The following is a 114,212-nucleotide window of genomic DNA, read 5'->3' as shown; positions in this document are numbered from 1 at the left end:
CTGCTCGGCAAGGAACATCACCGGGACCGTGGTGATGAGCAGAAGCTCGATGATCCGCGGCTTGGTCAGCGCCACGAACGCCTTCACACGGGCCCCGAACGGCCGGTGGGTCGGGCTCGTCCCGGTTACTCCCGCAGGACGGGATTCAACGGCCGTCACGCACACCCCTGACAGAGACATCCCAGCAAGCCTCCCCGTGTGAAGTCCCGGTAAAGGCTCGCGCGTACCACGCCACTGTAGACGTTGCCCATACCGCGGCCTTCGCGGGGGTGGGTCGTGTTGGGCGGCGTGCTCAGGGGTGCATGTCGGGGGCCGATTGAGCAGTCGGATGAGCGGCTCCGTATTCATTTGCCGAATGTGGAATGGCCCGGTCGGGGGGCGGATCCCCGTGACTCCCGGAAGTCTGGAATGACGCGAGAAAACGCACGTTCTTACGGGGGTAGGCTCGACAACGGCCGGTGGGCGCGACGTACACCGGCAGCCGGTGTACGTCCAGGTCACCGGCCTTCGACATGTGGAGAGGAGCCCTGACCCAGGGTGAGCACCAAGCCGACCACCACAGACCTCGAGTGGACCGAGCTGGACCAGCGGGCCGTCGACACCGCCCGTGTCCTGGCCGCCGATGCCGTACAGAAGGTCGGCAACGGCCATCCGGGTACGGCGATGAGCCTCGCACCGGCCGCTTACACCCTCTTCCAGAAGGTGATGCGGCACGACCCGGCGGACGCCGACTGGGTTGCGCGGGACCGTTTCGTGCTGTCCGCCGGTCACTCGTCCCTGACCCTCTACACCCAGCTGTACCTGGCCGGCTTCGGTCTGGAGCTGAACGATCTGAAGGCCTTCAGGACGTGGGGGTCGAAGACCCCGGGCCACCCCGAGTACGGCCACACCGTGGGCGTCGAGACCACCACCGGCCCGCTCGGCCAGGGTGTCGCCAACGCGGTGGGCATGGCGATGGCCGCCCGCTACGAGCGCGGTCTGTTCGACCCGGACACCCCGCAGGGGGCATCCCCGTTCGACCACTTCATCTACTGCATCGCCGGTGACGGCTGCCTCCAGGAGGGCATCTCCGCCGAGGCCTCCTCCCTCGCGGGCCACCAGAAGCTCGGCAACCTGATCCTGCTGTGGGACGACAACCACATCTCGATCGAGGGTGACACGGAGACCGCGGTCTCCGAGGACACCGTCAAGCGGTACGAGGCCTACGGCTGGCACGTCCAGCGCGTCGCGCCGAAGCCGGACGGCGACCTCGACCCGCACGCGATCTACAACGCGATCGAGGAGGCCAAGAAGGTCACGGACCGGCCGTCCTTCATCGCGATGCGCTCGATCATCGCCTGGCCCGCCCCGAACGCGCAGAACACCGAAGCCGCCCACGGCTCGGCGCTCGGCGACGAGGAGGTCGCGGCCACCAAGCGCGTCCTCGGCTTCGACCCGGAGCAGTCCTTCGAGGTGTCCGACGAGGTCCTCGGCCACACCCGCAAGGCCGTCGACCGCGGGCGTCAGGCCAAGGCCGAGTGGGAGAAGTCCTTCCAGGAGTGGCGCAACAACAATCCCGAGCGCGCCGCCGAGTTCGACCGCATCAGCAAGGGCGAGCTGCCCACCGGCTGGGAGGAGAAGCTCCCGGTCTTCGAGCCGGGCAAGGGCGTCGCCACGCGTGCCGCGTCCGGCAAGGTGCTGCAGGCGCTCGGTCCGGTCATCCCCGAGCTGTGGGGCGGCTCCGCCGACCTGGCCGGCTCGAACAACACGACGATCGACAAGACGTCGTCGTTCCTCCCGGCGGACAACCCGCTGCCGGAGGCCGACCCGTACGGCCGTACCGTCCACTTCGGCATCCGCGAGCACTCGATGGCCGCCGAGATGAACGGCATCGCGCTGCACGGCCACACCCGTATCTACGGCGGCACGTTCCTCGTGTTCTCCGACTACATGCGCAACGCCGTGCGCCTGTCCGCGCTGATGCACCTGCCGGTGACGTACGTGTGGACGCACGACTCCATCGGGCTCGGCGAGGACGGTCCGACCCACCAGCCGGTCGAGCACCTCGCCTCGCTGCGTGCGATCCCGGGTCTGAACGTGGTCCGCCCGGCGGACGCCAACGAGACGGCGATCGCCTGGCGCGAGATCCTCAGGCGCTACACCAAGGAGTTCGGCAAGGGCGCCCCGCACGGCCTCGCGCTCACCCGCCAGGGCGTGCCGACGTACGAGCCGAACGACGATGCGGCGAAGGGCGGTTACGTCCTGTTCGAGGCGGAGGGCGGCAAGCCCGAGGTCGTCCTGATCGCGACCGGTTCCGAGGTGCACGTCGCCGTCGAGGCGCGCGAGCAGCTCCAGGCCGACGGCGTGCCCACGCGGGTGGTGTCCATGCCGTCCGTGGAGTGGTTCGAGGAGCAGGACCAGGGGTACCGGGACAGCGTCCTGCCGCCGTCCGTGAAGGCCCGTGTCGCGGTCGAGGCCGGTATCGGTCTCACCTGGCACAAGTACGTCGGGGACGCCGGTCGCATCGTTTCCCTGGAGCACTTCGGTGCGTCGGCCGACGGCAAGGTCCTTTTCCGCGAGTTCGGCTTCACCGCCGAGAACGTGGCCGCCGCCGCCCGGGAATCGATCGCCGCCACCCAGCGCTGACGCTCATATACGACACGTAGGAGATGCAATTTCCATGACAGACGCACTGAAGCGCCTCTCCGATGAAGGCGTCGCGATCTGGCTGGACGACCTGTCGCGCAAGCGGATCACGTCCGGCAACCTCGCCGAGCTGATCGACCAGCAGCACGTCGTGGGCGTCACCACCAACCCGACCATCTTCCAGAAGGCGATCAGCAGCGGCGACGGCTACGAGCAGCAGCTCGCGGACCTCGCCGCCCGCAAGGTCACCGTCGACGAAGCCGTCCGCATGATCACCACGGCGGACGTCCGGGACGCCGCCGACATCCTGCACCCGGTGTTCGAGGCGACCGGCGGCAAGGACGGCCGGGTGTCGATCGAGGTCGACCCGCGTCTCGCCCACAACACCAAGGCGACGATCGCCGAGGCCAGGCAGCTGGCCTGGCTGGTGGACCGGCCGAACACCCTGATCAAGATCCCGGCCACCAAGGCGGGCCTGCCGGCGATCACCGAGACGATCGGCAACGGCATCAGCGTCAACGTCACGCTGATCTTCTCGCTGGAGCGCTACCGCGAGGTCATGGACGCCTACCTCGCCGGCCTGGAGAAGGCCAAGGAGAAGGGCCTGGATCTCTCCCTGATCCACTCGGTGGCGTCCTTCTTCGTGTCCCGCGTGGACACCGAGATCGACAAGCGGATCGACGCGCTCGGCACGCCCGAGGCCAAGGCGCTGCGCGGCAAGGCCGCCGTCGCCAACGCGCGGCTCGCCTACCAGGCGTACGAGGAGGTCTTCGGCTCGGACCGCTGGAGCGCGCTGGAGCGCGCGGGCGCGAACAAGCAGCGTCCGCTGTGGGCGTCGACCGGTGTGAAGGACAAGGCGTACAAGGACACCATGTACGTCGACGACCTGGTCGCGCCGAACACCGTGAACACCATGCCGGAGGCCACCCTGCTGGCCACCGAGGACCACGGTGAGATCACCGGCAACACCGTCGTCGGTACCTACGAGCAGGCCCGTGCCGATCTGGACGCGGTCGAGCGGCTCGGAATCAAGTACGACGACGTCGTCCAGCTGCTGGAGGACGAGGGCGTCGAGAAGTTCGAGGCGTCCTGGAACGACCTGCTGGCGTCGACCGAGGCCGAACTCAAGCGCCTCGCCCCTTCGGAGGGCTGAAACCTTGTCGAGCAGCAACCCGCTGCGTGACCCCGCAGACCGACGGCTCCCGCGTATCGCGGGGCCGTCGGGCCTGGTCATTTTCGGTGTCACGGGCGATTTGTCACGAAAGAAGCTGATGCCCGCGGTGTACGACCTCGCCAACCGGGGTCTGCTGCCGCCGGGCTTCTCGCTGGTCGGGTTCGCCCGCCGCGAGTGGCAGAACGAGGACTTCGCGCAGGAGGTCCACGACGCCGTCAAGGAGCACGCCCGGACGCCGTTCCGCGAGGAGGTCTGGCAGCAGCTCATCCAGGGCATGCGCTTCGTCCAGGGCACCTTCGACGACGACGACGCCTTCGACCGGCTGCGCGGCACGATCGAGGAGCTGGACAAGGCGCAGGGCACGGGCGGCAACTTCGCCTTCTATCTGTCGGTGCCGCCGCGGTCCTTCCCGGTGGTCATCCAGCAGCTGAAGAAGCACGGTCTCGCCGACCAGCGGGGCGGCTCCTGGCGGCGCGCGGTCATCGAGAAGCCCTTCGGCCACGACCTGAAGTCGGCCGAGGAGCTCAACAAGGTCGTGCACGAGGTCTTCGCCCCGGACCAGGTCTTCCGCATCGACCACTACCTGGGCAAGGAGACCGTCCAGAACATCCTGGCGCTGCGCTTCGCCAACACGATGTTCGAGCCGATCTGGAACCGTTCCTTCGTCGACCATGTGCAGATCACGATGGCCGAGGACATCGGCATCGGCGGCCGGGCCGGCTACTACGACGGCATCGGCGCCGCCCGTGACGTCATCCAGAACCACCTGCTGCAGCTGATGGCGCTGACCGCGATGGAGGAGCCCGCCTCCTTCGACGCGGACGCGCTGGCAGCGGAGAAGACCAAGGTGCTCGGCGCCGTACGGCTGCCGAAGGACCTGGGCCGCGACACCGTCCGCGGTCAGTACGCGGCCGGCTGGCAGGGCGGCGAGAAGGTCATCGGCTATCTCGACGAGGACGGCATCGACGCCCAGTCGAAGACCGACACCTATGCCGCGATCAAGCTGGAGATCGACAACCGCCGCTGGGCGGGCGTCCCCTTCTATCTGCGCACCGGCAAGCGCCTCGGCCGCCGCGTGACGGAGATCGCGGTCGTCTTCCAGCGCGCCCCGCACTCCCCCTTCGACACGACGGCCACCGAGGAGCTGGGCCAGAACGCGATCGTCATCCGCGTCCAGCCCGACGAGGGCGTCACCGTCCGCTTCGGCTCCAAGGTGCCCGGCACCTCCATGGAGATCCGGGACGTCTCCATGGACTTCGCGTACGGCGAGTCCTTCACGGAGTCCAGCCCGGAGGCGTACGAGCGGCTCATCCTGGACGTCCTGCTCGGCGACTCGAACCTCTTCCCGCGCACCGAGGAGGTCGAACTGTCCTGGAAGATCCTCGACCCGATCGAGGAGTACTGGGACGGCAACGGCAAGCCCGCGCAGTACCCTGCGGGAACGTGGGGTCCCGTCGAGGCGGACGACATGCTCGAACGAGACGGACGGAGCTGGCGCCGGCCATGAAGATAGACCTCACCGACACCACCGCCAGCAAGATCAACAAGGCGCTCGTGCAGGGCCGCCGCGCCATCGGCACACCCGCCGTCGGCATGGTCCTCACCCTGGTCATCGTCACCGACGAGGAGAACGCCTACGACGCCCTGAAGGCCGCGAACGACGCCTCGCACGAGCACCCCTCGCGCACCCTCGTCGTCATCAGGCGCGTCTCGCGCTCGCCGCGCGACCGCACGAAGTCCCGCCTGGACGCCGAGGTCCGGGTGGGCGCCGACGCGGGCACCGGCGAGACGGTCGTGCTGCGGCTGTACGGCGACGTGGCCGACCACGCCCAGTCGGTCGTCCTGCCGCTGCTGCTGCCCGACGCCCCCGTGGTCGTCTGGTGGCCGGTGAACGCGCCCCTCGACCCGGCGCAGGACCCCCTCGGTGCGCTGGCCCAGCGCCGGGTCACCGACTCGTACGCGGCCGAGCAGCCGGTACGGGACCTGGCCGCCCGGGCCAAGACCTACACCCCCGGTGACACGGACCTGTCGTGGACCCGCATCACGCCCTGGCGCTCGATGCTGGCCGCCGCCTTGGACCAGGTGGACTGCGAGGTCAAGGGCGTCGAGGTGGAGGGCGAGGAGTTCAACCCGAGCTGTGAGCTGCTGGCGATGTGGCTCGCGGACCGGCTGGACGTCCCCGTCAAGCGCTCGCTGTCCTCCGGCCCCGGTCTCACGGCGGTCCGCATGGACACCGACTGCGGTGCGATCATGCTCGACCGCGCGGACGGCTCCCTGGCGACCCTGTCCATCCAGGGGCAGCCGGACCGTGCGGTGGCACTCAAGCGCCGGGAGACGGCCGAGCTGATCGCGGAGGAGCTGCGGCGGCTGGACCCGGACGACACCTACGCGTCGGCGCTGCGGTACGGCGTGGACCGGCTGAACCCGTCGAACGGCAAGGCCGCGGAGGCGGGGCCGCCGGCCAAAGGAGAAGCAGTCGCGGTCCCGGCTCCCGTCGAGACGGCTGCGAAAGCTCCCGCGAAGGACGCGGCGGCGCCGGCACCGGTGAGGAAGGCGGCGGCGAAGTGAACACTCCCCAACTCGTGGTCCACCACGACAAGGAGCTGATGGCGCAGGCCGCAGCGGCCCGGCTGATCACGAAGATCGTGGACGCCCAGGCCTCGCGCGGCAGTGCGTCCGTCGTGCTGACCGGCGGCCGCAACGGCAACGGCCTGCTGGCCGCGCTGGCCGCCGCGCCCGCCCGGGACGCTATCGACTGGGGCCGCCTGGACCTCTGGTGGGGCGACGAGCGCTTCCTTCCCGAGGGCGACCCCGACCGCAATGTCACCCAGGCCCGCGAGGCACTCCTCGACTCCGTCCCGCTGGACCCGAAGCGCGTGCACGCCATGCCCGCGTCGGACGGCCCGTACGGCTCGGACGTGGACGCCGCCGCAGCCGCCTACGCCGAGGAACTGGCCCGCGCGGCAGGCCCCGAGAACCACGGCGCCGTCCCCACCTTCGACGTCCTGATGCTGGGCGTCGGCCCGGACACCCACGTGGCCTCGCTGTTCCCCGAACTCCCCGCCGTACGGGAGACGGACCGCACGGTCGTCGGCGTCCACGGCGCCCCCAAGCCGCCGCCGACCCGGGTCACCCTCACGCTGCCCGCCATCCGCGCGGCCCGCGAGGTCTGGCTCCTGGCCGCCGGCGAGGACAAGGCGGGCGCCGCGGCGATCGCCCTCTCGGGCGCCGGCGAGATCCAGGCCCCGGCCGCCGGCGCGTACGGCCGTGCCCGCACCCTCTGGCTGCTGGACTCGGCGGCGGCATCCCAGCTGCCGAGGTCGCTGTATCCGCCGGCGTCACCGTGAAGGTCGGGGCGGCACGGGGCTGTGGCCCCTGCCGCCCCTACTTCTACTTCACCGATCCCGCCATCACCCCCTGCACAAAGTGCCGCTGGAAGGCGAAGAACACCGCCACCGGCACGATCAGTGACACGAAGGCGCCCGGCGCCAGTACGTCGATGTTGCTGCCGAACTGCCGGATCTGTGACTGGAGTTCAACGGTCAGCGGCTGCGAGGAGCTGTCCGCGAACAGCAGGGCCACCAGCATGTCGTTCCAGACCCACAGGAACTGGAAGATGGCCAGGCTGGCGATGGCGGGCCGGCCCACCGGCAGGATGAGGCGGGTGAAGATGCGCCACTCGCTGCCGCCGTCCATGCGTGCCGCCTCCAGCATCTCCTTCGGTATCTCGGCGAAGTAGTTGCGCAGCAGGAACACCGCGAACGGCAGACCGTAGGCCACGTGGAAGAGCACCACACCCGGGATCGTGCCGAACAGTCCCAGCTGGCCGAAGAGTTTGGCCACCGGCAGCAGGCCGATCTGCACCGGCACCACCAGCAGCGCGACCACCAGCAGGAAGAGCGGCTCGCGGCCGGGGAAGTCCAGCCAGGCGAAGGCGTATCCCGCGAGTGCCGCGATGACGACGACCAGCGCCGTGGCCGGGACCGAGATCAGTACCGTGTTCCAGAACGCCTGTGTGATCCCGGCACTCTCCAGCAGCGCGGAGTAGTTGTCGAAGGACAGCTGGCCGGGGCTGGTGAACACCGTCCACCAGCCGCCCTTCGCCGTGTCCTCGGCGGACCGCAGCGACGACAGGAACAGCCCGGCCAGCGGGGTGAGCCAGATCAGGCCCACCACCACGAGGAAGGCCTGGACCAGGCTGTTGCCCAGGCCCCGTCGGACGGCGTTCATCGCTGACTCCTTCGGAAACGGTGGATGTTGAAGACCATCGCGGGGATCACCAGGAGCAGGAGCAGCACACCGAGCGCACTGCCGAGCCCCTGATCGTTGCCCCCGCCGAAGGACACCAGCCACATCTGCGTCGCCAGGACGGTCGCGTCCTCCTGCACCGGGCCGGGCGCGATGATGTAGACGAGGTCGAAGACCTTCATCACGTTGATCACGAGGGTCACGAACACCACGGTCAGCACCGGCGCGAGCAGCGGCACAGTGATCTTCCGGAAGATCTGCCACTCGTTGGCGCCGTCCATCCGCGCCGCCTCCAGCGCGTCCCGGGGCAGCGTCGACAGCCCCGCACCGATCAGCACCATCGCGAAGCCGGTCCAGATCCACAGATACGCGCCGATGATCGCGGGCGTCACCAGCGCCGGCCCGAGCCAGGAGACGCCCTCGTACGGCGGGGCGAAGTTCGAGGCGGGCAGCCGCACCGTGTACGAGCCCGCCTCCAGCCCCTCGAAGCGGAAGGAGCCGTCGGACGCGGTGGTCGTCGTGCCGACCGTCGTGCCGTCGCGCACCGCTTCGACCGTCATCTCCGGCAGCCCGCTCTCCCGCCGGTCGACCCTGCCCTGCTCCCCTCCGCCGCCGGGCGTGAAGTCCAGGTACACGACTCCGCGCAGCTCACCGGGGGCGGCCTTGCGTTCGGCCGCCGCGTACGCGGGCCCGGCACCGCCGGGCAGGTCGTCGGGCAGCACACCGACCAGGCCGAGCGCCACCGTGTCCCCCGGCGACACGCCCGCGGTCGTCCGGTACGCCCCGCCCGCCTCCTTGGTCATGCCCTGGCCGTCACGCGCCCGGGCCGTCGGATAGGACGACGTGCCCTGGAAGGCGTCGTGGACGCCGACCACAGCGGCGTTCAGGACACCCTTGTCCGGATCCTCGTCGTAGGCGAGCCGGAAGATGATGCCCGCGGCGAGGAAGGACACCGCCATCGGCATGAACAGCAGCAGCTTGAACGCCGTCGCCCAGCGGACCTTCTCCACCAGGACGGCCAGGATCAGCCCCAGCCCGGTCAGCAGCGTCGGCGCCACCACGACCCAGATCGCCGTGTTGCGTACGGCCTTGAGCGTCGCCGGGTCGCGGAACATCTCGGTGTAGTTGTCACCGCCGACGAACTGTGTCCCGGAGGCGTCGAAGAAGCTGCGGCCGATGGAGAACAGCACGGGGTACACGACCAGGGCGCCCAGCAGGAGCAGCGCGGGGAAGACGAACAGCAGGGCGACGATCCGCCCCCGACGCCGCGGGCGCCGGCCGCTTCCGGCACCGGCGGCGGCCGGGGGGCTCGCCTCTTTCACGAGCGTTGCGGTCATGGCGTCAGTTCCCGTACGCCTTGGCCGCCGCGTCCTCCAGCTCGGCGGCGGTGCTCTTCGGGTCCGAGGGGTCGCGCAGGAAGTCCTGCAGGATCTTCCACTCGCCCGCGCCCTTGGTGCCGCCGAAGGCCGCCGGCGCCTGGTCGGACATGTCGAAGCGGACCGAGTCGCCCGCACCGACCAGGGACTCGGCGGTGGCCCGGGTGACGTCGTCGCCGTAGGAGGCGAGGTCGAGCTTCTTGTTCGGGGAGAGGAAGCCGCCCGCCTCGGCCCACACGGCCGCGGCCTCGGGGGTCGCGAGGTACTCCAGGAGCTTCATGCCGGCCTCGGCGTTCTTGCCGTCCTTCAGGACGACGGCCGCGTCGCCGCCGCTGACGACCGGCGCGGCGTTGCCGTCGACCGCGGGGAACGGGAAGAAGTTCGCGTCCTCGCCGATGCTCTTGCCGAACTGGTCCTTGGCGACCCCGGCGACGAAGTCGCCCTCGTAGACCAGGCCCGCCTCGGGCTTCGGCCCGAACACCTTCTCCACCGAGCCCGGGAAGTCTGTGTTGAGGGCTCCCTTCTGCCCGCCCGCCACCAGCTGCTTGTCCTTGAACAGCTTGCCGAGCGTGGTGAGCGCCTCGACCACGGTCGGGTCGGTCCACTTCAGCTCGTGCGCGGCAAGGGCGTCGTACTTCTCGGGTCCCGCCTGGGAGAGGTAGATGTTCTCGAACCAGTCGGTGAGCGTCCAGCCGTCCTGCCCGGCGACCGAGAAGGCGGCGAGCCCGGAGTCGGAGACGGTCTGCCCGGCCTCCAGCATCTCCTCGTACGTCTTCGGCGGCTCGACCCCGGCCTGGGCGAGGGCGTCGGGGCTGTACCAGACGGTCGACTTGTGGGCGGCCTTGAAGTACAGGCCGTACAGCGTGCCGTCGACGCTGCCGTACGTCTTCCAGACACCGGCGTAGTTGGCGTCCACGGACTGCTGGGCTGTCTTGGACAGCGGCTTGAGCCAGTCCTCCTTCGCGAACTGCTGGAGCACGCCGACCTGCGGGACCATCACGACGTCGGGGGCGTTGCCGCCCTCGATCTTGCTGCCGACGACGGTGGAGACGTTGTCCCCGGTGGACACGAACTGGGTCTTGGCCCCGGTCTTCTCGCTGAAGGCGTCGAGCACCTTCTGGAAGTTCTCCTGTTCGCTGCCGGACCAGACGCCGGCCACGGTGACCGTCTGGCCGCTGAGCGCCTTGTCGCCGCCGCCGGCCGTGACCGGGCCGCCGCCGCAGGCGGTCGCGCCGAGCGCCAGGACGAGGGCGGTGCAGCTGGTGAGCAGGGTGGTACGTCGTCGCATCATCGTTGATGTCCCTTTCGGATCTTCGGGAGTTGACGGGGAGGTTGACGGGGGCTCAGCTGTCGCTGATCCACCAGGCCGCCGTCGAGCCGGGCAGCACCCCGGCCGGGCAGGGGCCGCTGGACAGCAGCGGGGTGCCGGAGACCGGCGCGGGCGTGGGGGCGGTGCCGAAGTTGACGGCGCAGACCAGGTCGTCGCCGCGGACGAAGGCCAGGACACCGGGCGGGGTGTCCAGCCAGCGCAGCGAGCCCTCGCCCAACTGGGGCAGTGAGGCGCGCAGTTGGAGGCCATCGCGGTACAGGTGCCAGAAGGAGCGGGTGTCGGCGAGGGCGCGGTCGGTGGCGTGCTCGGCGAACCACTCCGGCTGCGGCAGCCACGGCTTGGCGCCCTCGACCCCGGAGGTGAAGCCGAACGGCGAGGCCTGTCCCGACCACGGCAGCGGCACCCGGCAGCCGTCGCGGATCCGGGCCCGGCTGCCGGTGCGGCGGAAGATCGGGTCGGTGAGCACGTCGTCGGGCAGATCGACGACCTCGGGCAGGCCCAGCTCCTCGCCCTGGTAGATGTACGCGGCTCCGGGCAGCGCCAGCATGAGCAGCGCGGCGGCGCGGGCGCGGGCGGCGCCGAGTCCGCTGCCCTCGGTTGCGGGTTCGCCGTAGCGGGTGACGGTGCGGACCTGGTCGTGGTTGTTGAGGACCCAGGTGACCGTCGAGCCCGTGCCGGCTATGTCCTGCATGGCCTCGGAGACGACCTTGCGGAAGGCGTCGGCGTCCCAGGGGGCGCTGAGCAGGTCGAAGAAGAAGGCCTGGTGGAGCTCGTCGGCGCGGACGTACTGGGCGTGCTCGCGGGCGGTGGGCACGGACACCTCGCCGACCAGCAGGCGCTCGCGGCCGTCGCGGGCGGTGTAGTCCTCGCATATCGCGCGCCAGTGCCGCCACACCTCGTGCACCTCGGGCTGGTTCCAGGCCAGCGGGTTGACCGAGTCGCGAGTGCGGGCGTCGGCCTCGGGGTCCGGGGAGTCGGGCAGCTCCGGGTGCTTGAAGAGCCCGGCGGCGACGTCGATACGGAAGCCGTCGACGCCCCGGTCCAGCCAGAAGCGCAGGATCCTCTCGAACTCGGCGGGGACCTCGGGGTCGCGCCAGTTCCAGTCCGGCTGCTCGGGCGTGAACATGTGCAGGTACCACTGGCCGGGCCGCCCGTCCGCCTCCGTCACCCGGCTCCAGGCCGGTCCGCCGAACATGGCGTGCCAGTTGTTGGGCGGCTCCGAGCCGTCGGGACCACGGCCGTCGGCGAAGTGGAAGCGGGCGCGGGCCGCGCTGCCCGGCCCGGCGGCGAGCGCCTCGCGGAACCAGGGGTGCTCGCTGGAGCAGTGGTTGGGCACGATGTCCAGCAGCACCTTGATGCCGAGCCGCCGGGCGGCCGTCACCAGCAGGTCGAACTCGGCGAGGTCGCCGAAGGTCGGGTCGACGTCGCAATAGTCGGCCACGTCGTAGCCGTGGTCGTGCTGTGGCGAGGGATAGAAGGGGCTGAGCCAGATCCCGTCGACGCCGAGCTTCTTCAGGTACGGCAGCCCGGCCCGGACGCCGGCGAGATCGCCGATGCCGTCGCCGGTGCTGTCCAGGAAGCTGCGGACGTACACCTGGTAGATCACTGCGTCGCGCCACCAGTGGCGGGCTTCTGTGCGGTGGAGACTCACCCCGTTGACCTGTCTGTGCGAGCTGACGGTTATGCATGCATGTTAAGTAGACGTGTCGCGAGGGTGTCAACGAACGGGCGGGAAGCTACTGGGAGGTTGGGCGATGAAATCCCGACTTATCCGGGCATTGAGAGCACAGATGAGACGTTGGCGTTACCTAACATGTAACTAGCGGGGGACTCGCGAAGGACTAGCGGCGAGAGATGGCGGCCAGCTCCCGCGCCAGCCGCCGCACCGCCGCCTCGGGCGTCTGCCGCCCGGTCATCGCGTCGTGCACGACCGCCTGCACCGCCAGGCTGACCTGGTCGTAGTGCGGGCTCTTGGGGCGCGGCTCGGCCGTGAGCACGCTCTCGCGCAGGGTCGGCAGGTACGGGAACTCCCTGACGAGCTCGGGATCCTCGTAGAGGTCGGCCCGTACGGGCGGCAGTGCGCCGCGCGTGAGGACCTGACGCTGGACGCGCTCGCTGGTGAGATACACGATCAGGCGCGCGGCCGTGTCGGGGTGCCGGGCGTGTGCGGTGACGGCCAGATTGGAGCCGCCGAGGACACTCGTCCCCGGCCCGTCCGGCCCCGGCAGCGGTACGGCGCCGATCTTCCCGGCGACCTTCGAGCCCTTGGCGGAGGCACCGACGTACGCGTACGCGTACGGCCAGTTGCGCAGGAAGAGCAGCCGGCCGTCCTGGAAGGCCTGCTTGGACTCCTCCTCCTTGTACGTCAGCGCCGCTTTCGGTATCCAGCCCTCGCGCACCCCACGCGCGAGGAATCCGATGCCCTCGCGGGCCGCCGCCGAGTCCACGGTGACGCGCGCGCCCTCGTCGAGGATCGTGCCGCCCGCCGAGTAGACGGCCTCGGCCGCGTTGACGGTGAGGCCCTCGTACGGCAGGAACTGGCCGGCGTAGCCGTCGAGTCCGTACTTCGGGGCGATGGTCCTCGCGACCCGCTCCAACTCGGCCCAGGTGCGCGGCGGAGGGACGCCCTCCTTCGCGAGGACGTCCTTGCGGTACAGCAGCAGCCCGGCGTTGGTGACGTACGGGACCGCGTAGAGCTGTCCGTCGTAGGTCGCCGTGTCGACGACCGGCGGCAGGAAGGTCCCGAGCCCGAAGCGGTCGCGCGGAAGGGGCCGTATCCAGCCCGCCCCGGCGAACTCCGACGTCCAGTTGACGTCGATGTTGAGGACGTCGAACCGGCTGCGGTCGCCGCCGCGCAGATCCGTGACCATTTGCGCGTGCGTCTCGTCGGCCGAGTCGGGCAACTCGACGAGAGTTACCTTCTCGTCAGGGTGGGTGCGGTTCCAGCCCTGGAGGAGGGGGCCGAGATAGTTGGTGAGATCTCCGGCGGTGGCGAGTGTGAGCGGGCCGCGGCCGCCTCCGGTGTCTTCCTGCGCCCGGGCGCCGGAGGCGACGTAACCGGTCAGGACCACGAGCAGAACGAGAAGGCCCCTACCGGCGGCGCGCATCCACCGCATAGGTTCCTCCCTGTACACCGGCCACGGGCACCTTCGCCCGGGGTCAGAGGCCATGTATACCTGTTAGGTATGGGCGATACTAGGGTCTGGAGCACATTGACGAGACAGGAGGACTGCACGCGTGCGCCTGCCCCTCCTGGCCCTCCTCGCCCGTGGCCCGGCCCACGGCTACGAGCTCAAGCAAGACCTTGAGCAACTGCTGGGCTCCGCGTACCCTCAGCCGAACGTCGGCCAGATCTACGTCACCCTCGGCCGCCTCGAGAAGCAGGGACTGATCGAGGGCGAGGACGTCGAGCAGTCCAGCCGGCCCAACAAGAAGGTCTACCACCTCACCGACGCCGGGCGTGAGGCGCTGCGCGCCTGGTTCGAGGAGCCCGAGGACGAGCCGCGGGTGCGGGACGAGTTCTTCATGAAACTGGCGCTCGCTCCGCAGACCGGTCTCGCCGACCAGATCGCCCTCATCAACAAGCAGCGGCGCCAGTATCTGAACACCATGCGTCAACTGTCGAAGCTGGCCGCCGCCGAGGACCGGGACAACCGCATCGCCCATCTGTTGATCGAGGGCGCGATGCTGCATCTGCAGGCCGACCTCGACTGGCTGGAGCGGTGCCAGGAAGAGCTGGAGGAGCTTCAGTGAGCGACGGTTCCGCTCCCGTGCTGCGCGCCGAGGGCCTGGTCAGGACGCACTACGGCCAGGGCGCGCCCGCGCCTGCCGTGCGCGGGGTCGACCTGAGCGTGCGGCGGGGCGAGTTCGTGGCGATCACCGGCCCGTCCGGTGCCGGCAAGTCGACGCTGCTGCATCTGCTCGGCGGGCTCCAGCGGCCGGACGCGGGAAGCATCTGGCTGGACGGTGAGTGCACCGACGCGTACAGCGAGGCGCGCTGGGCGGTGGAGCGCCGGAAGCGGATCGGGATCGTCTTCCAGTTCTTCAATCTGGTGTCGAACCTGTCCGTCGCCGACAACGTCGAGCTGCCCGCTCTCCTCGCCGGGGTGCCGCCGAAGCGGGCGCGCGCCGAGCGGGAGCAGCTGCTGGCCGAGCTGGGGCTCGCGGGCAAGGAGCGCAGCATGCCGGGCGAGCTGTCCGGCGGCGAGCAGCAGCGGGTCGCGCTCGCCCGGGCCCTGGTCAACCATCCGCCCCTGCTGCTCGCCGACGAACCCGCGGGCAGCCTGGACAGCAAGGGCACCCGTGAGGTGATGCGGCTGCTGTCCCGCTTCCACCAGCGCGGCCAGACGATCCTGCTCGTCACGCATGACGCGCGGCTGGCGAGCGCGGCGGACCGGGTGATCAGCTTCTTCGACGGGCGGATCGCCGACGACGCGGAACTGGACGGCGGCCCGCCCCCGCGCCGCTCCGGGATATCGGGTGTGCTGGAGCTCAGGGACTGACATGCGGGCCTACAACCATTGCGCTGACTTTGGGCCGAGGGGCTGACGCCCGTGCGAGCCACCCTGCGCTGGGCACACTCCGATCTGCGCACGCATCGCGGCGAGGCGCTGTTCCTCGTCCTCGCCACGGCGGGCATCGTCGTGGCGCTGCTGCTGGCCACCGCCCTCTTCGGCTACGCCACCAACCCCTGGCAGCGGGTCTTCACCCAGGCCCGCGGCGCCCACGTCTGGCTGCACACCGACGCCTCCGCCGACACCCGGAAGCTGACCGCGCTGGACGGCGTCGAGTCCGTCGCCGGTCCCCATCCGACCGCCTCCGCCACCGTCGCCTCCCGGGGGACCCGCGCCTCCGTGGAACTGCGCGGCACCGCGGAGCTGCCCTCCGTCGGCCGCCCACTGCTCACCTCCGGCCACTGGCTGGACCCCGCCACCCCCGACGGCGTGGTCCTGGAGAGCGGTCTCGCCCGCGCCCTGCTGGCCCAGCCCGGCGACCCGCTCACCCTGCCCGGCACCGCGCAGAAGCTGACCGTCGTGGGCATCGCCGACAGCGCCGAGCCCCGTTACCGGCCGGGTGAACAGCCCGGCCTGGTCTGGGCGCTGCCGTCCGCGGTGCCCGACCCGGGCGGACAGGTCATCGGCGTGCGCCTGACGGACCCGGACGACACGGACTACGCCGTCCAGCGCGCCGTGACCCTGCTGGGCGCCGGGGCGATCGGCGAGGTCTCCACCTGGCAGCAGGCGCGCGCCGAGGCGCAGGGCGACAACCGGCTGCTCGGCCAGGTGCTGGGCCTGTTCGGTCTTGGCGCGCTGATCGCCGCCGGACTCGCCGTGCACGGGGCGATCGGCACCCGCATCCGCGGCCATCTGCGGGACATCTCCGTACTGAAGGCGATCGGCTTCACGCCCGGCCAGGTCGTCCGGGTCTTTCTGCTCCAGCATCTGGCGTACGCCCTGCTGGGCGCCATGACCGCCGCCGCGCTCACCGAGGCGCTGGGCAGGCGGATCCCGGGGCGGTTCGGAGACGCGGTCGGCGTGTGGCAGGGGCTGCCCGGGCACACGGCCGCCCTCATCGTGGTGCCGGTGGGCGCGGTGCTGTTCATCGGCGCGACCACCGGACTCGCCGCATGGCGGGCGGGACGGGTGCCGCCGGTGCCCGTGCCCCGGCCCGCGGCGCCCCTCGGCGGCCGGCTGTCGGGCGTGGCCCGGCGCGCACTGGGCGTACGGGTGCCGCCCGCGCTGGTCCTCGGCTGGCACAAGGCGTTCACCCGTTGGCCCCGGTCCCTGGGCACGGTCGCCCGGCTCGCGCTGCCGCTGCTGCTGATCGTGGTGGCGATGAGCGCATGGACCACCATCGACCGCTTCCACAGCAGCCCCGAGCGGATCGGCCTCCCCGCCGCGCTGACCGTCCGAGCCGACGCGGGCCTGAACGACCGGGACGCCCGCGCCCTGCTGGAACGCGACCCGCAGGTCGCCGCCGCCTACCCGGGCGTCGAAGTGGCCGCCCTGGTACCGGGCCAGACGGCGACCATCGCCCTGCGCGGCCTCGGCACCCGAGCGGACCCCTATCCGTACACGCTGGCCGAGGGCCGTCCCGCGCGCGGGCCCGACGAGGCCGTGGCCGGGCAGGGGCTGCTCGACCTGCTGGACGTACGGGTCGGGGACTGGGTGCGGATGACCGTCGGTGACCAGCCGCAGGTCCTGCACATCGTGGGCCGCAGCATCGAGCCGGAGAACGCCGGCCGGGTCGTCTCCACCTCCCTGGACACCCTCCGCGAGAACGACCCCGGCCTCAGCCCGACCCTCCACCAGCTCCGCCTGACCGCCGGCGCCGACCCGCACGAGGTCGCCGACCGACTCGCCACGGCCGGACGCGGCCACCTCGACGTGCACACCGTGACGAACCCGGCCGACGGGCTGTCCCCGCTGCGCGGAGTCGTCCTCGGGCTGATCGCCGTGCTCGCCCTGATCGGGCTCATCGAGCTGCTGACCGCGATCGGCGGCACGGTCCGCGAGGGCGAGCGGGACCTGCTGGCCCTGAAGGCGATCGGCCTGTCCCCACGCCAGATCACCGCGATCACGGTCACGGCCACCGGCTGTACGGCACTGGCGGCCCTGCTCACCGCCCTGGCCCTCGGGCTGCCGCTGGCGCACTGGCTGATCGACGCCCAGGGCAGATCCAGCGGCCTCGGCGCCGGCATCGCCCAGGGCCCCTCCCCCGCCCTCCTGCTGCTCCTCGGGGCGTCCGCCGTACTCGGCGCGACCGCCCTCGCCGCCCTCCCGGCCGCCCGAGCGGCCCGGCGCCGCCTCGCGGACACGCTCAGCGCGGTGGCCTGAGCGCGACTCCCGGTGTGGTCACCCGGAGACCGCGGTGACGCGCCGGTAGCTGCTGCCGTCGCGCTCGCGCACGAGCAGACCGTTCTCCACGCAGTAGCGGCGCAGCGCGGACGTGTCGTCGTGGACGGTGCGGAACGCCTCGTTGACCTCGCGCTCGGTATAGCTGCGCTCGGCCGCGAAGAGTGTTTCCGTCAGATGCTCGAGCAGTTCACGGCGTACGACCGGACGGACCGGGATCGACGTCAGCCGCCCGTGGGCGAAGAACCCGGTCAGACGCCGGGGCACGCCGGCCGCCGCCGGTTCGGCGGGGCGTGCGCGGCGGAAGACCGACGCGTCGGCCGTCAGGGAGCCGTCGGGACGGCGTTCCACGAGCCCGGCCGAGATCAGGCGCCCCAGGTGTTTGCGCACGGTGGGAGCGTCCTCCTCGCGTGGCGGCAGGGCCTGCAGCACGATGCGGGCGTACAGCTTCAGCCGTTCCGGGTCGGCGAGCGCGGCCAGGAGCTGGTCCATGGGGTTCCTTCCGGCAGGTGACGGAGCCGGAGCAGTGTCACCCGCCGGCCGGTGGCCGCGCATCCGAATAACGTCCGCGCGGCCACCCGGCGCCGACTCAACGCCCGCGCAGCTCCCGGTACTTGGCGACCAGCGTCGTGGTGGACGCGTCCAGGCCGGCCACCTCGGCGCCCTCGGTGAGGGCGGGCTCGACGCGCTTGGCGAGGACCTTGCCGAGCTCGACGCCCCACTGGTCGAAGGAGTCGATGTCCCAGACCGCGCCCTGGACGAACACCTTGTGCTCGTACAGAGCGACCAACTGGCCGAGCACCGACGGCGTGAGCTCACGCGCGAGGATCGTGGTCGTCGGGTGGTCACCCTTGAACGTCTTGTGCGCCACCAGCTCCTCCGGCACACCCTCGGCACGCACTTCGTCCGGCGTCTTGCCGAAGGCCAGTGCCTGCGTCTGGGCGAAGAAGTTGGCCATCAGCAGGTCGTGCTGGGCCTTCAGCTCGTCGCTGAGCTCGGCGACCGGCTCGGCGAACCCGATGAAGTCCGCCGGGATCAGCTTCGTGCCCTGGTGGATGAGCTGGTAGTAGGCGTGCTGCCCGTTGGTGCCGGGCGTGCCCCAGACGACGGGTCCGGTCTGCCAGTCCACCTCGCGTCCGTCCCGGCCGACGTACTTGCCGTTGGACTCCATGTCGAGCTGCTGGAGGTAGGCGGTGAACCTGGACAGGTAGTGGCTGTAGGGCAGCACGGCGTGCGACTGGGCGCCCAGGAAGTTGCCGTACCAGATGCCCAGCAGGCCCAGCAGCAGCGGCACGTTGGACTCGGCGGGAGCGGTGCGGAAGTGCTCGTCGACCAGGTGGAAGCCGTCGAGCATCTCCCGGAAGCGGTCCGGCCCGATGGCGATCATCAGCGACAGGCCGATCGCGGAGTCGTACGAGTAGCGGCCTCCGACCCAGTCCCAGAACTCGAACATGTTGGCCGTGTCGATGCCGAACTCCGCGACCTTCTCGGCATTCGTCGACAGAGCGACGAAGTGCTTGGCTACGGCGGCCGTTCCCCCACTCTCGGCTTCGCTCGAGCGGGAGGTGCCCCCATCGAGCGCGTCCAGCAGCCACTTCCGCGCGGACGTGGCGTTGGTGACCGTCTCGATGGTGGTGAAGGTCTTGGAGGCGATGATGAACAGCGTCTCGGCCGGGTCCAGGTCGCGCGTCGCCTCGTGCAGGTCGGCGCCGTCGACGTTGGAGACGAAGCGGACCGTCAGATCGCGGTCGGTGAAGGCGCGCAGCACCTCGTACGCCATCGCCGGGCCCAGGTCGGAGCCGCCGATGCCGACGTTGACGACGTTGCGGATCCGCCGGCCGGTGTGCCCGGTCCACTCCCCCGAACGGACCCGCTCGGCGAAGTCGGCCATCTTGTCGAGAACGGCGTGCACGGCCGGCACGACGTTCTCCCCGTCGACCTCGATGACCGCCTCGCGCGGCGCCCGCAGCGCGGTGTGCAGGACGGCGCGGTTCTCGGTCGTGTTGATCTTCTCGCCGCGGAACATGGCGTCCCGCAGGCCGAAGACGTCCCTCGCGGCGGCCAGCTCGCGCAGCAGCCGCAGGGTCTCGTCGGTGACGAGGTGCTTGGAGTAGTCGACGTACAGGTCCCCGACCTGCAGCGTGTAGCCGGAGCCGCGTCCGGGGTCCGCCGCGAACAGATCCCGCAGATGGGTGTCCGCGAACTCCTCACGGTGCTTGGCCAGAGCGGTCCACTCGGGCGTCTGATTGAGCCTGGTACGGCCGTCTGCGTTCATGGTCCCAACCTAATTGATCAGTGGGAGACGTGAGCTGTCGTCGCGTCGTCGTGCCGTGCAACAACAGATACGTTCACCTTGACCACAGGTGTCAGCACCACAGGTGTCAGCCGTCGGGCCGGGCACGGCTCGGTGCCCGGCCGGAGCTCAATTCCTAGATTTCGCCCCGCAGTTTGGCGAGCGCCTCGGCGAGGATCGCCTCGCCGTCCGCGTCGCTGCGCCGCTCCCGTACATACGCCAGGTGCGTCTTGTACGGCTCGGTGCGCGGCGGGGCCGGTGGGTTGTCCCGGTCCTGTCCGGCCGGGAACCCGCAGCGCGGGCAGTCCCAGGTGTCGGGAACCTGTGCGTCGCTGGCGAAGCTCGGCTGTGTTTCGTGCCCGTTGGAGCACCAGAAGGAGACGCGCAGACGGGGCGCGGACTCGCCGCGCTCGGCCTCGCCCATCGGCCCCGCCCCGACCCGGCTTCCTCGGATCGCGTTGCCACTTGCCACGGTCGTAACTCCCTGCGTGATGGTGCCGCAAAGCGAGTCGGCGTTTCGCTTCGCTGCGAGCGCCTCAGTCTACGTAAGGCCCAACGCGCGTCCAGTGATTGGAGTTACCGACCCCATATCAAGACGCAAGCCCCATGATAGGCCGCGCTCAGGGGCGCGTACCCAACATGGGGCGTTACGTGCGGAATGTGTGTGCCGGTCAGTTGTTGACCTTCATCAGGATGCCCAGCACGACGATGCACGCGAACCACAGCAGACCGACCACCACGGTGATGCGGTCCAGGTTGCGCTCGGCGACCGAGGAGCCGCCGACGGACGACTGCATGCCGCCACCGAACATGTCGGAGAGGCCGCCGCCCTTCCCCTTGTGCATCAGCACCAGCAGCATCAGCAGCAGGCTGAAGACGATCAGGGCGATCGAGAACCCCATAACCACGGCTGGACCAACTTCCTCGGATCTGGATCGACGACGGGGTCCAGCATGCACTGCTGGACCCCGCAAGGGTACGACGTATCGCCGCTACCGCATACTCACTGGTCGACTCACTGGTCGACTCACTGGTCGACTCGCTGGTCGCGGAAGCGGACGATCTTGACGAACTCGTCCGCGTCCAGCGAGGCGCCGCCGACCAGCGCGCCGTCGATGTCGGCCTTGGCCATGATCTCGGCGACGTTGCCGGACTTCACGGAGCCGCCGTACTGGATGCGGACCTTGTCGGCGACGTCCTGGGAGTACAGCTCGGCGAGCTTGCCGCGGATCGCCGCGCAGACCTCCTGGGCGTCGTCGGCGCCGCAGACCTTGCCGGTGCCGATGGCCCAGACGGGCTCGTAGGCGATCACGATGGACTCGGCCTGCTCGGCCGCCACGCCCTTCAGACCGCCCTCGACCTGGGCGAGCGTGTGCGTGACGTGGTTGCCCGCGTCACGGACCTCCAGCTCCTCGCCGACGCACATGATCGGGGTCAGGCCGTGCTTGAAGGCGGCCTTGACCTTGGCGTTGACGATCTCGTCGGTCTCGGCGTGGTACTGGCGGCGCTCGGAGTGGCCGACCGCCACGTAGGTGCACTTCAGCTTGGCCAGCATCGCGCCGGAGATCTCGCCGGTGTACGCGCCGGAGTCGTGCGCCGAGAGGTCCTGGGCACCGTACTTGATCTTCAGCTTGTCGCCGTCGACCAGGGTCTGCACGGAGCGCAGGTCGGTGAAGGGCGGCAGGACGGCGACCTCGACGGCCTCGTAGTCCTTGTCGGCCAGGGCGAAGGCGAGCTTCTGGACGTGGGCGATGGCCTCGAGGTGGTTGAGGTTCATCTTCCAGTTGCCCGCCATCAGGGGCGTACGGGTGGTCATTGAGGGTCAGTCCTCCAGTGCGGCGAGGCCGGGGAGCGTCTTGCCCTCGAGGTATTCGAGGGAGGCGCCGCCACCGGTCGAGATGTGGCCGAATGCGTTCTCCTCGAAGCCCAGGATGCGCACAGCCGCGGCGGAGTCGCCGCCGCCGACCACGGTGAAGCCCGGGGAGCCGATGAGGGCCTGGGCGACCGCCTTGGTGCCCTCGGCGTAGTCGGGGTGCTCGAAGACGCCCATGGGGCCGTTCCAGAAGACGGTGGCGGCGTCGGCGAGCTTCGAGGCGTACAGCTTGCGGGTCTGCGGACCGATGTCCAGACCCTCCTGGTCCGCCGGGATGGCGTCCGCGGCGACGGTGGTGGGGTTCGCGGGGGCCTTGGTCTTCAGGTCCGGGAACTCGGGAGCGACCAGGACGTCGACCGGCAGGACCAGCTCGACGCCGGTCTTCTCGGCGCGCTCGATGTACTCGGTGACGGCCGGGATCTGGTCCTCCTGGAGGAGGGAGATGCCGACCTCGTAGCCCTTGGCCTTGAGGAAGGTGTAGGCCATGCCGCCGCCGATGAGGAGGCGGTCGGCCTTGCTGAGCAGCTGGTCGATGACGGCGAGCTTGTCGGAGACCTTGGCGCCGCCGAGGGCGACGACGTACGGCCGCTGGACGTCCTCGGTGAGTTTCTTCAGGACGCCGACCTCGGTGGCGATGAGGTGGCCGGCGTAGTGCGGCAGCCGGGCCGGGAGGTCGTACACGGAGGCGTGCTTGCGGTGCACGGCGCCGAAACCGTCACCGACGTACACGTCGGCGAGGGCGGCGAGCCGGTCGGCGAAGGCGGCGCGCTCGGCGTCGTCCTTGGCCGTCTCGCCGGCGTTGAAGCGCAGGTTCTCGATCACCGCGACCTGGCCGTTCGCCAGTCCGGCGACGGTGGCCTGCGCGGCCTCGCCGACCGTGTCGGTGGCGAACTGCACCTCGGCACCGAGGAGTTCACCGAGGCGCCGGGCGGCGGGCAGCAGCGAGAAGGCGGGGTCCGGGGCACCCTTGGGGCGGCCGAGGTGCGAGGCGACGACCACCTTGGCACCGGCGTCCGCGAGGGCCTTGACGGTGGGCAGTACGGCGCGGATGCGGCCGTCGTCGGTGATGACACCGTCGGCCAGCGGCACGTTCAGGTCGGCACGGACGAAGACCCGCTTGCCGTCCACACCTTCCGAGAGAAGTTCGTCGATCGTCTTCATGAGGGGACTCCTGAGAGGGCTGGTCGATCAGTACGTGCGGCAGGGCTCGGACAACGCGGTGTGCGCTGACCGAGCCCTGCTCTCACATCGAGGTGCCTGCTCCGGTGATCAGAGCTGGTTGCCGACGAAGACCGTGAGGTCGACGAGGCGGTTGGAGTAGCCCCACTCGTTGTCGTACCAGCCGATGACCTTCACGTTCTTGCCCTCCTGGACCATGGTCAGGGAGGAGTCGAAGGTGCAGGACGCCGGGGCGTTGACGATGTCCGAGGAGACGATCGGGTCCTCGGTGTACTCGAGGAGGCCCTTGAGCTCGCCCTCGGCGGCCTTCTGGAAGGCGGCGTTGACCTCTTCCTTGGTGACCTCGCGGCCGAGCTCGACGACCAGGTCGGTGACGGAGCCGGTCGGGACCGGGACGCGCATGGCCATGCCGTCCAGCTTGCCCTTGAGCTGCGGCAGGACCAGGGCGGTGGCCTTGGCGGCACCGGTGGTGGTCGGGATGATGTTCTCGGCGGCGGCACGGGCGCGGCGCAGGTCCTTGTGCGGGAAGTCCAGGATGCGCTGGTCGTTCGTGTACGCGTGGACGGTCGTCATCAGACCCTTGACGATGCCGAAGTTCTCGTCGAGGACCTTGGCCATCGGCGCCACACAGTTGGTGGTGCAGGAGGCGTTGGAGATGACGTGGTGGTTTGCCGGGTCGTACTTGTCGTGGTTGACGCCCATCACGATGGTGATGTCCTCGTCCTTGGCCGGGGCCGAGATGAGGACCTTCTTCGCACCGCCCGCGATGTGCTTCGCGGCGTCTTCCTTCTTGGTGAAGATGCCGGTCGACTCGATGACGATGTCGACGCCCAGCTCGCCCCACGGGATGTCGGCGGGGTTGCGCTCGGACAGCACCTTGATGGTGTAGCCGCCGACGGTGATCGTGTCGGCGGTGTGCGTGACCTCCTGCTTGAGGCGGCCCAGGATGGTGTCGTACTTCAGCAGGTGAGCGGTGGTCGCGGTGTCACCCAGGTCGTTGACAGCCACGATCTCGATGTCTGCACCCTGCTCCAGCAGCGCGCGGAAGTAGTTACGACCGATGCGGCCAAAGCCGTTGATGCCTACGCGGATCGTCACGAACCGATCTCCTCGTTGGTACGCCGGTGTCTTGACGCCGGCGAGCTGTATGGGATGTCCCCGACCGGATCCGACCCTACCTCCCCGAGGCCTCCGGGGTGACATCGAGATGGCCCATACACGGCACTGCGGTCCGTACCCGCCAGTAGGGGTACGGACCGCCCGGGCCGCGAGAGCCGATCACCCTGAATGACTACGCGGAGTCGGCGGTCGTTGACCGTCGTCGACCTTCGGAAACTCAGTCGTCGAGTGCTGCGAGTGCCTCCCCGATCAGGGCTCTGCGGTCGGCCGCCGCGGTGACGTGCTCCAGGCCGAAGCCCAGCAGCACGGTGTCGTCCGTGGTGACCGCTCCGTATGTCTTGAACAGTTCGCCGGACAGCCCCCAGTCCTTGACCACCGCGGGGCTGCCCGAGGGCGGTCCCGGGGTGCTCCAGGCGCCGAGCGACGTCTCGAAGCCTTCCGTCTGGCCCGCCGTACCGCCGATGACCACGGAGGCGTTGTCGGCGAGGACGCCGTGGCCGCCGGAGCCGGGGTCGGTGATGTAGGAGAGCGAGACCTCGACCGTCTTCCCGGCGTAGGCGGAGAGGTCGAACTCGACCTGCTGCCAGCCGTCCGAGGCGCCGGTGAAGCTGTTCCAGGAACCGCTCGTCCCGGTGGGCGTGCAGCCGCCCTCGCCCGGGGTCAGATACCGCTTCAGGGCTGGGTGTGCCTGAATGAAGTAACCGGCCTCGCACTCGGTGGGCACGGTGGTGCCGGTGGCGCCGCCCTTCTCCGGGAGGGTGGTCCAGTCGTCCGCCCCGGCGGTGTGCGCCTCCAGGACGGCGTGGTCGTAGCCCTGCTCGGTGTCCCACAGGAGCCGGGTGCGCAGGGTCGGGGCGTCGGCCGCGCTGACGGAGGTGAGGTCGATGGTCCGGGTCAGACGGTTCCAGGCGTAGTCGGAGTGCGTGACGGCCGCCATGGAGGCGCCTTCGTACGGGCCGTAGGGGTTGACCGTCCCCGGGTACTGGCCCGCGCCCGCGCTCTCGAACTGCGGGAACGTCTCCATGGGCAGGGTGTCCGAGGTGACGCCGAAGGATCCGGCCGCGTTCAGCGGGTTGCCGGGCGCGTCGCCGAGGGTTCCCGTGACGCCCGCCAGCCTGCCGGTGCCGGTGAACGCCGTGGCGTCCGGCAGGGACGTACGGCTGTAGGCGCCCAGGTAGTACTGGCTGAAGTCGTTCGACAAGGTGCCTCCGCCGAGGTCGACCGAGCCGCCGGCCGTCTCGCCCGCCTCGATCAGCCTGCCGCCCTCGTTGAGGTGGGCACGCAGTTCGAGCTGGGTGGCGACGCCGGGCCGGACCGCGCCGGTGTGGTGGACGACGGTGTCGAAGTGCTTCAGGACGCCCAGCGCGTCCGGGGCGCCCTGGGTGGCGACGTCCCAGACGAGCGCCTTCCTGCCGTTGGCCTTCAGGGCGTCCACGTACATCTGTGCCTGGGTCGTGGGCGCCCCCTCCTCGGCGACGACGAGCGTGTCCGCGCGCGGCCGTTCGGCCACCGTGTACGTGAAGTGCTCGCTCTCGGTGCGCTTGCCGCTCTTCGTCCTGCCGGTGAACCAGACCTCGACCCTGTCCCCGGGATCGCCGTCATCAACCCCGGCCCGGTACTCGTCGAAGTGGAGGTTGTCCTCACCGCCGAACGTCTCACCGCCCTTCCACGGCCGGAGCGCCACGTCCTGCGTACGGCCGCCGTTGACGCGGTACCTGAGCTCCTTGGCCCGCACGGACCTGCGTGCGACGACGGAGACCTCCTGGTCGGCGCCGCGCGCGTACGACGTCGTGAAGGCCGCCGGTGTGAAGTCGGGGGCGTCGATGCCGACCGACGACTTCGGCCGGTCCGGCCGGGCCGCAGACTCGGCGACCGAGAGCGCGAACGGGATGTTCTTCTCGAACTCCTGCTGGATCAGCTTCTCGTCGTCCGGGAAGGTGAAGATCGACGCGCAGTCCGCGGGCTTCCAGGCGTCGTCCGGGTCGACGTTCGAGGCCGTCTGACAGGTCGACATCTCCGGTGTGAACATCGCGGTGCCGTTGATGTTGGCCGCGTGACCGTCCGCCTCGCCGTTGGTGGTGTAGAGCTCGGAGGAGAGCTGCGGGTGGTAGCCCTGGATCGCGGAGTTCTCCGGCGTACCGGCGAGGGCCTTGTAGAGCACGTCGTCCGGGGTCGGCGTGGCCACCTGCCAGCCGACCCCGTAGAGGAGGAGTTCGGCGGCGGAGTGGTAGTTGATGCCGTACTCGAAGCCGATACGCCGCTCGAAGGCGTCGAGCGCCTTGGTCTCGGGTTCGGAGTTCGGGCCGGGGCCTCGGTAGGTCTGGCTGGTGGGGTACGGGGACGAACCCTCGTCGTCATAGCCCCACTTGTAGGCGAAGTTGCGGTTGAGGTCGACGCCGTCGCCGATCGTGTACGCGCCGTCGCTGTTGTTGTCGCGCATGTTCTTGCGCCACTGGCGGTCGCCTTCGGGGGCGTGGGTCCAGTCGTAGCCGTCGGGGTTGGCGACGAGGACGAACCACAGCTCGGTCGTGTCGACGATCTTCTTGATCCGCTTGTCCGTGGCGTAGTTGTCCAGGTAGTGGTGCATCAGCCGCCGGGTCATCTCCGGGGTGATCCACTCGCGCGCGTGCTGGGTGGACATGTACAGGGTGGAGGGCTTGGCTCCGTCCTTGGTCCGCTTCGCGTTCCTGGTGAGCTTGAGGGCAAGGATGTCCTGGCCCTGGACCGTCTTGCCGATGGAGACGACCTTGGTGAGGGACGGGTGCTCCTGGCCGGTGCGGAGGATCTCCTCCTTGAGGCCGCCCGCTCCGCTGTACGGCCGGTAGACGCCGTCCCCGGCGGCGGCCACACGCGCGCGTGCCTGCGCCGAGAGCGTGTGCTCCTTGAGGTCGACGCCCTGCTTTTCGAGTTTCCTGGCCTGCTTGTCGGTGAGGTAGACCTCGACGGTGGCGGTGCCCTTGTCGGGAGCCTGTTCGCCGAGTTCGTGAGCGTCCTGACCGGTTGCGAGCAGCAGGGGGATCTGCTGCTTGGTGACTTCGGCCCGGTAGACCTTGACCTCCTCCGTGTCGGGACTCGATGAACTTGTGGAACTGGTGCCCTGTGCCTGGGCGAAGGGTGCGATGCTCGCTCCACCGATCAGGAGCGCGCCGACAGCGAGGATCGATCTCGCTCTGTGTCTCATTTACCCCCCTGGTACTGGATCGCCCCAGTGGCGAATAGCTGCCAGGCTCATGACACTTCATGATCGAGTCAAGGGCGCCTCCGACACGCACACACGCCGGTGCCGACCACCCAAGTGGGCGTCGGCACCGGCGTGCTGATCGCTCGTCAGGTCATCCCGCGAGGTTGTCCGCCAGCTCCTCGGTGAGGTTGGCCTCCGTGCTCGGGATACCGAGGTCGGCGGCCCGCTTGTCGGCCATGGCCAGCAGGCGGCGGATACGGCCCGCGACGGCGTCCTTGGTCAGTGGCGGGTCGGCGAGGGCGCCCAGCTCCTCCAGGGAGGCCTGCTTGTGCTCCATGCGGAGCCGGCCGGCGGCGGCGAGGTGCTCGGGGACGTCGTCGCCGAGGATCTCCAGGGCGCGCTGGACGCGGGCGCCGGCGGCGACGGCCGCGCGGGCGGAGCGGCGCAGGTTGGCGTCGTCGAAGTTGGCGAGGCGGTTCGCCGTGGCGCGGACCTCGCGGCGCATCCGGCGCTCCTCCCAGGCGAGCACCGACTCGTGGGCGCCGAGGCGGGTGAGGAGGGCGCCGATGGCGTCGCCGTCCCGGACGACGACCCGGTCCACGCCGCGCACCTCGCGGGCCTTCGCGGCGATGGACAGCCGGCGGGCGGCGCCGACAAGCGCGAGCGCGGCCTCGGGGCCGGGGCAGGTCACCTCCAGGGAGGAGGAGCGGCCGGGCTCGGTGAGCGAACCGTGCGCCAGGAAGGCGCCCCGCCAGGCCGCCTCGGCGTCACAGGTGGCCCCCGAGACCACCTGCGGTGGCAGACCGCGGATCGGGCGGCCCCGGCCGTCCACGAGGCCGGTCTGCCGGGCCAGCTGGTCGCCGCCCGCGACGACGCGCACGACGTAGCGCGAACCGCGCCGCAGCCCGCCCGGCGCCATCACGATCAGCTCCGAGCTGTGCCCGAAGATCTCCAGGACGTCCCGCTTGAGGCGGCGGGCCGCCATCGCGGTGTCCAGCTCCGCCTCGATCACGATGCGCCCGCTGACCAGGTGGAGGCCGCCGGCGAACCGCAGAATGGCGGAGACCTCCGCCTTCCTGCAGCAGGTCCGGGTGACGGGGAGCCGGGAGATCTCGTCCTTCACCGCTGCCGTCATCGCCATGGGCCGATCCTTCCATGCATCCGAAAAATACGGTCGTACGCGGCGGCCAGCAGCTCCGGATCGTGCCGCGGAGTTCCGTCCCTCCGGGCCACCGGCGCCAGCTCGACCGCGGCCCCGAAACGCCGGGCGGCGTCGGTCAGCGAGTCGCGGTCGGGCACGGCGGCCTCGTCGGCCAGCACCACGTCCAGGGCGAGTTTAGGGGCGTGTCGCCCCAAAACCTCCAAATGACGCTGCGGGGAGAAGCCCTCGGTTTCTCCGGGCTGCGGGGCGAGGTTCAGCGAGAGTACCCGGCGTGCCTTCGTCTCCAGGAGTGCGTCCAGCAGTTCGGGCACGAGCAGGTGCGGGATGACCGAGGAGAACCAGGAGCCGGGGCCGAGCACCACCCAGTCCGCGTCCAGGACCGCCTCGACGGCCTCGGGTACGGCGGGCGGGTCGTTCGGCACGAGGTGCACGGACTGCACCTCGCCGGGGGTGAGCGCCACGGTCGCCTGGCCGCGGACCGTCTCGATCTCCTCCGGCCGGTCCGGGTCGTGCCCCTTGACCAGGGCCTGGAGCTCCAGGGGCACGGCGGACATGGGCAGCACCCGCCCCTGCGCGCCCAGCAGCTTGCCGACCAGGTCGAGCGCCTGGACGTGGTCGCCGAGCTGCTCCCACAGGGCGACGATCAGCAGGTTGCCCACCGCGTGTTCGTGCAGTTCGCCCTGGGACTGGAAGCGGTGCTGGATGACCCGGGCCCAGGTCTGGCCCCACTCGTCGTCCCCGCACAGCGCGGCCAGCGCCTTGCGCAGGTCGCCGGGCGGCAGCACGCCCAGCTCGTCGCGCAGTCGGCCGCTGGAGCCGCCGTCGTCGGCCACGGTGACGACGGCGGTGAGGTCGCCGGTGATCCGGCGCAGCGCGGCGAGCGAGGCGGACAGGCCCATGCCGCCGCCGAGGGCGACCACCTTGGGCTGGGCGCCCCGGCGGCGCGCCCGGCCACCCCGGGGCTCGGCGAGCCGGCCGCCGCGCCCTTCCGGGGTGACCCCGCGCAGCCTGCTGAGCCGCGACGTACGTCCGGTCATTCGCGTCCCATGTCCCGGTGCACGACCACCGTCTCCACGCCCTCGGCCGCGAGGCGCGCGGCGAGCTTCTCCGACATGGCGACCGAGCGGTGCTTGCCGCCCGTGCAGCCGACCGCGATGGTCACATACCGCTTGCCCTCGCGCCGGTAGCCGGTCGCAATGAGCTGGAGCAGCTCGGCGTAGCGGTCGAGGAACTCCTTCGCGCCGGGCTGGTTGAAGACGTACGAGGCGACCTCGTCGTTCAGGCCGGTGAACGGGCGCAGCTCGGGCACCCAGTGCGGGTTGGGCAGGAACCGGCAGTCGACGACGAGGTCGGCGTCGACGGGGAGGCCGTACTTGTAGCCGAACGACATCACGGTGGCCCGCAGCTCGGGCTCCTCCTCGCCGGCGAACTGGGCGTCCATCTTGGCGCGCAGCTCGTGCACGTTCAGGCTGGAGGTGTCGATCACCAGGTCGGCGTCGCCGCGCAGCTCGCGCAGCAGCTGACGCTCGGCGGCGATGCCGTCGACGATGCGGCCGTCGCCCTGGAGGGGGTGCGGGCGGCGCACGGACTCGAAGCGGCGCACCAGGGCCTCGTCGGAGGACTCCAGGAAGACGATCCGCCGGGTGACGCCTCTGCTGTCGAGGTCGGCGAGGGACTCGCGGAGGTTGTCGAAGAAGCGGCGGCCGCGGACGTCGACGACGACCGCGATCCGCGCCACGTTGCCCTGGGAGCGGGCGCCGAGCTCCACCATGGTGGGGATCAGGGCGGGCGGGAGGTTGTCGACGACGAACCAGCCGAGGTCCTCCAGACACTTCGCGGCCGTCGAGCGCCCGGCTCCGGACATGCCGGAGATGATCACCAGCTCGGGGATGGCCGTCTCGGGGACCCCGTTGCCTTCGACGCCCGTACCCACCTGTGCTCCGCTTTCCCGAGACGCATCCTGCCGGGTGCGGTCCTCGCCGGTTTCCTTGTGCGTTTCCCTGAGTGCCTGATCTCGCTCCGCTGTGGGCTGCTTCTCGTGCTCGGTCATCTCTCCTGCCCCCGTCGCTCGTCCGGGGCGCCCGTGGGCACGGGCTCCCCTGGGGGACCCGCTGTCATCTCGGGTGCCCCGTCTTCCACGTCATCCATGATCTCTCCGGTCGCCGTGTTCACGGCGGGCGCGGCCGGAGCCGCCTGGGCAAGAGCCACGGCGATGGCCTCGGCCGTTTTGCGACCTATGCCCGGAACCTCGCAGATCTGGTCGATTGTCGCGGATCGCAGCTTCTTCACCGACCCGAAGTGCTTGATCAGCGCCTGTTTGCGTGTCTCGCCGAGCCCGGGGACGTCGTCCAGGGGACTCGAACGGAAGCGCTTGGCGCGCTTGGTCCGCTGGTAGGTGATCGCGAACCGGTGGGCCTCGTCGCGGACCCGTTGCAGCAGGTAGAGGCCTTCGCTGGTGCGGGGCAGGACGACCGGGTCATCGTCGTCCGGCAGCCAGACCTCCTCCAGGCGCTTGGCGAGGCCGCACACGGCGATGTCGTCGATGCCGAGCTCGTCCAGGGCCCGCTTGGCCGCCATGACCTGCGGCTTTCCGCCGTCGACGACGACCAGCTGCGGGGGGTAGGCGAAGCGCTTGGGGCGGCCGTCGTCCTCGGTGAAGGCGGTGGGTGCGCCGTTTCCGGCGGCGTCCGCGGTGCCGTTCGTGAGGTCGGGCTCACCCTCGGCCCACTCGCCGGTCTTCTCCTTCTCGGCGAGGTAGCGCCGGAAGCGGCGGGTGATCACCTCGTGCATGGAGCGGACGTCGTCCTGTCCCCTGAAGCCCTTGATCTGGAAGCGCCGGTACTCGCTCTTGCGCTGCAGCCCGTCCTCGAAGACGACCATGGACGCCACCACGTCGTCGCCCTGGAGGTGCGAGATGTCGTAGCACTCGATCCTGAGCGGTGCGCTGTCCAGCTCGAGGGCGTCGGCGATCTCCTCAAGGGCACGCGAGCGCGTGGTCAGGTCGGAGGCGCGTTTGGTCTTGTGCAGGACGAGCGCCTGCTGGGCGTTGCGCTGCACGGTCTCCATCAGCGCCTTCTTGTCGCCGCGCTGGGGGATGCGCAGCGAGACGATCGATCCCCGGCGCCCGGTCAGCCACTCCTGCACCGGCTCCACCGGGTCGGGCAGGGCGGGGACGAGGACCTCCTTGGGGACGGCGTCGCCGCTCTCCTCCCCGTACAGCTGCTGGAGGGCGTGCTCGACGAGGGCGCCGGTGGCGATCTCCTCGACCTTGTCGGTCACCCAGCCACGCTGACCGCGGACGCGACCGCCGCGGACGTGGAAGATCTGCACGGCCGCTTCCAGCTCGTCCTCGGCGACCGCGATCAGGTCGGCATCGGTCGCGTCCGCGAGCACGACCGCGTTCTTCTCCATGGCCTTCTTCAGGGCCTCGATGTCATCGCGCAGCCGGGCCGCCCGCTCGTACTCCAGCTCCTCGGCCGCCTCGGTCATCTGCTTCTCGAGGCGGCGCAGGTAGGTGCCCGTACGGCCGGTCATGAAGTCGCAGAACTCCTCTGCCAGGTCCCGGTGCTCCTCGGCGTCGACCCGGCCGACGCAGGGGGCGGAGCACTTGCCGATGTAGCCGAGCAGGCAGGGGCGGCCGGTGCGGGCGGCGTTCTTGAAGACTCCGGTCGAGCAGGTACGCACCGGGAAGACGCGCAGGAGCAGGTCGACGGTGTCCCGGATGGCCCACGCGTGCGCGTACGGCCCGAAATAGCGCACGCCCTTCTTCTTGTGCCCTCGCATCACCTGCACTCGCGGGAACTCCTCGTTCATCGTCACCGCGAGGTAGGGGTAGCTCTTGTCGTCGCGGTACTTGACGTTGAACCGGGGGTCGAACTCCTTGATCCAGGAGTACTCCAGCTGCAGCGCCTCGACCTCGGTGGACACCACCGTCCACTCCACCGACGAGGCCGTGGTGACCATGGTCCGGGTGCGCGGGTGCAGTCCCGCCAGGTCCTGGAAGTAGTTGGCCAGGCGCTGGCGCAGGCTCTTCGCCTTTCCGACGTAGATCACCCGGCGGTGCTCGTCACGGAACCTGTACACCCCGGGAGAGTCCGGGATCTGTCCCGGCTTGGGGCGGTAGCTGGAGGGGTCGGCCATGTCTCACACCCTACTGGCGAGCAGTGACACTCCGGCGAGCCTGTGGACAACGCCCGCAGGTCCTACGGGGTGGCCGGCGGACGCCCGCCCGAGGGCACCGGTCGAAGCTCGGCCAAGAGGACGCCACGGTTGGGCATCAGGTGTTGTCGAGGCATGGTCAACACGCTTCAATGCGGGGGAACTCGGGACGGCGGCGTACGGATGTGAAGAAGCCCCGACGCCGACAGGGGGACCCGACACCCGCGCGAATGGTCTGACCAGCCGTTGTGATCCAGCACAGAAAGGCCCCTGCATGCCGCACGCCACACAGCACGCGGACACCGCCGCCGACGCCGCCGAAGACGTCGCCGCCGCCGCGGAACTGGACACGGCCCTGCAAGGCGGCCCCTTCCACGTCGCGCTGCGCGCCGCGATAGCCGCCCGCGGACTGCCCCTGCAGCGCGTGCAGCACCATCTGTCGCGGTACGGCGTGAAGGTCGGCGTCACGAGCCTGAGTTACTGGCAGCAGGGCGCCCGCCGCCCCCAGCGCCCCGAGTCGCTGCGTGCCGTACGGGCCCTGGAGGAGATCCTCCAGCTACCCGAGGAGTCGCTGATCCGGCTGCTCTCCGACACCGACGAGCGGGTCTCCGCGCGGCGCCGAGGGGCCCGCTCCTACCGCGCCCTCGTCGAGGCCTCGGGCGTCCTGGAACGGCTGCTCGCCGAGCTGGACGCGCCCCTCGACGGCGGGCTGCACATGCTCGGGCACCACGAGCACGTACGGATCGGGGCGGGTCGCGAGCTCATGGGGCGCGAGTCGCACCACATCGTGCGCGCCCACCGGGAGGGCGTCGACCGCTTCGTGGCCGTCCACCACGGCGACCCCGGATGCGTACCGGAGCGGGTGAGGGTGCACGCGCTGGAGAACTGCCGCACGGGACGCATCCGTTGGCATCACGAGACCGGGGTGCTCGTCGCCGAGCTGCTCTTCGACACCCGGCTGCGGGCCGGCGACACCTACCTCTTCCGCTACGGCGTCGAGGACGGCACCGCCGGCGCCTCGCGCGAGTACGTCCGCGGCTTCGGCCCCGCCGGCGGCCAGTACGCCCTTCAGGTGCGGTTCGACGAGAACGCCCTGCCGGTGCGCTGCCACCGGTTCACCCAGCAGTCGGCGGCGGCCCCGCGCAGCGGCCGCCAGGAGCTGCCGCTCACGGGCCGCCACCATTCGGTGCACCTCGTCGAGCCCCGGGTGCGGTCGGGGATCGTCGGCATCGGCTGGGACTGGGAGTAATAGTGCTTCGTCAGGTTCTGCCGGGGATCCTCCGGCGGATCAGGCTCCCGGCCCGGCCACGATCCTGCCGTTCTCGGTCCTGACCGGGAGCTCGCTCAGCGGCACGGTGGCCGGGGCGTGCAGCACCTCGCCGGTCGTGGCGTCGAACTCGCTGCCGTGGCAGGGGCAGACGAGTTTCGTCCCCTCCAGCTTGTTGATGGGGCACGCCGCGTGCGTGCAGATCGTGCTGTACGCCTTCAACGAGCCGTCCTCGGCCCGGCTGACCACCACGTTGTGATCGCGGTACAGCCTGGCGCTCCCCTTCGTGACCTCGGTCTCCGCGCCGAGCTCGACCGGCGCGGTGGGCGCACCGGCCGGCGCCCCGCCGCCCGGGGAACAGGCCGCGAGCCCGAGCCCGGCGACCGGCGCGAGGGCCGCCCCTCGCAGGACGGTACGGCGGCTCGGGGAAGGTCGGGCGGGCATGGGGTCTCCACTGGTCAGGGGCTCGGGCGCGGTTCAGGAGTGGCGCCTGCCGACGATAGCGGTCGGTGATTGAAGGGGATGGAGGTGGGGGTGGGGGTGGCCTCGACGGCGGACGTAAACGCTTGCGCAAGCGTTTACGTCCGCCGTCGAATGGGATACGGTCCAGGCCATAAGGCCCGCGTCGGACCGGTGCACAGGACCGGTGACGGCGCGGCTCGACGGCGTGGCTCGGGAGGGAACTCATGCCAACCATGGCCGACGTGGCACGCAGCGCCGGTGTCTCCGTCGCGACCGTCTCCCATGTGCTGAACGGCACCCGGCCCGTGCTCCCGGGGACCCGCCAGGCCGTCCTGGACGCCATCGACGAGCTCGGCTACACCCCGAACACCCTCGCCCGCTCCCTGGTGACCTCCCGCACCCGTTCCATCGGCCTCGCGGTGTCGGCCATCAGCAATCCCTACTTCACCGAGATCCTCCAGGGCGTCGAGGCGACCGCCCTGGAACACGGCTACAGCCTGCTCATCGCCGATCCGCACGACGACCCGCAGCACGAGCGCAAGGTCGTCCAGCTCCTGCACGAACGACGCGTGGACGGCCTGATCGTCGCGCCCTCGGCCAACCCGGGCGAACTCGTCACCTACCTGCATCGCCACAAAGTCCCGACCGTGCTCCTGGACCGCCTGGTCGACCAGCCGGGGAACAGCGCGCCGCGCTTCGACCAGGTCTGCGCCGAGAGCGCTGAACCGGTGGCCCGGCTGGTGACCCATCTCGCCGGGCTCGGCCACCGCCGGATCGGCCTGGTCGCGGGCCGTCGCGGGCTCAGCACCACCAGCGAGCGCATCACCGGCTACCGCCATGGTCTCGCGGCCGCCGGGCTCCCCTACGACGAACGCCTCCTCGTACACGGCGACTCCGAGTCAGCCGGCGGCGAGCAGGCCACGGCGACTCTGCTGTCCCTCGCCGTGCCGCCCACGGCGCTCGTCACCGCCAACAACGCGATGACCATCGGCGCGCTGCGCGCCCTGCGCGAGCACGGCCTGTCCGTGCCCGGCGACATCGCGCTGTGCTGCTTCGACGACTTCGCCTGGGCAGACCTCTTCTCCCCCCGGCTCACCGCGATCGCCCAGCCCAGCAAGGACCTCGGCGCCCGGGCCGTGCGGGTGCTCCTGGAACGCCTCACCGCGCCGGACCGGCCCGCCCGGACCGTGCGGCTTCCCTGCACCTTCGTCCACCGCACGTCCTGCGGCTGCCCCGAGCAGTCCGAGAAGTTCGACAAGTCCGAGCACCGAACCGCCCAGAAAGGACCCGTCTCGTGATCGTCGTCGCCGGTGAGGCCCTGATCGACCTGGTACCGCAGGGCACGGGTGCCCTCGCCGGCCTGCAGCCGGCCCTCGGCGGCGGCCCGTACAACACGGCCGTGGCCCTCGGCCGCCTCGGCTCCCCGACGGCCTTCTGCTCCCGTACCTCCCACGACGCCTTCGGCGAGGCCCTGCTCGACGCGCTGCGCAAGGCCGGGGTGGATGTCTCGGCGGTGCAGCGCGGCACGGAGCCGACCACCCTGGCGGTCGCCACGATCGACGGGAACGGCTCGGCCGCCTACTCCTTTTACGTCGACGGCACCGCCGACCGCCTGTTCACAACCCCCGACCGCCTCCCAGCCGGAGCACGCGCGGTGTCGTTCGGCACCTGCTCCCTGGTCCTGGAGCCGGGGGCGAGCGCCTACGAGAAGCTGATGCGCAGCGCGGCCGCGCAGGGGGTGTTCACCGCGCTCGACCCCAACATCCGGGCCGGGCTGATCCCCGACGCGGACGCCTACCGGGCCCGGTTCGCCGGCTGGCTGCCGTCGGTGACACTGCTCAAGCTCTCCGAGGAGGACGCCCGGTGGCTGGGCGGCACCCCGCGCGAGTGGCTGGCCGCGGGTCCCTCGGCGGTTGTGATGACCCAGGGTGGCGACGGGCTGACCGTCTTCACCGGGGACGGCGCGGAACACTCCGTGCCGGGCGAGCAGGTCGCCGTGGTGGACACGATCGGCGCCGGCGACACCGTGAACGCGGCCCTGCTGCACGGCCTGTCCACCTGGGACGCCCTGTCCTCCGACGCACTCAGGGCCCTCGGCGACGACGGCTGGACACGACTGCTGCGGTTCGCGGCACGCGCGGCGGCGATCACCTGTTCCCGTGCGGGCGCGGAGCCGCCGTACGCGTCGGAACTGGGTGAGCTGTAGGGCGGCTGACTGTGCAACGGGCGGCGCCCCGCGGGGAGTTCCCGCGGGGCGCCGCCTTTCGCATGGTTCTTGCGAGGCGTTGCTCAGGCCTTGCGGGCCCGCGTCGTCTTCTTCGCAGGCGTCGTCTTCTTGGTGACCCCGGCCGCCTTCTCGGTCGACGTGTTGTTGGCCGTCCTGGCCGTCGCCGTCTTCTTCGCCGGCGCCTTGGCGGCCACCGTCTTCTTCACCGCGGACTGGCGCGGGGCCTGCACCGCAGCGGCGTCGCTGATCCGCTCGGCGCCGAGGATCTCCCGCAGGAACTTGCCGGTGTGGCTGGTCGACACCGCAGCGACCTGCTCGGGCGTGCCCTCGGCGACGACGAGGCCACCGCCGGCTCCGCCTTCGGGGCCCATGTCGACGATCCAGTCGGCAACCTTGATCACGTCGAGGTTGTGCTCGATGACGATGACCGTGTTCCCCTTGTCGACCAGGCCGGACAGCACCGTCAGCAGCTTGCTGATGTCCTCGAAGTGCAGGCCGGTGGTCGGCTCGTCCAGGACGTAGACCGTACGCCCCGTGGAGCGCCGCTGAAGCTCACTGGCGAGCTTGACGCGCTGGGCCTCCCCGCCGGACAGGGTGGTGGCGGACTGGCCGAGCCGGACGTAGCCGAGGCCGACGTCGTGCAGCGTCTTCAGGTGGCGGGCGATCGCGGGGACGGCCTCGAAGAAGTCGAGGGCCTCCTCGATCGGCATGTTCAGGACTTCGGCGATGGACTTGCCCTTGTAGTGGACCTCCAGCGTCTCCCGGTTGTAGCGGGCGCCGTGGCAGACCTCGCACGGGACGTAGACGTCCGGGAGGAAGTTCATCTCGATCTTGATCGTGCCGTCGCCCGAGCAGTTCTCGCAGCGGCCGCCCTTGACGTTGAAGGAGAACCGGCCGGGCATGTAGCCGCGGACCTTCGCCTCGGTCGTCTCGGCGAACAGCTTGCGGATGTGGTCGAAGACGCCGGTGTACGTCGCCGGGTTGGACCGCGGGGTGCGGCCGATGGGCGACTGGTCGACGTGCACGACCTTGTCGACGAGGTCGTCGCCGTCCACGCGCGTGTGCCGCCCGGGCACGTTGCGGGCGCCGTTCAGCTCGCGGGCCAGGTGCGTGTACAGGATGTCGTTGACCAGCGTCGACTTTCCGGAGCCGGACACGCCCGTGACCGCGGTGAACACGCCCAGCGGGAAGGACACGTCGATGTCCTGGAGGTTGTTCTCGCGGGCACCGTGCACGGTGAGCTGCCGGGAGGGGTCGCGGGGGCGACGGATGTCCGGCATCGGGATGGACTTCTTCCCGGCGAGGTACTGACCGGTCTGCGACTCCTCGTTGGCGAGCAGCTCCTTCAGAGAGCCGCTGTGCACGACCTTGCCGCCGTGCTCGCCCGCGCCGGGGCCGATGTCGACGACCCAGTCGGCGATCTTGATCGTGTCCTCGTCGTGCTCGACGACGATGAGCGTGTTGCCCATGTCGCGCAGCCGGACCAGGGTCTCGATCAGCCGGTGGTTGTCGCGCTGGTGCAGGCCGATGGACGGCTCGTCGAGGACGTAGAGGACGCCGACGAGGCCGGAGCCGATCTGGGTGGCCAGGCGGATGCGCTGGGCCTCGCCACCGGACAGCGTGCCGGCGGCGCGGTTCAGCGAGAGGTAGTCCAGGCCGACGTCGACCAGGAAGCGCAGCCGCTCGTTGACCTCCTTCAGCACGCGCTCGGCGATCTTCTTGTCCCGGGCGTTGAGCTTCAGCTCGCCCAGGAACTCCGCGCAGTCGCTGATCGACATCGCGGAGACCTCCGCGATCGACTTCTCCATGATCGTGACCGCGAGGACTATCGGCTTCAGGCGCGTGCCCTCACAGGTGGGGCAGGGTACCTCGCGCATGTAGCCCTCGAAGCGCTCACGGCTGGCGTCGCTCTCGGCCTCGCTGTGCCGGCGCTTGACGAAGGGGACGGCGCCTTCGAAGGGCGTGGTGTAGACGCGCTCGCGGCCGTACCGGTTGCGGTAGCGGACCTCGATCTGTGTCTTGTGGCCGTGGAGCAGCGCCTTCCGGGCACGCTGCGGGAGACCGGCGAAGGGGATGTCCGTCCGGAATCCCAGCGCGTCCGCGAGGGCGCCGATCAGGCGGCCGAAGTAGTCCTTGGTGTGCCCGTGCGACCAGGGGTGGATGGCGCCCTCGTCGAGGGACTTGTCCTCGTCCGGGACGATCAGCTCAGGGTCGACCTCCATGCGCGTGCCGATGCCGGTGCAGTCGGGACAGGCGCCGAAGGGTGAGTTGAAGGAGAAGGAGCGCGGCTCCAGTTCCTCGAAGGAGAGGTCGTCGTACGGGCAGTACAGGTGCTCCGAGTACATGCGCTCGCGCTCGGGGTCGTCCTCGGGGAGGTCGACGAAGTCGAGCACGACCATGCCGCCGGACAGGCCGAGGGCGGTCTCCACGGAGTCGGTGAGGCGGCGCTTGGCGGAGTCCTTCACCGTGAGACGGTCGACGACCACCTCGATGGTGTGCTTCTCCTGCTTCTTCAGCGTGGGCGGGTTGGAGAGCTGGATCGTCTCGCCGTCCACCCGCGCGCGGGAGTAGCCCTTGGTCTGGAGATCGGCGAACAGGTCGACGAACTCGCCCTTGCGCTCGCGCACCAGCGGCGACAGCACCTGGAAGCGGCTCCCCTCCGGCAGCTCCAGGACCTTGTCGACGATGGCCTGCGGCGACTGCCGCGAGATCGGGCGGCCGCATTCCGGGCAGTGCGGCTTGCCGATCCGCGCGAAGAGCAGACGCAGATAGTCGTAGACCTCGGTGATGGTGCCGACCGTGGAGCGCGGGTTGCGCGAGGTCGACTTCTGGTCGATCGAGACAGCCGGGGACAGGCCCTCGATGAAGTCGACGTCCGGCTTGTCCATCTGGCCGAGGAACTGACGGGCGTACGAGGAGAGCGACTCCACGTAGCGCCGCTGCCCCTCGGCGAAGATGGTGTCGAAGGCCAGGGAGGACTTACCCGACCCGGACAGGCCCGTGAAGACGATGAGCGAATCCCGAGGCAGGTCGAGCGAGACGTTCTTCAGGTTGTGCTCGCGCGCGCCACGGACGATGAGACGGTCGGCCACGCCGGTCCGCACCTTTCTTGAGAGAAGTGACAGGGGCGGGGCCCCCGTGCTTTCTCAGACTAGGGGAGCCACTGACAACGCCGGTCGGATTCCCGAGTTGCGTAACAATCCCCGACCATCCAGCATGCCCGACGCCACAGCCGACCATATAGCACGCGCATTCGATTTACGGGCCGGGCCCGCCGCCTTCACCCGAACGTGTGGCGGAGCTAGGGTCGACGTCATGACTGATCACGCGCGTGACCTGGTGTCTGTACGTGAAGCGACCGAACGGCTGCTCACCGCGGTCGGCAAGCTGGACAACGCGTCCGTGTCGCAACCGTCACGGCTCCCCGGCTGGAGCCGCGGTCACGTTCTCGCCCACCTCGCCCGCAACGCGGACGCCCTCGTGAACGTCCTGGAGGGCCGCCCCATGTACGTCTCCGGCCAGGCCCGGGACGCCGACATCGAGCGGGACGCGCCCCGTCCGCCGGATGTCCAGTTCGGCGATCTCCGCGAGAGCGCGGACCGCTTCCAGGAGGCGGCGGCCGTGCCCGCCGACTGGTCGCGCACGGTGGAGCTGCGCAACGGCGTCACCGACTCCGCGTCCCGGTTGCCCTTCCGGCGGTGGGTCGAGGTCGAGCTGCACCATGTGGACCTCGGCATCGGGTACGAGCTGGAGGATCTGCCGGCGGAGTTCGTGGAGCGGGAGATCGACTTCCTCGCGGACAGGTTCGCCGGTCATCCAGAGGTGCCGTCCACCCGGCTGACGGACGGCACGCGCGCGTGGAGCACGGGCAGCGCAGCGCCTGAGCCCGGGACCACCGTGACGGGCTCCCGGGCCGACCTTCTGGGCTGGCTCGCCGGCCGCCGCGACGGAGTCGGCCTGACCGTGTCGGGCGGTCCCCTGCCGACGCTTCCACCCCTGTAGCCGACGGGCAGCTCGCACTCCTCCGGGCCGGGGTCGTGCCCGCCGCTCCCGGCCACCCACGGTGGCCCCCTCGGCGGGCTCCGGCCCGGACTCCCGGCGATAGGCTGCCACCATGACGTACAGCGGACAGGTGACGGTCGGCGGCCCGGCGGACGTGCACGAGCTGAAGGACCTGATGATCACCAAGATCGCGGTGGGCCCGATGGACAACAACGCCTATCTGCTGCGCTGCCGGGCCACGGACGAGCAGCTGCTGATCGACGCGGCGAACGATGCCCACACGCTGCTCGGCATGATCGGTGACGACGGCATCGCGTCCGTCGTCACCACGCACCGGCACGGCGACCACTGGCAGGCGCTCGCCGAGGTCGTGGCAGCCACGGGAGCACGCACCTACGCGGGCCGGGACGACGCCGACGGAATCCCCGTACCGACCGACGTCCTGGTCGACGACGGCGACACCATCCGGGTCGGGCGCGTGGAGCTCACCGCGCGCCATCTGGTCGGGCACACGCCGGGCTCGATCGCCCTCGTCTACGACGACCCGCACGGGCACCCGCATGTGTTCACGGGGGACTGCCTCTTCCCGGGAGGTGTGGGCAACACCCACAAGGATCCCAAGGCATTCGCCAGTCTGATCCACGACGTCGAGACGAAGATCTTCGACGTACTTCCGGACGAGACGTGGGTCTACCCGGGACACGGCAACGACACCACGCTGGGAGCCGAGCGGCCGCATCTGCCGGAGTGGCACGCGCGGGGGTGGTGACCCCCCTCTCCGGGGGGCGTGAATCGCCAAACGCGCGCCCCGTGTGAATCCTCTGCACGCGCCGACCTCCCGTGCGCACTCCCCGCGCACACGGTTGCGCGGTCAACTGGACGCAGCCCCGCGCGGGATGACGGCACCTGCGCGGTATGGGCCGCCGGTCCCATCGATCCCCGCCCTCGGCCGACGGCCCGGGCAACACCCGTATCCCAGCGCCACCCTGACAGCGCTTCAGGACTATGCGTCGGCCTGCGCCGACCCGACCAGCGCCGCGACCCGCTCCACCCCGAACACATACCCCTGGACTCCGCACCCCGCGATCACCCCGTCGGCGCGCAGGGAGACGTACGAGTGGTGCCGGAACGACTCGCGCTTGTGGATGTTGGAGATGTGGACCTCCACCACCGGAAGGCCGTCACAGGTGTTGAGCGCATCAAGGATCGCGACGGATGTGTGCGAGTAGGCGCCGGGGTTGATGACGATGCCGCAGTGATGCAGCCGCGCCTCGTGGATCCAGTCGACCAGCTCACCCTCGTGGTTGGACTGCCGGAAGTCGATCGTGCCGCCGTGCGCGGCCGCCGCCTTGGCGCACAGGGCCTCGACGTCGGCCAGGGTCTCGGAGCCGTAGATCTCCGGCTGGCGCTGGCCCAGCAGGTTCAGGTTGGGGCCGTTGAGGATCATGATCGGGGCGTTGGCCAGGGTTCGGGGCACGGTTCCTCCGGTCCGTTCGGGGTCGGGCGGTCCGTCGATGACCGCTGCTCAGACCCCGGTTTATCACGGTGCACGGACCAAGCCATGGGTCATACCCTCCGGGTATGACCGTGATCTCGTATCCGCCCAAGCCCTCCCCCGGCGACCGCATCGCCGTCGTCTCGCCTGGCGCGGGCCTTCCCGGCCTCTTCCCACGCCCCTTCGAACTGGGCCTGGAGCGGCTGCGCAAGGACTACGAACTCGAACCGGTCGAGTACCCGGCGACCCGCAAGATGGGCTCGACACCGCAGGAGCGGGCCGACGACATCCACGCCGCGTTCGCCGACCCCGGCATCAAGGCGGTCATGGCGTCGATCGGCGGCGACGACCAGATCACCGTACTGCCGCTGCTGGACCGGGAGTTGATCCGGGCGAACCCGAAGCCGTTCTTCGGGATGAGCGACAACACGAACCTGCTCATGCTCCTGCGCAACGCAGGAATCGTCGGCTACCACGGCGCGACGGTGATGACCGCGCTGGGCCGCCCGGGCGCCATGGACCCGCTGACGGCGGAGTCGCTGCGGGCGGCGCTGTTCACGTCAGGTGAGTATGAGTTGGAGCCCGCCGCACGTTGGAACGACGTCGACCGCGACTGGGCCGACCCGGCGACCTTCGAGGCGGAGCCGGAGACGCGGCCCGGCGCCGGGTGGAGCTGGGTGAAACCCGACCGGGTGGTGGAGGGCCGCAGTTGGGGCGGATGTCTGGAGATCGTCGGCTGGCTGCTGATGGCCGACCGGGAGATCCCGCACGACCTCTCGGAGTTCGACGGCAGCGTACTGCTCCTGGAGACCTCGGAGGAGATGCCGAGCGGCACGGAGGTCTTCCGCACCCTGCGGAACATGGGCGAGCGCGGGCTGCTCCAGCGCTTCTCGGCGCTGCTGATGGGCCGTGCGAAGACCTGGTCCTTCGACCGCCCCAACGGCGCGGAGGAGGCCGCTCGTTACGCCGCCGAGCAGCGCGAGGCCGTCCTGCGCGCCATGGAGGCCTATGCCCCGGGCACCACGATCGTCTTCGACGTCGACTTCGGGCACACCAGTCCGCAACTGGTGATCCCTTACGGCGGCCTGGTGCGCGTCGACGGGCCCGCCCGGCGCATCACCGTCACATACTGACGGGGCCGATCACCCCCCGCGCGCCCCCGTAACCCGCCGTCACTGTGGGTAGTTGACGCAGCATGCACGACGTACGCACCGTAAGGGCGCCCTCCATGCTGCGGCTCGCGGCCGCCTCGCTCGCCGGAACGGCCATCGAGTTCTACGACTTCTTCGTCTACGGGACCGCCGCAGCGCTGGTCCTGGGGCCACTGTTCTTCCCGACGTTCTCGCCGGTGGCAGGGACCCTGGCCGCCTTCGCGACGTTCGGGGTGGGCTTTGTGGCACGGCCGCTGGGATCGGTGCTGTTCGGGCACATCGGGGACCGGCACGGACGCCGGCCGGTCCTCGTCGTCTCGCTGCTGCTGACCGGCGCCTCCACGGTCGCGGTCGGCTGCGTGCCGACGTACGACACGATCGGTGTGGCCGCTCCCCTGATGCTGCTCGTGCTGCGCTTTCTGCAGGGGCTGGGGCTCGGCGGCGAGTGGGGCGGGGCCGTGCTGCTGACCGTGGAGCACGCGCCTGCCGAACGGCGGGGTCTGTGGTCGAGCTTCCCGCAGGTCGGGCCGGCGCTGGGCTTCCTGCTCGCCAACGGCGTGGTGCTGGGGCTGTCGGCGACGCTGTCCGACGCCGAGTTCGCCGCCTGGGGATGGCGTGTGCCGTTCTGGGCGGCGGGGGTGCTGGCCCTGGTGGGGCTGTGGCTGCGGTCGTCGCTCGCCGAGAGCCCCCGGTTCCTCGAAATCGACGACCACGCGCGCGTGCCGCTCGCCGAGGTGGTACGCGACCACTGGCGGCTCCTCCTGCTGACGGCCGGGGGGCTGTCGATCGGATACGCGATCTTCTACGCCGTGACGACCTGGTCGCTCGCGTACGCCACGGAGCGGCTCGGTGTGGGCCGCAGCGTCATGCTGACCTGCATCATGGGCGCGGTGGTGGTGAAGGGCTCGCTCACACCGCTGATGGCGCTGCTCGGCGACCGGTACGGGCGGCGGCCTCTGTGCCTGATCGGGTGCGCTGCCGCCGCCCTGTGGATGTTCCCGATGGTCGCGCTCCTCGCGACGGGCGCGCCGCTGCCGATGTTCCTGGGCTTCGTCGGGGCGATGCTCGCGTTCATCACGATGTTCGCCGTGATCGCCGCGTATCTGCCGGAGTTGTACGAGCCCCGGGTGCGCTGCACGGGCGCCGCGGTGGGCTACAACCTCGGCGGCGTCCTCGGTGGCGCGCTCACCCCGATCGTGGCGACAGCGCTGGCCGAGCAGGGCGGTCGGGTGCCCTGGGGCGTGGCCGCATACCTCACCACCATTGCCTTGCTCAGCCTGGGGTGCTTCGCGCTGCTCCCGGAGACCCGCCCGGTGCGGGTGGCGGCGGCAGAGGCGACGGCCGGCTGACGCACGACGTCCATGGGTGGCTCGTACGCCTCCTAGGGATTGATCGCGAGTTCCAGGTACGCCGCGAACATCACCAGGTGGACGCCTCCCTGGAGAGGTGTGGCCCGGCCCGGCACCACGGTCAGGGAGGTCACCACGACGGTCAGCGCGAGCAGCACCATGTGGGTGGCGCCGAGGCCGAGGACCAGGGGGCCGGAGAGCCAGATGGAAGCCAGGGCGACTGCGGGAATGGTCAGGCCGATGCTGGCCATCGCGGAGCCGAGGGCGAGGTTGAGGCTGGTCTGCACACGGTCGCGGCGAGCGGAGCGCAGCGCGGCGATGGTCTCGGGGAGCAGGACGAGCAGCGCGATGATCACACCGACGACGGCGTGGTGCAGACCGGCGGCCGCCACCGCGGACTCGATGGTGGGCGACACACCCTTGGCCAGTCCGACCACCCCCACCAGCGCGAGCCCCAGCAGGATCAGGCTGATCCACGCGGTGCGCGCGGACGGCGCTTCGGCGTGGTCGTCCGCGGTGATCACCTCGCCCTGCCGGGTGATGGGCAGGAAGTAGTCGCGGTGCCGCACGGTCTGGGTCGCCACGAACAGGCCGTAGAGGATCAGCGAGGACAGTGCGGCGAAGGTGAGCTGTACGCCGGAGAACTCCGGGCCCGGCTTGCTCGTGGTGAACGTGGGCAGCACCAGGCTGAGTGTGGCGAGCGTCGCGACGGTCGCGAGAGCGGCGCCGGTGCCCTCGGGGTTGAAGACGGCCGTGCCGTGGCGCAGGGAGCCCACAAGGAGGCTGAGGCCGACGACGCCATTACAGGTGATCATTACCGCCGCGAAGACGGTGTCCCTGGCCAGGGTCGAACTCTTGGCGCCACCGTCGGCCATCAGGGTGACGATCAGGGCGACTTCGATGATGGTGACGGCGACGGCGAGGACGAGGGAACCGAAGGGCTCGCCGACCCGGTGGGCAACGACCTCGGCATGGTGCACGGCGGCCAGAACTGCCCCGGCCAGCACCACGGTGACCACCGCTACGACCACGGCCGGCAGATCCCGTCCCCAGGTGAAGATGAGCAGGACCACCGCGAGCGCCGGCACGAGGGACGTCCACCGGGTCGTGAGCGACCTGAGCCGAGGGGTCATGCGGCGATCGTCGCAGACGGGCCGGGCCCCGCATTCCGGTCGGTGTGGGCCTTGTTGTCTCGGGTTCGCTGCTTCACATCGCCTCCTCTGCGCACGCCCTGCGCGTTGGACTCCATCACCACGGGACAGCGGTCCGTCCTGGTCTCCTCCATCGGTTCGGTGGGGGCGGTCTCGGCATCAATGTCCGCACGAACGACCAGGGCGGTGGACGGCAATCCGCCGCACACCGCCCTGGCTGCGTTGCTCTCGCGTCTCCGCGCGGTCAGGCGTCGACGCTGTCCTTCGGAGTGCCCTCGCTCGGCGCCTGCGCCGCTTCGGCGGCCGCCTGCTTCCTTGAGGCCCGGAGGCTGGTGATCGTGGTGATGACCAGGACCGAGCAGATCACGCCGAGCGAGACCGGGATGCTGATCTCGGGGACGTGGACCCCCGACTCGTGCAGGGCATGCAGCACCAGCTTGACGCCGATGAAGCCGAGGATGATCGACAGGCCGTACGACAGGTGGACCAGCTTCTTCAGCAGGCCGCCGATGAGGAAGTACAGCTGCCTGAGGCCCATCAGCGCGAACGCGTTGGCCGTGAACACGATGTACGGGTCCTGCGTCAGGCCGAAGATCGCGGGGATCGAGTCGAGCGCGAAGAGCACGTCCGTGGTGCCGATCGCGAGGATCACGACCAGCATCGGGGTCATGACCCGCTTGCCGTTCTGCTGGATCCACAGCTTGGTGCCGTGGTAGCGGTCGGCCACACCGAAGCGCCGCTCGGCCGCCTTGAGCAGCTTGCTCTCCTCGTACTCCTCGTCCTTCTCCTCGGCCCGGGCCTCCTGGATGAGCTTCCAGGCCGTGTAGATCAGGAAGGCGCCGAAGATGTAGAACACCCACGAGAAGCTGGCGATGATCGCGGCGCCCGCGGCGATGAAGATCGCGCGCAGTACGAGGGCTATGAGTACGCCGATGAGGAGCACCCGCTGCTGGTACTGCGAGGGCACGGCGAACTTCGCCATGATCAGCACGAAGACGAAGAGGTTGTCGACACTCAGCGACTTCTCGGTGATGAAGCCGGCGAAGAACTCACCGGCGGGCTGGCCTCCGCCGAAGACGAGCAGCCCGAGGCCGAAGAGGCCCGCCAGCACGATCCAGACGACGGTCCAGATCCCGGCTTCCTTGATCGATACGTCGTGTGGCTTGCGGCCGATGAAGAAGTCGACCGCGATCAGTGCGGCGAGTCCTACGACGGTCAGGACCCACAGGGTCAGGGAAACATCCACTGCGCCTCCGGCAGTACGTAACGGCAAACAGTCAGTCAGCGTCGTCGCTGCCGGAGGTCTCTTCCACCCATAAGCGGGCCGACGCCCCGGGATCTGGCCTGATCCGTATTGACGGGTACGCCGCAGTAGTCAGGGAGTACTCCCCTCCGTGCTGAAAAGAGTACCCAATCACCAAGGAAAGGCAAAGCAGTTAGTAAAAGAATGACCAAAGACGCAGGTCAGAGCGCTTTACATGCGCTTGGTGCAGGCGGCGGTGACGGTCACCGGCGCCACGCGCGGCGAGCCGCGGCCACCTGCGTGAGCACCTGCTGGAGCACCTGGCTGCCGGAGGGCACGACCGGCGGCTCGTACGTCCAGGCGTGCCCCACCCACGGGTCGGCGAGGTGATCGTCGGCCACCGGGGTCAGTCGCAGAAGCGAACGCCACAGGGGGTCGAGCAGCGGTCCGTAACCCGCGGAGTCCTCGCGGTCGGCCACCATCATCAGATGGACGCCGACAGCCGGGCCCTCGTCGGCGAGATAGCGCAGCTGGGTCACCGCCCGGTCGTCGAAGCCGTGCGGGAAGTCGTTGACCACCAGCAGGTGCTGGGAGGTGTCCATGCCCGGTGGCAGGGCGTCGGCCGCGCCGCCACGCACCGCCATCTGCACGAGGTCGACGCGCTGAGTGAGTCTGGCCAGGGCGTCCGCCACACCGGCGGCACCTACGGCGGGCGGCGCCTCGAGTGCTCCGGTCTGCACCAGCGGTGCCAGCGCCTGCGCTCCGGAACCGGCCGGGTCGATCACATGCACGGTGAACTCGCCCGCCGGATGGACGGCGAGCAGCCGGGCCGCGTGGGCCACCGCCGATTCCATCGCCAGGCGCCGCAGATCGTGCGAGTCGGCGAACGAGCCGTCGAGCACCCCGGCACCTCCGCTGTCGATCCACAGGCCGCGCTCCAGCGGCAACCGGACCAGCATCGGGATGCGCAGCTGGGCACACTCGGGCAGATGCAGCTCGCCCAGGCGCAGGGCCATCGGCATCTCCATCGGCACCCGGTAGCCGTGCCAGACGGGGTTGTCCCAGCCCGCGTACGCCGGTGGCAGCGCGGGTTCGACGACAGCGGCCTCGGCGGTGAGCTGGGCGACATCCCGGTCGAGGGCCTCTTTGGCCTGGTCGACGAGCTGGGTGTGCCGGGCGCGGGCGGCCTCGCGCGCGGCGTCGGCCTGCCCGCCGATCCGGCCGCGCGGGTCGGACAGGACCTGCTCCAGCTCCTTGTCCATGCGCGATTCGGCGAAGTCGACTGCGCTGCGGTAGGCGGCCGTGGTGCGGGCCAGGTCCTCGAACATGCCCCACACCTGGTTGTAGAGCCGCTCGTCCATGGACCAGCCGGTGGCGTCGCCCGCGACGGGCTGGGCGGGCTGACCCGGCGCCGCAGGAGGCGCGGTCGGCGGGGGCGGGGGCGGCGCCCCGTTCTGCCGACGAGGATGGTTGTAGTCGATCGGGCCGGCGGCGGTGGGCGCGGACGGCTCCGTGAGGGCGGACGGGTCGGCCGAGGCCGGTCCTCCGGGGTAGCCCGTACGGGATCCCGCGCCGGCCTGGGGGCTCTGGGCGCCGTAGGGTGAGCCGCTCTGGTCCGGGCCGAGGGTGGGGGCGGCCGACTGCCTCGTGCGGTCACCGTCCGCCGTGCGCGGTGGGGGCGCCGCCACGGAGCGGGCCAGTCCGCGGGCCACGGCGTCGTTTATGGTGCCGGCGAGCTGGTGGGCCTGGGGCAAGTGCTGGTCGGTGAAGAGCTCGGCGAGCCCGCCCGCATAGCCCTGACCGACCGCGCGCACCTTCCACGCGCCCTGGCGGCGGTAGAGCTCCAGGGCGACGACGGCCGTTTCCGCTTCCAGGCCGGTGATCGTGTAGCTGGCGACCTCGGTTCCGTCCAGCCCGGTGACCGCGACGAAGGGGGCGGCCAGGGCACCGAAGCGGTTCGGCCCTCCCCCGACGCCGCCCGGCAGGGCGAGCAGCACATGGACGCGGTGCACCGTGTCCGGCATGGCGTCCAGATCCACCGCGAGGCGATGGTCGGCGGCCGCCTGCCGGGGGACCTCAAGTCCGGGCAGGGTGGGTGCGCCCGGGTGGGCCACCCGCTCCACTGCGTGGACCTTGCCCTGGTCGTCGCTGAGCGTGGCCACGGCCACGATCGGCGTGCCGGCCGAGACCCGGATCTCGAGACGGGCCTGGGAGAGCGGGTGGTTCTGCCCCCGCACCAGCTCGGCCGTCATCGCCTTCGTCCCCCTGTGTCGTGTGTCGGTGTCGTGTGCCGCTCGCCGGGCCGTCCTAGAGGAGCGGCAGGATCGCCGGCATCAGGTCCTGGAAGGTGCGACCGTTGGCCGGGTTGCCGAGGGCCGTCATCGTCCAGCCCGGGCCATTGCGGTGCACCTTCGCCATGATCTGGGCCGTGTACTGGCCGCCGCCCGCCAGCGTGTAGCGGGCGAGCTCCTGGCCGTTGGTCTCGTCGACGAGGCGGCAGAACGCGTTCTGCACCTCCTGGAAGGTCTGGCCCGTGAAGGAGTTCACGGTGAAGACGATCTGGTCGATGTGGACCGGGAGGCGCTGCAGGTCGACGAGGATCGCCTCGTCGTCGCCGCCCTGGCCGACACCACCGACGAGGTTGTCACCGGTGTGCCGAACGGAGCCGTCGTCGCTCACCAGGTGGCGGAAGAAGACGACGTCGACCGGCTGCTTGTCCGCGAACAGGACGGCGGAGGCGTCGAGGTCGATCTCCCGGGTGCGCGAACCGAACAGGCCGCGGCGCGGGGCCGCCTGCCAGCCGAGACCCATGCGCACCGCGGTCAGGCTGCCGCCGTCGTTCTTCTGCAGACTGATGGCCTGACCCTTGGTCATGTTGACGGTCACGCGCTGTTTCCCCTCTCGAGCATTCCCCTGTTGCCGCGATGCCGCGGATGACCAGAACCCTACGCAGGGGCACTGACAGTGCCGTACCCCGGTCCGCACTTTGTGTCGGTCTTGCAACACAGCGCATTCCCGGCGAGGTCACTGAGGCCTCCGTGGCCCGTCAGGCCAGTCCCGCCTCCTTCATCTGGCGGAGTTCCTTCTTCATCTCGGAGACCTCGTCGCGCAGCCGGGCGGCGATCTCGAACTGCAGGTCCGCGGCTGCGGCGCGCATCCGCGCGGTCAGCTCCTCGATCTGCTCGGCGAGTTCGGCCGCGGGACGGTCGGTGGGCACGGTTTCCCCGGCCTTGCCCTTGGCCCTCTTGGCCGCCTTCCCGCCCTTGACCGCGTGCTCGCCCAGGGAAGGCACCGGGGCCTTGGTGCCGCGGCCGTCCTTCTTCGCCTTGCGGTAGCCCGTACCGAGCAACTGCTCGGTGTCGACGTCCTCGCGCGCGATCTGCGCGACGATGTCGTTGATCTTCTTGCGCAGCGGCTGGGGGTCGACGCCGTTCGCCTTGTTGTACGCGATCTGCTTCTCCCGGCGGCGGTTGGTCTCCTCGATGGCCTTCTCCATCGCCGGGGTGATCTTGTCGGCGTACATGTGGACCTGGCCGGAGACATTGCGCGCCGCGCGGCCGATGGTCTGGATCAGTGAGGTGCCGGAGCGCAGGAAGCCCTCCTTGTCGGCGTCGAGGATCGCCACGAGGGAGACCTCGGGCAGGTCCAGGCCCTCACGCAGGAGGTTGATGCCGACCAGCACATCGAACTCGCCGGAGCGCAGTTCGCGCAGCAGCTCGACGCGGCGCAGGGTGTCGACGTCGCTGTGCAGATAGCGGACCTGGATGCCGAGTTCCAGGAAGTAGTCGGTGAGGTCCTCGGCCATCTTCTTGGTGAGCGTGGTGACCAGGACGCGCTCGTCCTTCTCCACGCGCGTGCGGATCTCGTGCACCAGGTCGTCGATCTGGCCCTCGGTGGGCTTGACGACGACCTCCGGGTCGACCAGGCCGGTGGGGCGGATGATCTGCTCGACGACGCCGTCCCCGCGGGAGAGCTCGTAGGTGCCCGGGGTCGCCGAGAGGTAGACGGTCTGCCCGATGCGATCCTGGAACTCCTCCCACTTCAGGGGGCGGTTGTCCAGAGCGGAGGGCAGCCGGAAGCCGTGCTCGACGAGGGTGCGCTTGCGGGAGGCGTCGCCCTCGTACATGGCGCCGATCTGCGGCACGGTGACGTGCGACTCGTCGATGACGAGCAGGAAGTCCTCGGGGAAGTAGTCCAGCAGGGTGTTCGGCGCGGAGCCGGGCAGGCGGCCGTCGAAGTGCATCGAGTAGTTCTCCACGCCGGAGCAGGTGCCGATCTGGCGGAGCATCTCGATGTCGTACGTCGTCCGCATCCTGAGGCGCTGGGCCTCCAGGAGCTTGCCCTGCCTCTCCAGCTCGGCCAGGCGCTCGCCGAGTTCCTTCTCGATGTCGTTGATGGCCCGCTCCATGCGCTCGGGCCCCGCGACGTAGTGGGAGGCCGGGAAGACGTACAGCTGCTCGTCGTCGCTGACGATCTCACCGGTGAGCGGGTGGAGGGTGGACAGCGCCTCGATCTCGTCGCCGAACATCTCGATGCGGACGGCCAGCTCCTCGTAGACCGGGAAGATCTCGATGGTGTCCCCGCGCACCCGGAAGGTGCCGCGGGTGAAGGCCATGTCGTTGCGCGTGTACTGGATGTCCACGAAGCGGCGCAGCAGCTCGTCGCGGTCGATCTCCTCGCCGACCCTGAGCGGGACCATGCGGTCGACGTACTCCTGCGGCGTACCGAGACCGTAGATGCAGGACACCGAGGCGACCACGACGACGTCGCGGCGGGTGAGCAGCGAGTTGGTCGCGGAGTGACGCAGGCGCTCGACCTCCTCGTTGATCGAGGAGTCCTTCTCGATGTAGGTGTCCGACTGCGGGACGTAGGCCTCGGGCTGGTAGTAGTCGTAGTACGAGACGAAGTACTCGACGGCGTTGTTCGGCAGAAGCTCTCTGAACTCGTTCGCCAGCTGGGCGGCCAGGGTCTTGTTCGGGGCCATCACCAGGGTGGGGCGCTGAAGCTTCTCGATCATCCACGCGGTGGTGGCGGACTTGCCGGTGCCGGTCGCACCCAGGAGGACGACGTCCTTCTCACCGGCTTCGATGCGCCGGGCGAGATCGGCGATGGCCGTCGGCTGGTCGCCGCTCGGCTGGTAGGGGCTGACGACCTCGAAGGGCGCCACCGTGCGTTCGATGTTGGAAACGGGCCGCATGGAATCCACCGTACGACCCCGCACTGACAACGGGCCCGGATCACCAGTTCTGCGGGGTGCGGGAGCGGTGGCGGGTCGGGTGCCGACGGGAGCGGAGCGCGATGCGGCGGGACTGGTGGGGCCGGTCGGGCGCGTGGGCCGGGACGCCGGGCTTGTCTTCGGCTCGGGGCCAGTGGGGCTTGCCCATGACCATGAGGGGGTCGAACAGCACGACGACGCCCGCGAGGCAGAGGAAGGCGAGGGGACCGATCAGCATGGGGGCGAGCAGCGCCGCCGGCGAGTCGCCCGTGGACGGGTCGGCGGGGGCGTGAAGGTGGACGCTGAGGGCTGCCATGCCCGTGTAGTGCATGCCGCTGACCGCTAGCCCCATGATGAGGCTGGCGCCCACGCTCCACCACAGTCCTCTGACCTGTCCGGCCGCCCACAGGGCGGCCGTGGCGGCGACCATGGCTATGACGACGGAGGCGGCGACGGTGAGCGTGTTGTACTCCAGTTTGCCGTTCAGCTGCATGCCGGCCATGCCCAGGTAGTGCATCGACGCGATGCCGAGGCCGGTGATGGTGCCTCCGGTGAACAGGGCGGTGCCCCTGGCGCCCCGGTAGCCGACGATGAAGATCCCGATACCGACCATCACGATGGCGATGCCCAGGCTGGCGTACGTCATCGGTTTGTCGTAGTGGATCGGCGCCTCTTTGATCTTGAAGCCCATCATCGCGATGAAGTGCATGGTCCATATGCCGGAACCGATCGCCGCGGAGCCCAGGGCGAGCCATCCGGGTCGCCAGGAGCCGGCCACGAGCATGGATCTCGTGGTGCAGCGCAGGCCGAGTGCACCGCCGAGGCAGGCCATGAGGTAGGCCACCACGGGTGTGACGAGGCCGTAGCTGAATCCGTCGACCGTGCCTTGCATGCGCGGCTGCCCTTCCGCCCTCTTCCGTCCCGGAATGCCCTGATGTACGCCCCCTCCCAGGACCGCAACGAACGGTCAGGGTTGAGGCAGAGAGTATGACTCGCACCGGAATGCTCGAACGATTTTCTGGCAAAGAAACACGTCCCTGCCTCAGTTGTGCCGCTGCGGTGAGCGGTCTCGGGCATCACCATTCAATCTGTGGCCATCCTGCACCCCTCTGGCGTTGACCCTCTGCTGTCACGGTGGAGCCGTCCGTGATTCTTCGATGCGAGGAGTACGCATGCACGCGCGCGCAGTTGCCGCCACGACCACCGCGCTCCTGGGGACCGTCGCCCTGTTGCTCCCTGCCGCCGACGCAGGCGCCGACAGCGCTGCCGAGCAGCCTGTGGTCATCGCCCACCGGGGCGCCTCGGCGCAGGCGCCCGAGAACACCCTCGCCGCCGTCGACAAGGCGGCCGAGCTGGGCATCCAGTGGGTCGAGAACGATGTGCAGCGGACCAAGGACGGCGAGCTCGTGGTGATCCACGACGACAGCCTGCAGCGCACCACCGACGTGGAGGAGGTCTTCCCCGACCGCGCACCCTGGAAGGTGAAGGACTTCACGGCCGCCGAGATCGCACGCCTCGACGCGGGGAGCTGGTTCGCCCCCTCCTACACGGGCGCGCGCGTACCAACGCTCAAGGAGTACCTGCGTCGAGTCGAGCACCATCACCAGAAGCTCCTTCTCGAAATCAAGAAGCCGGAGCTGTATCCGGGAATCGAGCAGCAGACGCTCAAGCTCCTCGGCAACGAAGGCTGGCTCGACCGGCAGCACCTCACGGGCCGGCTGATCGTGCAGAGCTTCAGCGCGGACAGTGTGCGGACCGTCCATGAGCTGAAGCCCGCCGTCAGGACGGGTTTCCTCGGGACACCGTCCATGGCGGAGGTTTCCGGGTACGCGCGCTTCGTCGACCAGATCAACCCGTCGTACGGCACCCTCTCGGCCCGCTATGTCTCCGCCGTCCACGGCGTCACCGGCGCCCACGGCAGGCCGCTGGAGGTCTTCACCTGGACCGTGGACGATGCGGCCACCGCCCGGCGGGTCGCCAGGTACGGCGTCGACGGCATCATCACCAACAAGCCCGACGTGGTGCGCGAGGCCCTCGGCGGGGAGTGACGGTCCCGGGGGCCGCTCGCCGGTCATTGTCAGTGGCGGGTCGTACGGTGAGCGCATGGACAGCCATGGGCAGGACGAGCAGCAGGTCGTGTGGACCGTCGTCGACAGCGACATCGGTCCGCTGCTGCTGGCCGCGACGACCGAGGGCCTGGTCAACGTCGTGTTCCACGCCACGGAACCGGTGCGCGACAGGGCGCTCGCCCGGCTGGCGTCCCGGCTGGGCGCCGAGCCGGTCGAGGCACCCGGCTCTCCCCTGCTGGCCGAGGCGATACGTCAGGTGGAGGCCTACTTCGCGGGTGAGCGGCGGGACTTCCGGCTGCCGCTGGACTGGTCTTTGATCTCGGGCTTCAACCGTCAGGTGCTGCGCGAGCTGGCGTCCGGTGTGCCGTACGGCACGGTGGTCGGTTACGGCGATCTGGCCGACCGGGTCGGTCAGCCGGGCGCGGCCCAGGCGGTGGGCATGGCGATGGGCTCCAATCCGCTGCCGGTGGTCGTGCCCTGCCACCGGGTCGTCGAGAGCGACGGCGGCATCGGCGGGTTCGGCGGCGGTCTGGAGACCAAGCGGAGGCTGCTGGCACTGGAGGGCGTGCTGCCCGAGCCACTGTTCTGAGGGTCGGGCCCACTCACGCGTAGTGACGTGCCTCCAGGACGTTGCCGTCCGGATCGCGGAAGTAGAAGCTGCGGGGTGCCTTGCCGCGGGCACCGAAGGAGTCGCGGGAGATGTCCGAGACGGGGACCGAGCGCTCCTCCAGGCGTGTGCGCAGTGCGTCGAAGTCGTGCTTCGACAGTGCCAGGCAGACATGGTTGACAGGGTGGCCCGCGCTCCCGGCGGCGTCGGGGAGCATGTTCATGCGTTCGGCGATGCTGAGAGGTGCGAGGTCGAAGATGGTCTCGTCATTGAGGCGTACGGAAGGGAAGGACACCTCGCCCGCGGCGAACTCGGTGACCCTCAGAGGTTCCAGGCCCACCGCCTTCTCGTAGAAGTCGGCGGCGGCGACCGGGTCGCGCACCCACAGGACGACGTGATCGAGACGTGTCGTGTTGTCCGTCATGCTCCCAGGCTGGTGTCGTCCCTCACCGGCCGCAAGGGTTTGACGGGGCCCGCCGCCCGCCAGAGATGAGGGAAGACCGACAGACAGGAGGCAGGCGCGTGACGCTGGTGGTGTCCGAAGAGGTGCATGAAGCGGTCCACGCGCGTCGGCCCGTGGTGGCCCTGGAGTCCACGATCATCGCGCACGGGCTGCCGCGGCCGCGCAATCTGCAGGTGGCGCTCGAGCTGGAGGAGGCCGTACGGCAGGAGGGCGCCGTCCCGGCGACGATCGCCGTGCTGGACGGGCGGCCTCGGGTCGGCCTGGACAAGGAGCAGCTGGAGCGGGTCGCCAACGAGGACGGGATCCGCAAGCTGGGCCACCGCGACCTGGCCCTCGCCGTTGCCTCCGGGGCGAGCGGGGCGACCACGGTCTCCGCGACCGCGCTGCTGGCGGCGCTGGCCGGAGTGCGGGTCTTCGCCACCGGCGGGCTCGGCGGGGTGCACCGGCAGTGGACGGTGACGCAGGACGAGTCCGCCGACCTGGGCCTGCTGGCGCGCACGCGGATCACGGTGGTGTGCGCGGGGGTGAAGTCGATCCTGGACGTACCGGCGACTCTGCAGCGGCTGGAGACACTGGGCGTCGCGGTGGCCGGGTACGGCACGGACCGTTTCCCCGGCTTCTACCTCTCCGACTCGGGACACCCGGTGGACTGGACCCTGGACAGTCCGCAGCAGGTGGCGGAGGTCATGCGGGCCCAGGACGCGCTCGGTGTCCCGGACTCGGCGTTGATCGTGGCCAACCCCGTTCCGGAGGCGGAGCAACTGGATCCCGGGCTGCACGCACGCGTGCTCGCCGACGCGCTGCGGGCCTGCGAGGAGGAGGGAGTCAGCGGCCAGGCCGTCACACCGTTCCTGCTCGACCATCTGGTGCGGCACACCGACGGTGCCTCGCTGCGGGCCAACCTGGCCGCAGTACGCGGCAACGTACGGCTGGCGGGGCGGATCGCGGCGGCCTGGGCCGGGGCGTGAGCGGCTCGGGGACGCCGGGGCAGGGGGCCGCTTCGACCCGCCGTGGCTCCCCGAGCGGTGCGCTGCTGGTGGTCGGGGACGTGGTGACGGACGTCGTCGCCCGGCATCGAGGGCTTCTGGCCGCGGGCACCGACACGGCCGCCGTGATCCGGACGGTGCCCGGTGGCGCGGGCGCCAATGTGGCCTGCTGGGCTGCCCATTGGGGTTGTGCGGAGGTGCGGCTGCTCGGGCGGGTGGGGAAGGACGCGGCGGATTGGCACGAGCGGGAGCTGGCCGCCGCCGGGGTGCGGTCACGCCTGGTCATCGATCCGCAGGCGCCGACCGGGACGGTGATCTGCCTCGTCGACACGGACGCTTCGGCAGAGCGGACGTTCCTCACCGACAGCGGTGCCTCGCTGCGTCTCGAGCCCGGTGACTGGTCGGACACCTTGCTCGACGGTGTCGCATGGCTGCATCTGTCCGGCTATCTGCTCTTCTCCGAGCAGAGCCGCGCGCTGGTGGCGCTGGCCCTGGCGTCGGCACGCGCGCGTGGGGTGCCGGTGAGTCTGGATCCGGCGTCGGCCGGTTTCCTCATGGAGCTGGGCGTCGACCGCTTCCTCGCGTCGGTCGAAGGGGTGGAGGTCCTGCTGCCCAGCCGGGACGAGGCGTGCCTGCTCACCGGGTTGCCGGATGCGGCGGACGCGGCGGCGAAGCTGAGCCGCCACGTCCCGCTGGTGGTCGCCAAGCAGGGGGCGGCCGGGGCTCTGGTCGCCCGCTCCGGCACCGTGCGCAGTCGGGTGCCCGCCGCACCGGCGAGAGCCTTGGACACCACCGGCGCCGGCGACGCGTTCACGGGCGCATTCCTCACCGCCCTGCTCACCGGCGCCGAGCCCGAGGCCGCGGCGGCGGACGGGTGTCTGGCGGGTGCGCGGGCGGTCGAACAGGTGGGCGGCAGGCCTCCGGTGAGCAGCTGACAGCAGGAAGAACGGCGAGCCTGGCCCGCCTTGTCGACCACCTCCTGAGCGCGGCAGTTCCCCTCACGTCCATCCCTTGCGTCCCCACGCCGAAATCATCGGAACCGCGGCAAGATCCATGGTGTCGGAGGGGGGTGAGGGCCTCGGAGCGCGCTCCCGCCCCGGACTGCCGGTTGTCGAGGAGAGACCCGTCCGTTAACGTCATGCCGCGATCATCCCATTTATCCGACTTGCCGGGAGGGGGCGACGCTCCGGTGCGACGGGAGGTCCACGACGAGGTGGACGAGGTATCGGGCGCCGGGCGCATCGAGACGGGCGGTCGGCCCGTGCCGGACGCCAGGCGGCGTAATTCCCGCCACGGGACCGCCACAGGCCCCACAGGCCAACTCCCGTTGTCCACAGGCCGGAACCAAGCGGAACCCGTGGTTTCCACAGGCTTACCCGCCGCTCACGCGGTCCTGGCACACTGGCGCGACAGGCGCAGGATGCGGCGCGAGGGGATCCGAGCAAGGAGATCCAGATGTCCATGGCAGGGAATCTGCGGAAGGTCACGAGCCTCGGCACGGTCGACGGCCTCCGCAAGGTGGCGCGGCTGGCCCGGCGGCGCAGGCGTGTCGACCTGAGCCACCCCGCGCGATCCCCGCTGGGCTCCTCGGTGGTCAACTGTGTGGCGTACGAGGAAGGGGGCCGCGTCCCCGTCGGCGGCGACCTGGTCGACACGGTGGAGCGGGTACGCAAGAACGGTGACGGCTTCGTCTGGCTCGGTCTCCACGAGCCGACGAACCAGGAGTTCGCCGGCATCGCCGAGCTGTTCGACCTGCATCCGCTGGCCGTCGAGGACGCGATCGAGGCACATCAGCGCCCGAAGGTCGAGCGGTACGGGGAGACGCTGTTCGCGGTGTTCAAGACGGTCTGCTACGTCGAGCACGAAGAACTCACGGCCACGAGCGAGGTGGTGAACACCGGCGAGATCATGGTGTTCGTCGGCCAGGACTTCGTGATCAGTGTGCGGCACGGACGGCACGGTTCGCTGGGCCCGCTGCGCGAGGAGCTGGAGGCGGAGCCCGGCCAGCTCGCCAAGGGGCCGTCCGCAGTGCTGCATGCGATCGCGGACCATGTGGTCGACGACTACCTCAACGTCATCGACTCGGTACAGGCCGACATCGAGCACGTCGAGACGGATGTCTTCGCGGAGAACGGCGCGCGAGCGGATCCCGGCCGCATCTATCAGCTCAAGCGTGAACTCCTGGAGCTGAAGCGGGCGGTGGTCCCACTCGGCCGTCCGCTCGCGGATCTCGCCAACCGGCCGATCCGGGTGGTGGAACCGGAGATACAGGCCTACTTCCGCGACGTGTCCGACCACCTGCAGCGGGCCACGGAGCAGATAGCCGCCTTCGACGAGCTGCTCAACTCGATCCTGCAGGCCCACCTCGCCCAGGTGACAGTCGCGCAGAACGAGGACATGCGGAAGATCACGGCATGGGCCGCGATCGTCGCGGTGCCGACGATGGTCTGTGGGGTCTACGGAATGAACTTCGACCACATGCCGGAGCTCCACTGGCGATACGGCTACGGCATGGTCATCGGCGTCATATCCCTCGCCTGCCTGGTGCTCTACCGCGGTTTCCGGCGCAACGGCTGGCTCTGAGCGGGCCCGTGATGCGCGCCGGACAGGGCTGCGGCGCCGGCGAGGCAGGGCATGGGGTCAGCGTGCCGTGCTCCTGGCGTAGACCCGCTCGGCCCAGGCGCCGATCTGGTCCTCCGTCAGGTGCTGGGCCAGGTCGGCCTCGCTGATCATGCCGACCAGGCGCTTGTTCTCGATGACGGGCAGGCGGCGGATCTGGTGGTCCTCCATCTCCTGGAGCACCTCGCTGACATCGGCGCCGGCGTCGATCCAGCGCGGCGTGCCCTTGGCCATCTCGCCCGCCGTGACCTTGGATGGGTCGTGGCCCATGGCCACACAGCCGACCACGATGTCCCGGTCGGTGAGGATGCCGCAGAGCCGTTCGTTCGCGTCGCTGATGGGCAGGGCTCCGACGTTGAGCTCACGCATCAGCTGGGCGGCACGGTCCAGGGTCTCGTGGGCGGGGATCCACTGGGCACCACGGTGCATGATTTCTCCGGCGGTGGTCATGGGGTACCTCCCGGTGCCGGACGGCCGGCGCGGCGCAGGACACACCGCTAGTCCCGGCGTCCTACATTCTCGCCGGGTCGCGCGGCGCACGCACCCGGAACTCCAGCAGCCGGAGCGGGCACGGGGAGGCGCTCCCGGAGGGGATTGATCACGTACTCCGCTTAGCCGTTCCAGGCCGGGCGGCGCGGATCGTCGAGGCGTACCAGGACGTCGGCCGTGCCGGCGGGATCGGTCTCGTGCTCGTAGCGCTCGAACGCGGGGAGGGTCCAGTGCTCGGGCTCGGGCGTACGGCGGCGCAGGGCGCCCGGCGACAGGAGGAGGTGAACCGTCAGATCGAAGGGGAACCAGTGGCGAAGGAGGAGGGGACCGTGCAGCAACAGGAGGCCGCGGGGAGGGAGTTGGACATACGGGCTGCGGGTGGCGCGGTCGGTGACCGGGTCCAGGAGATCGGGCAGGATGCGCCCGTCGCCGCCGGGTTCGAGGGGGCCGAAGACCTCGCGCCACAGTGCGCCGGTGTCGAACCAGCCGTCGTAGTAGGCGTCCACGTCCTGGTGGCCGTGCTCCAGCCGGAGGGAGGCGGGGCGCAGGAAGCCCTCCGTGCCGACGACCAGCGACGGCCGGCCGCGAATGCGCAGCGCCTCGTGGACGCGCTCGGCGAGGTCTCCGGGCCGGGCCGCCGGGGCGCCGTCGAAGGCGATCCGCGGCCAGGGACCACCGTCGGCCGGCTCCAGGTCGAGCAGGCGCTCGGCGAGGCGGTCGCCGAGCCGGTCCCAGGTGATCGCTTCGAGTCGCACAGAGCCATGATGCCGCGCGCTGCCGAAAGCACCGATGGCCGGGCGCATGGCTCTCGGTGCGGCCGGGGGCGGACAGTCGCGAGTGAGCCCAGGCGCGGGGACACGGGTGAGGTGACGTGCGGTACGAGGTCGGCGGTACGGCGTAAATCCCGGGGGTCCGCGGGCATGAAGCGGACATGGCGGATCATGAAGCGGATATGACGGATAAGGCAGTGCCCGTGACTCCTTCGTCCCGTACCGGACTCGTCGCCATCCAGCCCCTGAAGAAGAAGCGCTGTGCCGCGTGTCGGCGGGGACCGCTGTCGCTGCTCGTCCTGGAGGAGGGCGTGCCACGGTGCCTCGACTGTGCCGACCTCGGGCACCTGGTGTTCCTGCCGCGCGGGGACACCGCGCTGACCCGTAGGGCGCGCGAGGAGAGCACGCTGTCGGTGATCGTCATGCGGTTCAACCGGCGCAAGAGCCGGTACGAGCGTCAGGGCGTCCTCGTCGAGGAGGAGGGGCTCGCCCGGGCCGAGGAGCGGTGTCTGGCGGACGCGGAGGCCCGACGGCGGCGCCGGGCGAGGGACGCGCAGCGCAGGGCGGTCGAGGACGACCGGTTCACGGAGGCGTTCGCGGCGGAGATCCTGCGGCTGTTTCCCAGGTGTCCGGCCGAGCGGGCGCGGGCGATCGCGGCGCACGCGTCCATGCGGGGCAGCGGGCGGGTGGGCCGCAGCGCGGCCGGGCGGGCGCTCACCGAGGGGGCGGTGACATCGGCGGTCGTGGCAGCCGTACGGCATGTGGACACGCCGTACGACCAGCTGCTGATGAACGGGGTGGCGCGGTACGAGGCACGGCGGCGGACAGCGGCGGCGGTGGAGACGGTGCTGCGGGGGTGGCGGGAGGCGGCGTCCGACTTTCCGCAGTCGTCGCAGCCGTTCTAGTGCCGCGGCAGGCAACGTTTGCCCGTCAAGGAGCGGCGTCCGGTGCGTGCTCTCGGCGTGCCGGCCGGAAGTCCTCGTACTGGACGTACTTGGGCTTTCGGCCGGTGCGGCGAGAGGGCGTGCCGGGCGTCGCGACGGGGCGAACGTTGCCTGCCGCGGCACTAGCGACGGCCATGGGCAGTTGGCGGCGCTGGCAGCGGATCGGCGTACGGCACCCCACCCCTCCCCCAGCTCGGTCGGCCTCATATGGCCCGCCCCAGGCCTGGACGCTCACGCATGTGGGCGCGGCGATGGGGCATGGTCCGGGTTCTTGTGCGGACATTCACTGGTGGTGAGCGGTGAGTGGTGAGTCGTGATCAAGGATGGGCTGGGCGCGGGTCCGGCCCGAACTGGGAGATGAGGGCGACATGATCAATGGGCCGTACTTCGTGCTGACGGTGCTGGGAGCGCTCGGGACGGGCCTGGTGGCCGGGGTCTTCTGCGCCTTCTCGACGTTCGTGATGCGAGGACTCGCCGCGCTGCCGCCCGCACAGGGCGTGGCCGCGATGAAGGCGATCAACGTGACGGCCGTGCAACCGGCTTTCATGATCGTGTTCCTGGGGTCGGCGCTGCTGTGCGCGGTGATCGCCGTGGTGACGTTGGTGGTCTGGCCGGAGGAGGGGGCGGTCGAGCTGCTGCTGGGCAGCGCGCTGTATCTGATCGGCTCGTTCGGCGTGACCATGCTCGCGAACGTGCCGCGCAACAACGCGCTGCTCGAGCTGGACGCGGGGACACCGGAGGCGGCAGCGTACTGGCCCGCGTACGTCAGGGAGTGGACGGCATGGAACCACGTCCGCATGATCGCCTCGGCTGCCGCGGCGGTGCTGTACGTGCTGGGGCTCACGTGACGACGCCCGCGCGGTCGGAAGGCCCCCGGTCAACCCGCCAGAAAGCGCTGTCCCACACTCTGCGCCCGTGGCCGACGGGACGTATCGTGGCCGAAAGAGTGCCGCCCGAAGACGCACGGCCTGTCGTACGCGTACGCAAGGAAATCGGCCATGGGCGATCCCAAGGGTTTCATGACCACCCCCCGCGAGGACTGGCCCCGCCGGCCCGTCGAGGAGCGGGTGCGGGACTGGAACGAGGTCTATGTCCCGGGGGCGCTGCTGCCCATCATCAACAAGCAGGCCGACCGCTGTATGGACTGCGGCATCCCGTTCTGCCACGAGGCCTGTCCACTGGGCAATCTGATCCCGGAGTGGAACGACCTGGTCTCCCGCGACGACTGGCGGGCGGCGAGCGACCGGCTGCACGCCACCAACAACTTCCCCGAGTTCACGGGTCGGCTGTGCCCGGCGCCGTGCGAGGCGGGTTGTGTGCTCACCATCAACCAGCCGGCGGTCACGATCAAGAACGTCGAGTGCGCGATAGCCGACCGGGCCTGGGAGGAAGGTTTCGCGCCGCCGCGGCCGCCGGAGCGGCTCAGCGGGTGGACGGTCGCGGTCATCGGGTCGGGGCCCACCGGACTTGCCGCGGCTCAGCAGCTGACCCGGGCGGGCCACACCGTGGCGGTGTACGAGAAGGACGATCGGCTCGGCGGGCTGATGCGGTACGGCATCCCGGAGTTCAAGATGGAGAAGCACCATCTGGAGCGGCGGCTGGAGCAGATGCGGGCCGAGGGGACCAAGTTCCGTACGTCGACGGTGATCGGGCGGGACATCGGGGCAGCGGAGTTGCGGGCGCGCTACGACGCCGTGGTGATCGCGACTGGGGCGACCGCGTGGCGTGAACTTCCCGTGTCAGGGCGGGAGTTGGCCGGTATCCATCAGGCCATGGAGTATCTGCCGCTGGCCAACCGGGTGCGCGAGGGGGATCTGGAGGTCTCCCCGCTGTCCGCCATCGGCAAGCATGTCGTGATCGTCGGTGGCGGCGACACCGGAGCGGACTGTCTCGGCACGGCCGTACGCGAGCGTGCCGCCTCCGTCACGCAGCTGGACATCTACGCCCAGCCCGGCGCCGAGCGCGACGAGGACGCCGAACCCTGGCCGACGTACCCGAAGATCTACCGGTTGTCGGCCGCGCACGAGGAGGCCGGTGCGCTGCGGACCGCGCCGGCGGCGGACGCCGACGCCCGGTTGTTCGCGGCGTCGACGCTCCGCTTCACCGGTGACGCCGACGGACATGTGCGGTCGTTGCACCTCGTCGAGGTGGACGCGCAGCGGCGGCCGGTGCCGGGCACCGGGCGGGTACTCCCGGCCGACCTCGTGCTGCTGGCGCTCGGTTTCTCCGGGCCCGACCGGGAGGACGGCCTCATCGACCAGCTGGAGCTGGCGATGGAGCCACGCGGCACGATCGCACGGGATGCCGGGTTCGCGACCAACGTCCCGGGCGTGTTCGCCGCCGGGGACGCCGCGCGCGGGCAGTCGCTGATCGTGTGGGCGATCGCGGAGGGGCGGGCGGTGGCGGCGGCAGTCGACCGCCATCTGACGGGGAGTTCACGGCTGCCGGCGCCCATAGGGCCGTACGACCGGCCCATGACGGTCTAGGGTCTGTCCCTAGCTCGGCGCTGGACGCGCCGTGCGCGTGCCGCCACCGCGGTGCACGACGCCCAAAGCCGGCCCGGCGCCCGAGCCCGAAGCCCCGTCAGCCCCACCCCCACAGCCCAGCCCCCGGTCGGCAGCCCTACGGCTTGCGTCCCACCGCCCCATACCCGGGAATGACCCCGTCGTCCTGCCCCGGCACCGGCTCCCCCAGCTCCGGATGCCACTCGTGGACCACGGCGACCCCCGGCTCGACCAGTTCCAGTCCGTCGAAGAACCGGGCGAACTCGGCGCGGGAGCGGAGTGCCAGGGTGACGCCCGCGGCCTTCAGTTTCGCGGTTGCCGCCGCCGACTCCTCCGGCGTGAAGTCGGCGGAGGCGTGGGGCATCATCAGGTAGCTGCCGGAGGGCAGTTCGGACAGCAGGCCGGCGATCAGCTCGTGCGCGCCGTCCTCGTCGGAGACGAAGTGCAGCAGCGCGACGAGGGAGAGCGCCACGGGCCGGCTCAGGTCCAGGATCTTCCTGGCTCCCTCGATGATGGTGGCCGGATCCCGCACGTCGGCCTGCAGATACTCGGTCACGCCCTCGGGCGTGCTGCGCAGCAGGGCCGCCGCGTGGGTCAGCACGATCGGGTCGTTGTCGCAGTAGACCACGCGCGCGTCGGGCGCGATGGCCTGGGCGACCTGGTGCAGGTTCGGCTCGGTCGGGATGCCGGTGCCGATGTCCAGGAACTGCCGTACGCCGTTCTCGGCCAGCCAGCGTGTGGCCCGGTGCATGAAGGCGCGGTTGACCCGCGCCATGACCGGCACCCGCGGGTCGAGGGCCAGCATCTGCTTGCCCATCTCCTCGTCGACCGGGTAGTTGTCCTTGCCGCCGAGGTACCAGTCGTACATGCGCGCGGGATGCGGCTTGCTGGTGTCGATCTGGATGGCGCCGGTGGGGTCCTGCCCGGTCATGAGGCACTCCGTAAGCGTCGAGCGTCGCGGAAGGTGATCAATTCAGTACCAAGATAAGGAAGTTGAGCAGCGAAAAAGAACCAACCAGGTCAGTTCAGGACAGCAGAAAGTCCGCCTCCCCCGCCTTCGCGCCCTCGATGAACGCGGTCATCTCGTCGGGGGTGTAGATCAGCGCCGGTCCGTCGGGGTCGGTGGACTGCCGGACCGCTATCCGGCCGTCGGCCAGCTTCATCGCCTCCAGGCAGTTGCCCCCGTTGCCGCCGCTCCACGGCTTGTGCCAGCCCTCGCTGCCCAACTCCCGGGCGGGCATGCCGTTGTAGATCCGCTCGGTGCGGATCCGCGGCCTGGGCTGGGACGTGCTGCGATCCATTCACAACTCCTTGCGGAGATCCCTGAGGATCTCCTTCGTGCGATGTGCCGTAGCGGCCTGCGCCGCCATGCGGTCCATGACCTCGAGGTGGGTCGCCACCTCGGCGCGCGCGTCGAGATAGACGGCGCCGGTCAGGTACTCGCTGTAGACCATGTCCGGCAGTTCGGGCATGGCGAATCGGAACAGCACGAAGGGCCCGTACGTGCCGGGGTGCGGACCCGTGGCGAACGGGACGACCTGCAACGTCACGTTGGGCAGCTTCGTGGCCTCGAGCAGCTTGTCGATCTGCGCACGCATCACCTCCGGACCGCCGACCGGGCGCTGCAGCGCGGTCTCGTCCATCACGACCCACAGCCGGGGCGCGTTCTGACGGGTGAGTAGTTCCTGGCGTTGCATGCGCAGGTCGACATGGCGCTCGATGTCCTCGGGCCGGGTCTGGCCGACGGCGCCCGACCTCAGCACACCACGCGCGTAGTCCTCGGTCTGCAGGAGGCCGGGCACGAAGTGGGGGTCGTAGCTGCGGATGAGGGCGGCGGCGCCCTCCAGGCTGACGTACATCGAGAACCAGCCGGGCAGGATGTCGTGGAACCGCTGCCACCAGCCGGGTTTGTTGGCCTCCTCGGCCAGTTGCACGAAGGCCTCGGACTCGTCGTCGGGGATGCCGTAGGCCTTGAGGAGCAGTTGGAGGTACGGGATCTTGAGGGCGACCTCGGCCGTCTCCATACGGCGGACGGTGGCGGGGGCGACGCGGAGAATGCGGGCGGCCTCCTCGCGCTTGAGGCCGGCGCGTTCCCGCAGGTCCTGCAGGCGTCGGCCGAGGACGACCTGGCCGACCGTCGGCGCGGACCGCGGCTCGCTCACCCTCCACCTCCACTCACGGGAACTGACGACGCCTGGGGCGCTTCCTGACGACCCGGGCGCGAATCCTGCACAGCCCAGCGGCGCCATTCGAAGATCTATTCGAAGGCCGAGGCCGACCTCCGCCGATCCCAACTGGCGCCGCGTCACATGCTGTTGCGAGCAGTGTGCCACGACCCTTCACCGCGTCACACAGCACTCTGCAATTTTCAGAGTGACACTTGCCAAGTGTTCACGCCGGGGCGATAGTGGCAAGCGTGATTCCGTCCGCACCCTTAGGAACAGACGCCGCCGCAGGCCGCTTCGGCCTCGGTTCCGCTTCGGGAGCCGGCCCCCTCGGGGCTGCTGCCGAGCGCCGGTTCCACTTCGAACTGGCCGCGCATCCGGGTTCCCCCGCTCAGGCCAGACGCCTGACGCGTACCCGGCTGACCGGCTGGTCGGTGTGCGAGGACACCTGCGACACGGCCGCTCTGGTGGTGTCGGAGCTGGTCACCAACGCGATCATGCACACCGCGAGCGAGGTCGTCGTCTGCGAGTTGCACGACGGCAACGACGTGGTGCGTATAGCGGTGCGTGACGAGGGGTGCGCTCCGGGCGCTCCGCACCCGTCCCCGCGGCGGCCCGAGGAGGAGCACGGGAGGGGACTGCTCCTCGTCGACGCCCTGTCGCATTCCTGGGGCGCCCAGGAGCACGGCCCCGGCCTGCTGGTCTGGGCAGAACTGCCGCGCCAGGCCGACGCACCCCGCGACGATCTCGGCTGGGGCGCCCGCCCCAAGCCGGGTCCGTCCGGCGGCTCGGACGAGGAGGACGAGGCGCGCCGCGGGGCGCCGGATGCGACCCACCGCGAAACGGGGGCCGAATGGGTCTGACGGCTGCCTCCGGCGGCGGACAGGTGCTCAGTCTGGACACCCTGGTCCGTCTGGGGCGCGGGCTGCGCACCCCGGACACGCCCCGGCGGCTGTCCGTGCCGGACGGTATGACGGCCCCGCTGGGATGCGACGCGGTGGCGGTGCCCGCCCGCTTCGGACCTCTCGTACTGCCCCGACTGCCCCGCGTGGGGTGCATCTACGCCGATGAGGCGCACTGGTGGTGGCTGGTTCCGTCCGACTCCGACTACGCCCTGGAGTGGCCCGCCCCCGCGCGGTACGCCACCGGCGCGCTCGTCCCGGAGACCCCGCGCCTCATCCACCGTTCGGAGGGCACGTTTCCCTACACCCCGCCGATCCCGCTCTATCTGGCACTGTGCCGGATCATGGGCACGACACCGACGTGGTCACGGGCGGTCAGCGCCTGAGACGCACGGCGCGCCCCACTCCGCTGCACCCGAGGCGCCCGCCCGGAAGGCGAGGCTCGCCCGACTCACTCCGTACCGTCGCCACCCCGGACGATCACCAGGAACGTGTCCGTCGCGAGGTCCATGACGACCTCGGCGGGCAGCCCCTCCATCCGGCGCGCCTGCGCGAACTCCTCCGCCGGCCACGATCCCCGCGGCCCGCCTGCGGGAAAGCGTTCGAGCACCCTTCGCCCGTTCACCATCTCGCACCTCCAGTAAGCGTCGTACTTGTTGGAGTTAACGCCTTACAGAGGTGAATCGCCTCGCGAAGTGACGGGACTGAGACGTAGTTGACACGCGTTCACGTTGGAATGTGAGGAGCATCTCTCCGCTTCCGGGTTTGCCGCTACGCTCCGCTTCACTCCTCGTACTCGTCGTGATATCGGACCCGCTCACTGCCCGCAGGCGCCCCGAAGGCCGACGCCCGCCCCTTGGGCTCCTCCCACTCCTCCTGCCGGCCCAGGGCGGTGAGGTCCAGGAAGCTGGTGGTGGAGCCGAGCCCGTCCAGGCCGCGCTCGTACGTCGAGTAGGTGTGGAAGACGCGGTCGCGGACTCGCAGGAAACAGCTCACACCCGGCCGTTCGACGAGTTCCCCGGCACGTTCCAGGGTCACCTCGAAGTCATGGTTGAAGTCGCTGCCGTACGACGAGTACCAGGGCAGCGTCCAGCCCATCCGCGCCTTGAACGGCAGGATCTTCGTGTACGGCGCTCTGGACACGGCCACCAACGACGTCCCGCGCGCGTGCAGGTGCGCGAGATGCCCGATCTGGTCGAGGAACGCCGAGCAACTGCGGCAGTCGGCGTCCCACTCGGGCGCGAACATGAAGTGGTGGACTACGAGCTGATCGCGATCCGCGAAGAGGTCGAGCAGGGTGGCCTTGCCGTCACCGCCCTCGAACATGTACTCCGTGTCGACCTCGACCATGGGCAGCCGACGCCGCTCGGCATTGAGTGCGTCACGCGCGCGTGTCACCGCCTTCTCCTTGACCAACAGTTCCTCCCGCGCCCTGCGCCACTCCTCACGCGAGGCGATCTCCGGAAGCGACATGGTCCCTCCTGTGCAATGGTCCCGTTGCGGTTGGTGACCGTTGGGCGGGGCGGAACTCATCGCGGTTCCGGAAGATTTTCGGGACCTAGGTGTCGTACTCCTGGATGCGCTTGCCGTGGCTCCGGTCCAGGAGTGCGGGCATCCGCTCCCCCAACTCCCTCACCACCGCGGGCACATCGATCGTCAGCAACTCCCGGTCGCGCATCAGGACCCGCCCGTCCACGATGGTCGTGCGGACATCGGAGGAGCGGGCGCTGTGCACCAGGGTGGCGGCGAGGTCGTGGACGGGCTGGGTGTGCGGGCCGCTGAGGTCGACCAGAACGATGTCGGCCCGCCGCCCCGGTGCGATACGGCCGACGGTGTCACCGAGTCCGACCGCGCGGGCGCTCTGCAGTGTGGCGTGGTGCAGGGCCTGGCGTGCCGTCAGCCAGCGGGGTTCGCCCTCGGTCGACTTCTGGATGAGGGCAGTGAGCGCCATCGACTCCCACACATCGAGGGAGTTGTTGGAGGCGGCGCCGTCGGTGGCAAGTCCCACGGGGATGCCGATGGCGCGCAGGGCGCGTACGGGTGTGGTGGTGGGCCAGGCGAACTTGAGGTAGCCGCGGGGTGCGGTGGCGACGGCGACACGGCCCGTGGCGTTCTGGAGCACGGGCAGGTCGCGGTCGAGGATGCCGGTGCCGTGGGCGATGAGGATGTCGACGTCGAGGAGTCCGGTCCGTTCCAGGACCTCGATGGGGGTGACGCCGTGGCGGGCGAGGCTGGTGTCGGCCTGGTCGCGGTTCTCGGAGGCGTGGATGTGGACGGGGAGGCCGTGCTCCCGAGCGAGTTCGGCGGTGGCGGCCAGGTCGGCGTCGTCGACGGTGTAGGGGGCGTGCGGGGCGAGGGTGGTGGTGATACGGCCGTCGGCGGCGCCCCGATGCCGTAACGCGAACTCCAGTGACTTCTCCCGCCCTTGGGACCCCTGGGAGGAGAAGTAGGCCTCGCCGAGGTGCGCCCGCATTCCGCACTCCTCGACCACGGCGGCGACCGAGTCCATGGCGAAGTAGTGGTCGGCGAAGCAGGTGACGCCCCCGCGGATCATCTCGGCACAGGCGAGCCGAGCGCCCAACTCGACGTCCTTCTCGGTGAGGTTGGACTCGATGGGCCAGACGACGTCGTTGAACCACTCCTCGGTCGGCAGGTCCTCGGCGACACCGCGCAGGGCGACCATCGGGGCATGGGTATGGCAGTTGACGAGCCCGGGCATGGCGACCTGCCCGCGGGCGTCGAGGCGTTCGCGCGCCGCCAGGCCCTCTGCTTCGGCGGCGCCGATGACAGCCTCGACGACTCGGTCCCGTACGACGACGGCGGCGTCCTCCTCGAACCCGATCCGCTCCTGATCGTCGTGCACGAGGACGGTGCATCCGGTGATGATGAGATCAGCTTCCGCGGGAGAAGGCGTCATGGGGCCAACGTACGACGGTGTCGTGCCGGGACGTGAGCCGAACCGCGCATCCCCGGCGTCGCGACCGTGTCGCGGGGCGGGGCGGACCCGGGCCGGGCGGGGGACGCGGGCCCGGGGCAGCCCTCGTGGGTCGGGCCCTACACGGCGATGGGCAGGTCGGGCAGTCCTGGCCCCCCGCGATCACGCCGCTTGGCGAGTTCATCGAGGAGCTCGGTGAGCCGCTCGGTGTGCCGGGGGGTGAGCCGGCCGGTGTCGTCGAGGTGGACGGCGCACGCGGTGGTCGTGTCGACGAGCCGTTCGAGGACGGCGACGATCTCGTCCGCGCCTTCCGAGTGCCGGGCGAGCGCGGGGAGTTCGGCAGCGGCGAGCGCGATGGCGGCACGAGCCTCGGCGAGGGCCCGGTAGGCCCCGCGGCGGAGGGTCCAGCGGACGGCGCGGGTGGCGGAGTCGGCGTCGGTCTCGTGCAGGACGTGGGCGAGGTACGCCTGAGCCGCGCCGCCCGCCGCGGCGAGCCGGGCCCGCACACCCCCACCCCGCTGCCCCGGCATCGGCAGATGCCCGACGATCAGCACGATGGCGCAGGCCAGCAGCGTCTCCCCGATCCGGCTGACGGAGGCCTGCGGCTCGCCGCCCACCATCACCAGGGCGAGCACAAGGACGGTCACGACGGCGGTCTGCGCGGCGAAGTGCCGCGTGGCCACGGGAATGAGCGCACCGCTGACGGCGACGAGCGCGATGAGCCCTTCGGGACGGGGCAGCACGGCGGCGAACCCGGCGAAGACGAGAGCACCGAGGACGGTCCCGGCGGCCCGGCACAGCACCCGTGAAACGAGCGGCCCGAGGTCGGGCTTGACGAGGAAGACGGCGGTGGCGGGGAGCCAGTACCAGTGCTCGTGCTGCCCGTACCACTGGGCGTGATGCAGGGCCTGGGCGACAGCGGCGCTGGCCCCGAAGCAGAGGCCGACACGCAGCCCGTACTCCCGCCCGCCGGCCCCGAAGACGGTGCGAAGCAGGGTCCTGGCCGTGCGCCTCCGGGTGTGCAGGTCGGCCCCCTTGCCCCGGTCGAAGGCCTCGGCGGCGTGCAGCAGGGCGTCGTCGAGGGCGCGCAGGGCGGGGGCGTTCCGGTTGGGCGCGGGCAGCGGCCCGGTGTGCGTGTTGCCACGTACGGCGGCGGCGAGTCGCCGGGGCCCTTCGGAGGCCCGCTCGGAGAGGGCCTCTCCCGCCCACGCGAGCGCGGTGGCGGCCTCGGCGAGGGGAAGGGCAGCGGCGTACTGCGCATGCAGTCGCCGCTCGGCCGCGGAAGTGGCGTACCGTCGCAGCCGGGGCCCGGCGAGGGCGTCCTGCGCATGATCGAGGGCGGCGGTGAGAGCGGCACGGCGGGCGGTGGCGTGCGCGGTACCGACGGCGTCGAGAAGCCCGGCGACGGCGTCGTACACGTCGGCCACGGCCTCCCGCTCCCCGTCGAACCGGAAGTCCCCGGCGATCGCCCCGGGCGTCGGCAGCACCAGCCGCAGCCCGAGCAGCCACCCGGCCCCCGCGAGATAGGCGAGAGTCCGCTGCCACCCTTCGTCGGGCAACGGCATCCCGGCCCCGATGGCAGCGGCGACGAGCAGCTGGGTTCCGGCCCCGGAGGCAACGGGCCCCACGGCGCTCATGCCGCCCGCGACCAGCCCGACAAGGGTGAGGAGAACGCTCAAGGCCACGGCCCCGACATGGTCCCCTGCATACGTCCCGACGAGCATCCCACCGGCTCCCGCGAGCGCAGGCACCCCGAGCCGCCTGACGGAGGTCCGCCGGCTGCCGGGGCGGTCGTTGATGCCGGCGAGCATGGCGGCGATGGCGGCCACGACGCCGAGCGAGGTCCGGTCGGCGAGCACGGCAACAAGCAGTAACGGCCCGCTGGACAGGGCGCCTCGTACGACCGCGGGCCAGGGCACGGGACCCCGCTGGGTGCGGAGGGCGTGGGCGAGCCAGGGCGGGATGTGGAACGCGGGGGCGGGGCGGGACACGGGGCTCCTGTCGGGGCGAGGGCGGGGGTGGTGCCTTCGGGCGACGGTGGCCGGGCATTGCGCTGTGGTGTCCAGGGTAGGGCGGGTTCTTGGAGGCGCCGGGACATTGGCGTTTCGGGGATGTGACAATGCGTGGAAACGCCACGTTCTTTATGAACGCAACTGCGGGGGCGCAGTACTGAGTCCCGTCCTCACAAGTTCCGCGCCGTCGAAGCGGAAAGTCTCCGTCGCTTCGAGGCGGCCACTCTCGCCGCGTTCGATCGTCCAGTGGTGGGAGACGGTCCTGTCCGGCCCGCGGGAGTACTCCGACGAAATCTCAAGCCTCGGCGGGTTGCCGACTCGGGTGACCTCCCACTGCTCCTCAAGGGCGCGGACCTCATGGTCGTCCTGGACCAGGCGCATCCGGATCCGGACGGCGCGAGTCAACTGGGACTCGATGAAGAGGGTCTGCCAGGCGGGCTCCGCCATCCGCCACTCCGCCACCAGGTCGGCGTCATCCGCGGCGCCGTCGCGGATGACGTACGGCACATCGGGCCGGTTGAGGCTGAGCAGGGTTGTCCGCACCTCCTCGGCTGAGCCCGGCGCGACACCGTCGGCGGGGCGCTTGGTTCCGGTCAGCTTGTCGAAGAGTCCCATGGAATCGACCTAGTGGCTCCGTGCCCACGCCCCTCGTCGAGCCCAAGCGACGGCACGGGCGGACGGGTTGCGCATCCAGCGTCGCTTCCCTCGCACGATTGAGGATCAAGCAGACGCGAACAGCGTCTCCGCGTCGGCGATCGCTCGCAGCAAGGCCTCTGGATCCGGCCGCAGACCCCCGAGGATCCCATCCACTCCCCGAAGCCCCGCCCGCTCCAACAACCGCTTCTCATTCGTCACCCACTCCCCGCGCGCCGCCAGCACGGCGTGCCCGGTCTGCACGGCGGCCGTGGCGATGGCTCCGGCGACCTCCGTGACGCCTCCCGCAGGGGCGTGGTTCACCCTCGCGTACGCGAGAGTGGCTCGGGCTGTGCCGTACCAGCGCTCGGCGGCGGCGGTGCGCAGCTTCTCCGGATATCCCGCCGGTCGCGGCAGCCGACCTCTCAGCACCCGGTTGATCGCCAGCTCCGCCACTACCAAATAGCTGGGAATCCCCGCGAGATGGAACAGCAACGGCTCCACCCGGAACCGCCCCTCCTCGGCTTCCGCCAACTCCCGCTCCACCACGTCGAGGTCGCGGTAGTGGACGTCCACGCGCCGCCCGTCGATCGTCAGCCACGCGCCCCCGTTGAACACGCCTCCGCCCCATCCGCCGACCTCGGAGACTTCGCCCTCCCAACCGACAGCACGCAGGTCGGCGGGGTCGAAGGCGCCTCGGTAGTAGATGGCCAAGTCCCAGTCGCTGTCCGGGCGTTCGGTGCCCTGGGCACGGGAGCCGCCCAGGGCGACGGCCCGGACGGCGGGGAGGGCGGCCAGGCGGTCGGCGATGGTGCTGAGGAAGCTGGTGTCGTCGAGGGCGGGCATACGTGCAGCGTACGGAGCTGGGTGGGCTGCCTCCAGGCAACTACGACCCGGGGCGTCTACGCAATGACGCCCTGGGATCCGGTCCGGGCCTCATCCCGTCGCCGCCACCCCGAAGTCCGCCCCGGAGATACCCCCAATCCCTCCACGATCCTCAGCAACGGCTCGCGCAGGGCGGCCAGCTCGGTTGCGCATCGTCACACAGGCAGCGCAGGCGGCGGGGCCCGGGCGGTCCCGCAGAGGTCACGGCCAAGCTGACGATTCCCTTCGTCGGCGAGATCTCCGGTACGTGGCAGCCGGCCACGTCAGCTTCGGCCTCCTCGCCGTCACCGTGCTCAACCGTGTCCTGCGGCCGCTCCTCGCCCAGTGGCATCCCCGCCTGACCGCGTACGAGTCCCAGCGTCCGGCCGGGCGCGATCCCGTGGCGTACGAGCGGGAGTGGGAGCACGCGGAGGCACTGCGCGGCGAGATCGCGGCCGTACGGGAGACGCTGGTGTCGCTGGCGCGGACCTTGCAGGGGGTGGCGGGGGTCAGCGATCTGATCGACCTTCCGGCGTCGCGGTCATCGCGGTCCCCCGGATCGGGGCACCCCCCCGCAGGGCAGAGGGGTAATGAAGACTGACCGGTGAGTTCCTGTCCCTGGTGGACTACCGTTACGCCTTGCACAAACCGGATGACCAGAGCGAAGGGACGAGACCCACGTGAACGCGGCGCCGCTGAGCCCCGAGGACCCGACTCAGCTCGGCGACTTCGAGTTGCTCGGCCGGATCGGCCACGGCGGCATGGGGCAGGTGTATCTCGGCGAGTCACAGGGCGGAGAGCCTGCCGCGGTCAAGGTCATCAAGCCGTCGGTGGTCGATTCGGAGACCCGGCTGCGTTTCGCCCAGGAGGTCGAGGTCCTGAAGACCGTCTGGGGCCCGCGCATCGCCGCCTTCATGGACGCGGACCCGGAAGCGGAGCAGCCCTGGCTGGCCACCTAGTACGTCGACGGCCCGGATCTGCGCAAGCATGTGCACACCTGCGGTCCGTTGCCCACGGTGCTCGTGGCCTCGCTCGGTGCGACGCTCGCCGAGGCCCTCTCCGGTGTCCACAAGCAGGGGCTGTTGCATCGCGACCTCAAGCCCGCCAACATCCTTCTCGGCCCGAACGGCCCGAAGATCATCGACTTCGGGCTCGCCGTGTTCACCGAGTCCAGTGCCTCTCTGACCGCGCCGAACACGGTCCTGGGTACGCCCGCCTGCATGGCCCCCGAGCAGGCGAACGGCGTCAAGCCCCTCCTGGCGCCCGTCGACGTCTACGCACTCGGTGCCGTCCTCCTCTACGCGGCGACGGGCCACTATCCCTTCCAGGCCGAGAACATCCACGCCCTCTTCCACCTGATCACCAAGCCGGAGGCGCAACCGGACCTCACCGGCGTCCCGGACGAGCTGGTGCCCCTGCTGACGGCGATGCTCGCGTACGACCCGACCGCCCGCCCCACGCTCCAGAGCGTCGTCCAGCAGTGCCGCACCGTGATCGAGGGCAAGGGGCTCAAGGTCGCCCAGGCCCGGCGCCGCCTCACCACGCACACGGCGGCGCCGACCATCCCGCAGGACGCGGACCTCCAGCCTCCGAGCACGACCGTTCCTACGGTCCCCCTCCCCCAGTCCGAGCGTGGCCCTCGCGGACAGCTTCCTGCTCGACTCACTCCCCTATCAGCATCGGCCGGCGCAGCTGGCCCTGTCGGGCAGGAACCTGCGCCCGCGCATGCTCATCGCGGACGTCGTCGGCCTCGGCAAGACCCTGGAAATCGGTCTGACGCTCGCGGAGTTGATCCGCCGCGGCCGCGGCGAGCGCATCCTCGTCGTCACGCCGCAGCATGTCCTGGAGCAGTTCCAGCACGAGCTGTGGACCCGTTTCGCGATTCCGCTGATCCGCCTCGACTCGGTCGGCATCGAGCGCATCCAGCGTGAGATCCCGGCCGGCCGCAACCCGTTCACGTACTTCAAGCGCGTCATCGTCTCCATCGACACGCTCAAGAACACCGACCAGTACAAGCATCACCTGGAGCGCATCACCTGGGACGCGGTCGTCATCGACGAGTCCCACAACCTCATCAACCGCGGCTCGCTGCGCAACCAGCTGGCCCGGCTCCTCGCCCCGCAGACCGACGCGCTCATCCTGGCCTCGGCCACCCCGCACAACGGCGACGCCCGTTCCTTCGCCGAGCTGATCTCCCTCCTCGACCCGGCCGCGATCCGCGACCCCGAGCGCTACGAGGCGAAGGACATCGAGCACCTCTTCATCCGGCGTACGAAGATCAGCCCCGAGGTCCGCGAGCAGATGAAGGGCCAGTGGGCGGACCGTGGCCCGAGCACGTCGGTGCACTGCGCAGCGACCCCCGCCGAGGAGAAGATCTTCGAGGAACTGGCGCAGGTGTGGCTCCCGCAGGATTCGGACAAGACCTCGGTGAGTGAGAGCCGTCTGTTCCCGTACACGCTCCTGAAGTCCTTCCTCTCCTCGCACGTGGCGCTGGCCGCGACGGTCGACGCGCGCATCAGGACCCTGAAGGCGAAGGAGGGCCCGGCGCCGGAGGCCGAGCTGGCCGCGCTCCGGCGCCTGGGCGACCTCACCTTCGTCATGTCGGAGACGGACTCGGCGAAGTTCCAGGCCCTGGTGGAGCAGCTCCGCGAGATCGGCGTCGGACCCCGGAGCGACACCCGGGTCGTCGTCTTCTCCGAGCGCGTCCAGACCCTGGAGTGGCTGCGCAGGACGGTCCCGGCGGCCCTCGGTTTCAAGGGCAGGGCATTGCAGGAGGCCGCGCGCGTCATGCACGGCGGTCTCTCCGACGAGCAGCAGATGCAGTGCGTCGAGGACTTCGGTCTCGCGGACACCCCCGTACGCCTGCTCTTCACGGGCGACGTGGCCTCCGAGGGCGTCAACCTGCACCGCCAGTGCCACCAGCTCATCCACTACGACGTCCCCTGGTCCCTCATCCGCATCGAGCAGCGCAACGGCCGTATCGACCGCTACGGCCAGGCGCACCGACCTCAGTTCCGCGCGCTGATCCTCACCAGCGAGGTCGACGGCGCGAAGGACGACCGTACGGTCGCCGAGCGCCTGCTGGAGCGTGAGGACGAGGCGCACCGCAGCCTGGGCACGGCGGAGGCGGTCTCCGGGCTCTACCGCGCGGAGGCGGAGGAGAAGTCCCTGATCCAGGATCTGCTGCGCGGCCGTACGGTGGACGAGTCCCTGGACGCGACGGCCAGCGCGGCGGCCGCCGAGGACTCCGGCACCGAGCTCCTGGCGGACTTCTTCGGCGCGGTGAGTGCCGACCCCGAGGACGTCGACGCGGACGGCGAGGCACCGCCCGCCCCCGCCGACGTACCCCGCCTCTTCACCGGCACCCGTGAATTCATCGACGAGGCGATCCGCGAGGTCTTCCCGGACGCGCAGCGGCAGCTGGAACTGGACGAGGACCCGGAGACGGGCCTGATCTCCTTCAGGCCGCCGTCCGACCTGACCCACCGAATGAAGGCCCTCCCGCCGGACTACCGTCGCGAACAGCGCCTGCACGAGCGCCTGTTGGTGACCCTGAACCGCAAGCTGGCCGACCTCTCCCTCGTACGGGCCAGGGAGTCGTCCTCCTCCAGCTGGCCGGAGATCTCGCTCCTCACCGACCTCCACCCGGTCGTGGAGTGGCTGACGGACAAGGTGCTGGTGCGGCTGGGCCGCCAGGAGGCCCCGGTCATCACGGCGGACGTCGAGGCCCCGACGTATCTGATCCAGGGCATCTTCTCCAACGCGCTGGGCCGCCCGACCGTGGTGAAGTGGATGGCCGTACAGGCCGGGGAGGTGACTGACGACATGGTGGGCGTACTGCGCCGCGCGGGCGTCGGCCCGACCATGGCCAACCCGTTGCACGGCCACGACCTCGACCTGCTGAGCAGCGGCATCCCGGGTGCCCTGGAGGCGGCCGAGCGCTTCCTACGGCAGCACAGCAGCGAGTGGGACAGGGCGCTGGCCGGCCCGATCGAGAAGTACAGGCGACGCCTGGGCGACTGGGAGCAGCCGACCCTGGCGGGCGAGCGTACGAAGAACGACCTGGCCGGCCTCGCCGACTCGCTGCTGACCACCGGCCGCCCGATGCTCCGGGTCCTCGCCGTCCTCGATTCCACCGCCTGATCGTCCCGCCTGATCGCCCCGACGTCCGATCGCCCGATTCCCCGAGGTCCTGCCCGTCATGTCGTACGACTCACTCGTCAACCGCGGCGACTACTTCTCCGCGCACTACCTGGCCGAGGTCTTCCCGAAGGACCTCAAGTCGGGCCTGCTCGCGACCTGGAAGGAGCGGGAGGAGGCGGTGCGCGGGGCGGAGGCCGACGGCGCCGAGGACGTCCTCCCCGTGACGCCGCGCGTGGGCCTGCGTGAGCTGCGTCGGCCGTTCTTCAAGGCGCGCGCGTTCTTCGCGGAGGCGGCGGCCGAGCCGGACGACGCGACGACGTACGACTCGGGTGTGTGGCGTGAGCGGGCGGCGGCACTGAACGCGGATGTGCTGCGGGCTTTGGGGTACGACGCCAAGCCGCAGACGCTGACAGTGGAGCGCGCCGACCACACGTATGAGGTGCAGGTCGCGCATGCCGAGCCGGGGCTGGTGGCCCTGGACTGCGGGTGTGCCGCCGAGCCGGACGCGGCGCTGGACCCGGACGGGCCGGGGCGCCTGCTGCACCGGCTCCAGCTGGACGGCTCCGACGAGGTGTCGACGGGGTCGAAGCTGGCGTCGTTCCTGTTCGCGTGCGAGGACGCGCCGCGGTATGTGCTGCTCCTGGTGGGTGGCGTGGTGGTGCTGGCCGACCGGGCGGTGTGGGGCGAGGGTCGCTATCTGGCGGCGTCCCTGGACGCGGCGCTGGAGCGCAACGACACGCGCGCGGGCGGTGAACTGGACACGCTGGCGGCCCTGTTCGGCGCGGACTCGCTGCGGACGCCGGAGGAGGGCGGCGAGAACCCGCTCGCCGGGCTGGTCGACAAGTCGACGAAGCATGCGGTGGGTGTGTCGAGTGATCTGCGGGACGGACTGCGGCTGTCCGTGGAGCTGATCGCGAACGAGGTGCTGGAGCGGATCCGGGGGGCGGGTGTCCGGCCGGAGGATGTTGCAGAACTGCCGGAACTGTCACGTCAGTTGACGCGGGAGTCGCTGCGGTACCTGTACCGGATCCTGTTCCTGCTGTACGCGGAGGCCCGACCGGAGCTGGGCATCCTGCCCTCCGACTACCCGGAGTACCACCAGGGGTATGGGCTGGGACGGCTGGGTGAGCTGGTCGCGGAGCGAGACCTGGTGGGCGAGAAGGCACGCGAGGGCACGTACTTGTACGACTCCCTCGACCTGCTCTTCCGTATGGTCCAGGAGGGCTACCGCTCGCGCCGGACGCACGGGAAGGCGGCGGAGGAGGAGCGCGAGTCGCTCGAGTCGGAGGACATCGGGCTGCGCTTCGAGCCCCTTCACTCCAAGCTCTTCGAGCCGGAGTCGATCCGGCTCATCGGGCGTAGTTCGGTGAAGGACCCGCGCTTCGACGAGGACGAGACGGGTGAGGCGCGGTACGTGGACACGCGGCTGCGCAACGCGACCTTGTACCGCGTGCTGCGGCTGCTGATGCTCACGCGGGGCAAGAAGGGCGAGCGGGGTGGCTTCATCTCGTACGCGCAGCTCGGCATCAACCAACTCGGGGCCGTGTACGAGGGGTTGATGTCGTACACGGGGTTCGTGGCGGGCGAGGAGCTGTACGAGGTCGCCAAGGGGGGTTACTCGAAGGACGGCTCCTGGCTGGTTCCGGCGTCGAAGGCGGACGAGTATCCGGACTCGGTCTTCGTTCGGCCTTCGTTCGGCGGAGGGACGAGGAGACGGGCGAGGAGGTGCGGGTCCGGTACCGGCCGGGATCGTTCGTGTACCGACTGTCGGGGCGTGACCGGCAGACGTCGGCGTCGTACTACACGCCGGTGTCCTTGACCAAGGTGACCGTACAGTTGGCGTTGCAGCATCGGCTGGATCAGGACTGTGGGGTGACGCCGGCGCGGGAGCTGCTGGACTGGAAGATCTGCGAACCGGCGCTGGGCTCGGGCGCATTCCTGAACGAAGCCATCGACCAGGTGGCGGTGGAGTATCTGCGGCGGCGGCAGGACGAGCTGGGTGTTCCCGTCGACACGGAGAAGTACGCCGTCGAGCTGCAGAAGGTGAAGGCGTACATCGCGCTGCACAACTCCTACGGCGTGGACCTCAATTCGACGGCCGTGGAGCTGGCGGAGGTCTCGCTGTGGCTCAACACGATGCATCCGGGGATGGAGGCGCCCTGGTTCGGGCTGCATCTGCGGCGCGGTAACTCGCTGATCGGGGGAAGGCGGGAGGTTTATGCCGCCGAGAGGCTGAAGAAGGGGGGCTGGCTGGGGGCCACACCTGAGCGCTTTCCGCTGATGGAGGCGGTGGCGGGGGCCGGGCTTCCGGTGGGGGCCGTTCATCACTTCCTGCTGCCCGCGAAGGAGTGGGGCGCGGTGGCCGCCGAGAAGGAGGCCAAGGCGCTGGCGCCGGAGGAGGCCAAGGCGCTGGGTGCTTGGCGGAAGGCGATCACCAAATCGCCGTCGAAGAAGCAGACGGAGCAGTTGCAGGGGCTCGCACGGAGGGTCGAGTACCTGTGGGGGCTTGTCGTACGACACCTGGAGATCTCCGAGCGGGACATCTCGCGGCGGATCGATGTGTGGGGCGCGGAGGGCGGGTGGCTGCGGGCGCCTGAGGTGGCGGTTCAGCGGGGTGCGGTGCTGGCGGATCTGGAGGCCGTTGACACGCCCTATTGGCGGTTGAAGACGCTGATGGATGCGTGGTGTGCGCTTTGGTTCTGGCCGGTGCAGAGTGCTTCGTTGCTGGACGGGGCGCATGAGGGGTATCGGCGGGCGGCTGAGCTGGTGGAGGGGGGCTTGGCCGAGGTCGTCGGTGAGGGCGACGGGATTCTCATGAGTTGGGAGGCGGAGGCACTGCCTGGCTTTGGTGTCGAGGCCGAGCAGCTTTCGCTTACCCGGGAGGACCTGGACAAGCGGCGGACTGGGCGGCGCAAGGAAGCGGTGACGGAGCAGCGCCGGGCCGTGGTTCCGTTGGCTGATCTTGATGATTGGCTGGACTTCGCGGAGTCCTTGCTGGGGAAGCGGGATGTTCCGGCGGATTCGCTGATTTCGGAGTTCGAGCGGCTGGATGAGCTGGAGCCGTATGAGGATGCGTTGCCGGATTTGATGGGGATGGATCTGGCCCATCATCTGGAGGAGCGGTACCCGTGGGCGGCGGTGGCGAGGGATGTCGCTGGGCAGCAGGGGTTCTTTCACTGGGAGTTGGAGTTCGCGCAGGTGTTTGCGCGGGCGGGCGGGTTTGACTTGCAGGTGGGGAATCCGCCTTGGGTTCGGCCTCGGTGGCAGGAGGACCAGGTTCTGGCGGAGTTGGAGCCGTGGTTTGTTCTGGCGGAGAAGCCGAGTGCAGCGGAGTGGCGGCTGCGTAAGGAGGAGGTCCTCGGGACACCTGGGGGAGGTCAAGGTCTAGTCCTCGACGTACTGGCCGTGCATGCGGGGACCGTTGCTGTGATGGGCAGCCAGGCAACGTATCCGCTCCTGCTTGGTACCCAGGGTGACCTCTACCGGGCCTTCATGGCTCAGGTATGGCAGCACATCGCACCACAAGGCAGCGCGGGCCTGATCCATCCGGACACACACTTCGGAGGTGTGCGTGAGGGCGCCATCCGGGCCGCCGCGTACCGGCATCTCCGGGTTCATGCGCATTTCGTCAACTCGGCGAACTGGGCCTTCGAAGATCTAAACCGCTCCGCGGAATTCGGAATGCACATCTACGGCTCGCCGCAGGAGCCTGACTTCCTGCACCTCAGCGAGCTCCGCGGCGCCGATGTCCTGCCCGATTCGCTGGCCCACGATGGACAAGGCGCGACGCCCGGCATCAAGCACAACGGCTCATGGGACATCCGGCCGCACCGCGACCGCGTGGTGCATGTGAACACTGCGCTGCTGACCAGCTGGCAGGCCCTGAGGGGCTCAACGGGTGAAGTAACACAGACCCCTCTGCTGTACCCGGTCCTTATTGGCGAGCAAGGGGCAATCGAGGCTCTGGCTGCCTATGGCAGCAGCCTGGCCGATTACCGCCCGATGATCACGCGGGGATATGACGAAGCCAACGCCAAGAAGGACGGTCTGATCCGCTGGGGCAACCAGACCGTCCCCGAACTCTCGGACGTCATCATCCAAGGGCCACACTTCGCATCGGCGCTTCCCTTCTCGAAGGAGCCGAGGATCCCATGTCGGAGCAACAGGGACTGGGACCTGCTCGTGCCTACGGAACTGCCCGACGTATGCGTCCCCGTGACCAACTATGTGCGTGCCGCCGACGAGGCGACGTACCTGGCAGCCCAGGACTCCTGGCTCGGAAGGCCGTTCACCACGTACTTCCGGCTGGCCTGGCGAGCCATGATCCCCTTTGACAGTAGCCGCTGCCTGCACGCCGCCCTCATCCCGCCCGGTCCTGCACACGTCCATACCGTGCACTCGACGGCCCTGGCAGATGAGCGTCTGACGGCCCTCAACACGGGCTTCTGGGCATCACTGCCCCTCGACTACGTGCTGCGCATCATCGGCCGCCCGATTCTCCAGGTTGCCGAAGCCCTCAAGATGCCGGCCCCCGACCCGAAGCACCCCCTCGCCCCTGCCCTACTGCTCCGCACCCTCCGCCTGAACGCCCTAACCACCCACTACGCCCCCCCTCTGGACGGAGCTGTTCGACCCCCAATGGGCAGGCTACGAGGATTGGGCCAACCCCCACTGGCCCCACCTGAGGCCACTCGCCGCCAACCTGAAGCCCACCTGGGAGTACAGCACCCCTTTCCGCACCGAGCACGAGCGCCGAGCCGCCCTCGTCGAGCTCGACGCCCTCGTATCCGTATGGCTCGGCATCACAGCCGACCAGCTCGCCGCGATCTTCAAGTCTCGCTACCCGCAGCTGTACGACTACGAGTCGGCGACCTGGTTCGACGCCAACGGCCGCAAGATCGCTGCCGACTTCAACACGTACGGCCACGGCCAGACCAAGCAGGACTACCTGGACCTCATGGCGCACCTGGAAGACCCGGACCACACCCCACCCCCGGCCGGCTACCAGGCCCCCTTCTACAAGGCCGACCGCGAAGCCGAAATGCGCGCCGCCCACGCCCACTTCCAGGCCCGCCTGGACGCGGAGATCGCCGCCGGCCGCTGGCCCCGCTAGGGCATACGCAGAGCCCTCGGCAAGCGCACGCCTGCCGAGGGCTCTGCCGTTGTCACAGCTCCGCGAACTCGACGAACGCGGTCCAGGTGGAGGACTGCACGGTCAGCCCGGGACGGCTCGTGTCCTTCGAGTCACGGACGTGAACCCTGCTGGCGCTGGCGGCAACCTCGACGCATTCGCCGCCTTCCTCGCTGCTGTAGCTGCTCTTGCGCCACGCCAACTCGTCTATGGCCAGCTTATGTACGTCCGCGTTCATGGCTCTCCCAGCAACTTCTCTACGTACGCCAATGATTCACGAGGGGTCAGGGCCTGTGCCCGGATGATCCCGTACTTGACCTCCAGCGCACGAACCCGTTCCCGCTCTGTCTGCAGGCGGCTCACGTTCTGTACCTCGACGTACGCGATCCTCCGCCCTTCCTTCGTTTCGATCAAGGTGAAGGGGCCAGCCATACCGGCGTTTTCCTCACGGTCGAGCGGCATTACCTGGATCTCGACGTTCCGCCGTTCCCCCATCAGGAGGATGTGCTCCAGCTGGCCACGAAGGACTCCCCGCCCTCCGATCGGACGCCTCAACACGGCCTCATCGACGACAAAGCTGGCGAGCGGCGCATCGCGGCCGGACAGAATCTCCTGCCGGGCCAGGCGGGCGGACACTCGCTGTTCGATGAGCTCATCATCCATGGGCGGCCGCATCATCATGAAGATCGCCCGCGCGTACTCCTCCGTCTGCAGGAGCCCAGGCACGGCCTGGTTGGCATACACGTGCAGCTCAACCGCCTCGGCCTCCAACTTGGCCGCATCCCGAAAGAACGCCGGATACTGAGCCCGCCCCACCTCCTCCTTACTCGCACTCAACACCCCACCCGCCCCCAACACTTCATCCGCCCGATCGATGAACTTCGGCGGCGGAATCCGCCTCCCCTGCTCGAACGACGCAATGGTCGACGCCGAGTACCCCGTCAGCGAACCGAACTGCGCCCGATCCATCCCCGCCCGCTCCCGGCACAGCTTCAACTGCCGCCCGAACACGACCAGAATGCCCGCCCCGAACTCGTACTCCGGCTGCTGAACCTCGTCGTTCACGCCGCCACTCCTCCCGCACCGCCCCAGCCACCGGCCACAAGCCACCGGACTCCACCCAACGCGCGGCCCCGAAGCCGGTCACGCCCCGCACCGCGTACAAGCGCACCGCCGACGCATACAGCCCGCACCCGTCAGCGCATCGCTCCTGTTCAAAGCTACGCACAGGACACGACTGTTTACGGCATGAAGTCAGCAACTCCCCCACATGGGCATATGCCACAACCCACCGCACCCGCACACGAGTTCGCCATGCAGTTCACCTCCACCCCTCGCGGCGCCCGCCTCGCCCGCCGTCTCGTCTCGCACCGCCTGAACGACTGGGGCCACCCCTACACGACCCCCACCAACGAGACCCTCACCCTGATCACCGCCGAGCTCACCGCCAACGCCGTACGCCACGGCCACGTCCCCGGCCGCGACTTCCACCTCCGCCTCACCGCGACCGCCGACACCCTCCGCATCGAGGTGACCGACACCCGCACCGAGAAACACCCGACGCCCGCATCCACGCCCACTCCCCCGGCCCCCGACGCGGAATCCGGCCGAGGCCTCCTCCTCGTAGCGGCCCTCGCCCACGACTGGGGCGTCACCCCTCGCCCAACCGCCCCCGGCAAGACAGTCTGGGCCGAGCTGCACGCGCCGTACCCCGGTATCCTCCACGGCCGCCCCTAACCCCCACCGGACCATGACGCAAGTGGTGTGGACCAAATGCCGGAAGTCTCGCCACGCGGCGGCGGTGCGGGCACAATGGATGAATTGCAGGTTCCCGTGAGACGGAACCCCACCCTGAATGCTGGCCAAGCGACTTCGGAATGGGGCTCCGCCGAACCGGACCCGCGCATCCGGCCCCGGCTCTCAGCCGGGGTCGACTGCTGTCACACGCTGGGCAGAATCCACTCCCTCACGATCCTGATGATCGTCAGGGCGATACTCACCAGCTGGGCCGCAAGTGCGACCCTGCGCAGCATGATGCGACGGCGTCCTGGTGTCGGCTCCTCTTCCACGGTGTCCTCCTCTCCTCGTCGACACACCGGCCCCACGCAGGTCGTGGACGCCGCGGCAATCCGCGACCGTGGTGCGGTCGTCGCCAAGGACGGATGAACTCCGGTCGGATCCGAGCCGACCCGTGCAGGCCGCTACCGCGACTGCATCCTCCTTACGCCGAAAGGGTGTTGAGGCGTGCGCGGCCTTACTCGCAGAGTAGCTTGTTGTCCAGGCCAGGTATAGGGTGCTCCCATAAATCAACCCACTATCCGGGCCCCCCACATGGATGCATCGCAATCTGCTAGATAGCAATCTGTACTGCTCTGGAGAGCTGGCTCGCTCAGTCGGCCAGCAGCCTGACGTGCGTCAATGACATAGAACAGCAGCCGATGGGAGCTTGCCGTCAGGTACGTTGCTATCTGCTAGCTTGCGCACCGCATCCCTCAAAAGGAGGTACAGCCATCATGAGCGCGCCAAGTGCGGCCGAGCAGCGTCTCAAGCTTCGGACGGAGCTGCGCAAGGCACGCACACGTGCCGGCCTGTCGCAGCGGCAAGTGGCCAAGCAGATGGAGTGGTCCCCCTCGAAGCTGCTGCGCATCGAGTCGGGCGAGGTCAGCATCTCCGTCAACGACCTCAGGCCATTGCTGGCCGCGTACGGCATCAGCGACCGACGCCAGATCGAGTCCCTGCTCGACCTGGCGCGCGGCAGCCGGAAGATGCCCTTCGCCGAGTACCGGGACGTCTTCAGGGGCGAGTTCCTCCAGTTCCTCGCTCTTGAGGCGTCGGCGTCGGTCGGCCGCTACTTCAACTCCCTTCAGCTGCCCAGGCTGTTGCAGACAGAGGAGTACGCCCGAGCGATCGCCACGGCCTACGGCAGCGGGTCCACGCTCAATGAGACCGAAGAGCGCAGGCTGGAGGCGCAGCTCTCGCGCCAGGACCTGCTGCAGAGCGAGGACTGCCCGCAGCTGCACTTCATCCTCGACGAGGCCATCCTGCACCGGCAGATCGGTGGCCCCGGCGTCATGCGAGCCCAGCTCAAGCGTCTGGGCGAGCTGTCCCAGCATCCCAAGGTCACCATCATGGTGGTCCCCTACACCGCCGGCGCGCACCCCGGTCTCCAAGGGCCCTTCACACTCTTCGAGTTCGCCAGCGAGGAGATGCCCGACTCCCTGTACCTGGAGAACCCGCGCGGCGAAACCGTCGCTTCCAACAAACCCGAGGAGACGCGACGCTATCTGGAACTCTTCTGGCAGCTTGAGGACCTCAGTGTCAGCGGCAACATGGAAACTCTGATGCACGGCCTCATCCGCCGTATGGACGACGGCGCCGACGACCTCGCCGCCCTGCTGGACACGCCCCCTGAGGAGTAGCGCACGCTCGCGGGCACGCGAACCCCTTGGAGGCACTCTCACCCGGCAGGTGCCGACTGGCCTGGGAGCCTGGCGTGATTCGGCCCATTCACCTTCCCAGCAGCGGTTGTTACCCTGAGAAAAGGTGCTGTCCGCCCGTTCACCAGCGCCACCACACCGGCGGGACGGTCCGCGCCACAGGCCGGAGCCCTGCCTCAGCCGAGGTTCGAGGAGGGTTCCGTGGGCGCCTCACCGGTCTGGCACAAAAGCACGTACAGCGGCGCCACCGACGACGACTGTGTCGAAGTCGCCCGCACACGCACCCGCGTCCTCGTCCGCGACTCGAAACGACCGGCCGGCCCCGTCCTGCGGCTCTCCTTCTCCGCCTGGGAGCATTTCCTCGCCCACATCTCTCGTGCCGCAGCGCAGCGGGCCGCCTGACGACGTACGCGCCCCCCATGCCAGTCGGGCAGAATCGGGACCGACGTACTACCCACGAGGCCATTCCGGCTGCGAGACGGGACACGAGGGCACATGTCGCAGGAGGACAGCATCGGCAGCCGTAAGGCGGCGCGGGAGCAGGCGTCCCTGTTCAGTCGCTACATGGACGACGCCGAGGACAGCGGCGGGTTCCGGGTCGAGGTGGGCCCCGACGGGCGGGCGATCGACCTGGAACTGGAGCTTCCGGACCCCGAGTCGGAGGACGCGGCGGACCAGATCACCGCGCCGTACGACCCCTCCAAGATCGAGATCCAGACCCTCAACCCCACCATCAACCTGCTCATGTCCCGGCTGAGCAACGGCATGATCGACCTCGCCCCCGACTTCCAGCGGCATGCCGGGATCTGGTCGGACGAGCAGCAGAGCCGGCTGATCGAGTCGCTGCTGCTGCGCATCCCGATCCCTTCGTTCTACGCGGCCGAGACGGAGGACAGCGACTGGGCGATCATCGACGGCATCCAGCGGCTCACGGCCATCGCCCGGTTCATCGCGCCCCGGGCGCTGGCCGAGGTGGCGGGGATCGACGCGGGTCCGCTGCGGCTGCGCGGTCTGGAGTACCTGTACGAGGACTTCGAGGGCAAGGGATACGACGACCTCACCGGGCGGCTCCAGATCCGTCTGAACGAGACACAGGTCGTCGTCCACGTCATCCGGCCCGGCACTCCGGAAGAGGTCAAGTTCAACATCTTCGCCCGGATCAACACCGGCGGCCTCCCGCTCACCCGCCAGGAGCTCCGGCACGCGCTGATCCCGGGGCCGGCACGGCAGCTGCTGTCCTCGCTCGCCGAGTCGGAGGCGTTCGTGTCGGCGACGGGTGGCAGCATCCCCAGCGCCCGCATGGCCGACCAGGAGATGGTCCTGCGCGCTCTGGCCTTCCGGCTCACCTCCCCGGACACTTTCCGGGCCCAGGACTTCGACCAGTTCCTCGCTCACGCCATGCGGCAGATCAACCGGCTGTCCGATGAGGAACGAGCGGCGCACGCCTGGTCCTTCAAACGGGCGATGGACGCGGCCGAGATGATCTTCGGTGCGCACGCCTTTCGCAAGCTGTATCCAGGGCAGACGCGGCGCTCGCCGATCAACAAGGCCCTCTTCGAGTCGGTGACGGTCAACCTGGCCGAACTCTCCGATGGGGACCGCGGCGCGCTGGTAGCCTTCCGCGAGAAAGTGATCGAGGACTTCCAACTGCTCATGAAGGACCGGGATTTCGAGCGCGCCGTATCCGTCGGCACAGGCGACCGTGCCAAGGTCAGAACCCGGTTCGGCAAGGTCCGCGATCTCTTCCGCACGATTCTGGACAGCAACGGGGGCAGTGCGCAGTGATCGACCGGTTGTCGCTGGCCAACTTCAAGGCGTTCCGGTTGGCCGACATCCCACTCGCCCCGGTCACCCTGCTCACAGGCCTCAACTCGTCGGGCAAGAGCACGGTCTTACAGGCTTTCGCCCTGCTGCGCCAGTCGTACGACTCGCTCACGCTGTTCTCCAGTGACGGTGACTCGGAGCAGGGAGGCTTCCTTCTCAACGGCGATCTGGTGGAGTTGGGGACGGGACAGGATCTGGTCCACGAGGACTTCGTGCGTTCCCCGGGACTGCCCACTCCGCTGATCGGCATCAGGTTGCGCACAGACGACGGGCAGACCCACCAGTGGACCGCGCAGTACGCCCCCGAACAGGACGTGCTCCCCCTTCACTCGGCCTCGGGCTATCTGGAGGACGGCTCGCTCTTCGGCCGCTGCTTCCAGTATCTCAAGGCCGACCGCATCGTCCCTGCCACCAGCTACCCCCGATCCCATCACCAGGCCATCGCCCGCGCCTTCCTCGGCGCGCGCGGCGAACACACCGTCAACTACCTCCGGCACCATGCCCGGCACCCCATGCCGGAGGGCCCGCTCCGCCACCCCGGGGCGGATGCTCACACCGTCCTGGACCATGTGGTGGCGTGGATGCAGGAGCTGTGTCCAGGCGTCAACCTCGAAGCCTCGGAGATCCCCGGCATCGACTCCGTGCGCCTCAGCTACGGCTTCGACGGCACCGCGGGCCTGGACTCCTCCGCCCGGCGCCGCCCCACGAACGTCGGCTTCGGCCTCACGTACGCCCTGCCGATCGTCGTCGCCTGCCTGTCGGCGGGGCCGGGAAGCCTGATCCTGCTGGAGAACCCGGAGGCCCATCTCCACCCGCGCGGCCAGTCCCGTATGGCCGCCCTCATGGCCGCCGCAGCGGCCGCCGGAGCCCAACTGATCGTCGAGACCCACTCGGACCACGTCCTCAACGGCCTGCGCCTCGCGGTCAAGAACGGCGTCATCCCCGCCTCCGCCACCGCCGTGCACTACTTCCGCCGCAACGGACAACGAGCGGAGTTCGTCAGCCCGCAGATCCACGACGACGGCACCCTCTCCGACTGGCCGGCGGGCTTCTTCGACGAGTGGGAGAACTCCCTCGAACAGCTCCTCGACTGACCGTCGTCGCCGTTGCGCATCGCTTCTGGGGAGGGGGCCGTAGTGCCGCTGTCGTTATTCCTGAACGAGCTGTCCTGCCAGTCCGAGGCGGGTCCGAGACAGGTCGACGAGGCCATGGCCACGTTCGTGGCCACGCTGAAGCGCCTCGGCACCTGGCAGAAGGTGGAGCTCGTCACCGAGAGCCCGCTCCAGTCGGCCGAACTCGCACGCGGGTACGTCTACCAGCAGTGGGTGAACGCCACTCCCCTCAACAAGGAGCGGCACCGCCTCATCCTCAACCTGCGCGACCGCACCCCGGGCGCCCTGCGCGGCGTACTCGAAGCCGCCGGGCACGACCCGGCAGAGGTGGAGCACTTCCACGACGGCCGCCGCGCCGCCGGCATCGGCGCCGCCCACCTCGTGGACGGCATGGCCGTCAGCCTGCCCGTCAGCCCGAAATGGGCGGCCTCCTGGCTCGACGTCGACGTCGTCCGCGTCGGCGAGGACGACATCGAGTCCGAGCAGGACCGGGTCCGGCACTGCTCCACCCCGAACGAGGCCGACGAACACGAGGCGTGGGCGCGCGGCACCGGGCTCGGCTCGCTCACCAGCCCAGCCGAACTCCTCGACGTCTGGGACGAGTTCTTCCCGGCACTGGAGCGCCTGCCCCGCTTCGACCGCGACCTGCGCGCCCTCGACCCCAAGTGGTTCCGCGCCGTCCGCAACCTCCTGGCCGACCTCCAGTCCACGGCCGCCGACCACTGGGACCTCGCCCGCTCTCCCGAACCCGACTGGCGGGACCCGCACATCACTCCCGAGTCGCAGAGCCGGCGCCATCTGTGCACCTTCCCCGACCCTGACCTCGACGGCCGGGACACGTGCTTCTCCTGGCACGGCCGGATGACACCGGGCAAGGGGCGCCTGTACTTCCGCCTGGTGCCCGAGCGGAAGGCTTTCCGCCTCGCTTACGTCGGTGCCAAACCCGGCAGCGACCGTCTGTCCAACTGAGGGCCCTGCCCGGCCATGAGCCACGACGACTGGATCGGATCACTTCGGTGGTCGCGGGTACGAAATCAGGGGGGCTGATGCCTGCGGAGCAACAGCGGCGTGCTGAAGTCGTCGACTACTGGCGAGCCGTGGAGCTCTTCAGTCCGCCCCAGCTGCCATCCCCTCCCCGGCATGGAGCCCGGGTGTCGGAGCGCGAGTGGATCCAGCAGGTGAATGTCCGTCCCGGGGAACCATGGCCCGCGCTGCCCTGGGAACCGGCTCACCCCCTCCGGCGCGAGCGGATCGACACCCGGAAGGAAGTCTGGCGCCACACGGTCTACGGCGGGGTCTTCCCGCTGTCCGCCGTACACCGTGCCCTCGAGGAACACTTCGGCGCGGACGGCGAGGACTATTCCGGTGCACGGCAGCCGAAGGGCGAGACCGCGGTCTTCGCCATCACCGTGAACGCCGATGGCATGCTTCTGGACGGCGCAACGGCCTTTTCGACGTGTGCGTGGGCGACCGGCGCGTCCGTGATCCTGGTCCGAATGAACCGGACTGGCTCGACGGGTTCGCGAAGACGGAGTCCGCGTGCCGGCAGGCCATCAGCATGCTCACACAGCATCACATTCCTTACATCAACGTCCTCGCGCCCTCAGATCCGGAACCTCTCGTCCCCGACGAGGACGCGGCGTCGGCCGGCGTTCCGCCTGCCCGCACGGGCGGCGACTGGCGCAGCCTGGTGCGGGAGATCCTCGGCTCGGCCGCCGTCGGCGCGCTCGGTGCGCTGATCGGGGATTTCGGAGCCGGTGCCGTCGCGGGGGCCCTGCGGCCCGTCGTGCGGCGTGTCGGGCAAACCCGGCGGCGCATGGACGACGACGCCTTGACGGCTGCTCCTTCCAGGCGTCCTGATGTGTCGCCGGGCCAGGAAAATGACGGTTCCGCTCAGTCGGAGGAGACCGAACACGAGTTGGAGCCCGGGCGGCCGCTGGAGCTGCCCGACGAGCCGAGCGGGCCGAGATCTGGCAGCTGGCGGAGAAGTTCACCCAACGTCTGGACCGCCTGGGCCGCCAGACATGGGCCCAGGTGGCCGAGCGGGCCGCCCGTCTGGAAATGGAGCGCGAGCAGCGGATCCAGGCGGTCGAGCGGCACCGCGAAGAGGCAGGCGGCCTCGACAACATCCACCTCCAGGACGGCTCCGCAGGATGGCTGCTCCATCGCTACCGGCACATCGTGGTGGACGAGGCCCAGGACCTTCGGCCGGGCCACTGGAAGATGCTGCGGGCCATGGTCGCACCCGACCGGAACGACATCTTCCTCGTCGGTGACACACACCAGCGCATCTACAACAACCAGGTGACCCTTGGCAGTCTCGGCGTCAACATCCGCGGCCGGTCCGCGAAGCTCACCCTGAGCTACCGCACCACGCGGCAGATTCTCGGATCCGCGCTCGGCGTGCTCGAGGGCGAGTCCTTCGACGACCTGGACGGCAGTCAGGAAACCCTCGCCGGATACCGGTCCGTGCTCAATGGCGCACCCCCGGCTCTCCATGCGAGCCCGGACTGGGAATCCGAGCGCGAGGAGATCGCGGCGCTGATCTCGTCCTGGAACGACATTGCTCTGGAGCAGATCGCGATCTGCGCCCCCACCAACTCCATGGCGCAGGAGGTGGCTGTCACCCTCGCCCAGGCGGGCATCAGAGCCGTGGAAATCGGTCCGGACGGGCCTCGTGGCGATGAAGGCGTCCACATCGGGACCATGTTCCGCTTCAAGGGACTCGAATACCAGCGCATGATCATCGCAGGAGTGACAGAGGGACTTGTCCCACGCAACGAGGTGATCGCACTGCAGCGCACTGACGCTCTGCGATACCGACGCGAACTCCAGCGCGCACGGTCCCTCCTGTTCGTCGCCGCAACACGGTCCCGAGATTCTCTTGCCGTCTTCTGGCACGGGAAGCCCAGCCGATTCCTGGCTCCGCTGCTCTGACCTGCTACTTCGTCGCGTTGTCAGTGGTGCGCGTCATCAATGAACTCGTCACTCAGCGTAACGATGACGGGGAAACAGTGATGACGACGCACGAGAAGGATCACAAGGGTCAAGAGGCTCACGCCGGCCAAGACCCGCAGCCGACCCGCGCCTACCTGTCCGCCGCCGGGCTACGGGCTCGCGGCTGGACTCCCGGCATGGTGCGGCAACTGCTCGGCGAACCCGATCAACTGCGCACCAATCCGTACTTCCGCTCCGCCCCGCAGACCCGCCTCTACCGCACCGAGCACGTCGAGGCCGCCGAGCGGAGCGAGGAGTTCAGGGCCGCTTCCGCCGCTGCCGCGCGACGGTCCGCCGCCGCGCGGGCTGCCGCTCCGCGCAGGCGGCGGGAGGTGTTGGCGCGGATCGCGGCGGAACCCATCGATGTGCCGCGGCTCGCCCCGCACACGCTGGCGACGCTGGCGGTCGACCACCGCAATCGCCGGGACGAGGAGCGGGCGTTGCGGCGATCGAGGCACGTGGCGGATCCGGCCACGGTGGAGAGCGCCGAGCCCGGCGCGCTCGATCGCTGGAAGGTCAACTACCTGCGCCATCGGCTGACTCGCTACGACGAGATCCTCGACGAGTTGTTCGGGCGCATCGGACGCGCGGCTGCGGAGGACCTGCTGCGGCGCAGGGTCTACGCGGCCATCTCCAAGGCGCACCCGGACCTTGCACAGGAGTGCGAACGCCAGCTGCGTGAACGGGAGTGCGGTCCATCGCCCGGATGACATCCCCGGGTGAAGCTCCGAGGACGCCGGGCCGACCAGTTGCCACGTCCCTACGCTCCGGGCCCATGAAGGATGATCAAGTCGCTCGCGTGCACGAACGCCTCGTGGCCCGCGCCGAGTTGTGTCCTGTCGCCCTCGGTGAAGGCCTTCGGTTCGGGCTCTGGGACCTCGCCTCACTCGCCGAAGGCGCCCTCGACGAGTGCGTCGGCCCGGAGTCGCTCACCGTGTCGAGCGAGAAGCGGTGGCGGCTCCGGCTGGGCTCGGACGGGCGTGAGCCCAGGCACGACGACGACTTCCGCAGGAGGTACTGGATCTGCTCGCCGGACGGCGGACGCGGCGGGCCCATGGGGACCATCGCCGTCGACACCTGGCCCGTGGGCGCGGGCGCGGTGCGCATCTCGTCGCTGTACGTCCATCCCGTCGCCCGCCGGCAAGGAATCGCCTCGGCCGAGGGCTGTGGGTCACGTCGTGGAAGCATGCGCTGGGGCCCGCCCGGCTGTCGTATCTCGTCCCGCTCCTCGTCGCCGGAAGCGACCGCGGGCGGCTGCGCCACGGTCTCCCGGCCGTGTGACGCGGGCACGCGGAAATTCGGATGCGGGGTCGGCAACCGGGCTGGAGGATCGGTGAGTTGTGCACTGTCGGCCCTCTCAGGAGCTCCCGTGATCCAGCGCGTCACCGTCCCCGCGCTCCTCCCACCGCCCACCTACTCCCACGCTTCCGGGGCGCGCTCATGATGGTCGTCCTGCGCCGGGCCGAAGCCGCCGACGCGCGCCCTGCGGCCGACGTCTGGCTGCGTTCCTTCGCCGCCGCGCTGCCCACCGTCGTCCGACCTCGCACCGATGACGAGGTGTGCGCCTACTTCCAAGAGGTCGTGGTGCCCCTCCGGGAGACCTGGGTCGCGGAGTCGGCGGACGGCGTCGTGGGCGTGATGGTGCTCGCCGGGGCCGAGCTGTCCCAGCTCTACCTCCACCCCGACTGGCGCGGCCGCGGCATCGGTGACCGGTTCGTCGCGCTCGCCAAGGAGCGCAGTCCGCAGGGCCTGACGCTGTGGACCTTCCAGGTCAACTCCCCTGCCCACCGCTTCTACGAACGCCACGGCTTCGTCGCCGTCGAGCGCACCGACGGCAGCGGGAACGAGGAGCAGGAGCCGGACGTGCGGTTCGTGTGGCGGCCGTGAGCCCCCGGTCACCCCACGCCCCGCCCCCACTCCCGCCTCTTCCGCACCGGCTTCGCATAACTCCCCGCCCGGCTCGTGGTCAGCCCCAGCCCGACCAGCGACTCCGCCAACCGCACCGCCGCCCCCACCCCGTCGACAACCGGCACTCCCAGCTTCTCCCCCACCACCCGCTGCAGCCCCGTCATCCCTGCGCACCCCAGCACCAGTACCTCGGCCCCAGCCGCCCGCGCCCGTTCGGCGGCCGCCAGGAACGCGGCCTCGGTACGGTCGGTGTCGCCGAGGTCGAGGACGCCCAGCCCCGTGCCGACGACGGCGACGCAGTTGCGCCCCACACCCGCCGTCTCCAGGCTGTCCTCGATCTGCCCGCACGACCGCTCCAGCGTGGTGACGACGCCGTACCGCCGGCCCAGCAGGCAGGCCAGATGCGCCGCGGCCTCCGTGATGTCGACGACGGGTACGTCCAGCAGCTCCCGTGCGCCTTCGCGCCCGTGCTCCCCGAAGCCGGCCATGACGACCGCGTCGTACGGCGGCCCCTCGTATGTCCGCAGCGCGTCCAGGACAGCCGCCGCCGACAGGTAGCTGTCGAGCCAGCCCTCCGCGGACTCCGGGCCCCAGGAGGGGGTCAGGCCGGTCACGGTGGTGCCCGGACCTGCCGCGGCCCGGGCACCTCGTACGATCTCCTCGGTCATCTCCTGCGTGGTGTTGCAGTTGGTGACGACGATCCGCACTCGCTCAACCCTCCACCGCACTGCGCTCGCGTCGGCACAGGACCGCGTACAGCCCGGCCGCCAGGGCCGTGCCGATGAACCACGAGTACGGCGCCACGTCGCTGAACGTCTTCACCAGCGCGAGCACCGCCGCGACCGCCGCGGCCGGCAGGAACGCCCACAGCGCCTTGGGGTTGACGCCCTTGCGGTAGTAGTAGCGGGAGCCGGGCTCGGCGTTGAACAGCTCGTTCACGTCGACGCGGCCGCGCTTGACCCAGTAGTAGTCGACCATGATGACGCCGAACAGCGGGCCCAGGAAGGCGCCGAGGCCGCCCAGGAAGTAGTTGACGACCGTCGGGTTGGAGAACAGGTTCCACGGGGTCACGAGCAGCGCCGCGACCGTGCTGATCATGCCGCCGACCTTGAAGGTGATCTTCTGCGGCCAGACGTTGGCGAGGTCGTACGCCGGTGAGACGAAGTTGGCGACGATGTTGACGCCCATGGTGGCGATGGCGAACGTCAGGGCACCCACGACCAGGACCCAGGTGTTGCCGATCTCGGCGACGAGGTAGGCGGGGTCGGTGATCTCCTTGCCGAACACCTCGTACGCGCCCGCGGTGACGACGACCGACAGGATCACGAACGCCGTGGAGTTGACGGGCAGACCCCAGAAGTTGCCGCGCTTGACGGTGCGGTAGTCGGGTGCGAAACGGGAGAAGTCGCAGAAGTTGAGCATCAGGGTGCCGTACGTCGCCAGCACCAGGCCGACCGCACCGAACCACTGGCGCCATTGCTCACCCACCGACACCGGGTGCGGGGTGCTGGTCAGGGAAATCGTCCAGTCGGCCTCGGCCAGGATCCAGACCGCCAGCGCGATCATCACCACCCAGATCGCCGGGCCGCAGAAGTCCTGGAACTTCCGTACGGACTCCATGCCCCGGCTGATGATCATCGCCTGGACCAGCCACAGGGCCACGAGCGACACCCAGCCCAGCGCGTCGAGCCCCAGGAACGAGCTGTGCGTCCAGGACTCCAGGCCCGGCCAGGCCGCCAGCAGCATCACGTTGACGGCGACGGAGGCGAGATAGGTCTGGATGCCGTACCACATGATGGCGATGACGGCCCTGATCAGGGCGGGGATGTTGGCGCCCCAGACGCCGAAGCCGATGCGGCTGACGACCGGGAAGGGGACGCCGGTGCGCTGGCCGATGCGGCCCATCATGTTCATCCCGACGTAGATGATCACGAAGCCGATGAGCAGCGACGTGAAGATCTGCCAGACGTTCATGCCGAGGAAGAACAGGCCCGCGGCGAAGGTGTAGTTGCCGAGGTTGTGGACGTCGGACATCCACATGGCGAAGAGGTCGAAGACCTTCCAGTTGCGCTTGCCTGCCGGGGCGAGGTCTTCGTTGGTGAGGCGTGGGTCGGGGACGAACGCTGTCGTGCCGGTGGCTTCGGCACGGTCGGCGAGGGACACGGGGCCTCCAGGGGACGGGACGGGGGCACGGCGGCCTTTGTGGGGGTGTGGGGCTTGCAGGCGTAGGTGCGAGGCTGTCGTCGCGCTGTTTGGTATACCAAACTGCCGACATGGTCCCGCCGTCAACCGTTCCGACCGATGTCGCTGTTGTTAACGCCGAGTAAAAGACACCCGGGGTCGGCGAAGATGGCCCCATGACGAAGATCGAACCTCTCGGAGCCGTGCGCGAGCGCGTCCTGGCCACGCTGCGGCAGGACATCATCGCGGGCCGCCTCCGCCCCGGCGACCGGCTGGTCGAGCGCGAGCTGGCCGAGCGGTTCGGTGTCTCGCGCGTGCCGGTCCGCGAGGCGATCCGGGCGTTGGTCGCGGAAGGGTTCGTGCTCTTCGAGACACCGCGGCGCACGGTCGTACGCCGACTCACCCCGACCGACGTCAAGGAACTGTTCGAGCTCCGTGAGGCGTTGGAGGTCTATGCGGCCGGCCTGGCCGCATCACGCGCGACGCCCGGGGCACTGGCGGAGCTGCGGGACCTGCTGCGCAGCGCGGCCGACGCCACCGAGGCCGGGGACGCCGAGACCATCACCGACGTCAACACCCGTTTCCACGACCGCATCCTGGCCATGGCCGGCAACAGCCTGCTCATCTCGGTCATGGAACCGGTCGACAGCCGCCTGCGCTGGCTCACCCGGCAGAACGAGGAGTGGCCCCAACTCCTCACCGAGCACTGGGAGTTGTACGAGTCGATCGCCTCCGGCGACCCGGACCGGGCGCGCGCCCACGCCCTCAGCCACGTACGGGCCAACTACCGCTCGACAGTGCGGCACCTGTTCGGCGAGGCCGAGGAAGCCCCTTAGCGTGCGGCGTACTTGTCCGTCGCCGCCACCAACATCTCCGTCATCCCGGGCGCACCCGCGTTGTGCCCGACCTCGTCGACCACCACCAGCTCGCTGCCCGGCCAGGCGTGGTGCAACCGCCAGACGATGCCGAGCAGGTTGCCGAAGTCGAGGGCGCCCTGGACGAGGGTGCCGGGGATGCCCTTCAGCAGATGGGCGTCGCGCAGGACGACATCGTCGTCGACGCCCTCGCCCAGCAGGTGGTCCTTGCCCCAGTAGTGCGTCACCGTGCGGGCGAAGCCCATGCGGAACGCCGGGTTCTCGTAGCGTTCCACGGATCGCGGCGGCGCTGGGATGATCGCCGTCTCCCAGTCGGTCCAGGCACGCGCCGCCCGCTCCCGCACCGCCGGATCGGGGGACTCCAGCAGCCGGTTGTACGCGGCAGCGAGGTTTCCGTCGCGTTCGGCCACGGGCAGTTCGCCCACGAAGCGTTCGAAGGCCTCCGGGAAGATCCTGCCAAGCCCCCTGATCATCAGCGCCACTTCGGCGTTCGAACCGGTCGCGACACCGGTCAGCACCAGCTCGGACACCGCACCGGGGTGCGTCTGCGCGTACCGCAGCCCGAGCACCGACCCCCACGACACGCCCCACACCAGCCACCGCTCGATCCCGAGGTGGCGCCGCAGCAGCTCCAGGTCGGCGATGATGTGCGGCGTCGTATTGACGCTCATGTCAGTGTCGTACGCGCTCGCCGGCGGCGTCGAACGCCCGCAGCCGCGCTGGTCGAGCAGCACGATGCGGTATGCGGCCGGGTCGAAGTAGCGCCGGAAGCTCGGGGAACAGCCGGAGCCGGGCCCGCCGTGCAGCATCACCGCGGGCTTGCCGTGCGGGTTGCCGCAGGTCTCCCAGTAGATGCGGTTGCCGTCACCGACGTCGAGCATGCCGTGGTCGTACGGTTCGATCTCCGGATAGAGGCCCATCGGGGCACCGTATCGTCACTACGGCGGCCGTGTCCCGTCAGTTTCGCGCAGCCAGGCCCGCCGTACGCGCCGCTCCGCGCAGCACGTCCCGCAGCATCTGAGGGGTGAGGCGGCCGGTGAAGGTGTTGCGCTGGCTGACGTGGAAGCAGCCGAAGAGGTCCAGTCCGTCGAGGGCCACCCGCGCGCCGTGCGCGAAGGCCGGCCGGGGCCGCGGCACCGTCCAGCCCGCCTCCGCGAACGCCGGCAGTGCGGCCTGCCAGCCGAAGGCGCCGAGCACCACCACCGCCCGCAGGGTGGGGCGCAGCAGGTGCAGTTCCTGGACGAGCCAGGGGCGGCAGGTGTCCCGTTCCTCGGGGGTGGGTCGGTTGGCGGGCGGGGCGCAGTGGACGGGGGCGGTGACGCGTACGCCGTACAGCTCCAGGCCGTCGTCGGCGGTGCGGGAGGTGGGCTGTGAGGCCAGACCCACGTCGTACAACGCCTCGTACAGCACGTCCCCGGACCGGTCGCCGGTGAACATCCGGCCGGTACGGTTGCCGCCGTGCGCGGCCGGGGCCAGGCCGACGATCAGCAGCCGGGCGTCCGGCGGGCCGAAACCCGGGACGGGCCGCCCCCAGTACGTCCAGTCGGCGAAGGCGGCCCGCTTGGTACGGGCCACCTCCTCACGCCAGGCGACCAGCCGCGGACACGCCCGACAGCCCGCGATCCGCTGGTCGAGGGCGGAGAGGCTGCCGGCGTCCATGGGTCCACCGTAGATCCGGGTGCGCCGGGCGGTCAGCCCAGCCTGCGGCAGTACAGCGCATCCGGCCGTGCCGAGCCCACCCGGCCCGTGTACGCGATCCCGGCCGCGTACTCGTCGTCCGCGCACTGCCCCTTGTAGTGGCCCTGCGCGAAGTCCCCGCCCTTGGGGGCCGAGCCCCTGTTGTCGCCCCGGTCGAACCAGACCGTACGACCGATCGTGCCGAGCCTGCCAGACGGTGCGGCCGCACACAGGGCGGCGGAAACGGCGGCGCCGCGGACGCTGTACCCGATGAGGAACTGACCGTCGGCGCACTGGAGCTTGGTGTACCCGGACGCCCAGTCCTGGCCCGGCCTGACGTGCCGCTCGTCGACGACGACCTGGTGTCCGCCGGCCGGGTCCCACAGGGCACCGGCGGACACGTCCGTGCACAGGCCGCGGCTGCCTGTGTGGCTGAGGCCGAGGAGGCGCCGCCCGTCGGGGCAGACGGCCTTGCGGGCGCCGGAGTCCCAGTCGGGGAGCGCGCGCATCCGCCGCGACTGGACGAAGTCGCCGTGGTCGGGGCTGAGCATCGACCACTGCGTCACGGGGGCGACGCGACCGGTGCGGCCCTGGACCCCGATGAGCCGGGTCCAGGCGGCGGCTCGCCAGTCGTCGCCGTCGTACAGGCCCATGCGGTTGCCTGCGGAGTCCCAGTGCAACAGGGCCCAGCCGTTGCCTTTGCGGTCCTCGTGCCAACCGACGAGCGGCCAGTACGCGAAGTCTGCGTCGGTACGGATCAGGTGATCGACGAAGCTCTCGAACCAGGCGCGCTGCCTGACGCCGGTCTCGTCCCGGCCGCCGATGCCGAACTCGCTGATCCAGACGGGGGCGGTGAAGTGCTGGTCCTGTTCGGCGGTCACGAAGAAGGCCCGGCGATTCAGTACGTCGATCAGTTCCGCGGGGCTCAGGTCGCGGTAGCGGGGGTCGCTGGTCTCGCCCGTTCCGGTGGCTCCGCTGTGGTTGGGGCCGGTGTAGTCGTAGAAGTGGGCGGAGTACATGAGCTTGCCGGAGTCGACGAGGGTGTGCGAGAGGCGGCGTACGGGCTCCAGAGTGGGGCGTTCGTGCGCGAAGCCGTCGACGGGGATGCCCGTCCAGTTGATGCCCTCGACGATGATCAGGAGGTCGGGATTCGCCTCCGTCAGGATGCGGTCGCCGACGCGCTGCGAGGCGGCGAACCAGTCGTGGTTGTCGCCGAGCCCCCAGTTGGGGTCGTCCCAGACGTTGCGGCGCACCTCGTTGTAGAGGTCGGCGCCGACGACGCGCTCGTTGTCCTTGTAGCGGCGGGCCATGAACAGCCAGTCGTTCTCCCATGTACTGGTGGACTGGCTCGCGTTCCAGCGCTCGTTGCCGTCGACTCCGCAGCACCAGCGGGTGGTGTTGGTGTGGTTGTTGAGGATCACCGCGAGTCCGGCGGCGGTGAGCTCACGGACCACGACGTCGTACACCTGGAGCGGGGTCTTGCCGCGCAGGGAGGGGTTGGCGGCGACGGAATCGTCGGTGACGGGACGGCTGTCGTGGATCATCTCGTTGGAGAAGGGCAGCCGGATGCTGTTGATCCCGAGCTCCTGGAAACCGGCGATGATCTCGGCCATGGGGGCGCGGTCCAGGCCGAGCGGCATCCGGCCGGAGTTCTCGCCGGCGTGGTGGTTGGCGTCCTCGTCCGCGCTTCCCGAGCCGTTCCAGGTGCCGCTCGCTCCGTGCCAGTTGCCGGAGCGCAGCTTGAACCGCTCTCCGTCGGCGTCCACGATCCAGCGGCCACGGGTGCTCAGCGGGGGCGTCCAGTCCGGCGCGGCCGTGACGGACACGGATTCGGCGGCGGCAGCGGGCTCCCGGACGACCCGGGGTCCCTGCGGGACCGTGGGCTCTTGTGCGACCGCGGGGGTGGGCGCCATGAGGAGCACGGCGGTCAGTGTGGCTCTCACGAAGGATCCGCGCACGGTCACCACCCGAGGACGACGTTGTCATGGCGGCGTCATCATGGGGGATGCAGGGTCATTGGTCCAGACGTACTCGTTACTCGTTGACCGGCCACGAAAGGCGTTCGGACGCAACCGAACCCGGGGACTAAGGTCGAAGCATGGCTTCGGAGCGCACCGGCAAGGACAGAAACGGCAGCAACGGCCGGAAGGGACGGAGGAACGGCAGGGACATCGCCATCCCCTCCGCCGAACGTGCCTCCGATGTGCCTCGTACCGTCGCGGCCGACGCTCGGGAAGACACAGACCTCCGCGCGAAGGCCGTCGATCCGACGGCCACGGATCCGACGGCCGGCACGGACCAGCAAGCTGTGGAACCGGCGGCCGTGGATGCGAAGGGGGTGGATCCGAAGATTGCCGCCGCTGTGGCAGCCGCCGAGGCGGCCGGGCCGGCGAACGGCGAGACCGTCCGCATCGACAGCTGGATCTGGTCCGTACGGCTGGTCAAGACCCGTTCCCAGGGCGCCACGGCCTGCCGGGGCGGCCATGTGCGCGTGAACGGCGAGCGGGTCAAGCCCGCGCATTCCGTCCGCGTCGGCGACGAGGTGCGCCTGCGGCAGGAGAACCGGGAGCGGATCGTCGTCGTCAAGCGCCTGATCCGCAAGCGGGTCGGCGCCCCGGTGGCCGTCCAGTGCTACATCGACAACAGCCCGCCGCCCCCGCCCCGCGAGGCCCTCGCCCCCGCCGGCATCCGCGACCGGGGCACTGGCCGGCCGACCAAGCGAGACCGCCGCGAACTGGAACGCCTGCGCGGCCTGGGCGGCCCGGGCGGCCTGGGAGGCCGTCCGTCCGGGGAACGGTGACCTGCCGGCGCGCGCCGCGCCCAGCCGGGCAGCCCGTCGGCCCGACGCACGGACCGCCCCGCATGTGGCGGAGAGCCTGTATGTGGCGGAGAGGACGTCCGGTCTGGCCTTTCGGCCACGGGGCGCCACCGTCGTCGCACGACCGGCCCCACCGCACGGCGGACGCCCGCCACAAGTCAGGCGCCCATCTCCCGCACCACTCACCCCCCTCGACGCACCACCCGCAGCAGCTCCCCGTTCTGTCGCCGCCGTGCCCAGGCGATCAGGGTGAGCGGCACGAGCAGGATCAGGGGTGTCGCCGCATGCTCGCCGTCGAAGACGGTGAGCTGGACGATGAACGCGCCCACCATCAGCCCGCTCAGCCCGATCGCCGCGACGGACTGCAGCAGAGGCAGCAACAGGCCGACCGCACCGGCCAGTTCGAGTGCACCGACGGTGTACATCCCGGCACTGCCCCAGCCCATGTCGTCGAAGATCTCGGCGGCCGAAGAGTGGCCGATCAGCTTGGGGAGGGCACTCGCGGTCGCGAAGAAGAGCGCGAGCACAACCTGGAGGGAACGCAGGGCGATACGGGCGCGACGCCCCCGCGCGGTCTCGGACTCGGCGACGACGATGCCGGACGAGGCTACGGAAGCTGCGGAAGCGGTGGAATCGGACATGAGGGGCTCCTGGGTAGGTGAAGCGGTCCGTGATGCTGTCACCTGGATAGACCCGCCCGCGCTTCGGAACTCATCGCATCCGAGGGAGATCCCTCCGTGCCCTCCCCGCAGCCGCCCCGGCCATCAGTCCGGCGCGACCGCCCTCACCCATATCCGGTCCTCCGTCAGATACTTGTCCACCCTTAGCCCCGCCTCCGCCAGCGCCTCCTCGAACTCCTCCTTCGTCAGCGGCCGGGCCCGGAACGTCTGGGTCCAGGTCGCGTCGGGGAACTCGTACTCCGCGCGGACCGAGTTCGTGCCGTCCCCGAGCGGTTCCGACGACACGATCCGCAGGGTGAAGCCGGAGGCATCGACCCGCTCGCGCGGTACGTTCGTGTGGTAGTCCTCGCCCTCCCGCTGGATCAGCACGCAGCCGCCGTCCGCCAGGTGGCGGACGCAGGTCCGCAGCAGGCCGTGCCGCACCTCCACGTCCCCCGTGTGCACCAGGAACGATGCGAGCAGGACCGCGTCGAACCTCTCGCCCAGGTCGAGTTCCTCGATCGGGCTGCATATCGTGCGGGCACCGCGGACGCGTACGAGCATGTCGGGGGACTCGTCCACCGCGGTGATCGAGTAGCCGCGCTCCAGCAGCGGGTGCGTCATGCGGCCCACCCCGCAGCCGAGTTCCAAAATGCGCGCACCCGCGGGCACGGCCGCGGCGATGATGTCCGGCTCGGTGCCGACGGGCAGCCGTGAGTAGAGCTCGACTGCGCAGCCGTCCGGGGTGATGGCTCCGGGACCCGTCCCGTGGTGTCCTTCTCGCATTTTCAGCTCCATGCCCGTCCAACGGACCGCATCCGCACGCCCGTTCCCGCCCACCCCGGGTTCACCCGTTCGAGTGGCGAAGGCGGCGAAGACGGAGCAAAGGCGCCGGTGTCACATTGCAGCCTCGGTCAGTTCGCCGGCATCCGCGACGCATGAGGTGTCTTTGCCTGGCCTCCGCCTTTGGAGAACGTCCGCATCGAAGAGTACGTTTCAAGGAGGAGTGGTGATCCGATGCGTACGGGCAGTGAGCCGGTGACAGCGCGCAGTGCACTGCGTATGCGCTTCTGGCTGAGCGTGTGGGGGCTGCTCTGGGCGATCTTCGGGACGGTCGCGTTCGCTCTGGCCGGGCGGACGGGGTGGGCGATCGCCTGCGGTGTGCTCTGGCTGGTGGTCACCATCGACCTTGCCGTGGTCCTCAGGCACATCCGCCAGGGCCCGCACTACCAGCCGGGCCCGGACGTCCCGCCGTACCGGCCGCCGGACGACCGCGCGCCGTAGTAGCGCCTGCTCAGCGGCGTCGGCGCGCTCTCACCCGTCGAACCGGGCCGCCTTCAGATACTGCGGCTTCGGGTCCAGCGCCGCCGCCAGGCGGAAGTGGCGCTTGGCCTGCTCGGGCCGCCCCTGGCGTTCGTACGTCCGGGCGAGCGCGAAGTGGGCGAACGCGTTGTCCGGCTCGCGCTCCAGGACGATGGTGAACTCCAGCTCCGCCGGCCGCAGCTGCGCAGCCGCGAAGAAGGCACGCGCACGCAGCAGTCGGGCCGCGGTGTTCTCCGGGTGCGCGGCGATGACTCCGTCGAGCAGCTTCACCGCGCCCCGCGGGTCCCGTGCGGCGAGCAGATGCTCAGCGGCTCGGAAGTCTATGACATGCGTCTCCGGAGTACGTCCGGTCGATCCGCTGGTGTCGGGCACGGCAGAGTCCTTCCCTTACTGACCGGATTCAACGCCCGGTCGTGGGGCCGCTATTCCTGGGGCGGCTCCTGGGACGTCCGCGCCCTCCGGACGAGATCGGCCCATACGTCTTTCACGCGCCGCTGAAGCTCCTCCAGTGGTACGTCGTTGTCGATGACGATGTCCGCGATCTTCAGACGCTGCTCGCGCGTCGCCTGGGCTGCCATACGCGCGCGTGCGTCCTCCTCGGTCATGCCCCGCAGCCGTACGAGACGGTCGAGCTGGGTCTCGGGGCTCGCGTCGACGACGACCACGAGGTCGTACAGCGGCGCCAGGCCGTTCTCGGTGAGCAGCGGGACGTCATGGACGACGACGACGTCCTCGGCGGCCGCCGTCTCCAGGTCGCGGGAGCGGGCTCCCACCAAGGGGTGCACGATCGAGTTCAGGACGGCGAGCTTGTCCGGGTCGGCGAAGACGATGGAGCCCAGCTTGGGCCGGTCCAGGCTGCCGTCCTCGGCGAGCACGTCCTCCCCGAAGGCCTCGACGACCGCGGCGAGACCGGGCGTGCCCGGCGCGACCACCTCGCGCGCGATGCGGTCCGCGTCGATCAGCACGGCCCCGCACTCGACGAGCAGCCGCGACACCTCACTCTTGCCGGCGCCGATCCCACCGGTCAGGCCCACCTTCAACATGACCGGAAGCCTAAACGCTCCGCTTGAGAGGCGGTGCAGAAGGTGCGGGCCGTTGTGGCTGGTCGCGCAGTTCCCCGCGCCCCTTTAGGGGCGCGAACCACACCCCCGATTAGTTGTCGCCCTCCCGCTCCGCCAGGAACCTCTCGAACTCCCGCCCGATCTCGTCCGCCGACGGGATCTCGGCGGGCTCGGCGAGCATGTTGCCGCGGGTTTCGGCGCCCGCGACGGCGTCGTACTGGTGCTCGAGGCCCTGGACCAGGGCGGTGAGGTCCTCGTCGCCCTCCTGGATCTGCCGGTCGATCTCGGTCTGCGTACGGTAGGCGTCCGTGCGCAGGGAGTGCGCGATGCCGGGAAGGACCAGTCCGGTGGCCGCCGTGATGGCCTCCAGGACGGTGAGCGCCGCGTCCGGGTACGGGGAGCGGGCAATGTAGTGCGGGACGTGCGCGGCCACGCCCAGGACGTCGTGCCCGGCCTCCATGAGGCGGTACTCCACGAGCGCCTCGGCGCTGCCGGGCACCTGGGCCTCGTCGAAGGGGCTTCGGTGGCCCGGTACGAGGTCGGTGCGGTTGCCGTGCGGGGTGATGCCCACGGGGCGGGTGTGCGGGACGCCCATGGGGATGCCGTGGAAGCTCACGGCGAGGCGGACGCCGAGGCGCTCCACGATCTGCTCCACGGCCGCGGCGAACCGCTCCCACTCCACGTCCGGTTCCGGGCCGGACAGCAGCAGGAAGGGGGCTCCGGTGGCGTCCTGGACCAGTCGCACGGCGAGCGTGGGCTCGTCGAAAGCCGTATAGCGGTCGCGCCGGAAGGTCAGCAGCGGGCGACGGGCGCGGTAGTCCACGAGCCGGTCGTGGTCGAAGCGGGCGACGACCTGGTGGGGCAGCGAGTCGAGGAGCCGGTCGACGATCTGGTCGCCAGTCTCGCCCGCGTCGATGTATCCGTCGAAGTGGTAGAGCATGACAAGACCGGCCGACTCCTGGGCGAGCGCCATGTCGACGACGGCCAGGCCCTTCGGCTCCCACGTGTACAAACCCTGCGGATCAAGCACTGTGACCGCTCCTCCTCGTGTTCGTACTGCACAACGTCGCCCGGGGCACGGGCATTCCCGCCCGCTGCCCTTGATCACCTGAGCCTTACAGCCCGTCAGTTACTGGTGTATCCCGTACGTTTACACAAGGGTCGAAGGTCACGCCCCCAGGGGCGCGGGGCTGCGTCGATATGCGGCTCCGCCGCGATGGGGGTCCCCCGCTCGAGCGAAGCCGAGAGTGGGGGAGCGGCGAGCCACAGACGGCCCGCAGTCGAACGACAACGGGCACCCCGACACGCCAAAGGGGCCGTACCTCGAAAGGTACGGCCCCTTTGTCAAAGGCTAAGCCTCAGCGGCAGCGTTTCAGCTCTGGCCGCCGGCCAGCTTCTCGCGCAGCGCAGCCAGCGCCTCGTCCGAGGCGAGGGCGCCGGACTGGTCGCCACCCTCGGAGGAGTACGAACCGCCGGTCGCGGCCGGAGCCGCAGCCTCGCCGCCCTCGGCGGCAGCCGCAGCGTCGGCCTCGCGGGACTTGATGACCTGCTGCTGGTGCTGCTCGAAGCGGGTCTGCGCCTCGGCGTACTGGCGCTCCCACTCCTCGCGCTGCTTCTCGTAGCCCGGCAGCCAGTCGTTGGTCTCCGGGTCGAAGCCCTCGGGGTAGATGTAGTTGCCCTGGTCGTCGTAGGACGCGGCCATGCCGTACAGGGTCGGGTCGAACTCGACTGAGGCCGGGTCGGCACCGAAGGACTCGTTGGCCTGCTTCAGCGAGAGGCTGATGCGACGGCGCTCGAGGTCGATGTCGATGACCTTGACGAAGATCTCGTCGTTGACCTGGACGACCTGCTCCGGGATCTCCACGTGGCGCTCGGCCAGCTCGGAGATGTGGACCAGACCCTCGATGCCCTCGTCGACGCGGACGAACGCACCGAACGGAACCAGCTTCGTGACCTTGCCGGGCACGACCTGGCCGATCTGGTGGGTGCGGGCGAACTGCTGCCACGGGTCTTCCTGGGTCGCCTTCAGCGACAGGGAGACACGCTCGCGGTCCATGTCGACGTCGAGGACCTCGACGGTGACCTCCTGGCCGACCTCGACGACCTCGGAGGGGTGGTCGATGTGCTTCCAGGACAGCTCGGAGACGTGGACCAGACCGTCCACGCCACCCAGGTCCACGAAGGCGCCGAAGTTGACGATCGAGGAGACGACGCCGGAACGGACCTGACCCTTCTGGAGGGTCGTGAGGAACGTCTGGCGGACCTCGGACTGGGTCTGCTCCAGCCAGGCGCGGCGGGACAGGACCACGTTGTTGCGGTTCTTGTCCAGCTCGATGATCTTGGCCTCGAGCTCCTTGCCCACGTAGGGCTGAAGGTCGCGGACGCGGCGCATCTCGACCAGGGAGGCCGGGAGGAAGCCACGGAGGCCGATGTCGAGGATGAGACCACCCTTGACGACCTCGATGACGGTACCGGTGACGATGCCGTCCTCTTCCTTGATCTTCTCGATGGTGCCCCAGGCACGCTCGTACTGGGCGCGCTTCTTCGAGAGGATCAGGCGGCCTTCCTTGTCCTCCTTCTGGAGGACCAGGGCCTCGATCTCGTCGCCCACGGCGACGACCTCGTTGGGGTCGACGTCGTGCTTGATCGAGAGCTCGCGGCTCGGGATGACACCTTCGGTCTTGTAACCGATGTCGAGCAGGACCTCGTCCCGGTCGACCTTCACGATGACGCCGTCGACGATGTCGCCGTCGTTGAAGTACTTGATCGTCTCGTCGATCGCTGCGAGGAAGGCTTCCTCGTTACCGATGTCGTTGACCGCTACCTGCGGGGTGGTGGCGGTGGTCTCGGTGCTGCTCGTCATGTGGGAAAGGGCTCCGGTACGGACATTGAAGTCGTAGGTACTGCTTACGCCGGGAGCCCGTTTCGCTCTGCAGAAGCCGGACAGCCAAGGAAGCGCCCCACCAGTGACTAATGGTGGCGCCTCGACAACCGAGGGGACATACAACAGATGCGAGCGCAGCCTGCTACGTCTGAGGTGCGCAGGCCCGCAGCGCAACTTGTAGCATACGGGGGCAGCCGGGCACGGTCAATGCGCGAAGCCGCACACCCGGGGCGGATCGCCGCATTCCCGGCACAAAACCTGTCTCTTCAGGCCACGTGGGCCTGGTGCGCCCCTCGTGTGACACCGCCGGGACGGGTTGGACGGAAGAGTACGACGAGGGAGCCGATCATCCAAGAGCCCGAAGCGAGCGAGACGGAAGCCACCCGACGCCACGCGGACGTCACGGAGAGCGCCCGGGCCAACCGGGGCTGGTGGGACCGCAACGCGGACGAGTACCAGGTCGAGCACGGCACGTTCCTCGGCGACGACCGCTTCGTGTGGGGGCCGGAGGGTCTCGACGAGGTGGAGGCGGAGCTGCTCGGCCCGCCGGAGCAGCTGAAGGACAGGGATGTCCTGGAGATCGGCGCCGGCGCGGCCCAGTGCGCGCGCTGGCTGGCCGCGCAGGGTGCCCGTCCGGTCGCCCTGGACCTCTCCCACCGCCAGCTCCAGCACGCGCTGCGGATCGGCGGATCGTTCCCTCTCGTGTGTGCGGACGCGTCCGCGCTCCCCTTCGCGGACGGCTCGTTCGACCTGGCGTGCTCGGCGTACGGTGCGCTTCCGTTCGTCGCCGATCCGCGGCTGGTGCTGCGGGAGGTGCGGCGGGTGCTGCGGCCGGGCGGGCGTTTCGTGTTCTCCGTGACGCACCCGATCCGCTGGGCGTTCCCGGACGAACCGGGCCCCGAGGGCCTGAGCGTGTCGGGGTCGTACTTCGACCGCACGCCCTACGTCGAACAGGACGACGAGGGCCGCGCGGTCTACGTCGAGCACCACAGGACGCTCGGCGACCGTGTGCGGGACATCGTGGCGTCGGGTTTCCGGCTGGTGGATCTGGTGGAGCCGGAGTGGCCGGCCTGGAACACCTCCGAGTGGGGCGGCTGGTCTCCGCTGCGGGGGAACCTGATCCCGGGGACGGCGATCTTCGTCTGCGAGCGAAGCGAGATGGGGGTCCCCCCGGCCGAAGTCCCCCAGCCTTCGGCCGGGGGTGCCCCCAGGGGGAGGGACTGACGCACGCGCGCGTGCAGGGCGTTTCCGAGTACGTACGACACTGGTTTGCGTGATCCGCTACGACGCCCTGGACCAGCTGCCCGTCCGCACTGCTCTGCCCGCCCTGCGCGAGGCCCTGGACGGACACGGCACGGCCGTCCTCGTCGCGCCGCCCGGCACCGGCAAGACGACGCTGGTGCCGCCGACGCTGGCGGGGCTGCTCGGCGAGGGACCGGCACGGCGGGTGATCGTCGCCGAGCCCCGGCGGATCGCGGCCCGGGCTGCGGCGCGGCGGATGGCGTGGCTGCTGGGCGAGAAGGTCGGCGAGAGCGTCGGCTACACCGTGCGCGGAGAGCGGGTGATCGGGCGGCACACGCGCGTGGAGGTCGTCACGACCGGTGTGCTGCTCCAGCGGCTCCAGCGGGACCAGGAGCTGAGCGGCGTGGACGTGGTCGTGCTCGACGAGGTTCACGAGCGGCATCTGGACGCGGACACGGTGGCGGCGTTCCTGTGGGACGTACGGGAGGCGCTGCGGCCGGAGCTGCGGCTGGTGGCCGCGTCGGCGACGACCGACGCCGAGGGATGGGCGCGGCTGCTGGGCGGGGCGCCGGTCGTCGAGGCGGAGGGCGCTGCGCATCCGGTCGAGGTGGTGTGGGCGCCGCCCGGGCGTCCGGTGCGGCCGCCGCACGGCATGCGGGTCGATCCCGCGTTGCTGGCGCATGTGGCGTCGGTGGTGCGGCGGGCGCTGGCCGAGCGGTCGGGGGACGTGCTGTGCTTCCTGCCCGGCGTCGGGGAGATCGCCCGCGTCGCCGGGCAGCTGGGCGATCTGGGGGATGTCGACGTGCTCCAGGTGCACGGTCGGGCGCCGACGGCGGTGCAGGACGCGGTGTTGTCGCCCGGGTCGCGGCGCCGGGTGGTGCTCGCGACGGCGGTGGCGGAGTCGTCGCTGACGGTTCCCGGCGTGCGCGTGGTCGTCGACTCGGGGCTGGCGCGGGAGCCGCGGGTGGACCATGCGCGCGGGCTGAGCGCGCTGACGACGGTGCGGGCCTCGCAGGCGGCGGGACGGCAGCGGGCGGGGCGCGCCGGGCGTGAGGCGCCGGGTGCGGTGTACCGCTGCTGGGCGGAGGCCGAGGACGCGCGGCTGCCGCGTTTTCCGTCGCCGGAGATCCTGCTGGCCGACCTGACGGCGTTCGCACTGCAGACGGCGTGCTGGGGGGATCCGGACGCGTCCGGGCTGGCATTGCTGGATCCGCCGCCGGGTGGGGCGATGGCGGCGGCGCGGGCCGCTCTCGCGGGAGTGGGCGCGGTGGACTCCGCCGGCAGAGCCACGGAGCGGGGCGTGCGTCTGGCTCGGCTGGGGTTGCATCCCCGGTTGGGGCGGGCACTGCTGGACGCGGGTCCCCTCGGTGAGGTCGCCGAGGTTGTGGCCCTGCTCAGCGAGGAGGCGCCGCGGGAGTACGGGGATGATCTCGCCGGTGCGTTGCGGGCTGCCCGGCGTGGGGGTGACGCCTACGCAGGGCGGTGGCGGGCGGAAGTTCGGCGGCTGCGGGCCGTCGTCGGGGAGCCTTCGCACCCGCCCACCCGTGACTCTCCCCCGGTGGAGGTGGACGTCGAGGTCGACCGCGCGAACGTCAGTGAGGACCGCCTGGTCGGACTCGTTGCCGCACTCGCCTTCCCTGAGCGTGTCGCCAAGGCCGACGGCGGTTCGTATCTCATGGTCTCCGGGACGCGGGCCGAGGTGGCTGAGGGGAGCGGCCTGCGTGGTGCGCCCTGGATTGCTGTCGCTGCAGCTGATCGCCCTGTCGGGAAACGGCACGCGCGCGTGCAGGTCGGGGCCGTCGTCGACGAGGACATCGCGCGGCAGGCGGCCGGCGCACTGCTCGACGAGCGGGACGAGGTCCACTGGGCCGACGGGGACGTCGTAGCGCGGCGTGTCGAGCGGCTGGGGGCCGTCGAGCTGACCGTGCGGCCGCTTGCCGACGCCGATCCCGTGCTCGTACGCGACGCGCTCCTCGAAGGCCTACGGCGAGAAGGGTTCGGCCTGTTGCGCTGGTCCGCCGACGCGGGCGTACTGCGGCAGCGGCTCGCCTTTCTGCATCTGCACCTCGGCGAGCCCTGGCCCGATGTCTCCGACGACGCGCTCCACGCGCGCGTGGACGAGTGGTTGGAGCCCGAGCTGAGCCGGGCCCGGCGGCGGGCCGATCTCTCGCGGATCGACGCCGGGGAGGCGCTCGTCCGGCTGTTGCCGTGGGCCTCCGGGGACGCCGGGCGGCTCGACGAGCTGGCCCCGGAGCGGATCACCGTACCCAGTGGGTCCAGAATCCGGATCGACTACGGCAACCCCGAACAGCCCGTCCTCGCCGTGAAGTTGCAGGAGATGTTCGGGCTGCACGAGTCGCCCTCGGTCGCCGGGGTGCCGCTCCTGGTCCATCTGCTCTCCCCCGCCGGGCGCCCCGCCGCCGTCACCGCCGACCTCGCCTCCTTCTGGAAGGACGGCTACAACGGCGTACGGGCGGAGCTGCGCGGCCGCTATCCGAAGCATCCGTGGCCCGAGGACCCCGCCACCGCCGAGCCGACCCGGCACACCAACGCCCGGCTCAGGCGGTGACCGGTTCGGGTTCGGTGTTCTTCGTCGGCTCCGGGTCGCCGGGGCGGCGGCTGCGTGCCTCCAGGTAGAGGGAGAGCGACAGGAGCAGCACGCCGAGGGTCAGGAAACCCCACGGCAGATACGACGTCATCAGCAGGACCAGCGTGCGGTTGGACTTGACCAGGTTCACGGTGTGGTCGATGTAGTCCTCGCGCATCTTCACGTGGCCGGCGAACGCGGTGACCTTGTCGCGGTCGCCGAGCAGGGTGCCGCCGCGGAGTTCCTCCTTGTGGATCTCCTCGCCGTAGACGGGGGCGCCGGTCAGCGGTTCGACCCAGAACTTGCGGACCGTGGTGTACCAGCGGGTCGTGCCCGTCTCGGCGACGGACTCGGGGGTGATTCCCTCGACGGGCATGGCCTTGGGGAAGGCGACCTTCGTCCAGGGGATGGTCTGCTCGAAGTAGTAGACCTCGACGCCGCGGAAGTTCTGGGTGCCCTTGTAGTGGATCGGGGCCGTGATGCGGGCCTGTGCGTCGAAGTACTCGTAGTCCCTCTTCTCGGTCAGGAAGGGCCATTTGAACTCGATGCCCTCGCGTTTCACGCGATCACCGTCGACCATCTCGCCCGTGGCGTGGACGGGTTCCTGAGTGTGGGCGTCGAAGATGTACCGCTCGGGGATCTTGGAGACCATCTTGCCGTCGGGGCCCTGGACATAGGACAGGCCGTCCCAGACGACGACATCCCGGTCCGCCGTCTTCTCGATCCGTTCGGAGGCCTCCACGTTGCCCTTGAGGGTCTGGACGATGGTCACTTTGTCGACCTTGCGGGCCGTCATCGTGCCGTAGTCGAGAAGGGTGGCGTCCTCGGCCTCCAGGACCATGTCCTGGTACTGGCTCGGCGGGATCTTGGCCAGGCGCGGGAAGGCGTACCAGCGCAGCAGCGGGGACAGCGCCGCGAAGAACACGGCGAGGGCGAGCAGGATCAGACCGGCCTTGCGGCGCATCTCGGCCTCCCTCCCGGGCGGTTACGGGTGCGACGGCACCGTCGTCAGCAGCGGCTTGGGTGATGTCTTGCCCGTCGGGGAGCCGAGCGCCGTGATCGTGAGGACCAGGGCGAACGCGAGGGCGAGACCGGCCGCGGCGGCGATCAGGGCGCGCATACGGGCCTCCCGGGGCGTCGGTACGGACGGGACCTGATACTTCGTCAGGTCCGGCACCGTAGCAACGCGCGCGCGAGATGAGAACACGTTGCACACATGACGAGGGCGCCCCGCCGCCGAAGCCGAGGGGCGCCCTGGTTGCCGTGTGCCTACGCCGAGGGTGAGGGTGAGGGTGAGGCGTCGGCGGATGTGCTTGCCGTCGGGCTCGGGGAGGGCGCCGCCGTCACGGTCAGCTCGACCGTCAGCACCGCGCCGCCCGTGGTGGTGATGCGCAACAGGTACGTGCCTGCGGTGTCGTCCGCGTACAGCTTGGGCAGCGTCAGCAGGCCGTCCGCGTCCGTCTCGAGACCTGTCAGGGTCCGTACGGCGGTGCCGTCGGCGTCCTTGAAGTAGGGGCCCTTGTCGTTCGCGGTCGGGTCGTCCGCCGACTTGATCAGTGTCGCGGTGGCCGCGACACCGTCCGCGGCGGCGCCCTTGTACGTCGCCTTCACCTGGACCTGGTTCGCGAACTCGCCGCCCGCCACGCAGGTCAGCGCCTCGTCGCCGGTGCGGGCGAGGCTGTCGGCGGCGCGGGCGGTGACGGTGGCGGTGTAGCCGATGCCAGGGATCGCACGGCCCACGACGGAGGCCCGGACGGTGAAGTCGCCGGTCTTCTCGCCCGCCTGCAGGGCCGGAGCGAGGGCCACGCCGGCCGTGCCGGTGACCATCGTGGCCACCTTCTCACCGCCGGTGAAGGTGGTGTCGGTGTCGCCGACGATCGAGAACCGGATCCGCACCTTGGCGACGCCCTTGCCGGCCTCGGTCTCGGCCCGGGCGCTGATCCGCTCGTCGAAGGTGTCGCCCGCCATGGCGGTCAGCTGCGCCGTGCCCGCGTCCTCGAGGTGGTCCACCGTGTCGGTGGGGGTCTGCGGGGTGCCCGGCGGAGTGCTCGGTGGAGTGCTCGGCGGGGTCGAAGGGGGAGGCGTCGGGCTGGTGGAACCGCCGCCGGAGGGCGGCTTCGGCGACTGGGTCCCCGGCTTCTTGGACGGCGGCTTCGGCGAGGGGCTCGACCCGGCGGGCTCGTCGCTGCGGTCGGAGGGGAGCTGGCCGGTGCCGTCCGGGACCTCGTGGGTGCCCTTGCGGTAGTACTCCAGCCACGACAGGACGGTGTTGAGGTAGTCCGTCGAGTTGTTGTAGCTGAGGATCGCGCTGTTGAGGTCGGAGTCGGTCGACAGGTCCCAGCCGAAGCGGCACAGGTAGTGGCCGGCCGCGAGGGCGGCGTCGTAGATGTTGTTGGGGTCCTTCAGGCCGTCGTCGTTGCCGTCACGGCCGGCCCACGCCCAGGTCGACGGGATGAACTGCATGGGGCCCACGGCCCGGTCGTACGCCGAGTCGCCGTCGTAGCGGCCGTTGTCGGTGTCGCTGATGTTCGCGAAGCCGTTGCCGTTCAGCTGGGGGCCCAGGATGGCGGTGATCGTGGTGCCGTTCGCGTCGACGTTGCCGCCGCGCGCCTGGCCCGACTCGACCTTGCCGATGGCGGCGAGGAGCTCCCAGGGCAGGTTGCAGCCGGGCTTCGACGCGCGCAGCTCGTCCGCGGCCTCCTTGTAGGCGTCCAGGACGGTCGCCGGTATGCCGGCGGCCGCGTCGCCCGTGATCGGATCCGCCGTGGCGGAGGGCGAGGGGGTGGGGCTGTCCAGCGGCGGCAGGTCCGTGTAGTACGGCGAGTTGCCGGTCGCACTGTCCCCGGCAGGCGCGTCGGGTGAGGGCTGGGTGCCGGTGGCGGGCTGTCTGCCGGAGTCGTCGGTCACCAGTCCCGGACCCTGGGACGCGGCCAGCGCCGCAACCGCCACCGCGGCCACGGTGGTGTTCATCGCCCCCTTGCGCAGCCTCCTGCCGAATTGCGCCGCCATGAAGTGAACCCCTCCCATGGGCGTCCGGGCGCCCGTCGCTGTCTGCCCTGCCGCGATGTCCTGTTCGCGACGTTCCGTCTCAGGTGCCCTGTGGCATTGTTCTGTTGGCGATACGACGCGCTCCCCGGCACGTCAACCCAGGCGACCCTACGACAACTTCCTGCGCACGGGCACCCGTTCGTGCCCGATTTTCACCGCTTGGCCATACGCAGTTGGGCCGTCGGCCGCATCTCGGGCCCCGCATACTG

General features: G+C 70.1%; 101 protein-coding genes and 2 pseudogenes (1 of these 103 running past the window's edge). 46 read left to right on the top strand and 57 right to left on the bottom strand.

The annotated features are described in order from the left end of the window. Window positions 1–159, bottom strand: partial view of a heme o synthase gene (locus ACKTSN_RS35060; RefSeq protein ID WP_224740155.1) — the 5' portion only. The gene continues 783 nt to the left of window position 1, outside the view; the window shows 159 of its 942 coding nt (coding positions 1–159); the start codon lies at window positions 157–159; the stop codon falls past the left edge of the window. 378 nt (window positions 160–537) lie between these two features. Here ACKTSN_RS35060 and tkt point away from each other — a divergent pair, with 378 nt between their 5' ends. The 5 genes from tkt to pgl are packed head-to-tail and all read left to right on the top strand — an operon-like array spanning window position 538 to window position 7,146. Further along, window positions 538–2,625: a transketolase gene (gene tkt, locus ACKTSN_RS35055; protein WP_409472795.1), complete on the top strand. Its 2,088-nt coding sequence runs from the start codon at window positions 538–540 to the stop codon at window positions 2,623–2,625. A 34-nt stretch (window positions 2,626–2,659) separates the two neighbouring features. Then, window positions 2,660–3,778: a transaldolase gene (tal, locus tag ACKTSN_RS35050; RefSeq protein WP_409472794.1), complete on the top strand. Its 1,119-nt coding sequence runs from the start codon at window positions 2,660–2,662 to the stop codon at window positions 3,776–3,778. 4 nt (window positions 3,779–3,782) lie between these two features. After that, a complete protein-coding gene (gene zwf / locus ACKTSN_RS35045; RefSeq protein ID WP_409472793.1) occupies window positions 3,783–5,306 on the top strand; it encodes a glucose-6-phosphate dehydrogenase in 1,524 nt (507 codons plus the stop codon). Further along, window positions 5,303–6,367: a glucose-6-phosphate dehydrogenase assembly protein OpcA gene (opcA, locus tag ACKTSN_RS35040; RefSeq protein WP_409472792.1), complete on the top strand. Its 1,065-nt coding sequence runs from the start codon at window positions 5,303–5,305 to the stop codon at window positions 6,365–6,367. The genes zwf and opcA overlap by 4 nt, the downstream gene beginning before the upstream one ends. Beyond that, entirely contained in the window at window positions 6,364–7,146 is a 783-nt protein-coding gene (gene pgl, locus ACKTSN_RS35035) for a 6-phosphogluconolactonase (protein ID WP_409472791.1), read from the top strand. The genes opcA and pgl overlap by 4 nt, the downstream gene beginning before the upstream one ends. 43 nt (window positions 7,147–7,189) lie before the next feature. Here the strand turns inward: pgl and ACKTSN_RS35030 are convergent, their stop codons facing one another. From ACKTSN_RS35030 to ACKTSN_RS35010, 5 genes are all read right to left on the bottom strand, one after another. Continuing rightward, window positions 7,190–8,029, bottom strand: coding sequence for a carbohydrate ABC transporter permease (locus ACKTSN_RS35030; RefSeq protein WP_409472790.1), 840 nt, complete (start codon window positions 8,027–8,029; stop codon window positions 7,190–7,192). Further along, the gene (locus ACKTSN_RS35025; RefSeq protein WP_409472789.1) at window positions 8,026–9,384 is read right to left on the bottom strand and encodes a carbohydrate ABC transporter permease; all 1,359 of its coding nucleotides are present in this window, start codon (window positions 9,382–9,384) and stop codon (window positions 8,026–8,028) included. The genes ACKTSN_RS35030 and ACKTSN_RS35025 overlap by 4 nt, the downstream gene beginning before the upstream one ends. Window positions 9,385–9,388: 4 nt before the next feature. After that, complete coding sequence (locus tag ACKTSN_RS35020) at window positions 9,389–10,714, bottom strand: ABC transporter substrate-binding protein (RefSeq protein ID WP_409472788.1); 1,326 nt, start codon at window positions 10,712–10,714, stop codon at window positions 9,389–9,391. A 52-nt stretch (window positions 10,715–10,766) separates the two neighbouring features. Further along, window positions 10,767–12,404 (bottom strand): glycoside hydrolase family 13 protein, encoded by a 1,638-nt coding sequence (locus tag ACKTSN_RS35015; protein WP_409472787.1) that lies wholly within the window; start codon window positions 12,402–12,404, stop codon window positions 10,767–10,769. Window positions 12,405–12,594: 190 nt separating this feature from the next. Beyond that, on the bottom strand, window positions 12,595–13,869 hold the full coding sequence (locus ACKTSN_RS35010) for an ABC transporter substrate-binding protein (RefSeq protein WP_409472786.1): 1,275 nt from the start codon (window positions 13,867–13,869) through the stop codon (window positions 12,595–12,597). A gap of 121 nt (window positions 13,870–13,990) precedes the next feature. Here ACKTSN_RS35010 and ACKTSN_RS35005 point away from each other — a divergent pair, with 121 nt between their 5' ends. Genes ACKTSN_RS35005 through ACKTSN_RS34995 form a run of 3 tightly spaced genes read left to right on the top strand, consistent with a single transcriptional unit; the run spans window position 13,991 to window position 17,589 of the window. Continuing rightward, window positions 13,991–14,506 carry a PadR family transcriptional regulator gene (locus ACKTSN_RS35005; RefSeq protein WP_409472785.1) on the top strand — a complete coding sequence of 172 codons (516 nt, stop codon included), beginning with the start codon at window positions 13,991–13,993 and terminating at the stop codon, window positions 14,504–14,506. Beyond that, window positions 14,503–15,255, top strand: a complete 753-nt coding sequence (locus tag ACKTSN_RS35000; protein WP_409472784.1) for an ABC transporter ATP-binding protein — start codon at window positions 14,503–14,505, stop codon at window positions 15,253–15,255. The genes ACKTSN_RS35005 and ACKTSN_RS35000 overlap by 4 nt, the downstream gene beginning before the upstream one ends. 51 nt (window positions 15,256–15,306) lie before the next feature. Then, window positions 15,307–17,589: an ABC transporter permease gene (locus ACKTSN_RS34995; protein ID WP_409472783.1), complete on the top strand. Its 2,283-nt coding sequence runs from the start codon at window positions 15,307–15,309 to the stop codon at window positions 17,587–17,589. A gap of 18 nt (window positions 17,590–17,607) precedes the next feature. Here the strand turns inward: ACKTSN_RS34995 and ACKTSN_RS34990 are convergent, their stop codons facing one another. The 12 genes from ACKTSN_RS34990 to uvrC all read right to left on the bottom strand — a co-directional run bounded on the left by ACKTSN_RS34990 (window position 17,608) and on the right by uvrC (window position 32,554). Beyond that, window positions 17,608–18,099, bottom strand: coding sequence for a DUF2087 domain-containing protein (locus ACKTSN_RS34990; protein ID WP_409472782.1), 492 nt, complete (start codon window positions 18,097–18,099; stop codon window positions 17,608–17,610). Between the two features lie 97 nt (window positions 18,100–18,196). After that, on the bottom strand, window positions 18,197–19,882 hold the full coding sequence (pgi, locus tag ACKTSN_RS34985; protein ID WP_409472781.1) for a glucose-6-phosphate isomerase: 1,686 nt from the start codon (window positions 19,880–19,882) through the stop codon (window positions 18,197–18,199). Window positions 19,883–20,036: 154 nt separating this feature from the next. Further along, a complete protein-coding gene (locus ACKTSN_RS34980; RefSeq protein WP_129797281.1) occupies window positions 20,037–20,372 on the bottom strand; it encodes an RNA polymerase-binding protein RbpA in 336 nt (111 codons plus the stop codon). Between the two features lie 199 nt (window positions 20,373–20,571). Then, a complete protein-coding gene (secG, locus tag ACKTSN_RS34975; RefSeq protein WP_009300451.1) occupies window positions 20,572–20,802 on the bottom strand; it encodes a preprotein translocase subunit SecG in 231 nt (76 codons plus the stop codon). Window positions 20,803–20,927: 125 nt separating this feature from the next. Next, window positions 20,928–21,716: a triose-phosphate isomerase gene (gene tpiA / locus ACKTSN_RS34970; protein ID WP_409472780.1), complete on the bottom strand. Its 789-nt coding sequence runs from the start codon at window positions 21,714–21,716 to the stop codon at window positions 20,928–20,930. A gap of 6 nt (window positions 21,717–21,722) precedes the next feature. Continuing rightward, on the bottom strand, window positions 21,723–22,934 hold the full coding sequence (locus ACKTSN_RS34965) for a phosphoglycerate kinase (RefSeq protein WP_409472779.1): 1,212 nt from the start codon (window positions 22,932–22,934) through the stop codon (window positions 21,723–21,725). A 108-nt stretch (window positions 22,935–23,042) separates the two neighbouring features. After that, window positions 23,043–24,050, bottom strand: coding sequence for a type I glyceraldehyde-3-phosphate dehydrogenase (gap, locus tag ACKTSN_RS34960; RefSeq protein WP_409472778.1), 1,008 nt, complete (start codon window positions 24,048–24,050; stop codon window positions 23,043–23,045). 238 nt (window positions 24,051–24,288) lie between these two features. Continuing rightward, window positions 24,289–27,252 (bottom strand): M14 family metallopeptidase, encoded by a 2,964-nt coding sequence (locus tag ACKTSN_RS34955; RefSeq protein ID WP_409472777.1) that lies wholly within the window; start codon window positions 27,250–27,252, stop codon window positions 24,289–24,291. Window positions 27,253–27,403: 151 nt separating this feature from the next. After that, window positions 27,404–28,393, bottom strand: a complete 990-nt coding sequence (gene whiA, locus ACKTSN_RS34950; RefSeq protein ID WP_409472776.1) for a DNA-binding protein WhiA — start codon at window positions 28,391–28,393, stop codon at window positions 27,404–27,406. After that, window positions 28,384–29,451 (bottom strand): gluconeogenesis factor YvcK family protein, encoded by a 1,068-nt coding sequence (locus ACKTSN_RS34945; RefSeq protein WP_385258322.1) that lies wholly within the window; start codon window positions 29,449–29,451, stop codon window positions 28,384–28,386. The genes whiA and ACKTSN_RS34945 overlap by 10 nt, the downstream gene beginning before the upstream one ends. Then, entirely contained in the window at window positions 29,448–30,464 is a 1,017-nt protein-coding gene (gene rapZ / locus ACKTSN_RS34940; RefSeq protein ID WP_409472775.1) for an RNase adapter RapZ, read from the bottom strand. The genes ACKTSN_RS34945 and rapZ overlap by 4 nt, the downstream gene beginning before the upstream one ends. Next, complete coding sequence (uvrC, locus tag ACKTSN_RS34935; protein WP_409472774.1) at window positions 30,461–32,554, bottom strand: excinuclease ABC subunit UvrC; 2,094 nt, start codon at window positions 32,552–32,554, stop codon at window positions 30,461–30,463. The genes rapZ and uvrC overlap by 4 nt, the downstream gene beginning before the upstream one ends. Before the next feature lie 292 nt (window positions 32,555–32,846). Here uvrC and ACKTSN_RS34930 point away from each other — a divergent pair, with 292 nt between their 5' ends. Beyond that, window positions 32,847–33,821 (top strand): hypothetical protein, encoded by a 975-nt coding sequence (locus tag ACKTSN_RS34930; RefSeq protein WP_409472773.1) that lies wholly within the window; start codon window positions 32,847–32,849, stop codon window positions 33,819–33,821. Window positions 33,822–33,860: 39 nt separating this feature from the next. On the opposite strand, the gene ACKTSN_RS34925 is transcribed toward ACKTSN_RS34930, so the two are convergent. Beyond that, window positions 33,861–34,283 (bottom strand): Rieske (2Fe-2S) protein, encoded by a 423-nt coding sequence (locus ACKTSN_RS34925; protein ID WP_409472772.1) that lies wholly within the window; start codon window positions 34,281–34,283, stop codon window positions 33,861–33,863. A 242-nt stretch (window positions 34,284–34,525) separates the two neighbouring features. Between ACKTSN_RS34925 and ACKTSN_RS34920 the strand changes: the two genes are divergently transcribed. Continuing rightward, window positions 34,526–35,599 (top strand): LacI family DNA-binding transcriptional regulator, encoded by a 1,074-nt coding sequence (locus ACKTSN_RS34920; RefSeq protein ID WP_409472771.1) that lies wholly within the window; start codon window positions 34,526–34,528, stop codon window positions 35,597–35,599. Beyond that, window positions 35,596–36,507 (top strand): carbohydrate kinase family protein, encoded by a 912-nt coding sequence (locus ACKTSN_RS34915; RefSeq protein ID WP_409472770.1) that lies wholly within the window; start codon window positions 35,596–35,598, stop codon window positions 36,505–36,507. Before ACKTSN_RS34920 ends, ACKTSN_RS34915 begins: the two co-directional genes overlap by 4 nt. Window positions 36,508–36,590: 83 nt before the next feature. Here the strand turns inward: ACKTSN_RS34915 and uvrA are convergent, their stop codons facing one another. Further along, on the bottom strand, window positions 36,591–39,620 hold the full coding sequence (gene uvrA, locus ACKTSN_RS34910; protein WP_409472769.1) for an excinuclease ABC subunit UvrA: 3,030 nt from the start codon (window positions 39,618–39,620) through the stop codon (window positions 36,591–36,593). A gap of 223 nt (window positions 39,621–39,843) precedes the next feature. On the opposite strand from uvrA, the gene ACKTSN_RS34905 reads away from it, so the two are divergent. Together ACKTSN_RS34905 and ACKTSN_RS34900 are read left to right on the top strand one after the other, a co-directional pair. After that, window positions 39,844–40,530 (top strand): maleylpyruvate isomerase family mycothiol-dependent enzyme, encoded by a 687-nt coding sequence (locus tag ACKTSN_RS34905; protein ID WP_409472768.1) that lies wholly within the window; start codon window positions 39,844–39,846, stop codon window positions 40,528–40,530. A 112-nt stretch (window positions 40,531–40,642) separates the two neighbouring features. Continuing rightward, window positions 40,643–41,299: an MBL fold metallo-hydrolase gene (locus ACKTSN_RS34900; RefSeq protein ID WP_409472767.1), complete on the top strand. Its 657-nt coding sequence runs from the start codon at window positions 40,643–40,645 to the stop codon at window positions 41,297–41,299. Window positions 41,300–41,533: 234 nt separating this feature from the next. On the opposite strand, the gene aroQ is transcribed toward ACKTSN_RS34900, so the two are convergent. Continuing rightward, window positions 41,534–42,007: a type II 3-dehydroquinate dehydratase gene (gene aroQ / locus ACKTSN_RS34895; RefSeq protein ID WP_409472766.1), complete on the bottom strand. Its 474-nt coding sequence runs from the start codon at window positions 42,005–42,007 to the stop codon at window positions 41,534–41,536. Between the two features lie 104 nt (window positions 42,008–42,111). Here aroQ and ACKTSN_RS34890 point away from each other — a divergent pair, with 104 nt between their 5' ends. Continuing rightward, window positions 42,112–43,158, top strand: a complete 1,047-nt coding sequence (locus tag ACKTSN_RS34890; protein ID WP_409472765.1) for a S66 family peptidase — start codon at window positions 42,112–42,114, stop codon at window positions 43,156–43,158. 62 nt (window positions 43,159–43,220) lie between these two features. Next, entirely contained in the window at window positions 43,221–44,525 is a 1,305-nt protein-coding gene (locus ACKTSN_RS34885) for an MFS transporter (protein WP_409472764.1), read from the top strand. Between the two features lie 32 nt (window positions 44,526–44,557). Here the strand turns inward: ACKTSN_RS34885 and ACKTSN_RS34880 are convergent, their stop codons facing one another. From ACKTSN_RS34880 to ACKTSN_RS34855, 6 genes are all read right to left on the bottom strand, one after another. Continuing rightward, complete coding sequence (locus ACKTSN_RS34880; protein WP_409472763.1) at window positions 44,558–45,658, bottom strand: calcium:proton antiporter; 1,101 nt, start codon at window positions 45,656–45,658, stop codon at window positions 44,558–44,560. Between the two features lie 262 nt (window positions 45,659–45,920). Then, on the bottom strand, window positions 45,921–46,922 hold the full coding sequence (locus ACKTSN_RS34875; protein ID WP_409472762.1) for a TerC/Alx family metal homeostasis membrane protein: 1,002 nt from the start codon (window positions 46,920–46,922) through the stop codon (window positions 45,921–45,923). Window positions 46,923–47,182: 260 nt separating this feature from the next. After that, window positions 47,183–49,171, bottom strand: a complete 1,989-nt coding sequence (locus tag ACKTSN_RS34870) for a TerD family protein (RefSeq protein WP_409472761.1) — start codon at window positions 49,169–49,171, stop codon at window positions 47,183–47,185. 55 nt (window positions 49,172–49,226) lie between these two features. After that, entirely contained in the window at window positions 49,227–49,805 is a 579-nt protein-coding gene (locus tag ACKTSN_RS34865) for a TerD family protein (RefSeq protein ID WP_129797301.1), read from the bottom strand. A 160-nt stretch (window positions 49,806–49,965) separates the two neighbouring features. Then, entirely contained in the window at window positions 49,966–52,116 is a 2,151-nt protein-coding gene (gene uvrB / locus ACKTSN_RS34860) for an excinuclease ABC subunit UvrB (RefSeq protein ID WP_409472760.1), read from the bottom strand. A gap of 40 nt (window positions 52,117–52,156) precedes the next feature. After that, on the bottom strand, window positions 52,157–53,026 hold the full coding sequence (locus ACKTSN_RS34855) for an MHYT domain-containing protein (RefSeq protein ID WP_409472759.1): 870 nt from the start codon (window positions 53,024–53,026) through the stop codon (window positions 52,157–52,159). Window positions 53,027–53,306: 280 nt separating this feature from the next. Here ACKTSN_RS34855 and ACKTSN_RS34850 point away from each other — a divergent pair, with 280 nt between their 5' ends. After that, entirely contained in the window at window positions 53,307–54,182 is an 876-nt protein-coding gene (locus ACKTSN_RS34850; protein ID WP_409472758.1) for a glycerophosphodiester phosphodiesterase, read from the top strand. A 55-nt stretch (window positions 54,183–54,237) separates the two neighbouring features. Beyond that, the gene (locus ACKTSN_RS34845) at window positions 54,238–54,792 is read left to right on the top strand and encodes a methylated-DNA--[protein]-cysteine S-methyltransferase (protein ID WP_409472757.1); all 555 of its coding nucleotides are present in this window, start codon (window positions 54,238–54,240) and stop codon (window positions 54,790–54,792) included. Between the two features lie 13 nt (window positions 54,793–54,805). On the opposite strand, the gene ACKTSN_RS34840 is transcribed toward ACKTSN_RS34845, so the two are convergent. After that, the gene (locus ACKTSN_RS34840; RefSeq protein WP_409472756.1) at window positions 54,806–55,234 is read right to left on the bottom strand and encodes a VOC family protein; all 429 of its coding nucleotides are present in this window, start codon (window positions 55,232–55,234) and stop codon (window positions 54,806–54,808) included. Window positions 55,235–55,332: 98 nt separating this feature from the next. Here ACKTSN_RS34840 and ACKTSN_RS34835 point away from each other — a divergent pair, with 98 nt between their 5' ends. From ACKTSN_RS34835 to ACKTSN_RS34825, 3 genes are all read left to right on the top strand, one after another. Further along, on the top strand, window positions 55,333–56,241 hold the full coding sequence (locus ACKTSN_RS34835; protein WP_409472755.1) for a pseudouridine-5'-phosphate glycosidase: 909 nt from the start codon (window positions 55,333–55,335) through the stop codon (window positions 56,239–56,241). Then, the gene (locus ACKTSN_RS34830; protein ID WP_409472754.1) at window positions 56,238–57,194 is read left to right on the top strand and encodes a carbohydrate kinase family protein; all 957 of its coding nucleotides are present in this window, start codon (window positions 56,238–56,240) and stop codon (window positions 57,192–57,194) included. The genes ACKTSN_RS34835 and ACKTSN_RS34830 overlap by 4 nt, the downstream gene beginning before the upstream one ends. Before the next feature lie 520 nt (window positions 57,195–57,714). Further along, window positions 57,715–58,842 carry a magnesium and cobalt transport protein CorA gene (locus ACKTSN_RS34825; protein WP_409472753.1) on the top strand — a complete coding sequence of 376 codons (1,128 nt, stop codon included), beginning with the start codon at window positions 57,715–57,717 and terminating at the stop codon, window positions 58,840–58,842. A gap of 57 nt (window positions 58,843–58,899) precedes the next feature. Here ACKTSN_RS34825 and ACKTSN_RS34820 read toward each other — a convergent pair whose 3' ends face one another. Then, on the bottom strand, window positions 58,900–59,328 hold the full coding sequence (locus tag ACKTSN_RS34820) for a CBS domain-containing protein (protein WP_129797310.1): 429 nt from the start codon (window positions 59,326–59,328) through the stop codon (window positions 58,900–58,902). Between the two features lie 161 nt (window positions 59,329–59,489). After that, window positions 59,490–60,122: a uridine kinase gene (locus tag ACKTSN_RS34815; protein WP_409472752.1), complete on the bottom strand. Its 633-nt coding sequence runs from the start codon at window positions 60,120–60,122 to the stop codon at window positions 59,490–59,492. A gap of 218 nt (window positions 60,123–60,340) precedes the next feature. Here ACKTSN_RS34815 and ACKTSN_RS34810 point away from each other — a divergent pair, with 218 nt between their 5' ends. The 3 genes from ACKTSN_RS34810 to ACKTSN_RS34800 all read left to right on the top strand — a co-directional run bounded on the left by ACKTSN_RS34810 (window position 60,341) and on the right by ACKTSN_RS34800 (window position 63,567). Further along, window positions 60,341–61,042 carry a DUF2293 domain-containing protein gene (locus tag ACKTSN_RS34810; protein ID WP_409472751.1) on the top strand — a complete coding sequence of 234 codons (702 nt, stop codon included), beginning with the start codon at window positions 60,341–60,343 and terminating at the stop codon, window positions 61,040–61,042. A gap of 407 nt (window positions 61,043–61,449) precedes the next feature. Next, on the top strand, window positions 61,450–61,929 hold the full coding sequence (locus ACKTSN_RS34805; protein ID WP_409472750.1) for a DUF1772 domain-containing protein: 480 nt from the start codon (window positions 61,450–61,452) through the stop codon (window positions 61,927–61,929). A gap of 150 nt (window positions 61,930–62,079) precedes the next feature. Further along, complete coding sequence (locus tag ACKTSN_RS34800) at window positions 62,080–63,567, top strand: glutamate synthase subunit beta (protein WP_409472749.1); 1,488 nt, start codon at window positions 62,080–62,082, stop codon at window positions 63,565–63,567. Window positions 63,568–63,703: 136 nt separating this feature from the next. Here the strand turns inward: ACKTSN_RS34800 and ACKTSN_RS34795 are convergent, their stop codons facing one another. From ACKTSN_RS34795 to ACKTSN_RS34785, 3 genes are all read right to left on the bottom strand, one after another. Continuing rightward, window positions 63,704–64,516: an SAM-dependent methyltransferase gene (locus tag ACKTSN_RS34795; RefSeq protein ID WP_409472748.1), complete on the bottom strand. Its 813-nt coding sequence runs from the start codon at window positions 64,514–64,516 to the stop codon at window positions 63,704–63,706. A 94-nt stretch (window positions 64,517–64,610) separates the two neighbouring features. Then, window positions 64,611–64,886, bottom strand: coding sequence for a DUF397 domain-containing protein (locus ACKTSN_RS34790; protein WP_409472747.1), 276 nt, complete (start codon window positions 64,884–64,886; stop codon window positions 64,611–64,613). After that, window positions 64,887–65,747 (bottom strand): helix-turn-helix domain-containing protein, encoded by an 861-nt coding sequence (locus ACKTSN_RS34785; protein ID WP_129797316.1) that lies wholly within the window; start codon window positions 65,745–65,747, stop codon window positions 64,887–64,889. Between the two features lie 245 nt (window positions 65,748–65,992). On the opposite strand from ACKTSN_RS34785, the gene ACKTSN_RS34780 reads away from it, so the two are divergent. After that, on the top strand, window positions 65,993–66,613 hold the full coding sequence (locus tag ACKTSN_RS34780) for an ATP-binding protein (protein WP_409472746.1): 621 nt from the start codon (window positions 65,993–65,995) through the stop codon (window positions 66,611–66,613). Beyond that, the gene (locus ACKTSN_RS34775) at window positions 66,604–67,038 is read left to right on the top strand and encodes a hypothetical protein (protein WP_409472745.1); all 435 of its coding nucleotides are present in this window, start codon (window positions 66,604–66,606) and stop codon (window positions 67,036–67,038) included. Before ACKTSN_RS34780 ends, ACKTSN_RS34775 begins: the two co-directional genes overlap by 10 nt. Before the next feature lie 65 nt (window positions 67,039–67,103). On the opposite strand, the gene ACKTSN_RS34770 is transcribed toward ACKTSN_RS34775, so the two are convergent. The 6 genes from ACKTSN_RS34770 to ACKTSN_RS34745 form a co-directional block, all read right to left on the bottom strand. Beyond that, on the bottom strand, window positions 67,104–67,280 hold the full coding sequence (locus tag ACKTSN_RS34770) for a hypothetical protein (RefSeq protein ID WP_165396163.1): 177 nt from the start codon (window positions 67,278–67,280) through the stop codon (window positions 67,104–67,106). A 155-nt stretch (window positions 67,281–67,435) separates the two neighbouring features. Continuing rightward, window positions 67,436–68,125 carry a DUF899 domain-containing protein gene (locus ACKTSN_RS34765; protein WP_409472744.1) on the bottom strand — a complete coding sequence of 230 codons (690 nt, stop codon included), beginning with the start codon at window positions 68,123–68,125 and terminating at the stop codon, window positions 67,436–67,438. An 85-nt stretch (window positions 68,126–68,210) separates the two neighbouring features. Further along, window positions 68,211–69,569 carry an amidohydrolase gene (locus ACKTSN_RS34760; protein WP_409472743.1) on the bottom strand — a complete coding sequence of 453 codons (1,359 nt, stop codon included), beginning with the start codon at window positions 69,567–69,569 and terminating at the stop codon, window positions 68,211–68,213. A 137-nt stretch (window positions 69,570–69,706) separates the two neighbouring features. After that, on the bottom strand, window positions 69,707–71,578 hold the full coding sequence (locus tag ACKTSN_RS34755; protein ID WP_409472742.1) for an FUSC family protein: 1,872 nt from the start codon (window positions 71,576–71,578) through the stop codon (window positions 69,707–69,709). Between the two features lie 150 nt (window positions 71,579–71,728). Beyond that, window positions 71,729–72,214: a hypothetical protein gene (locus ACKTSN_RS34750; RefSeq protein WP_409472741.1), complete on the bottom strand. Its 486-nt coding sequence runs from the start codon at window positions 72,212–72,214 to the stop codon at window positions 71,729–71,731. A 105-nt stretch (window positions 72,215–72,319) separates the two neighbouring features. Next, a complete protein-coding gene (locus ACKTSN_RS34745) occupies window positions 72,320–73,078 on the bottom strand; it encodes a nucleotidyltransferase domain-containing protein (RefSeq protein ID WP_409472740.1) in 759 nt (252 codons plus the stop codon). 286 nt (window positions 73,079–73,364) lie between these two features. Between ACKTSN_RS34745 and ACKTSN_RS34740 the strand changes: the two genes are divergently transcribed. The 6 genes and pseudogenes from ACKTSN_RS34740 (at window position 73,365) to ACKTSN_RS34715 (ending at window position 82,495) form a co-directional block, all read left to right on the top strand. Beyond that, window positions 73,365–73,697, top strand: coding sequence for a hypothetical protein (locus tag ACKTSN_RS34740; RefSeq protein ID WP_409472739.1), 333 nt, complete (start codon window positions 73,365–73,367; stop codon window positions 73,695–73,697). 79 nt (window positions 73,698–73,776) lie between these two features. After that, window positions 73,777–74,055, top strand: a complete 279-nt coding sequence (locus ACKTSN_RS34735) for a hypothetical protein (RefSeq protein WP_409472738.1) — start codon at window positions 73,777–73,779, stop codon at window positions 74,053–74,055. A 30-nt stretch (window positions 74,056–74,085) separates the two neighbouring features. Then, window positions 74,086–74,517: pseudogene (locus ACKTSN_RS34730) on the top strand (protein kinase domain-containing protein); the annotation flags it as partial. Between the two features lie 211 nt (window positions 74,518–74,728). Beyond that, complete coding sequence (locus ACKTSN_RS34725; RefSeq protein ID WP_409472737.1) at window positions 74,729–77,239, top strand: DEAD/DEAH box helicase; 2,511 nt, start codon at window positions 74,729–74,731, stop codon at window positions 77,237–77,239. A gap of 58 nt (window positions 77,240–77,297) precedes the next feature. Next, entirely contained in the window at window positions 77,298–79,058 is a 1,761-nt protein-coding gene (locus ACKTSN_RS34720) for a hypothetical protein (RefSeq protein WP_409472736.1), read from the top strand. Next, window positions 79,055–82,495 carry a hypothetical protein gene (locus ACKTSN_RS34715; protein WP_409472735.1) on the top strand — a complete coding sequence of 1,147 codons (3,441 nt, stop codon included), beginning with the start codon at window positions 79,055–79,057 and terminating at the stop codon, window positions 82,493–82,495. Before ACKTSN_RS34720 ends, ACKTSN_RS34715 begins: the two co-directional genes overlap by 4 nt. Here ACKTSN_RS34715 and ACKTSN_RS34710 read toward each other — a convergent pair. Both ACKTSN_RS34710 and ACKTSN_RS34705 read right to left on the bottom strand, forming a co-directional pair. Beyond that, window positions 82,405–82,608 carry a DUF397 domain-containing protein gene (locus ACKTSN_RS34710; protein WP_409472734.1) on the bottom strand — a complete coding sequence of 68 codons (204 nt, stop codon included), beginning with the start codon at window positions 82,606–82,608 and terminating at the stop codon, window positions 82,405–82,407. The genes ACKTSN_RS34715 and ACKTSN_RS34710 overlap by 91 nt on opposite strands. Beyond that, entirely contained in the window at window positions 82,605–83,435 is an 831-nt protein-coding gene (locus ACKTSN_RS34705) for a helix-turn-helix domain-containing protein (RefSeq protein ID WP_409472733.1), read from the bottom strand. Before ACKTSN_RS34705 ends, ACKTSN_RS34710 begins: the two co-directional genes overlap by 4 nt. A gap of 213 nt (window positions 83,436–83,648) precedes the next feature. Between ACKTSN_RS34705 and ACKTSN_RS34700 the strand changes: the two genes are divergently transcribed. Then, complete coding sequence (locus ACKTSN_RS34700; protein WP_409472732.1) at window positions 83,649–84,107, top strand: ATP-binding protein; 459 nt, start codon at window positions 83,649–83,651, stop codon at window positions 84,105–84,107. A gap of 203 nt (window positions 84,108–84,310) precedes the next feature. On the opposite strand, the gene ACKTSN_RS34695 is transcribed toward ACKTSN_RS34700, so the two are convergent. Beyond that, window positions 84,311–84,439: a hypothetical protein gene (locus ACKTSN_RS34695; RefSeq protein ID WP_409472731.1), complete on the bottom strand. Its 129-nt coding sequence runs from the start codon at window positions 84,437–84,439 to the stop codon at window positions 84,311–84,313. 444 nt (window positions 84,440–84,883) lie between these two features. Here ACKTSN_RS34695 and ACKTSN_RS34690 point away from each other — a divergent pair, with 444 nt between their 5' ends. The 5 genes from ACKTSN_RS34690 (at window position 84,884) to ACKTSN_RS34670 (ending at window position 89,712) form a co-directional block, all read left to right on the top strand. After that, window positions 84,884–85,789, top strand: coding sequence for a helix-turn-helix domain-containing protein (locus ACKTSN_RS34690; protein WP_409472730.1), 906 nt, complete (start codon window positions 84,884–84,886; stop codon window positions 85,787–85,789). Window positions 85,790–86,008: 219 nt separating this feature from the next. Then, window positions 86,009–86,209 (top strand): DUF397 domain-containing protein, encoded by a 201-nt coding sequence (locus ACKTSN_RS34685; RefSeq protein ID WP_409472729.1) that lies wholly within the window; start codon window positions 86,009–86,011, stop codon window positions 86,207–86,209. A gap of 93 nt (window positions 86,210–86,302) precedes the next feature. Then, a complete protein-coding gene (locus tag ACKTSN_RS34680; RefSeq protein WP_409472728.1) occupies window positions 86,303–87,592 on the top strand; it encodes a DUF262 domain-containing protein in 1,290 nt (429 codons plus the stop codon). Then, window positions 87,589–88,725: an AAA family ATPase gene (locus tag ACKTSN_RS34675; RefSeq protein ID WP_409472727.1), complete on the top strand. Its 1,137-nt coding sequence runs from the start codon at window positions 87,589–87,591 to the stop codon at window positions 88,723–88,725. The genes ACKTSN_RS34680 and ACKTSN_RS34675 overlap by 4 nt, the downstream gene beginning before the upstream one ends. Window positions 88,726–88,767: 42 nt before the next feature. Further along, window positions 88,768–89,712, top strand: a complete 945-nt coding sequence (locus ACKTSN_RS34670; RefSeq protein ID WP_409472726.1) for a hypothetical protein — start codon at window positions 88,768–88,770, stop codon at window positions 89,710–89,712. Between the two features lie 634 nt (window positions 89,713–90,346). Here the strand turns inward: ACKTSN_RS34670 and ACKTSN_RS34665 are convergent. Further along, window positions 90,347–90,547 carry a hypothetical protein gene (locus tag ACKTSN_RS34665; protein WP_409472725.1) on the bottom strand — a complete coding sequence of 67 codons (201 nt, stop codon included), beginning with the start codon at window positions 90,545–90,547 and terminating at the stop codon, window positions 90,347–90,349. Window positions 90,548–90,687: 140 nt separating this feature from the next. On the opposite strand from ACKTSN_RS34665, the pseudogene ACKTSN_RS34660 reads away from it, so the two are divergent. The 4 genes and pseudogenes from ACKTSN_RS34660 to ACKTSN_RS34645 form a co-directional block, all read left to right on the top strand. After that, a pseudogene (locus ACKTSN_RS34660) lies at window positions 90,688–91,680 on the top strand (3'-5' exonuclease); the annotation flags it as partial. Window positions 91,681–91,760: 80 nt separating this feature from the next. Beyond that, window positions 91,761–92,450, top strand: a complete 690-nt coding sequence (locus ACKTSN_RS34655; protein WP_409472724.1) for a hypothetical protein — start codon at window positions 91,761–91,763, stop codon at window positions 92,448–92,450. 65 nt (window positions 92,451–92,515) lie between these two features. Next, a complete protein-coding gene (locus tag ACKTSN_RS34650) occupies window positions 92,516–93,184 on the top strand; it encodes a GNAT family N-acetyltransferase (protein ID WP_409472723.1) in 669 nt (222 codons plus the stop codon). Then, window positions 93,181–93,627, top strand: coding sequence for a GNAT family N-acetyltransferase (locus ACKTSN_RS34645; protein ID WP_409472722.1), 447 nt, complete (start codon window positions 93,181–93,183; stop codon window positions 93,625–93,627). The genes ACKTSN_RS34650 and ACKTSN_RS34645 overlap by 4 nt, the downstream gene beginning before the upstream one ends. Before the next feature lie 8 nt (window positions 93,628–93,635). On the opposite strand, the gene ACKTSN_RS34640 is transcribed toward ACKTSN_RS34645, so the two are convergent. Further along, on the bottom strand, window positions 93,636–94,355 hold the full coding sequence (locus ACKTSN_RS34640; protein WP_409472721.1) for an aspartate/glutamate racemase family protein: 720 nt from the start codon (window positions 94,353–94,355) through the stop codon (window positions 93,636–93,638). Window positions 94,356–94,359: 4 nt separating this feature from the next. Then, window positions 94,360–95,811 (bottom strand): NCS1 family nucleobase:cation symporter-1, encoded by a 1,452-nt coding sequence (locus ACKTSN_RS34635; RefSeq protein WP_409472720.1) that lies wholly within the window; start codon window positions 95,809–95,811, stop codon window positions 94,360–94,362. A 194-nt stretch (window positions 95,812–96,005) separates the two neighbouring features. On the opposite strand from ACKTSN_RS34635, the gene ACKTSN_RS34630 reads away from it, so the two are divergent. Further along, window positions 96,006–96,665 carry a GntR family transcriptional regulator gene (locus ACKTSN_RS34630; protein WP_409472719.1) on the top strand — a complete coding sequence of 220 codons (660 nt, stop codon included), beginning with the start codon at window positions 96,006–96,008 and terminating at the stop codon, window positions 96,663–96,665. On the opposite strand, the gene pip is transcribed toward ACKTSN_RS34630, so the two are convergent. Genes pip through ACKTSN_RS34615 form a run of 3 tightly spaced genes read right to left on the bottom strand, consistent with a single transcriptional unit; the run spans window position 96,662 to window position 100,294 of the window. Further along, entirely contained in the window at window positions 96,662–97,624 is a 963-nt protein-coding gene (gene pip, locus ACKTSN_RS34625) for a prolyl aminopeptidase (protein ID WP_409472718.1), read from the bottom strand. The genes ACKTSN_RS34630 and pip overlap by 4 nt on opposite strands. Before the next feature lie 37 nt (window positions 97,625–97,661). Further along, a complete protein-coding gene (locus ACKTSN_RS34620) occupies window positions 97,662–98,363 on the bottom strand; it encodes a uracil-DNA glycosylase (RefSeq protein WP_409472717.1) in 702 nt (233 codons plus the stop codon). A gap of 32 nt (window positions 98,364–98,395) precedes the next feature. Further along, complete coding sequence (locus tag ACKTSN_RS34615; protein WP_409474994.1) at window positions 98,396–100,294, bottom strand: glycoside hydrolase family 5 protein; 1,899 nt, start codon at window positions 100,292–100,294, stop codon at window positions 98,396–98,398. Between the two features lie 395 nt (window positions 100,295–100,689). Here ACKTSN_RS34615 and ACKTSN_RS34610 point away from each other — a divergent pair, with 395 nt between their 5' ends. After that, the gene (locus ACKTSN_RS34610; protein WP_409474993.1) at window positions 100,690–101,181 is read left to right on the top strand and encodes an RNA-binding S4 domain-containing protein; all 492 of its coding nucleotides are present in this window, start codon (window positions 100,690–100,692) and stop codon (window positions 101,179–101,181) included. Between the two features lie 200 nt (window positions 101,182–101,381). On the opposite strand, the gene ACKTSN_RS34605 is transcribed toward ACKTSN_RS34610, so the two are convergent. Beyond that, window positions 101,382–101,840: a DoxX family protein gene (locus ACKTSN_RS34605; RefSeq protein WP_409472716.1), complete on the bottom strand. Its 459-nt coding sequence runs from the start codon at window positions 101,838–101,840 to the stop codon at window positions 101,382–101,384. A 123-nt stretch (window positions 101,841–101,963) separates the two neighbouring features. Then, entirely contained in the window at window positions 101,964–102,644 is a 681-nt protein-coding gene (locus tag ACKTSN_RS34600) for a class I SAM-dependent methyltransferase (protein WP_409472715.1), read from the bottom strand. Window positions 102,645–102,875: 231 nt separating this feature from the next. Here ACKTSN_RS34600 and ACKTSN_RS34595 point away from each other — a divergent pair, with 231 nt between their 5' ends. Continuing rightward, the gene (locus tag ACKTSN_RS34595; RefSeq protein WP_409472714.1) at window positions 102,876–103,142 is read left to right on the top strand and encodes a DUF6343 family protein; all 267 of its coding nucleotides are present in this window, start codon (window positions 102,876–102,878) and stop codon (window positions 103,140–103,142) included. 30 nt (window positions 103,143–103,172) lie between these two features. On the opposite strand, the gene ACKTSN_RS34590 is transcribed toward ACKTSN_RS34595, so the two are convergent. The 4 genes from ACKTSN_RS34590 to rpsA form a co-directional block, all read right to left on the bottom strand. Next, window positions 103,173–103,553, bottom strand: a complete 381-nt coding sequence (locus ACKTSN_RS34590) for a tetratricopeptide repeat protein (protein ID WP_385258448.1) — start codon at window positions 103,551–103,553, stop codon at window positions 103,173–103,175. Between the two features lie 50 nt (window positions 103,554–103,603). Continuing rightward, a complete protein-coding gene (gene coaE / locus ACKTSN_RS34585) occupies window positions 103,604–104,224 on the bottom strand; it encodes a dephospho-CoA kinase (RefSeq protein ID WP_409472713.1) in 621 nt (206 codons plus the stop codon). A 109-nt stretch (window positions 104,225–104,333) separates the two neighbouring features. Beyond that, on the bottom strand, window positions 104,334–105,272 hold the full coding sequence (locus ACKTSN_RS34580; RefSeq protein ID WP_409472712.1) for a PAC2 family protein: 939 nt from the start codon (window positions 105,270–105,272) through the stop codon (window positions 104,334–104,336). A gap of 342 nt (window positions 105,273–105,614) precedes the next feature. Continuing rightward, window positions 105,615–107,105, bottom strand: a complete 1,491-nt coding sequence (gene rpsA, locus ACKTSN_RS34575) for a 30S ribosomal protein S1 (RefSeq protein WP_409472711.1) — start codon at window positions 107,103–107,105, stop codon at window positions 105,615–105,617. A gap of 318 nt (window positions 107,106–107,423) precedes the next feature. Here rpsA and ACKTSN_RS34570 point away from each other — a divergent pair, with 318 nt between their 5' ends. Further along, a complete protein-coding gene (locus tag ACKTSN_RS34570; RefSeq protein WP_409472710.1) occupies window positions 107,424–108,350 on the top strand; it encodes a class I SAM-dependent methyltransferase in 927 nt (308 codons plus the stop codon). A 49-nt stretch (window positions 108,351–108,399) separates the two neighbouring features. After that, on the top strand, window positions 108,400–110,937 hold the full coding sequence (gene hrpB / locus ACKTSN_RS34565) for an ATP-dependent helicase HrpB (RefSeq protein WP_409472709.1): 2,538 nt from the start codon (window positions 108,400–108,402) through the stop codon (window positions 110,935–110,937). Here the strand turns inward: hrpB and ACKTSN_RS34560 are convergent. From ACKTSN_RS34560 to ACKTSN_RS34550, 3 genes are all read right to left on the bottom strand, one after another. Next, window positions 110,927–111,919 carry a DUF3068 domain-containing protein gene (locus ACKTSN_RS34560; RefSeq protein WP_224733187.1) on the bottom strand — a complete coding sequence of 331 codons (993 nt, stop codon included), beginning with the start codon at window positions 111,917–111,919 and terminating at the stop codon, window positions 110,927–110,929. The two genes, hrpB and ACKTSN_RS34560, sit on opposite strands and share 11 nt — an antisense overlap. Before the next feature lie 21 nt (window positions 111,920–111,940). Continuing rightward, a complete protein-coding gene (locus ACKTSN_RS34555; protein ID WP_129797531.1) occupies window positions 111,941–112,075 on the bottom strand; it encodes an SPW_0924 family protein in 135 nt (44 codons plus the stop codon). A gap of 149 nt (window positions 112,076–112,224) precedes the next feature. Then, on the bottom strand, window positions 112,225–113,964 hold the full coding sequence (locus tag ACKTSN_RS34550; protein WP_409472708.1) for a lytic transglycosylase domain-containing protein: 1,740 nt from the start codon (window positions 113,962–113,964) through the stop codon (window positions 112,225–112,227). Window positions 113,965–114,212: the final 248 nt, after the last annotated feature.

It is taken from the genome of Streptomyces flavusporus (assembly GCF_046267975.1).
Lineage (GTDB): Bacteria > Actinomycetota > Actinomycetes > Streptomycetales > Streptomycetaceae > Streptomyces > Streptomyces flavusporus.
This window is presented reverse-complemented; position numbering and strand designations above follow the sequence as displayed.

Excerpts from the sequence above, each read along its gene's own strand:
- tal (WP_409472794.1), top strand. The coding sequence starts at position 2,660 with ATGACAGACGCACTGAAGCGCCTCTCCGATGAAGGCGTCGCGATCTGG.
- opcA (WP_409472792.1), top strand. The coding sequence starts at position 5,303 with ATGAAGATAGACCTCACCGACACCACCGCCAGCAAGATCAACAAGGCG.
- ACKTSN_RS35030 (WP_409472790.1), bottom strand. The coding sequence starts at position 8,029 with ATGAACGCCGTCCGACGGGGCCTGGGCAACAGCCTGGTCCAGGCCTTC.
- ACKTSN_RS35025 (WP_409472789.1), bottom strand. The coding sequence starts at position 9,384 with ATGACCGCAACGCTCGTGAAAGAGGCGAGCCCCCCGGCCGCCGCCGGT.
- ACKTSN_RS35020 (WP_409472788.1), bottom strand. The coding sequence starts at position 10,714 with ATGATGCGACGACGTACCACCCTGCTCACCAGCTGCACCGCCCTCGTC.
- ACKTSN_RS35010 (WP_409472786.1), bottom strand. The coding sequence starts at position 13,869 with ATGCGGTGGATGCGCGCCGCCGGTAGGGGCCTTCTCGTTCTGCTCGTG.
- ACKTSN_RS34990 (WP_409472782.1), bottom strand. The coding sequence starts at position 18,099 with ATGGACCAGCTCCTGGCCGCGCTCGCCGACCCGGAACGGCTGAAGCTG.
- pgi (WP_409472781.1), bottom strand. The coding sequence starts at position 19,882 with ATGAACGCAGACGGCCGTACCAGGCTCAATCAGACGCCCGAGTGGACC.
- secG (WP_009300451.1), bottom strand. The coding sequence starts at position 20,802 with ATGGGGTTCTCGATCGCCCTGATCGTCTTCAGCCTGCTGCTGATGCTG.
- tpiA (WP_409472780.1), bottom strand. The coding sequence starts at position 21,716 with ATGACCACCCGTACGCCCCTGATGGCGGGCAACTGGAAGATGAACCTC.
- ACKTSN_RS34965 (WP_409472779.1), bottom strand. The coding sequence starts at position 22,934 with ATGAAGACGATCGACGAACTTCTCTCGGAAGGTGTGGACGGCAAGCGG.
- ACKTSN_RS34955 (WP_409472777.1), bottom strand. The coding sequence starts at position 27,252 with ATGAGACACAGAGCGAGATCGATCCTCGCTGTCGGCGCGCTCCTGATC.
- whiA (WP_409472776.1), bottom strand. The coding sequence starts at position 28,393 with ATGGCGATGACGGCAGCGGTGAAGGACGAGATCTCCCGGCTCCCCGTC.
- ACKTSN_RS34945 (WP_385258322.1), bottom strand. The coding sequence starts at position 29,451 with ATGACCGGACGTACGTCGCGGCTCAGCAGGCTGCGCGGGGTCACCCCG.
- rapZ (WP_409472775.1), bottom strand. The coding sequence starts at position 30,464 with ATGACCGAGCACGAGAAGCAGCCCACAGCGGAGCGAGATCAGGCACTC.
- uvrC (WP_409472774.1), bottom strand. The coding sequence starts at position 32,554 with ATGGCCGACCCCTCCAGCTACCGCCCCAAGCCGGGACAGATCCCGGAC.
- ACKTSN_RS34930 (WP_409472773.1), top strand. The coding sequence starts at position 32,847 with ATGCCGCACGCCACACAGCACGCGGACACCGCCGCCGACGCCGCCGAA.
- ACKTSN_RS34925 (WP_409472772.1), bottom strand. The coding sequence starts at position 34,283 with ATGCCCGCCCGACCTTCCCCGAGCCGCCGTACCGTCCTGCGAGGGGCG.
- ACKTSN_RS34920 (WP_409472771.1), top strand. The coding sequence starts at position 34,526 with ATGCCAACCATGGCCGACGTGGCACGCAGCGCCGGTGTCTCCGTCGCG.
- ACKTSN_RS34905 (WP_409472768.1), top strand. The coding sequence starts at position 39,844 with ATGACTGATCACGCGCGTGACCTGGTGTCTGTACGTGAAGCGACCGAA.
- ACKTSN_RS34900 (WP_409472767.1), top strand. The coding sequence starts at position 40,643 with ATGACGTACAGCGGACAGGTGACGGTCGGCGGCCCGGCGGACGTGCAC.
- ACKTSN_RS34890 (WP_409472765.1), top strand. The coding sequence starts at position 42,112 with ATGACCGTGATCTCGTATCCGCCCAAGCCCTCCCCCGGCGACCGCATC.
- ACKTSN_RS34885 (WP_409472764.1), top strand. The coding sequence starts at position 43,221 with ATGCACGACGTACGCACCGTAAGGGCGCCCTCCATGCTGCGGCTCGCG.
- ACKTSN_RS34880 (WP_409472763.1), bottom strand. The coding sequence starts at position 45,658 with ATGACCCCTCGGCTCAGGTCGCTCACGACCCGGTGGACGTCCCTCGTG.
- ACKTSN_RS34870 (WP_409472761.1), bottom strand. The coding sequence starts at position 49,171 with ATGACGGCCGAGCTGGTGCGGGGGCAGAACCACCCGCTCTCCCAGGCC.
- uvrB (WP_409472760.1), bottom strand. The coding sequence starts at position 52,116 with ATGCGGCCCGTTTCCAACATCGAACGCACGGTGGCGCCCTTCGAGGTC.
- ACKTSN_RS34855 (WP_409472759.1), bottom strand. The coding sequence starts at position 53,026 with ATGCAAGGCACGGTCGACGGATTCAGCTACGGCCTCGTCACACCCGTG.
- ACKTSN_RS34850 (WP_409472758.1), top strand. The coding sequence starts at position 53,307 with ATGCACGCGCGCGCAGTTGCCGCCACGACCACCGCGCTCCTGGGGACC.
- ACKTSN_RS34845 (WP_409472757.1), top strand. The coding sequence starts at position 54,238 with ATGGACAGCCATGGGCAGGACGAGCAGCAGGTCGTGTGGACCGTCGTC.
- ACKTSN_RS34840 (WP_409472756.1), bottom strand. The coding sequence starts at position 55,234 with ATGACGGACAACACGACACGTCTCGATCACGTCGTCCTGTGGGTGCGC.
- ACKTSN_RS34825 (WP_409472753.1), top strand. The coding sequence starts at position 57,715 with ATGTCCATGGCAGGGAATCTGCGGAAGGTCACGAGCCTCGGCACGGTC.
- ACKTSN_RS34820 (WP_129797310.1), bottom strand. The coding sequence starts at position 59,328 with ATGACCACCGCCGGAGAAATCATGCACCGTGGTGCCCAGTGGATCCCC.
- ACKTSN_RS34805 (WP_409472750.1), top strand. The coding sequence starts at position 61,450 with ATGATCAATGGGCCGTACTTCGTGCTGACGGTGCTGGGAGCGCTCGGG.
- ACKTSN_RS34800 (WP_409472749.1), top strand. The coding sequence starts at position 62,080 with ATGGGCGATCCCAAGGGTTTCATGACCACCCCCCGCGAGGACTGGCCC.
- ACKTSN_RS34795 (WP_409472748.1), bottom strand. The coding sequence starts at position 64,516 with ATGACCGGGCAGGACCCCACCGGCGCCATCCAGATCGACACCAGCAAG.
- ACKTSN_RS34790 (WP_409472747.1), bottom strand. The coding sequence starts at position 64,886 with ATGGATCGCAGCACGTCCCAGCCCAGGCCGCGGATCCGCACCGAGCGG.
- ACKTSN_RS34775 (WP_409472745.1), top strand. The coding sequence starts at position 66,604 with ATGGGTCTGACGGCTGCCTCCGGCGGCGGACAGGTGCTCAGTCTGGAC.
- ACKTSN_RS34770 (WP_165396163.1), bottom strand. The coding sequence starts at position 67,280 with ATGGTGAACGGGCGAAGGGTGCTCGAACGCTTTCCCGCAGGCGGGCCG.
- ACKTSN_RS34765 (WP_409472744.1), bottom strand. The coding sequence starts at position 68,125 with ATGTCGCTTCCGGAGATCGCCTCGCGTGAGGAGTGGCGCAGGGCGCGG.
- ACKTSN_RS34760 (WP_409472743.1), bottom strand. The coding sequence starts at position 69,569 with ATGACGCCTTCTCCCGCGGAAGCTGATCTCATCATCACCGGATGCACC.
- ACKTSN_RS34750 (WP_409472741.1), bottom strand. The coding sequence starts at position 72,214 with ATGGGACTCTTCGACAAGCTGACCGGAACCAAGCGCCCCGCCGACGGT.
- ACKTSN_RS34745 (WP_409472740.1), bottom strand. The coding sequence starts at position 73,078 with ATGCCCGCCCTCGACGACACCAGCTTCCTCAGCACCATCGCCGACCGC.
- ACKTSN_RS34720 (WP_409472736.1), top strand. The coding sequence starts at position 77,298 with ATGTCGTACGACTCACTCGTCAACCGCGGCGACTACTTCTCCGCGCAC.
- ACKTSN_RS34710 (WP_409472734.1), bottom strand. The coding sequence starts at position 82,608 with ATGAACGCGGACGTACATAAGCTGGCCATAGACGAGTTGGCGTGGCGC.
- ACKTSN_RS34700 (WP_409472732.1), top strand. The coding sequence starts at position 83,649 with ATGCCACAACCCACCGCACCCGCACACGAGTTCGCCATGCAGTTCACC.
- ACKTSN_RS34690 (WP_409472730.1), top strand. The coding sequence starts at position 84,884 with ATGAGCGCGCCAAGTGCGGCCGAGCAGCGTCTCAAGCTTCGGACGGAG.
- ACKTSN_RS34680 (WP_409472728.1), top strand. The coding sequence starts at position 86,303 with ATGTCGCAGGAGGACAGCATCGGCAGCCGTAAGGCGGCGCGGGAGCAG.
- ACKTSN_RS34655 (WP_409472724.1), top strand. The coding sequence starts at position 91,761 with ATGACGACGCACGAGAAGGATCACAAGGGTCAAGAGGCTCACGCCGGC.
- ACKTSN_RS34650 (WP_409472723.1), top strand. The coding sequence starts at position 92,516 with ATGAAGGATGATCAAGTCGCTCGCGTGCACGAACGCCTCGTGGCCCGC.
- ACKTSN_RS34645 (WP_409472722.1), top strand. The coding sequence starts at position 93,181 with ATGATGGTCGTCCTGCGCCGGGCCGAAGCCGCCGACGCGCGCCCTGCG.
- ACKTSN_RS34630 (WP_409472719.1), top strand. The coding sequence starts at position 96,006 with ATGACGAAGATCGAACCTCTCGGAGCCGTGCGCGAGCGCGTCCTGGCC.
- pip (WP_409472718.1), bottom strand. The coding sequence starts at position 97,624 with ATGGGCCTCTATCCGGAGATCGAACCGTACGACCACGGCATGCTCGAC.
- ACKTSN_RS34620 (WP_409472717.1), bottom strand. The coding sequence starts at position 98,363 with ATGGACGCCGGCAGCCTCTCCGCCCTCGACCAGCGGATCGCGGGCTGT.
- ACKTSN_RS34615 (WP_409474994.1), bottom strand. The coding sequence starts at position 100,294 with ATGGCGCCCACCCCCGCGGTCGCACAAGAGCCCACGGTCCCGCAGGGA.
- ACKTSN_RS34605 (WP_409472716.1), bottom strand. The coding sequence starts at position 101,840 with ATGTCCGATTCCACCGCTTCCGCAGCTTCCGTAGCCTCGTCCGGCATC.
- ACKTSN_RS34600 (WP_409472715.1), bottom strand. The coding sequence starts at position 102,644 with ATGCGAGAAGGACACCACGGGACGGGTCCCGGAGCCATCACCCCGGAC.
- ACKTSN_RS34595 (WP_409472714.1), top strand. The coding sequence starts at position 102,876 with ATGCGTACGGGCAGTGAGCCGGTGACAGCGCGCAGTGCACTGCGTATG.
- coaE (WP_409472713.1), bottom strand. The coding sequence starts at position 104,224 with ATGTTGAAGGTGGGCCTGACCGGTGGGATCGGCGCCGGCAAGAGTGAG.
- rpsA (WP_409472711.1), bottom strand. The coding sequence starts at position 107,105 with ATGACGAGCAGCACCGAGACCACCGCCACCACCCCGCAGGTAGCGGTC.
- ACKTSN_RS34560 (WP_224733187.1), bottom strand. The coding sequence starts at position 111,919 with ATGCGCCGCAAGGCCGGTCTGATCCTGCTCGCCCTCGCCGTGTTCTTC.
- ACKTSN_RS34555 (WP_129797531.1), bottom strand. The coding sequence starts at position 112,075 with ATGCGCGCCCTGATCGCCGCCGCGGCCGGTCTCGCCCTCGCGTTCGCC.
- ACKTSN_RS34550 (WP_409472708.1), bottom strand. The coding sequence starts at position 113,964 with ATGGCGGCGCAATTCGGCAGGAGGCTGCGCAAGGGGGCGATGAACACC.